Origin of the sequence: Noviherbaspirillum sp. Root189, assembly GCF_001428545.1 — a bacterium.
Classification (GTDB): Bacteria; Pseudomonadota; Gammaproteobacteria; order Burkholderiales; family Burkholderiaceae_D; genus Noviherbaspirillum.
Map to the genome: position 1 here is coordinate 1 of NZ_LMHZ01000009.1, position 115,343 is coordinate 115,343.

Genomic DNA, 115,343 nt, shown 5'->3' on the forward strand with positions numbered 1-115,343 from the left:
CCGGACGCCAAACAGCTTGGCCACCAGTCCGCTCGTCAATGGCACGGTGCACCACGACAGAGTCCACATTAGATGCCGGATATACGACTGCAGGCTTCTCCCTAATGTCATTCCCGTCGGTCAGTCTCTTGTACTTTGGAGGGAGTCCATATAAGACACGTTAAGTTCCGCCTAATGTTCATTGCGTATATTCGTTGATGCGCGCGGGCTGCCGTGACAAGACGCATAGGGAAATAAAGATGGCACTGACATTCGACCGTAATAGTTTACCGACATGCTGTGGAGTCGGCATGGTTCCGGGAAACCCGCATACTACCTGCCAGGTGTGTCACACACGTTTTGACACACAGGTGCTGTCAAAGGAAATCATGCGGCTTCGCGACCTTACCCCTATGCGGTCCAACACCGCTTCTGCCGCCCTGATTTCAAGTCGATCACCATACTGAGCGGAGCATGCGCATCCGCAGGGATCTTCCCGCATCAGCTTGCGAAGCCCTGGGGATGCACGATGACTATTGCGCGGCCCCGCCCGGCATTAGCGTCAGCGTGCCAAGTTTGCCTTTTTCCACTTCCTCCCGGCGCGTCTTCATCGGCACGTATTCCGTATCCGCCCAACGCTGGCTGAAATTGCGGTAAAGCGGTGATAGCAGATTGCCGGACTGCCCGGTCGAATGCATGAAGCGCGAGTTTTCCAGGTTGGAAAAATCATAGAGTGCCCGCAGACTCGGTGCGTGGCGGTTGACGAAAGGCTCCTTGTCGTCTCGCAGGCTGTGCCGGCCTACATTGACAGTGAAGGTATCGCCGGCTGACGGTACGCGGATATCGAAGAAGCGCGCAAGTATATCCACCTTGCCAAACGGGCGGTGCTCGGAACGTGCAAAGTGTGCGTCGCCCCAGCGCCATGCGGCAATGTCGTTGCCGTAGCGCTTGCTCATGTCCGCCAGCGCGGCATCGAGCGACGTTGATAGTACTGATGCGCAGTCCGGCACCGGCGCCGATGCGGCCTTGCTGACGTCGATGCACCAGCGGGCTGAACCATTTTTGTTAGTCAGCACATCAATGGTCGGTTGGTGCACATTGCGTTGCTCCCAATAATCTTTCATTAACGCTTCACCGAGCTCGTCCTGAAATATCGAACGCGACAATTCCCGCATCCAGGCGTTGTAGATCAAGGGTTCGGGGCGGTCGGTCTGCATCTCGCCGTTCCACTTGCCGAGCATTGCAAGTGCATCCCGCGCATGGTCGGATTGCGGAGTTACCTTGCGCAGGATGGGCAGGATTTCTTGTGCGGCCAGGGACACCGCATCTTTTTGTATCCCGGCGAAGGAATCGATCGTATGTTTTGGACGCGCATCGAGCAACATGTCGATACGGTTCGCGCGGTATGGCAAGGTCCATTCGCTGGTGAGGAAATGCGGATAGTCGGGCCCGACAATCTTATGGTTGGCAGTCATCACACGTTGCTGCTGTGGATTGAACTGGCGTGGCAACGCATCAAAAGGAATGAATCCGGCCCAGTCATACCGCGCATCCCATCCCGGCGCAGGCGCCAGTCCCTTCAAATCGTTTTCCGGCTTGCGCATAGGTATCCGGCCGGGCGCGACGAAGCCGATATTGCCATCAATATCCGCATACACCATGCTTTGCTGCGGCGACGAAAAGTCTTTCGCGCCGTCCAGGAACTGCTCCCAGTTTTGAGCACGGTTGAATTTCATCCCTGCCTGCAAGGTCAGGTCGTCGTCGCGCAGCGCGGTCCAGGCAAAGGCGACGACGTATTTTCCGCTATCCAGTGACGTCTTGTCGATGATGGGCAATGCACCGCTGATCACGGGGCCGTGGCGTGTTTCCTTCACCTCGATCGTCACATCGGGCTTTCCCTTGACCTTGATTGTCTCGGTGCGGACCTTGAAATCCATCCAGCCTTCCGGCGTCTGGTACTGTTGCCCGTTATCGGGACTGACGCGTTCAATGTACAGGTCCTGGACGTCTGGCGCAGTATTGGTGAATCCCCAGGCGATCTTGTCATTGCGGCCGAGCACCACGCTGGGAATACCCGGCAGGGTGGCGCCGATCACGTTGAAACCGGGTGCGGACAAATGCGCGAAATACCAGAGCGCGGGTGCCGACAGGCTCAGGTGCGGATCGTTGGCAAGCAAGGGTTTGCCGGTCTCCGACAGTGCTCCGCTGACCACCCAGTTGTTCGATCCCATGCCTTCGAGATAGGACGGGGGAGCGATCGCTGCGACGCGCACCAGTTGCCCGGTAATGCCGGTCAACTCCTGATACAGCTTGGTGTAGTCCTGAGTCTGCATGACAGCGTCACCCGGATACGGAGGCAGGAATTCATTGATGCGTGCCAACGACATACGTTGGGACAGACGCATGCGCAACAATTCCTGAGTCCAGTTTGCGCCGAGATCCCATGCCATCATCGTTTGCCAGCCGATGGAGTCCACCGGTTGCCATGGTGCGGGTGACGGCGCGCCGGTAAGGATGAATTCCGGCGGCAAGGGTCCCTGACGGGAAGCCAGCCAGGCATTGACGCCACGGGCATAAGCTTCCAGACTGGCGCGCGTATCGGGAGAAAGCCTGGCCAGGATGCGCTCCGCGTTGAGCCGGACACCAAGGGTACGCAGAAAGCGGTCGGTATCAACGGCGTGCGGCCCCAGAATTTCCGCCATGCGACCGGCGGCGATGCGTCGATTCATTTCCAGCTGCCACAAACGGTCCTGCGCATGGGCATAACCAAGCGCAAAATAGGCATCGTTCTCGGACTTGGCATAAATATGCGGGATGCCTTCGGCGTCGCGGACAATGTCGACCTCAGCCGTGAGTCCGGTGAGGGTCACTTTTCCATCAACGCTTGGAAGACTCTGGCTACGGTACCAGAGCGCCGCGGCAACCAACACTACAGCCAATACGGCCAGTAAGACGATACTGCCAACGGCGACTTTCCTGATTATTTTTGTCATGATGTTTAATCTTGTCCGGCAAACAGGCGAACAGGGTAGCACAGCGGAATTGGTGTCGAAACCCTCTGCATTGTCAGGTGGTAAGATGTCGGGCAACGCATGCAAACGCAATAAAATCCGCTGCAAAATCACGCAGCACACCCAGGCTCAACTTATGAAATTTGACGTTGCCATCGTCGGAAGCGGCCTTGCCGGCCTGTCCGTCGCCCTTCATCTCGCCAAAACCCGCAAAGTCGCGGTTATTTCCAAACGCAGCCTGCTCGATGGCGCCAGCAACTGGGCTCAGGGCGGTATTGCCGCCGTGCTTGATTCCGGCGACAGCCATGAACAGCATATTGCCGATACCCTGGTCGCGGGTGCCGGGCTGTGCGATGAGGCAGCCACACGTGACATTGTCGAAAACAGCCGGACTGCGATTGAATGGCTGATCGAACAGGGCGTGCCGTTCACCCGCGACCCTACCGCCGAACTCGGGTATCACCTCACGCGTGAAGGCGGCCACAGCCAGCGCCGCATCATTCATGCGGCCGATGCCACAGGCCACGCGGTACAGGTTACGCTGGAGCAAAAGGCACGCGCGCATCCCAACATCACGGTGCTGGAAAACCACTGTGCCATCGATGTCATCCGTTCCGACAAGATTGAAGGCACGAGCGGCACACCCTATTGCGCAGGTTTGTATGTACAGGATGTCAATTCCGGCAAGGTCATTACGCTTGCAGCCGACCAGACCGTGCTTGCGACCGGCGGTGCCGGGAAAGTGTATCTGTACACCACGAACCCGGATACTGCGACCGGTGACGGCATTGCGATGGCATGGCGCGCGGGCTGCCGTGTGGCCAACATGGAATTCATCCAGTTTCATCCAACCTGCCTATACCATCCCTATGCCAAGTCCTTCCTGATCAGCGAGGCGGTCCGTGGCGAGGGCGGCTTGCTCAAGCTTCCGCAGGGTGCCGGCGCAGCGGCGGGCACACGCTTCATGGAGTCGCATGACGAACGCGCTGAACTCGCGCCGCGCGATGTCGTGGCGCGCGCCATCGACTTTGAAATCAAGAAGCGCGGCCTCGATCATGTCGACCTCGACATCAGCCATCAACCGCCGGAATTCCTGAAAGAGCATTTCCCGACGATCTATGCGCGCTGCCTGGAACTGGGCATCGACATCACCAGGCAACCCATCCCAGTGGTACCCGCGGCCCACTACACCTGCGGCGGAATCGTTACCGACATGTGTGGGCGCACCGATCTGCCGGGCTTGTATGCGGTCGGTGAGACAGCCTACACGGGCTTGCATGGCGCTAATCGCCTGGCCAGCAACTCGCTGCTTGAATGCCTGGTGCTCGGCCGCGCGGCCGCCCAGCATATCGAGTCTTCGGCAAAACCACGAGAATTACCCCTGCCCGCGTGGGACGAAAGCCGTGTGACCGATGCCGATGAAGAAGTGGTCATCGCTCACAACTGGGACGAGTTGCGCCGCTTCATGTGGAACTACGTCGGTATCGTCCGCACCACAAAGCGCCTGGAACGAGCCCAACACCGTATCCGCCTGCTGCGTGAAGAGATCTACGAGTATTACTCGCATTTCCGCATCACGCGCGATTTGCTGGAACTGCGCAATCTGGTGGACGTGGCTTCAATGATTGTGGAGAGCGCCCTGTCACGCCGCGAAAGCCGCGGGCTGCATTTCAGCCAGGATTATCCTGAGACCTTGCCGAAGGCATTGCCAACGGTGTTGTCACCTCAGCGTCGATAGCCATCGACGGGGCAGGTTCAGCCCACCATCGCGGGAAGCGTCGCTTCGGCAGTGATAGGCGGATAGTCCCCGTAGCCGTCGGGCCAGGAAGTCAGGATCTCGAAGCCGTTTTCTGTAACCGCCACCATATGCTCCCACTGCGCGGACAGGGAGCGGTCCTTCGTCACGACGGTCCAGCCGTCGGGCAATTGCTTCGTCCCCGGCTTGCCCGCGTTGAGCATTGGCTCGATCGTGAAGATCATGCCGCGCTCAAGCACCAGGCCGGTACCTGGCCGGCCATAGTGCAGCACCTGCGGTTCGTCGTGATAGACGGTCCCTACGCCGTGACCGCAATATTCGCGCACGACGCCGAATCCCTCGCGCTGCGCAACGGTCTGGATGGCGTGGCCAACATCCCCCAGCGTCGCCCCAGGGCGGACTGCAAGGATGCCCGCACGCATTGCCTCGTAGGTCGTGCGCACAAGGCGTTTGGCGAGGATACCTGGCTCGCCGACAAAGTACATGCGGCTGGTATCGCCGAACCAGCCGTCCTTGATGACGGCGACGTCGATGTTGATGATGTCGCCATCCTTCAGGCGTTTGTCGGAGGGGATTCCGTGACAGATAACATGGTTGACCGACGTGCAGACGGTCTTGGGAAAGCCGTGATAGCCCACGTTAGCGGGAATGGCCTTCAGTTCATCGACGATGTAGTCGTGGCAAATCCTGTCGAGTTCGTCTGTGGTAACGCCGGGTTTGACGTGCTCCGCGATCATCCTGAGCACGTCAGCCGCTAGTGCACCCGCGCGCTGCGCCATCTCGATCTCCGCTTTTGAACGGATGGGAACCTTGTTTTTGATCATTATGCTGCCTCCGGCTCGGCCGGTTGAAGGGCTGCCGGGATCATGTCCCCAGACTGATGCGCCCTGATCAGCAGCTGGCAGATCTCGCCATAGCACAAGTTGGGATTAAGTTCGGCCAGCATGCCGACCCGAAGCCAATGTTCAGCTTGCGCATTGATCGAGCGGCTGAGCGCCGCACTGGTGGAACGCAGGTTTTCGTGCATCTGCTCAGAGATTTTGAGGATTCCCATTTCTTTTATAAGATATATGATTTGTAGTCGTTTCGTATACTACCATCAGATCGATTCGACTGCCCGACGACCGCTTCCGAAAACGTCGAAAGCCGGTCTGCCGCATCCCCTTCTCTTTTTGTCATTTGCCACTCTCTTGCTCCAACCTTGGTGCCAACCCAGCTATTCCTTGTTAAACGGGTCTGACCACAAGCAGCATCCGGATGATCTGCACGGCGATCGCACAACAGACAGCGATCCCGCCTAAATAAAATATGGCGCGCCACGGCTGCAGCCCGCGCAAATAGACCGCGGTATGCAAATACCGCAGCGCGACGTAGACCGCAAATAATGTACCTGCGGACGCCAGCGTTGCTCCGAGCAATACGTAGCTCAGCGCCAGCGCGAGAAACAGCGGCAGGTTTTCCACGTCATTTCGCCAGACACTATTACAACGCTGCACAAGATTTGCCTCCACAGAGGCTAACGGTACGCCAGCCCATTTCGCATCTTCTGGCGCCGAAAAGCTGCGCGTCCTGAAACGAGCGGCTACTTGCAGCAAGCTTGTCATCGTAGTTTTCAGAAACAGTGCGACCAGCGCGAGGGAGAACGCCGGCAGTGCGGGATATTCGGACATCATTTATTCCTCAAGTTGTGAACATGCGATGCATTATCCAGATATGATCGTTGCCACACTATTGGCGGAATCGACAAATACATGGTTTAATCCGCCAAATGACTTCTTCGCCCAAAATTGTCGAAATTGGCGTGCTGGTCTATCCTGGATGCCTGCGCAGCAGCGCTGTCGTTCCGCTTGATGTGTTCCGGATTGCCAATACGCTGGCGTTATATCGCCCGGCGTCACAGCGCGTGCATTTCCGTGGCCGATGGCTAAGCGCACGTGAGGACAACATGGTGGCCATTGATGGATTGACGTTCCAGACCGAGGCATTGGCAACCGCAAAGCCCGACGCACTCATGCTTCCTGGAATAGACCATGGCACCCTGCACGACCTTGTGCCGCTGCTCAAGCAGCTCAAGGCTGAATCCGACGCCGTTCAGGCGTTCACCCCATCCGGGCAGTTACTGGTTGCCAGCTGCTCAAGCGCATGCTTGCTTGCACATGCAGGGTTGCTGGATGGGCGGCGCGCGACGACAAGCTGGTGGCTCGCGGCCTACTTTCGACAGCAATTCCCTCTTGTCACACTCGATGCGGAGGAACTGATCGTGCAAGACGGACAGTTTGTGACATCAGGCGGCGTTACCTCCTCGCTTGACCTGGCGCTCTGGCTGGTCGGCCATTTTGGCGGAGCCGAACTGCGACAAATGACGGCCAAGATTCTGCTCATGGATGGAAATCGCGCAAGCCAGGCACCCTACGTTGCTTCGGCCATGATTCAGGATGCGGGTCATGCCATCATTGAACGTGCACGTCGCTGGCTCAATAAACGACTGGACCAGACATGGACGATTGCGGAGCTGTCCACATATTGCAATACCAGTTCCAGAACACTGCTGCGGCGTTTTCAGGACGCCACCGGAATGAGCCCGATCCAATATTCGCAACAGTTACGCGTGGAGCGGGCCAAAGGTTTGCTTGAATCAACCCGGCTATCTCTCGCGGAAATTACTGATCAATGCGGCTATGCGGACGTTGCCACATTCAGCAAAACTTTCAAGCGCTGGACACAGCTAACACCACGGGAATACCGCGTACGCTTTGGTTTGCGACATTGAGGCCAGGATGAAGATTCAGCCATCGCCGGCCAGGCGCAAGCTGGAGATCAACATCACCTTGGAGAAGTACTCGTGCAAACACCTGTAAATAGTTCCGCGTATCGGGCCGCCATCGGCGTTGCGCTTGTAGCAGCGGTCATCCTCATCTGGCTGAGTCTTGGCGTCGGCATCATCGGAAAAGATGGCGACCCTGCCAACCTGATGTATTTCGGGGTGCTCGCTGTCGGAATCGTCGGCACTCTCATCGCGCGCCTTCACCCTCACGGAATGTCACACGCGTTGCTCGCGATGGCGCTTGCTCAAGCCTTAGTCACTGCCATAGCGCTGTTTGCGGGATTGGGTTTGCCGTGGAGCGGGCCAGCAGAAATCCTGATGCTAAATGGATTCTTCATTGCGTTGTTTGTCGGTTCGGCCTGGCTGTTTCGACGTTCCGCCAGTGAGCATTCGCAACGCGGTGGCGCCTAATACCAATCCCCACCCATCACGCACCGTGACATCGGGTCTCGGGTCTTTTCCCGCCTGCCTGCGTTGCACTCGTCGTCAATAGCAAGGCTATTGACTCCTCCTGCGCCTTGCCGGTCAAAAAATCCATCGATCTCATTCGTTACGTTACGGGTGGGGGTTGGTATCAGTCCATTTTATTCCAGTTTCCGCAATAACCAATTGCTGCAATCGCGATTTATCTCAATTCCAGCAAAGACTAAACTCTGCTTCATCGATGAGCACACAAGGAATCAAGTGCGACTCACCGAGGCAGGCCCCGACGGCAGACGTTTTGCCTGAACCGCCGAGACTGAGTCTTTAATCGCTAAATCTGGAGAATTAAAATGAATGCCAAAAAACTGATCGCTGCTCTTGCCGTGTTTGCCGCTGCCGGTACTTCTTTCGCTGCTGATGCAACTTATCCTTATGTCGACCACAGCCAGTTCCAGTCGACCCGCACACGTGCTGAAGTCATGGCTGAGCTGAAAGACAGCCAGGCAAACGGGAACTATATCGTCGGCGGCCAAGAGTTCGCCGCTCCCGATACCAAATTCGTTTCGACCAAAACACGTGCCCAAGTGATGGCTGAACTCAGGCAAGCCCAGGAAGATGGTTCGTATGCACTGGCTCAACAGGAGTTTGAAGGTCAATACCCTGCCCTGCAAAACCGGAATGCGAACACACGCCTTGCCAACACAGGCAAAGCACCGAACTTGAACTAAGCCTTATCGCAAATACGCTGAAGTAAGACCGTAACGACAAAAAGCCGCTTTAAAGCGGCTTTTTGTGTTTTTTGCATCCACAATTCTATTCACAGTCATATTCTGCACCGCTCGGAGATCGGCTCGAGCTGTTTGGGCGCATGGTGTGCGATGCAATAAAGCTAAAACCCCGGAACGCAGCCAGAATTCCATTCATCTAATGTATAAGCCCGACAAGAATGTGACCCCAATATGCTGCCCTTATCCGTAAAAGACGATATGACACATCTCAGCGACGCCGCGCTGGCCCAGGAAATCATTTCTGGTCGACAGGACGCTTTCGTGCTGTTGATGCGACGCCACAACCGGGCATTGTTCCGTGCCGCACGGAGTGTATTGAGAGACGATGCTGAGGCGGAAGATGTGTTGCAGGACGCCTACATACAGGCCTACCGGTCCATGGACAAGTTCCGAGGCGAGGCAAAGCTGTCGACCTGGCTGACACGTATCGTGGTCAATGAGGCGATTGCCCGGCGTCGAAAGACGTCGCGCAGAGCAGAAATCATCCATCTTGACGGTGACATTGCACCGGAAAACCAAGGAAGTCAGATGGCCATTGAAGACCACCAGACGGAACAGCCAGAGGAGTCGATGGTACGGGCTGACACGCGACGCTTGCTGGAAAAAAAAATAGATGAGCTTCCTGAAAGCTTTCGTACGGTGTTCGTGCTGCGGGAACTGGAAGAGATGACAGTCGAAGAAGTGAGTATTGCACTCGCCATCCCGGAAGCAACAGTCCGGACCCGTCACTTCCGGGCGAAGGGCCTGTTGCGAGAATCCCTGTCTCGCGAAATCGATTTTGCTCTTGAGGGAGCGTTTGGCTTTGCAGGCGAACGCTGCGATCGAATTGTCGATGGCGTTCTAAGACAACTCGACATCCAGGGCAAAAGCAAAAACTGAAGCCACTTATAACTCACCATAACGAAGGAGAATCACCATGAGCAAGCTCACCTCTACTCTGATCACCGGCGCAGTGTTTGCCATCAGCGCAACTGCATTCGCCCAGTCTGCGCCCAATGACGCCCAGATTGCAGGAATCGTCGTCGCGGCAAATACCGTTGACATCGACGCCGGGAAGCTCGCGGAAAAAACATCAAAAAACAAGGAAGTAAAAGCCTTTGCAAAACAAATGGTGACCGACCACACCGGCGTCAACAAGCAAGCGACCGCACTGGTTAAAAAGTTGAAGGTGACGCCTGAAGACAGCGACATCAGCAAAAGCCTGAAGGAAGCTGGCGACGCAAACCTTGCCAAACTCAAAGGATTAAAGGGTAAGGAGTTTGATAAAGCCTACGTCGACAACGAAGTTACCTACCATCAGTCAGTGATCGACGCGCTGGATAAAACCTTGGTGCCAAACGCGAAGAATGCTGAGCTTAAGGACACGCTGGTCAAGGTTCGTCCCGCGTTTGTGGCGCATCTTGAGCATGCAAAGCAAATCCAGGCCTCGATGAAGTAATACCAATCCCAAGCTGTAACGTGACAAATGAGATCGATGGATTTTTTTGACTGGCAAGGCGCAGGAGGAGTCAATAGCGGGCTATTGACGAGGTTGGGATTGGTATCAGGCTCTGCAATGTACTCAAGACCGGAAAGCCGCCTGGCCTCGCAGCCCACCAGGTTCGCGGCGTGGCTGCTAGGGGTTGTACTACTCAGTTCGGGTGCTCAAGCCGCAGCTGCGCCAGATGGCGTGGTATATACCGTCGTGATTGAAGCGATGCAGTTTTCGCCCTCGCATCTTGAAGTGAAGGTCGGCGACACGGTGATATGGAAAAACCGGGACCCCTTCCCCCATACGGCCACTTCGGAAAAAAATGGGTTCGACTCCAAAACCATTCCCGCCGACCGGACATGGAAATTTGTTGCCAAAAAGCCGGGGACATTTCCTTATCTATGCACGCTCCACGAGACCATGAAAGGGACCCTGGTAGTCAAATAATCGGTATAGCGTACGAAACGTCTTCACTAGCAAGGTCAACCCGTTCAGGGACTCGGTGCCAGCACATACAAAATCCATGCTGCCACCTCGCCGCCCATTATCCGATAACACGCAATGAATAGTCGGTCGCTTTAATATCCTTGGTCAGGCTGCCGATGGAAATGCGATCGACGCCGGTTTCTGCGATTGCGCGAACCGTCGTCATGTTGATGCCTCCCGAAGCTTCCAGCACCGCTCTGCCGGCCGTAACGGCAACCGCGTCACGCATCATATCGAGCGAGAAATTATCCAGCAGAATGGATACCGCGCCTGCTGCAAGCGCTTCTTCCAGTTCGGCCAGGCTTTCCACCTCGACCTGAATCGACACGCCCGCATGGAGGTCCTGCGCGGCCTTTATCGCGGGCGTGATACCGCCCGCCGCCGCGATGTGGTTTTCCTTGATGAGAATCCCATCGTAGAGCGCGAGGCGCTGATTCTTGCCACCCCCCACCCGCACGGCATATTTTTGCGCCAGCCTCAGTCCAGGCAGTGTCTTGCGCGTATCCAGAACCGAAGCACGCGTGCCCTGTACGACATCGGCATACTCGCGGGTGGCGCTTGCCACACCTGACAGCAACTGGAGGAAGTTCAAGGCCGTGCGCTCGGCCGTTAACAAAGCACGTGCCGGGCCATCGATGGCGCATACTGCCGAATCGGCCTTCATGCGTTCACCCTCGGCGTAGTGCCACTCGATGCGAATGCGTGAATCGAGCTGTTTCATCACGCCTTCAAACCAGGGGGCGCCGCACAGCACAGCGTCTTCCCGAACCACAACGCGTGCTTTCACCCACTCATTCTCAGGTACGAGTTTGCCGGTCAGGTCACCGCTACCGACATCTTCGGCGAGTGCCCACTGTATGCTGGATTCGAAGGCGGCCCGCAATGCCGGGTCGAAGGGGGCGAAAGGATTGTTGAGTGTGCTCATGCCGGTCCGATTCCAGAAAACAGTTTTTGTTCTTTCGCCAGGTCGCTGCCTGGACGTACCTTGGCTTTTTGCGCCGCTGCAAACGACAGCATGCGATCGATGCAGACGTAGGCCTTTCGACCGACTTCCGGATCGACGTGAATCTCGTTGCGACCGGACTCCAGTACATCGACCAGATTCTGCAGGCCGTTCATCGCCATCCATGGGCAGTGCGCACAACTCTTGCAGGTCGCACTGTTACCGGCGGTCGGTGCGTCAATGAAGATTTTTCCTGGCGCCGCCATGCGCATCTTGTGCAGGATGCCATTGTCGGTTGCCACGATGAATTCACGCGCGTCGAGCGATTGCGCCGCAGCGATCAGTTGTGATGTCGAGCCGACGACATCGGCCTGTGCCACCACGGCCTCCGGCGATTCCGGATGAACCAGCACCTTGGCACCGGGATGCTCCTTCTTCAGCAGTTCCAGCTCGATGCCTTTAAATTCGTCATGGACCAGGCAGGATCCCTGCCACAGCAACATGTCGGCGCCGGTCTTTTTCTGGATATAGCCGCCAAGATGCTTGTCGGGCGCCCAAAGAATCTTTTTGCCTTGCGCATGCAGGTGCTCGACGATTTGCAGGCCGATGGAAGAAGTCACCATCCAGTCGGCACGCGCCTTGACCGCCGCGCTGGTATTGGCATAGACCACCACGGTACGGTCCGGATGCGCATCGCAGAAAGCAGCGAACTCATCGGCCGGACAGCCGAGGTCGAGCGAACAGGTCGCGTCGAGGTCGGGCATCAGGATGGTTTTTTCAGGGCTGAGGATCTTGGCGGTCTCGCCCATGAACTTGACGCCGGCCACCACCAGTGTTTTGGCGGCGTGATCACGACCGAAGCGTGCCATTTCAAGCGAATCCGAAACGCAGCCACCTGTTTCCTCGGCCAGATCCTGCAAATCCGCATCGACGTAATAATGCGCGACCAATACCGCCTGCTTTTCTTTCAGCAGTTGCCGGATACGGTCTTTCAGCACCGACTTTTCCGCCGCCGATGGGGCAGCCGGTACGCGCGCCCACGCATTGGCGGTGCAACTGGTGCCGGCATCCATTTGTGGACGCTCGAATTCAATGGTTTTAATAGGTAAGGTCTGCATGATCTCGGAATGAGGAGGAGAAATCAGGAATAAGCGATTATTGATGAAGACGGGGCAATCAACAGAAACGGGAGTATGCCTGATCCACGACAATTGGGTGCAGGGCGAAATATTTCAATAGTAATAATACTTAAAGGGGCGACCCTCATGAAAAAGTTGACTCATGGAAACAACATGTGGCTTACTTTGCCGTAAATGACAATTTACGAGGGAGGGATTCAATAGCATACTAGTTCTGACAAATATCAATGTCCATTCTTCTTGGCTTCGTTATAAGTAGGCGTGTACGTCATTGCCTACAGGACACAAAGAACAAGAGGGGCGATCGTTACATCCATCCAGGATGCGACAGAACATTTGGGGACGCGCGGTAGCAACGAAGCGCTGCGCAAGGGACGCACAACTATGAGCACAGTGTTCGACAAGACCGACAAAGGGCGTGAGGAAATAGCGACGCGCAAGCATCATCTGGCTCCGCGGCTTCGCAGCCTGCTTGTGATGATCGACGGCAAACACACAGCCGAGGATTTGCTGCAAAAGGTGTCAGGAATAGGCCTGACTGAACAGAATCTCAATGAACTGCATGAGCAGGGTTTTATTCATGCAAAGGCAGAAACCATTGTCACGACGGCCGGCGGCATTCCGGTGGCCGCCGAGCCAGTAACACCAGCGTCCCCGACTGCTACTGCCGCAGCAAATCCGGTCGTACCTGCCGTGCTTCCCGAAGGACAATCGCAATTCGAAGCGATCTACCGCTTCTACACCGAGACTATCAAGAGCACGATAGGACTGCGTGGTTATGGCTTACAACTGAAAGTGGAAAAATCGTCATCGATCGATGAATTCCGCCAGTTGCGCCAGCCTTACCTGGAGGCGGTGTTGAGGGCGCAGGGACCAGAGATGGCGCGCAGCTTGCGTGACCGACTTGACCAGCTTCTGTATCTCAATGAAACACCACCACCGATGACCACGATCATGGGTCTCGCCGGCTGAGCGTGGGATATCCCACTCGCAGCGCGACACGGTGACAAAGCTGCAATCATCCTATCGTTCGGCGACCCAGCGCTCAACTATGCAATCGATGCGATGCCGGCAAAGGCAAGGCCAAGGCAAGGCGATCATATACGCGACACCTTGCCTGCCTGTCACCTGCTCTCTACCAGCTGCTTATTCGATACCCTGGCTCTTCAGATAATCTTCGTAGTTGCCCTGGAAGTCGATGACTTCACCATCCTTCACTTCAAGAATGCGGTTTGCCAGCGAAGACACGAATTCACGATCGTGCGAGACGAAAATCAGCGTGCCCGCATATTTGTCGAGCGCAATGTTGAGTGACTCGATGGATTCCATATCCATGTGGTTGGTCGGCTCGTCCATCAGCAGCACGTTGTGACGGCCCAGCATGAGTTTGCCGTACATCATGCGACCCTTTTCGCCGCCCGACAGCACCTTGACCGATTTCTTGACGTCGTCGCCACCGAACAGCAGTCGTCCGAGAATCGAGCGTACCGCCTGATCGTCATCGCCTTCCTGCGTCCACTGACCCATCCAGTCGGTCAGGTTCTTGTCGACCGCGAATTCCTCGGTCGGGTCCTGCGGCATGTAACCGACGTTGGCATTTTCCGCCCACTTGGCGACACCGCCGTCCGGCGCCAGTCCACAGATATCGGTCCCGCCAATCGAGCGCAGCACCGTGGTCTTACCGGCGCCGTTGGCACCGATGATCGCAATTTTCTCGCCTGCCTCAACCATCAGGTCAAGGTTCTTGAAAATCGGCCGGTCATAGGTTTTTGACAAGTGCTGCACTTCCACCGCAAGACGGTGGAGTTTCTTCTCGCCTTCAAAGCGGACAAACGGATTCTGGCGGCTTGATGGTTTGATGTCTTCGACCTTGATCTTTTCGATCTGCTTGGCGCGCGATGTCGCCTGACGGGCCTTGGACTTGTTGGCCGAGAAGCGGCGCACGAATTCCTGCAGTTCGGCCACCCGTTCCTTGGCTTTGGCATTGACAGCCATCTGCTGCGCACGAGCCTGCGACGACGCCAGCATATAGTCATCGTAATTGCCGGGATAAATCTTGAGCGTGCCGTAATCCATGTCTGCCATGTGTGTGCAGACCTGGTTCAGGAAGTGGCGATCGTGGGAAATGATGATCATGGTGGAATTGCGCTCGTTAAGCACATCTTCCAGCCAACGGATCGTGTTGATGTCGAGGTTGTTGGTCGGCTCATCGAGCAGCAGGATGTCCGGGTTGGAGAACAGCGCCTGTGCCAGCAGCACGCGCAGCTTCCAGCCAGGCGCCACATTGCTCATCGGCCCCTGATGTTGTTCGATTGGCACGCCCACGCCCAGCAACAATTCACCTGCGCGCGCTTCAGCGGTATAGCCATCGTACTCGGCGAACCTGGCCTCGAGGTCCGCGGCCTTCATGTAGTCGTCATCGGTCGCGTCCGGGTTGGCATAAATGGCATCGCGCTCGGTCATCGCGTCCCACATTTCAGTGTGACCCATCATGACGACGTCCAGTACACGCATTTCTTCGAACGCGAACTGGTCCTGGCGCAATTTGCCGAGGCGTTCGTTGGCGTCGAGCATGACATTGCCGGCGCTGGGCTCCAGGTCGCCGCCCAGAATCTTCATGAAGGTCGACTTGCCACAGCCGTTGGCGCCGATCAGGCCATAGCGGTTGCCTTCGCCAAATTTGACCGAGATATTTTCAAACAGCGGCTTGGGGCCGAACTGCATCGTAATGTTTGCGGTGGAGAGCACTAGAAAAGCCTTTTTACGAAATTAGTACGAAACCGGCCATTTTACCATTCGTGCCCCGTACAATCCGGCTTTCCGCCGAAAACAGGGTTCAGGCGCCCTGCAGCAACTTCTCCCGGGCAGCCATGAAGGCTTCGGCCGAACGCTTTAGCGTCGCTTCCTCCACGCGCGGCTGGTATAACTGGCCACCGATGCCAAAACCTGTTGCTCCTGCGGCAATATAAGCAGCCATATTCTGCGTATGAATTCCACCGACCGGCATCAGGACGGTATCAGGAGGCATGATGGAACGGATGGCTTTTACCGCTGGCGGCGGAATCATCTCGGCCGGAAAAAGTTTGAGTCCCTGCGCGCCGGCATTGAGCGCGCGATAGCCTTCGGTTGGGGTGGCCACACCGGGCAGCGGAATCATCCCCTTGCCTGCCGCGTGCGATATCACGTCTTCGGCGCAATGGGGAGACACAATCAGTGTGCCGCCCGCTTCCTTGACGGCATCGACATCCGCCTTGGTGAGCACCGTGCCGGCACCGACCAGCGCATCGTCCGGCGCCATGTCGATCAGGATGCGCATGGCTTCGATCGCGCGCGGACGGTTCAGGGGGACCTCCAGCATGCGAAAGCCGGCGCCAAACAACACGCGCCCGACCATCGGCGCTTCCTCCGGCGTGAGGCCGCGCAGGATCGCAACCAATGGACAAGGTGAGGGATAAAATGTATCTGCAGCCATAATAATTACCTTTAAAGTTTGAACAGGGCGCGAAGGGCGGCGAGATAGACGCCATCGGGCTGCCATGCGCGTGCATGGATACCCAGCAGTTCCAGCGCGCTGAGATAACGGGCAGACAAGCCCGGGCTGCCGACAACCTGGACCGGCGAGCGCATCGGTCCATGGGTTCGCTGCAGGATGTCATGAATCTCCGTACCGATCAGCAGGCCGGACAAGTACGACGCCGTATGGTCGGCGGGCATCATGTCGGTCACGACCAGGGCCCGACAGCAGAAGGCGGTGTGCGTAAATGAACCATGCCGCGCCGCCCGTACGCCGGCCGCGAACGCCTCTGGAATCGACTGTTGTTCGGTCATCACCTTGGACAGGGTCCCATGCTGTGACATCAGCGAAAACAGTTCGCCTGTCATGAAGGTCAGGAATTCGGTCATGCCGCCGTCTTCAACGCGTACCCACTTGCTATGCGTCCCCGGCAGCAGAAACCAGCCGTCCACGGCGCTTAGCGACAGCGTTCCGAGGACCTGCGTTTCTTCGCCACGCATCACGTCGGGAATGCCGTTGACATCGATGTATTTATATCCTGGAGTGACGCGGCAGCGGACACCAGGAATGCTGGTATCGATCTCCATCAGGTTGTCGTGCAGCGCGGTCAACGGCTGGTCTACGGACAGGTACGGTGCCTCGCGCCAACCGTTGCGGCTGCCTATCATGCCGGACATCACGATGTCGGCAGACTGCAGGCCCAGTGTCTGTAACAACTTGCGCAGCGATCCTTCGAAATCCCTCTCAACATGCAGGATGCCCGCGTCATCGCTGTGCTGATGAATGAGTTCTCCGCGAGCATTGAGCACATAGGCACGCCTGTTGCTCGTGCCCCAGTCTATGCCCAGCCGTGTCGCGTTCAGTGACGATATGGATTCGGTCATGGGTAACCTGCCTCTCTTTTCTTTCAGGATTGTCTGGATTCGTTGCAGCGATCCTGCACAGTCGCCAGCACCGGTTTGTCATGCATTGTGCGGCCGTGTAAACAGCATAGTCGTCGACAGCACGCTTCCAACCGCTAAACACATTCGATCATCACACGATGACTGAAGCATATTGTTCAGGCGGGTTCGCAGTTTGTCCTTATTGGTCAGGGAACTGACCATCTACCCCACATGTATGCTTCCTGCACCGTCATGATTTCTCCTGAACTTTCGAAACGATGACTACTCAATATTGATGCTAAGTCGAAACCCTCTCCTCGCAGTTCACTATCCCCACGAGAAACTTATGACCACCGAAAAGCCTAAACGTCGCAGCCGTGCCTGGTTTGAAAAGCAGGATCGCGATGGCTTCGTGCACCGGAGCTGGACCCAGAAGGCAGGCCACCCGCCGGATGAATTCGACGGCCGGCCCATCATCGGCATCTGCAATACATGGTCCGAATTAACACCCTGCAACAGTCACTTCCGCGAACTCGCCGAGTTCGTCAAACGCGGTGTACTTGAGGCAGGCGGATTCCCGCTGGAGTTCCCGGTAATGTCACTTGGAGAAACCCAGCTACGTCCGACCGCGATGCTGTTCCGCAATCTTGCGAGCATGGATGTTGAGGAATCGATACGCGGCAATCCTATTGATGGCGTTGTTCTCTTGATGGGTTGCGACAAGACAACGCCAGCGCTGATGATGGGCGCAGCTAGCTGTGGGCTGCCGACCATCGGCGTCTCGGGCGGGCCCATGTTGAATGGCAAGTTCCGCGGCAAGGACATCGGTTCCGGCACAGGCGTGTGGATGATGTCGGAAATGGTACGGGGCGGCCAAATGACGCAGGAAGAATTTACCGAAGCCGAAGGCTGCATGAACCGCTCGTCCGGCACCTGCATGACCATGGGTACCGCGTCGACAATGGCCAGCATGGTTGAAGCACTCGGCATGTCCCTGCCCGGCAATGCTGCGATCCCCGCACCGGACACACGGCGCAACCGGCTTGCCCAGCTCAGCGGCCGGCGCATCGTGAAGATGGTCGAAGAAGACATGACCATGGATAAGATCATGACACGTGAAGCGTTCGAGAACGCCATTCGCGTCAACGCGGCGATCGGCGGCTCGACCAATGCGGTGATTCACCTGCTGGCAATCGCACGCCGTATCGGCATCGAACTCACACTGGAAGACTGGGACCGGATAGGTAGTGAAATGCCTTGCCTGGTCAACCTGCAGCCATCGGGGCACTACCTGATGGAAGACTTCTACTACGCCGGTGGCGTCCCTGCCGTCATGCGCGAGATTCAGCATGTATTACATCGCGACGCATTGACCGTCAATGGCAGGACTATCGGCGAAAACATCGAGGATGCGCCCTGCTATAACCGCGACGTGATCAAGCCGCTCGACAACCCGTTGATGAATAATGCGGGCATCGCGGTGCTCAAAGGCAACCTGGCGCCAAATGGCGCGGTCATCAAGCCATCCGCCGCCTCGGCCAACTTGCTCAAGCATCGTGGCCGTGCCGTCGTGTTCGAGTCGATCGAAGACTTGCGCGATCGTCTGGACGACCCGGCTCTCGACATCGATGAAACCTGTGTAATGGTGCTGAAGAATTGCGGTCCGCGTGGTTACCCCGGGATGGCGGAAGTCGGCAACATGCCGCTGCCGAGCAAGGTCCTCCAAAAGGGTATCAGCGACATGGTACGTATCTCGGATGCGCGCATGAGTGGAACCGCCTACGGCACGGTGGTTCTGCATACTTCGCCGGAAGCCGCTGTCGGCGGCCCGCTTGCCCTGGTACGCAATGGCGACATGATCCAGCTGGATGTCCATGAACGGAGCCTGCATTTGGAAGTCAGCAATGAGGAACTGGCACGCCGCAAAGCGGAATGGGTACCGCCTGCAATGCCGACGCGCGGCTATGCCAAGCTGTATGTCGAGCATGTCGAGCAAGCCCACCTGGGTGCCGACCTCGACTTCCTCGCGGGCAGCAGCGGTGCGGGAATACCGCGTGAATCTCATTAGATTGCATTATCTCTAATTTGATCGCATTGAATTGACCGCATTGGACGCGAAACGGTTTTCATCGATCTTGCATACATCCGGATGAAATCTGTCTTGAATCCGGATTAAACCCGCATTGAGAAAGGGCGCACCATGAATACTCCCGAATGCGTTTGGAATGCCCACGCGGCATTGGGTGAGGGACCGCTCTGGTCAGTCCGCGAAAACGCCTTGTATTGGGTCGACATTCTTGGCCATCGGCTGCATCGCTATTCAATCAGCGAAGGACAACGAACATGGCAGTTTGACGAAGAAGTTTCTGCGATCGCCGAACGCGCTGAAGTGCCCGGCCTGGTGACGACACGCCGTCACGGCTTTGCTTACTTCAATCCCGCGACCGACGAAATGATGCCTCTGGCGCAGGCCGAAACCGGGATGCCCGAAAACCGCTTCAATGATGGTAAATGCGACCGCATGGGCCGCTTCTGGGCGGGCACCATGGATTTCGCCGGCAAGAACCCGACCGGTTCGCTGTATCGCCTCGACCCCGATCTGCGCTGCACGCGCATGGATTCGGATTACATCGTGACCAATGGCCCGGCGTGGTCCGCGGACTACAGGACGATGTACCACAATGACAGTGTCAATGGCCGGGTGTTTGCATTTGACTTCGACCTCGAACGGGGTGAACTGTCCAACAAGCGACTGTTCATGCAGTTCAGCCCGGAAGAAGGATCACCCGACGGCATGGCGACCGACGCCGAAGGAGGATTGTGGATCGCGCACTGGGGCGCGAGCAAGGTGACGCGGCATGCGCCGGATGGCAAGGTCACGCGCACCATCATGCTGCCGTGCAGCCAGATAACCAGCTGCGCTTTCGGCGGTCCGACGCTCACCACCCTGTTTATCACAACCGCTGCGGATGGACTGTCGCCACAGCAACTGGAACGCGAGCCACTGGCAGGAGGTCTATTTGCGCTCGACCTCGATATTGCCGGGGTTCCTGCCAACCAGTTCCGTGGATGATCCTCCCCCATGAAGACCGACATCATTACACTTGAATCCGAAACGCAACGTTTGCATCTTGCTCCCGAGTTTGGCGGCAGTGTGACTGCCTGGGACTGGAAGCTCGCCGACGCCTGGTCGCCACTTTTCCGCCCATGGGACGGCGCATCGGGTGATCGGTATACGCTTTCCTGCTTTCCCCTGGTACCGTGGTCGAATCGCATCACGGGTGGAGGATTTGAGCATGATGGCAAGTTTTATCCGATCCGTCCCAATCGCGAAGGGGAAGCCTACCCCATTCATGGTGACGGCTGGCTGCAGGCATGGCGGCTTGCCGAACGCGCCGATAACCGCATCAAGCTGGCGATCGAGTCGAACTGCTTCGACGGCAATCCTTATCACTATCGCGCTACCCAAACCTTTTTGTTACTACCCGATGGCTTGCAGATCGACCTGACGGTTACCCACCTCGGCCAGAACACCCTGCCGTATGGCCTTGGGCTGCACCCCTACTTCATGCGGAATGCCCATACCCGGCTGATGGCCAAAGCGGAAGGCGTATGGCTGTCTGGCGACGACCCGATCCCGGTCGAATACGTCACCCGCTTCCCCGAGACATGGGACTACAACACGCCGTCGCCGCTCGAGGGACCAATGATCGATAACTGCTTCAACGGATGGAATGGCAAGGCGGTCATTTCCTATCCCGACCGCGCATTGACGCTGACGATGGTCATGCCCGACTGTAACGGCTATAGCCTGATGTACCGGCCACCGGATCTGGATTATTTTTGCTTCGAACCGATTACCCAGCCGATCGATGCCTTTCATATGGCAAATCAGCCGGGCCTTGCGATTCTCGGCCATGGCGACAGCATGGCATTGCGGACGAAGTTTCTGGTCAGTGCCGCGGCAGATCAGACCTGAGGATCAGATTACGTTAGTTAGCAAGCGTGGGATAACCGCTCATCGTCAGCCGCGCAGCGCGTCCATCCGACTGCAGGCGTGCCTGGCTCCCCACGGCCAGCGTGACTTTGTCGCGGATGTGGCCAAAGGGCAAGCCCGTCAGTATGGGAATCCCAAGCGTGCTTTGCAGGTAATTCACCATGTTGTCGAAGTCATAGCCATTGTCGTAGTCGTACAAGCGGTATGCGGAAAAATCGCCAAGCACGATGGCCTTTTGCCGGAGTAAGCCGGCATAGGACAATTGCAACAGCATGCGCTCGATACGATAAGGATGCTCGTTGACGTCTTCAATAAACAGAATGCCCTCTTCAATGCGCGGCAGATAAGGCGTGCCTGCAAGATGGGTCAGCATGGTCAGGTTGCCGCCCCAGAGTATTCCCGATACGTCGAGCACGGGATTGTCCGGCGCAATCAGGTCGATTGCGCACTCGGGCTGTGTAATGCATTTCCAGAAACTGTCCAGCGTCAGTGCGCTCGGATCTGCACGCGAAAAGTCGTCGCAAATCATTGGACCGGCAAAACTGACCGCGCCGCCTTGTGCCAGAAGCGCCATGTGCAGCGCGGTGAAGTCACTATGTCCGACAAAGAGCTTGCCGCTGGCTGCAAGCTGTTCGCAATCCAGTGCCGGCAGCAGCCGCGACAAGCCATATCCGCCACGCAGTGCCATGACAACATCGACCTCGGGGTCAGCGGCAGCGGAGTGCAATTGTTGCAAGCGGAGGGCATCGGTGCCACCAAAACGCTGATGCTTGCGCTCGGCGTCGTAGAAGTTCTTTACGCGGCATCCGCGTGATTCAAGTTGCGCGGTCGCGCGAGCGACCGCATCCGGATCGGCCGCATAGCCGCTGGCCGCGACGATGGCGATGGTGATGTTGGTGACTTGTGCTGGATTGTGCATGCGGCTAGTTTAACGCCATCGACTCCCGGTGTCATAGCAATGCTGAACCGTAGCGTACGGAATGGGGTCGTTTGATTTTTTGACTGGTGTCAGGCTTGACGTGCTTCCGGCGCGAGCTCGTGACGGCAATGCGCGGCAATCAGCCTGGCGATGGGTTCTTCGAGTCCAGGCGGTAAATCATGACCCATGCCTTCGATTTCATGCATGATCGCGCCCGGGATCCAGCGGGCAGTGTCACGGCCGCAGGCAACCGGCACCAGCGGATCGTCGGTACCATGGATCACCAGCGACGGCAAGCGTATGGTGCGCAGTTGCGCCACCAGGTCACCCGAAGAGGCAACCGCCATCATCTGCCGCGAGGTGCCATTGATGGTCGCATTGCGCCGTACGCTTTCGATGACCCGTTTGCGCAAGAGCGCATCGGGTGTCGGATAGCCGGGGCTGCCGATCACGCGGAACAGATGGACAAAATGCTCGACCACCGCATTGAAGTCGCGCGGATTCTTGGGGCTGGAGAACATCGCGCTGTTGGCTGCGAAGGTGGGTCCCGGCAGTCCCGGGCGCCCGCTTGTCGACATGAGGGAGGTCAGCGTGTGCGTACGATCCGGATAACGCGCTGCAATGATCTGCGCGATCATGCCGCCCATCGATGCGCCGACGATATGCGCCTTCTGAATGCCGAGCCCGTCCATCAGTCCAACCGCATCCTTGGCCATGTCATACAGGGTGTAGCCACTGAACAGCGGCATGCGGAACAGTGACTGGAAAAATGCCTGATGCAGGTTGGGCTTGCCAAAATGGCTCATTTTGGTGGACTTCCCGCAGTCCCGGTTATCGAACCGGATCACGCGGAAGCCTTCCTTGACCAGCGTTTCGCAAAACTTTTCCGGCCAGGAGATCAGCTGCAGGCCAAGGCCGGCGATCAGCAGAACCGGCTCACCTTCCAGGTCGCCCTGCACGTCGTACGCCAGCTCGATACCGTTGGCTTTAATAATTGGCAATCAAATCTCCCTGGTTCATTACTATTTTACTATTGCGGCACTCGCAAGTTGGTCATGGTTTAGGCAGCTTATGCCGCTCGTATAGCGTACGGACTGCACACCACGCATACCGACATACGGGCGCGAAGCGTTGTGTTTATAGAATTGTTGCGGTTAAAGCGCATGCTTCAGCTCAAAAACTCGCGGTCTTATTATGGCCTGCCATATGCGTTTCTTTCCTTTTGTCACCGTGCATGCTTGCAAAGCGCATGCCTGCACAGAGATCCAGTCGAACCCGCACGGTAAAGCGCCGGTTCGGCATGGAGGGAAATCACTATGTAATTAGTGACGGCCGGGATGGAAAAATATGCATGGTCCGTCAGTATGAGCCCGGATTTTGGTGCAAATTACCTGACAACTGTACACAATCCGGTGTGTATTTGCAGAATAACGCTTAATTCACATCGGACTCGGCTTGCACCGGAGCAACTCTTTGTGCCGCGCGCCGTCGTTCGGCGAAAAATTGCCGTAGTAAGGCGCTGCATTCCTCCGCCAGCACACCACCGACGATTTCCGTATGGTGATTCAGTTTTTCCTGGGCAAACAAATCGACAACGGAGCCGCAGGCACCGGTCTTGGGATCGGACGCGCCAAACACGACACGTGCCAGACGCGCATGCATCATGGCGCCGGAACACATCGCGCAGGGCTCCAGCGTGACAAACAGCTCACAACCGGGCAGTCGATAATTGCCCAATATCGTGGCCGCGGCACGCAAGGCCATGACCTCGGCATGCGCGGTCGGATCATGGGTGCCGATCGGTTGGTTAAAGCCGGTAGCAATCACCTCGCCATCCTTGACCACAACAGCGCCAACCGGGACTTCGCCCAGTGCCCAGGCGTTATGGGCTTGCGAAAGCGCCTGCTGCATGAAGATCGTGTCGTGCGACATACAGGATCAGTCCTCGGTAATTTCGGCCCAGCAGTTGGGTGTTTCATGCAGTACCACTTTCCGCAGGCGTAGTCCGGTGCCATAACGGTCATGGAATACTGCCTTCAGGATATCGAAGGCGGTACGTGCAAGGTTTTCCACCGTGGGAATGCGGTCAATAACGACCGTCTTGTGCCCGGGCAGGCTATTCAGGAATTCGAGTACAGCCGTGTCTTTTTCATACGCGATGAAAGCATGATCCCAGACATCGACCAGATGCTGTTTCGCCAATGATTTGACGTCGGAGAAATCCATGATCATGCCATTGTCCGAACTGCCTTCCACGTTAATCACTGCGCCAACCAACGTGATCTCCAGGGTATAGCGATGGCCATGCAGATTGCGGCACTGACTTTTGTGGTCAGGGATACGGTGCCCGGCGTCGAATTCGAGCTTTCTTGTAATCGTGAGCATCAGGGTATTTGCAGTAATTTGTGGGTTTGCAGGCTGAGCTTCCAACGCGGTTTTTGTTTGCAAAGCGCGATTGCGAGGTGCGTATTTTTTTCCGCGTCGGGACCATCCATCGGTTGCAGGTAGAAATGCTCAAAGTCGAGCTTTGCATAGTCGTCAAGCGGCTGGCCGGCCTGTGGAATGACGACCTTCAGCTCATTGCCTTTGGTGACCTTGAGTTGCGATCCCATTTTCGGGCTGACGCAGATCCAGTCGACACCTGCAGGTACTGGCAGCGTGCCATTGGTTTCGATGGCAATTTCAAAACCGTTCCGGTGCATTGCGTCGATCAGTTCGGAATCCAGTTGCAGCAGCGGCTCGCCGCCGGTGAAGACGACAAACTTCGTTGTTGCATAGTCCGCCGGCCATAGTGAATTGATTATCGTCGCCAATGAAGCCGCATCGTACTTGCCGCCTCGTTCGCCATCCGTGCCGACGAAATCGGTATCGCAGAATTTGCAGATAGCGGAAACGCGATCGGCTTCCCGGCCGGACCATAGATTGCAACCCGAAAAGCGGCAGAACACGGCGGGCCGACCCGCATGCGTTCCCTCCCCTTGAAGGGTATAAAAAATTTCTTTTACACTGTAAGTCAAGATGTGTTCCTGAAGTCATTCCGGTTCAGCTGCGTCCTTTATCGACAGCGGGGCAGTGAACGTCTTGCCTGGGAGGACGTGTCAACCGAGTTGGCAGCCGAACGCGGCGTTGTGCAGGACTGATCCAGGGCGCCTGGCGCGTTTGCACACGATTTTCCTGTGATGAACGAAAAATACACGGCGTTATCAGCCCAAACCGCTATTTTCTCATTTATCGACGGATATGCCCAGTAATGATGCTTATAGCCAAACTCCTCTTGCAATAACGGAAATCCAGACCTGCGCTAAACGCCTGCCATTCCTCGGCAATCCACGTGTCTAACGTGTTCAAGGTTCAAGCGTTGCACCGTCGACCGAAAATGCTTTTCGGATACAGAGCAGACACATTGCGGTACATACATCTCGTAACTCCCCTTACCGATTGTTGATAGGCGAAATGGCGCCGCTGGTTTGTAATACAGACATGGCAGAACGCTGCGCCGCATGATGAAGGAAAAATCCGGTGACGCATGACAAGCCCGGACGATTGTCACAAGGCCGCCTGATTCGGTCGCCAGATTCAACAAGGAGAAATGATGAAAAAACTGATGTTGTGCTTAGCTGCCGCTTCCAGCCTGCTGACTGGCTGCATTGCTGTTCCCGTCAGCGACGGCGGTGTGTATGTCACAGGTACCGCCCGTGCCACCGATGGGCATCCGCGGCGTTACAGCAGGGACCGCGACGGCGACGGTGTACAGAATCGTTACGACCGGCGTCCCAATAACCCTTATCGCTATTAAAAAGACTTGGCGCAAGGATTAACCGAGTTGTCCGTAACTGACGCACCGATTCGCTGAAAGGAATCTCATCATGAAAACGAAATCGCTCACCCTGTCCCTGATTGCCGCTGCAACGATAGCCGGTTTTGGTGTCGCTCCCGCGATGGCTCAACATTCGAATACACCGGGCATTGACAATGCGCAGCAGGACATTCATGCACGCATTCAGCAAGGCATGGCCTCTGGTCAGATTACCCGCGATGAGGCACGCGACCTGTTCCAGCGCGAGCGCGAAATTCAGATACGCGAGGCGCGCATGAAGAACGACGGCAGGGCTACTCAGCATGAACGCCGTCAATTGCGGGTGGATCTCGACAATCTGCGCGCCGAAGTAGAAGGCAAGATCGCCAACGGACGATTTGCAAACCGGCGAGCTAACGGCGCACCGGCTATCGACAATGCACAGGCGCAGATCCGCATGCGGCTCGAACAAGGTGTTCGTAGTGGCCAGATTGACCGCCGCGAAGGAGAGATCCTTGCGGCCAAGGAAAGAATGTTGCGTCGTCACGAAGCGGCATTCAGTTCCGATGGGGTCATCAGTGGACGCGAACGCCAACAATTGCGTGAGGAAGTTGCCTTGCTCAACCAGGACATTGACCGCATGATGTCAAACCGACGCGGTTATTGAAGCGGTAAAGGCATAGAGGCATCGTAGTACAGGCGCCGGCATATTGATTGTCCACGCCGGCGCCTTGCAGTAAGCAGGCCTGTGCCTAATGGACAATCCCGTCTCCCTTGACCACTTTTACCGCTGTCATCAGCAGTATCAGCATGTCAAATCCCGTCGACTGCCGTTTCAGGTATTCCGCATCCAGCCTTACCTTCTCTGCGATGGCGAGCTCATCGCGGCCGTTGATTTGCGCCCATCCGGTCAGACCCGGCACAAGCAAATGCACGCCATACTGGGTGCGCAAAGCAATCAGGTCTTTCTGGTTATACAGCGCAGGCCTTGGGCCGACAAAGCTCATGTCGCCTTTCAGGATGCTCCAGAGTTGAGGCAGTTCATCCAGGCTGCTCTTGCGCAGAAAGCTGCCGACCGGAGTAAGGTAAGCATCGGCATCCAACAGCAGATGCGTTGCCAGGACTGGCGTGCCAGACCGCATCGTACGGAATTTCGGCATTCTGAAAACGGTATTCCTAGCACCGACGCGATCCGACCAGTACAGCACCGGACCGCTGGAAGATAGCCATACCAGTAAAGCCACCATCACGAAGGGAACAAACAGGATGGCCATCGCAATCATGGCCAGTGTCAGGTCGATCGCACGTTTCATAAATGATGTTTAATGTAGCGGTCTTGGCGCCGCCGGTTAATGCATGGGGCTGCACATTGATGACGACTTTGACAGCGATATCGATGCATGCCCCTCAAGATGCTCCAGATCGATTGCCGCCGGTTCACCCTGTCGGCCCGGCTCCTGCGGCAAGCAGGACCGCATCGGCGACGCGAGACAAATCATCCGGCTTCAGATAGGGCCCCATTGGAAGGCTCATTACCTTCCGGGCCATGATCATGGAAATCGGAAAATGCGGATTGGGACAAAACCGCGCGTAGGCAGCCTGCATCGGTATTGGAATCGGATAATGCACGGCGGTAGGAATACCTTGCTGCTTGAGCAGCGCCTCCACCACTGCCCTGTTATCAAGCGAAATAGTGTATTGGGCATAGACGCTGGTGCGGTTGGAACGCTGCCGGATCACGTCAATATGACCCGACAGCAATTGATCGTAGCGTGCGGCAAGCCGCATGCGCTGTTCGACCTCCCAGTCGAAATAGTCGAACTTTGCCAGCACGACGGCGCATTGCATGGTGTCCATTCGTCCACCGACGCCGATCCGCGTGTGAACATAACGTTGCGATTGCCCATGTACGCGGATCTCGCGCATGGCCTGTGCCAATGCGCTATTGCTGGTGAAGATCGCCCCGCCGTCGCCGTAACAACCAAGCGGCTTGCTCGGAAAGAAACTGGTGCAGGCGATCGCGGACAGGTTGCAGCTTCTGTGGCCCTTGTAGGTGGCGCCGAAACTTTGTGCGGCGTCCTCGATGACGACCATGCCGTGCTGCTCCGCGATGGCATTGATCTCATCCATGTCCGCCGGCTGTCCGTAGAGAGAAACGGGAATGATTGCGCGTGTTTTGCTTGTAATTGCCTGCTCGATACGCGAGACGTCGATCAGGCAGGTCTCCGCTTCGATGTCGACAAATACCGGGATGGCGCCCAGCATGACGATGACCTCTGCCGTGGCAACAAAAGAAAACGGTGTCGTAATCACCTCGTCGCCCGGCTGTATTCCGATGGCCATCAAGGCGATCAACAACGCCTCTGTGCCCGACGAGACGGTAATGCAGTGCGTCGCTCCGGTATACGCAGCGAGCCGCTGCTCCAACTCTTTTACCTCGGGCCCCATGATGTACGAACCATGGTCCAGTACCGTTTGAATACGGGCACCGATTTCATAGCGCATCTCGTTGTATTGCGTACGCAAATCAATGAATTCCATCGGCTTCGGCACGCGGGCCGATTCAACGCGTTGAAGATAAGACACAGACTCCCCCTTTCAGGATGTAAAGTTCGCCAGTGTGCGGGCACAGGGCGTCGCCGCTGCCTTCCAGCGGCAACTTAAGACGCGCGCCATGCCGGCTCATCCAGCCGACATGACGAGCCGGCACCCCGACGACCAGTGCAAAATCCGGCACATCGCGGTTCACCACCGCACCTGCCGCGATGAAGGCATAGGCGCCGATCGTCGTGCCGCAGACGATGGTGCTGTTGGCCCCCAGTGTGGCTCCGCGACGAACCAGTGTCTTGCGATACTCGCTTTTCCGGCTGACCGCAGACCGCGGGTTGTATACATTGGTAAAAACCATGCTCGGCCCGCAAAAGACATCGTCCTCAATGGTGACCGCGTCGTAGACAGATACATTGTTCTGTATCTTTACGTTGTTGCCGATCATGACATCATTGGCCACGAAGACATTTTGCCCAAGCGAGCAACCGCTGCCGATCCGGGCGCCGCCACAGACATGGCTGAAGTGCCAGACAGATGTACCCTCGCCAAGCGTCGCGCCTTCGTCGACAATGGCGCTTTGATGAATGACGGGACCCATGTCAGTACTCCAGCGGCAGCGCCACACGCTTGCCGTCGCGTGCCGACAGATAAGTCGCGATCAGTACCTCGAGGGTCTTGAGTCCCTCCCTGCCATCGGTCTGCGCCTCCGCTTCGCCGCGCAGAGACTGGATGACATTTTCGTAGTACCTGGCATGTCCATAGCCGTAGACCGAATTGGTTTCGTAGCTCGCCTGTGCCGCGAGCTGGTCGTCATCGCTTGGCTCTGAAAACTCCCAATGCTGGACTTCATTCAGCGCAACTCCGCCTATCCTGACGGTTCCTTTCTCGCCAAGGATGGTGATGCTGCCCTCCAGGTTCTTCGGATAGGTCAGCATGGTGACGTTGACCGAACCCAGTGCGCCGTTTCGCCAGCGCAGGCACATCACACCCGAGTCTTCAACCTCGATGTCCCGGGCCTGCGTCCCGGTATAGGCATGCAGGCTTTCAACCGGTCCAACCAGCCATTCCAGCAGGTCGACGTAGTGACTGGCCTGATTCATGAAAGCGCCGCCATCATATTCCCAGGTACCGCGCCATTTCGCATGATCGTAGTACTCCTGCGGACGTGTCCAGAAAACATTGACGTTCACCATGTGCACACGACCGAATCGCTTCTCCTCAATGGCTTTTTTCAGCAGCTGTAACGTGGTATTGCGCCGATTCTGCTTGACTACGAACAGCTTGACCTTTGCTTCATCGCAGGCCATGACCATACGCTTTCCGTCCTCCCAGCGTGTCGCCATTGGCTTCTCGGTAATGACATGACGTCCGGTGCCGGCAACAGCGATGGCCTGGGCGGAATGCAATCCTGAAGGCGTGGTCAGGACCACGGCTTCCGCGCTGCTGTCAGCCAGCAAGGCGGACAGGCTGCGGTAAGGCCTGGCGCCTGTGGCAGCTGCAGCCTCTTCCAATGCCCGGCCGTCTGTATCACATACGCCGACGAGCTCACAGCGATCGCCATGCTGCTGAAGTGCGCTGAAATGATTTTTTGCGATTCGTCCGCAGCCTACCAATGCAAAGCGTAGTTTCGGTTCATGGTTCGCACTGGCATAGCGTGAAAATTTTTCCATATCAGTGCTCACCTCAGGATTTGATGACGTTGGCCTGGTGCTCCAGGTACACGCCACGCGTGTCGACAATAACCTTCGCATGCTTCTGAATGAAGTCGTAATCGAAAGCCGTGTGATTGGTTGCCAGCAACAACAGATCCTGCGACGCGATGGTTTCACGTGTAAGCGGCGCACTGTTCAGATCGAAATGGTGCTCCCGCATTTTTGGAAAGACCGGAACGTGCGGGTCCGAATAGGAAATAATCGCTCCCTTTTCACGCAACATCTCCATCAGTCGCACCGACGGCGACTCCCGCATGTCATCAACATTCTTTTTGTAGGTAATGCCCAGTATCAGGATACGGCTCCCCTTGATCGACATGCCTCTGTCATTGAGCGCATCGCTGATTTTGTTGATCACCCAGGCCGGCATGTCATTGTTGATCTCGCCTGCCAGTTCGATAAACCGGGTATGCAATCCATACTGCCGCGCTTTCCATGTCAGATAGAAGGGATCGATCGGGATACAGTGCCCGCCCAGCCCGGGTCCCGGGAAATAAGGCGTGAAACCGAAGGGCTTGGTGGCTGCCGCGTGGATGACTTCGTAAATATCAATCCCCATGCGGTCCGCAATAATTTTCATCTCGTTCACCAGGCCAATGTTGACGGCGCGGTGGATGTTTTCCAGCAGTTTGGTAAGTTCCGCGGCCCGCGTCGAGCTCACTGGAACGACCGTGTCGACTGCCGCACCGTAGAGTGCGAGGCCAGCCTTTTGGCAGGAGCGCGTCGAACCGCCCACAATCTTGGGGATGGAGCGTGTTTTGAAGTCAGGATTGCCCGGATCTTCCCGCTCGGGAGAAAACACGAGGAAAACATCCTCGCCGACCTGAAAGCCTTTACCTTCCAGTCGTGGCCGCAACTCTTCTTCGGTGGTCCCCGGATAAGTGGTGCTTTCCAGCGACAACACCTGGCCGATACGCATGTATGGAATCAATGCTTCGGTTGTCCCGAGGATGTAGCTGAGATCGGGTTCACGGTAGGCATTGAGCGGTGTCGGAACACAGACGATCAGGGCATCGGCTTCAGCTATACGACTGAAGTCGGAAGTCGCCTCCATGCCACGTTCCGAGACTTCCCTGATGGACCGGGTGGAGATATGCTCGATATAGCTTTCGCCCTGATTCAGCTTGCCGACCTTGTCGTCGTCAATGTCGAATCCGACCACCTTGAAACCGCCATAAGCGTACCGCAACAGCAAGGGCAGGCCGACGTAGCCGAGACCGACAATGCCTATCACCGCGGTCCGGTTTTCAATCTTTTGCACCAGCCGTGACAGTGTTTCATTGTCCGGCGCCATCGGGCTTAACGGCGGAAGTCCGGGAGAAATCTTTTCAAGATGAGGTTGTGGCAATCTCGCATTGAACTGCATGGCGTCTATGGTCATTGATATCCTCTCATTAAGAGTTGTGTACGGTTGGACCGTTTGGGTAAGACAAGCGAAGCGAAGGAACAAATGGTTCGGTGGAAGGCCCCGTTGCGACTCGTTTGATGTGGTCGGCAGATGGCGGTTTGTATCCACGCACCAGTTTTTTGACAAGGAAGCGGATCATTTCCTTGTCATTGGTATTACAGGCGACCGTGAGGTAAGCCACCTGCTGATCCAGTTCTTCCGGCTGGATGACATATTCCGAAGTCGTCATGATGCGAGGATGCTTGCTGGGGATTGCATCGTCGCCAGCGAACAGTTCTTCGAACAGCTTTTCGCCGGGCCGCAAGCCGACAAATTGAATCTCCACATCGCCATCCGGACGTGCCGGCGACTTCTCCACGAGTCCCGACATCGCGACCATCGTCCGGGCCAGATCGTGGATCCTGACCGGCTCACCCATGTCCATCACAAAGACATCCCCGCCAGTTGCCATGGCACCTGCCTGCATGACCAACTGGGCCGCTTCGGGAATCGACATGAAGTACCGGACCACATCCGGATGCGTGATGGTGATTGGACCGCCCTGGGCAATCTGGCGCTTGAAAAGCGGAACGACAGAACCAGATGAGCCAAGCACGTTGCCAAACCGCACCATGCAGAATTTTGTAGCTTCGCCGGACCGAATGGCGGCTGCCTGGAATATCAGTTCAGCAATACGCTTGCTTGCGCCCATGATGCTGGTCGGGCGTACGGCCTTGTCGGTTGAAATCAGTACGCACGTCTTGACACGCGCCTTCTGCGCTGCCGCCGCGACCACCTGCGCGCCTAGTACGTTGTTGCGGACGCCCTCAGCGATGTTGTCCTCCACGAGCGGAACATGCTTGTACGCCGCTGCGTGATACACCGTATCGATGCCGTACTCGACCATGATACGTTCGACAACACCGGCGTCGCAGGCGGAGCCGAGATGGCACTGAATCGCCTCGCCGGTGTGCCTGAGCACGAGTTCCTGTTCCGTGCTGTACAGCGCATATTCGGAGTGATCGAGCATGTGCAGGCGGCGCGGTCCAAGTGTCATGATCTGCCGGCACAATTCACTGCCGATCGACCCGCCCGCGCCGGTCACAAGGACGTTCATGCCTTTTACGCATTTGCCGAACAATTCCAGGTTTGGACGTATCGATGGTCGCCCCAGCAAGTCCTCGATCTTGATTTCGCGGATCGACTGTGTCGAGATGCCGGCGTCCGTCAATTCCATCATGCTGCACAGCGTCTTCACCGGGGCACTGGCCCGATAGGTCCGATACAGTATTTCGCGGCGCTGATCCGATGTCGCTGAGGGAATCGCGATGACGATCATTTCGATCCTCCGCTGTTCCACGATCTCGGCAATGTGACGCGGCGGGTAGACCTTTAATCCCGCGACATGCCGGTTATGCAACGCAGGCGTGTCATCAAAGAAGCATACGGGACGATATTTCTGGCTTTCGCGCATGGCGAGCGCCAGCTTCGCACCGGCCACACCAGCACCATATATCGCTACCACGCAGGATTCGTCGGTGCGGCCGAAAGCACCGATGCTGCGAAGCCAGGTCCTTGCCAGCATGCGGGAGACAACCACATAGGCGAAGGCAATGAACCAGTAGATCACCAGAGCGGTATGCGGCACATGCTGGTATCCGGTAATGCTGGCGATCACATACAAGACCAGGACGACAATGCCCAGTCCCAGCCCCGTCGCAGTCAACGACTGACGATCAATGAATCGGATGATCGCCCGATACAAACCTGCGATTGCAAAAATTTGCATCGTGACCAGCGCGATCAGCAGGTTCGCCATGAAGCCATAGCGGAGAGCCGCCTCGATACTGCCAAGGCGGAGCAACAACGCAAACATAAAGCAGCAAGGAAGAGCGATAAAGTCGACGCCGAGCATCAGCGCAACTTTGGATAATCGATTCAAGGAGACGAGACGTGTTCTTAGATCGGAAGTGAGTATCAAGGGAAGAGTTTCCATAGGCTGCAATCGTCGATTAAGTATGCGTTGTAGTGAATGCACTAAGCATGTGCATGTCAGGCGACTTCAAGAGTGTAGTGTGCAGATCCAATAAATATAATTACTGATTTTCGATCGTTACCCGCTATGAAATCACCATGCCACGGCTTTATTCGATAACGATTCAACGACTATGTGCGCGTGTTCAACACAGACTGGCGTGACATCGTTAGTGCCGTGTAAATGTCCGTGTACATAGTGCGAGAATCGTGTCGTTATTGCGTCGACGCGAAATATGGCGATGAATGACCGAAAGACCTCTTATCCAGCTCGGCGATCTGATCGTTTATCGCGGTTCTCGCCGTGTTATCTGTCCGGGCTACGTACGAGCTTGTTCGCTTTAAGCTCACTGATTAGAACCGAAACTCCTTTTTCAAAGTCCCGTGGCTCGTAGCCGAAAGTTCTTACGAACGGACCGAGGTCAATGTTTTTATCTTCTTCGAAGCGCATGACCTGCTCAGCCGTGACCGGACTGATCTTTAGTGCGGACAACAGCTTCACGCCTGCTCTCACAACGGGCGCGGGGATAGGTACAAACCAGATGCGCTTGCCCAGTCCCCGGGACGCACACCGGATCAATTCGCGGTTGGAATAGGCTTTCGCACCGGCGACGTTATAGACCTGATTGTAATGTCGCGGATTGAACAGGGCGATGCCGTAGGCACGCACCAGATCATGGATCAATACGGGCTGGATCAGGCTGTCACCTTTACCAATGAGCGGGAACACGCGATAACGATCTACGGCTCGCAACAGGCGGGATATATTTCGGTCATTCTTGTGGCCGTAAATCATGGTTGGTCGCAGTATGGTCCAGTTCACTGTACAGTGAACACGGATAGCCTGTTCTGACGCGCGTTTTCGGTCCGCGCTATCTGAAGGAAGTTTTGTCAACACACCGGTCGATCCCGTAAAGATCAAATGCGTGATCGGCGCACCACTCAATCTGACCGCATGGATGATGCTTTCCGCATACCAGATGTAGCTCGCATTGATGACAGCCTCGCAGCCATGGAGTGCTGCTGCAAGCGAAGCGGAATCCGCAACGTCCTGCACAGTCCGGACATCAGTACCGGGGAAACGACTGAAATCGCGTTTTGCCGGATTACGGACAATCGCAATGATGCGGTAAGCGGGTTGCAGAACCTGCACGAGTCTGAATCCGACTTCACCGGTGGCACCGATGATGGCAACTGTTCTCATGAGTGCATCCTCATAGAACGCCCTGGCCACAGGCGGAGAGCAGACGCTGGGCCAGTAAGGGGTAGCTGTGGTTCTGCACCACAAAGTCCCTGCCACGATTTCCCAGGCCGGTGCGTTCTTCTTCGCTGAGCGCCATTAACCTGCGCAGGCCGGACGCAACCGCACCAGGGTCTTTGGGTGGCACGGTAATGCCGCAATTCGCATCACGTACCGAGTCATTGCCGGCGTCGACCGCATGCAGTACCGGTCGGCCAGCCATCATGTAATCCATCAACTTGTTGGGCGCGATGCCAAATCGATACAGGGGCTGACGATGCCAGCCTATATAAGCAACGTCGAACCATTGCAGCAAGGCCGGTATCTGATTTTTTCGAACCGGATCGAAAAAATGCACGTTGCCAAGCCGTTCAACCATCGCTCGCTGCTGCAGTCTTAGCTTTTCGCTGCCGCTGCCAACCAGTACGATGGCTATCTTTTCACTTCTCAGTAAGGCGGCTGCATCGAGCAAGGTGTCCAGCTCATTCGGAACACCGTGCGCTCCTGCATAGCCGACAATATGAAAACCTTTATCACGCAGCCTGGCTAAGCTTGCAGACATGGCTATTGGAATCGCCGACCATGGGCGTTCCCATTCACTCGGAAGTACGCCGTTGGGAATATGTACCCAGCGGGACTGATGGACGCCGCGCTGTGTCATGTAGTCGTGCACGCATGGCAGCAAGGAGACAACCTTATCGGCACGGCGGCAGCCATAAGCCTCGGCGTGATCCAGCACGCGGATGACCGGGTTCCGGAAGGTCAGCGAACCGAGTTCCACCAGGCTCAACGGCCACAGATCACGAATTTCAAAGACGAAGCGCGCGCCCGCCACATCGGCGAGCCTTGCCGCGCCATAAACGCTCAAGGGATGGGGCGATGAGGCGAGTACCATATCGGGCCGCCGCTCCCTTGCGATGGCCGGTGCGTTACGCCACAGGTCGCCGGAAAATCCGAACATGTTGAGCAAACGCTTGATACCGTTGCCTGGGTAGGAACAACCAGCCAGCCATAAATGCGGAATGCCGCAGTGGTCCGACCAGGACGATCTGGTCTGTTCCGGCTGCACGATCCGTAAGTGAGAGTAGCGTGATGCCACGATGAATACATCGTGGCCAAGTGCCTGCAACTCCTTGGCCATGTAAAAGTGGCGGTAGCCCATGCCGAGCAGCGACGAACCCGAGTAGTGGTTGACAATGGCGATTCTCATGGTGATTTAGCGAGGCTCCATGGGTGTTGATCGAGTTTGGTTGATGATGCTGAGGTTTGACTTTTGCTGGGAAGAGAAATGATGCGGGCGGGCGTTATTTACTTCATTACGTCATCGCGTCATCGCGTCGTTTCTTTACTGCTTACGAATACCCACTAGCGATGGCAGAAACATGATTTCTGATAGCGCACGGTTCAGCGGACGCGCCGCACTGCCAAACTGCTCGTAATAGCGGGCGACAAATGCCTTGTCTCCGGCGTTAGATGAATTCATCAGGTCGTAGAGTCGATGTCCAAGTTGCGAAATCAATGGGCGATAGGTCCCCCAGCTTGCATATCCTCCTGTCAGAAAGGACTCGCCCAGTCCGTAGGGCGGTTTCCCCTCATTGCATCCGCCGGCCGGACTGTAGCCGACGCGATACCAACCGTTCGCTCCGCTGAGATAGTTGCGGAACAAGGGGTGATGTTTATCGCCATTCCAGACGCGTGCAATCATGGCGCCGGCGAAGGCATCTGTGACATTTGCCTGAGGGATATTGGCTTCATCCACCTTAAATACCCAAGTCAATGCGGTGCGATTTCTTTGCAGTGCATCGAGCGCATGTACCAGTCGCCTTGCATGACTGATGTCCCAGCCCAGTTTGTCGCTCATGGTCGACTTTGTTGCGGCCACCAGTAATTTGGGCGTGGTATTGCCCGTGTTCGAGGAGGCGTCAGGGTTGACTCCGCCCGTTGATGCGGTCGATGGGCAGACGAGCGGCTTCTGCTCGCCTTCGTAGGCCGCGTAGCGATTGTCGCTGAAGTAAGTCCAGAATCCGCCATCAATATCTGCTACCGGGACGGCGGTGTTACCGTTAACCCAAGCAGTACCCTGTGAAATGCGCGCATTGAATAAGCGTAGCAAGCCATTCACATGGGCACTCAGTTCGCGCGTCGCACTGATGCGACTCCGCGCTTCTCCGAGATGCGCTCTGGAAGCGTCGAGCAGGCCGGCCCATTCGGCATAGATGCTGATCATCCATAGCGAACGGTCAGTGAACAGCAGCTTCGACGATGTTCCCTGCACATCGCCGGGCCTCGCCTTGACAAGTGCGTCGAGTGCCTTGGTCGCCTTGGCGTCGCCCCACCTGCGCAAATGCTCTTCAACGATGTCCGAAACCTCCTGCACGAAGGCGCGCTGTTCGCGGTCAAGCGACTGCTGACTACTGGCCAATGCGTTGGCGACCGAGACAGCCAGACCCAGAAACTGCACACTGCACAACATTACCTCACTACCCAGCAAGCCGTTCCGGTAGGTACAGGTTTTCCCGCCGCGACAAATCCATCGGCGGTCCGGTGATACCAATCCGGGGGTTTGCAGTGCACCGAAACTGACGCGGACGATCCGGGCTATGTCCATGATCAACTCGGTGCGTCCGCATCGACGCGCCATGCTCAGAAGATTATGTGTGTAGGTTTGCAGATCGTAGAGCACATACACGTCTCCCATGCTGATCAGGCGGTCCTGCATCGAGCGTTCCAGGTAAGCGCGCACATTGTTTTTCCAGAGGGAATAAACCTCGTCCTCCACCTCGCCGCCGCAGTCGAAGCGGTCTGCGGCCATTGCTGTCGCCCAGACGTTTGGTGTTGGGGCATACATCGTTGCGAGTATCAGCGCAGCAACAAGCTGCTTTTGTAGGAGCCGCATCAATTTTCCTAGACCAGTGAAGCGTAAAAGCGGAACAGTTTCTTTTCCTCTACTGCCCAGTTGTATCGATTCTCAACCATGGCGCGGCCGTTGGCGCCCATGCGTTGCGCCACGTCGGGATAGGTGGCCAGGTAATCAATGGCTTCGGCAATGGCGAGCGGGTTACGCGGATCGACGCAGATGCCGCAGTCATTGTTTTCGAGAATGCTGCGCCAAAGGGGAAAGTCGGAAGCGATCACAGGGATTCCCGCCGACATGTACTCAAACATCTTGTTTGGCTGCGAATCAAGATGATTTGGAACGGCATGCAGTGTGACCAGGCCCACAATCGAGCGAGAGAGTACGTCACGCACACCGACACGGTCGAGATAACCTAATTCGTTGACCATCGCCCAGCCCGCATAGGTCGACACTTCCTGTTTCAGCCCGGTGTCCGCGAAAGCCCCGACCAGGTTCAAGCGCACACCGCTTTGCAGGGATTCGTTGGCGCGCACCATCTCGCGTATGCCGCGCACGGCGCTCAATCCTCCGACGTAGCACACTTCGCGACGCTTGTGCGTCGTGGGAAGCGCATCGCCGAGTTCGTCCGGTATCGGGAAATTATTGACATCCACAGTCCGGCACTGATACCCCTGGAATTTGTCGCGGATGAAGGGCGTTGCGGCAACAATGCCGTCGATGCGCCGCGACGCGTACGCCTCGTACAGTGCAAACACTTCCGACAGGGCACGCAGGGCGAAAGGACCCAGATAGGGCTTGCCCAATAGCTGCTTGGGGACGTCCTCGTGTGAATCGAATATCACCGGCTTATCCAGGCTCTTTAATTTAAGTGCATAGGGAATCAGCTCCGGATCATGCAAATGATAGAGGTCGGCACCCAGGGAGCGCGCTTTGGCATAGACCTTCCACGCGCTATGCAGCATGCGCCTGATCCGACCCTTGACCCGTCCTACATCAAGAATGTGCACGCCGTCCTTTTCTTCGTCACCTTTGCCGTCGGCGACGATCAGCGTCACGCGGTGCCCATGGGCTGAAAGACTACGGCATTGCTTGACGAAAATGCGCGTGTCGTAGCGTGGATGCGCGCTGGTCATGTGGACAATATGCACGGACAGACTCCTTATGGACGAGACAGGCAAGGACACACAGGTTGATATACAAGCCGTGCGTAAAAAATGTGGTCAGAAGATCCGACGAGGTGATGAGAGCAAACACCGGTACGGCGACGGCAGCCGTCGACAGCGCAAGATTTCCCGATCGTTGTGCACACACGTCAACGTACTTGAATACCCCTGCGACGACTGCGCCATACAGCAGGATTCCGGCGAAGCCTGCCTGCATGTAGCCACTGCCGAACCAGCCGGTATTGGCGCCCATGCTTTCGTTGTCGAAGTATTCCCGGCCGATGACGTGGGTCACGGGCAGGTCGTAGGGATAGTCGACCAGGCCAAGGGTGACCTTGCTATTGGAAAAAAGCACGTAGTCGTGGTTGATAAAGAAGTCGTAGTACATGTAATTCAGTTGTGACGGCAGGAAGAAAACCCGCCGCATTACCAGCTTCCCAATCCATCCCCAGAATGCGCCTTCGTGGGTTTGCGCGATCCAGAAATCCGCCATCGATACCAGTAATATCGTGACCATGGCGGCGGTGAATACCAGCGCGACATGCTTGCGCGCCGACGCAAAGTAGACGCCAAGAATAAGCAAGGGATAAAACAATGGCGCCTTGTGTGCGGTAAGACCAAATATCAGTACCGAGCACACCAGAAAGGCAAATGCGGTGAGGTATTTCTTGTACAGAATCGACAAGACCAAAGCGATCGGAACCACCACTTTTCCGATGACTGGCGAGATATAACCGAAGATGTCGGGAAGGTTAGACGCGGCGTCCGCGCGTACTTCGTACACTCGGGCCAAATCGAAGTTAAGATACTTCCCGCCTCCCATGAGCACGATCAGGGCGATATATGCCAGCGTGGCAATGAAGAAAATGCGGCGCAAGCGATGCGACGACACGCTCAGCCGTTTTGGCGGACCAACCGGCAGGATCCTGCGCAAGGCAATCGTTAACATATAGGCCGCAACAACTTGCGCCACAAAACTGCCGGGTTGATCTTCGGCATGGAACAACACCAGCATGGGAAGCAGCACCAGTATCAGGACCATCTGAAAAAACAGCCTGGATGCACGATCGGAACGCACAGGCGTCAGCAGCGACAACAGGATGACGCACGCTATGGCGATGGGCCATTTGGTATCGTTGGGGTGCCAGGCAAACCCTTCGGACGCGTAGATCGTCGATACATATTGTTCATATCCTGCCAGCAGGATTAAAAATGCAGCCATATGCATGACAAGAAAACTGGCTCGAATCTTCATCGCGGCGAACCCGGCTCCAGGAATTCTTCCACCAGCATGCCAATCGGCGAATAGCCGTTGCGTTGCAGACGCACCACCTTGAGCGGCGGCAGGTGAGATGTCAGGTAATCGTTCTTCAGCTTGCGCGGCATGAAGACATGGCGTAAGGCCTTGAGGTGATGCTTTGTTCCTGGAGGAAAACGTTTCAGGAGCGAGCGGGCAAGCCTGCCAAGGGTATTGATATCGCTTGAATTGCCGAGCACGACCGACACCCCTGTGCCGGTTTGCTCAGCGTACTGGTGCTTGACATGTTCGAGGTACCAGCGACGCTCTTTTCTCAGGGCCAGCGGCACCTCTTGCCAGAGTTCCATGAATTCCGCATCCCACAGCGGTAGCCACCAGTCGAAGCCGAAAAATTCATATACGCGCACGGAATTGACGATGTACTTTGCCTGCCTTTCCTGCCAGTCCCAGGTCTCGAATGCATCGGCAAACTCGGCGTGTGTATCAACATGCCAGACGCCTGCGCGGTGAAGAATTCTCTGCTTCCATTTAGCCTGCTTCTGATCTGCGGTCTGTGCGCATGCGGCGATCACATAATGACGCTCAAGAATACGCCGCACCAGCAATTCAGTATCAACCGGACCGCTTTGAAAAGCATCCCTGGGAATATGGCTGCCAGCCACGAAGTCGCCGCTATGTCCCGGCACAAACACACAGTCGTCATCGACGATATGCATCTGCTTGAGCGAACGCACGGCGATCCAGTCTTGCACATGCGGCAGGCTGACCCATCCCGACGCCCATTGCTGGAAGCGATGTCTCTCCTCGGTGTGCCAGGCGTTCCGCCATTGCGCCTCACTGTATTCGACAAAATGCCATGGCAGGCCGAGATCCGCGGCGACTTGCCGGCTATATTCCGATTCCTTGTTATCTTTAATGCCATAGGTAAACGTTATGATCTTTTTATACCCAAGCCGTTTGAGCATCAAGGCAATGAATCGCGAATCGTAACCGCCGCTCAAGGGAATGACGATCTGTCGTCCCGCGGCGTGGTCGATGAGCCGCTGCATGGCCGCAACCGCACTCGCGTCCAGCCGGGCGCGCAACATTACCTCGTCGCAGGCTGCCGGTTCCGTGTGCACGAAACGGTAGTAGCGATAAGTCTGCAGCGTCGCCACTGCGCCTGTTTTGGACAAGTCTGTGGACACCTGCAGCATCTCTCCAGCCTGCAACTGCTTGACACCGCGATACAAAGTGTCGCTTCCGGTGACATATCCAGCCAACCTGAATTCTTCACGCGCGACAGGATCCATGAGCACGTCGCCAACCCGTTGCCGTACCCATTCGGCGTCATCACTGATAAAAACCCGGCCCTGGCTGCTACCGTAGAAGAGCGGGATGCTGCGAACGCGATCGACTGCCGCTACGACCCGCTCCGGCGACGACCACAGCAGGGCGAAAAATCCATTCAATGCAGATAAGGATTTGCACCACTGCGCCGCACTGCCGTCCGGGATCGGCAAGCGCTCCGCTGCGTGGTCAGGACTGCGCCGGATGCGCCCTGCCGAAAATGCGGCGCCGCCCCAATGCAAACCATTTGTCGCGGAATGCATCCAGCGTCGATCGGATAAACGGATTTCGATATTGTTCATGACCATGCATTCTTGAGAAGAAAAGTAAATCGCCCGATGGCCAACAAGCCGGCAAGCGCCAACGCCATCAACCAGACGGCGGTGTCGATCTGGCCGACGCGCTCGATGTCCCAATACAGTGTGACAATCAGCGGTGAGACAATCGTCATGCCCCAGGCCAGCGCTGCGGCGCTCGCCATCGCCATGGAACGCCAGTGTGCGTCAGCGGCGCGGATGATCCATGCAAGCTGTGCAAGCCAGCACAGGGCGCTGCCCATTCCGAACAGCGCAATCGCAAGCCGCGCATCCCCTAACCACGCGCCGGACAGGATGGCCGCAATACGCACCGCCAGCAGCAAGGCCTGGAATGCCATTGCCGCCGCCTGGCGGTCGAGCACATCCAGCACGGCGGACATCGGCGACGTCACGAAGACAAGGTAGAGCCATGGTGCAAGCCATTGCGCAAACACACCGGCCTCACGCCATTGGATTCCGAATGCGAAGGCAAAGATTTCCGGACCGGCCATCAGCAGCATCAGCGTCGGCACCATGCCGATATGCGAGAGTTTTCCATGCACGCGCGCCACGAAAACGCCAAGGCGGCCCTCGCGCCGCGCATCAGCGGCACCGGCCAGAAAAACGTTGGCGATGGCTTTGCCAACAACCTGCATCGGCATTGACAGCACGCGGTTGGCAAGCGCATAAGTACCCGCCAGGGCCGGGCTGAACAGAGCTGCAAACAAGAGCGGCGGCAACTGCGATCCTATGGTGTTGAACATGGCACCCCAGCTTGCATACAGGGGAAAGCGGCGATATCGCTTCGCAGCTTGCGCCAGATCCCGCCGGCCGACAGAACGAAGCAGCGGCCGATGCTTGCTTACCCCTTGCAGATACAAAGAAACAGAGCCGGCGCCATGCCCGGCAACCTGCCCGATGAGCAACGCGACAGGACCAAGCGGCGCACCAAACAACTGGATCGCAATGGCTAAAAAGGATTGGCTGACACGCGTCCGCGCCAGCGGCCCGAACTGCCTGGTGCGAATTGCCCACTGGCTCAGTACGTTGTAGAAGCCGATCAGCAAAGCCCCGGCCGGTACAAGAAACATATACTCGGCAAAGCCTGGCACGTTGAGCCGCGCGGCAATTTCTTTTGCATACCACATCGTCGGTAAGGCAAGCAACGTGGCGACAAGGACAGCCATTGCCATGCTCAACACCAGTAGCGCGGCGCCCGCCCGTGCGTCTTCGGGCAGAGGTATCGCCTGCTCATAACGCAGGCTCACCACAGCCGACATGAACATCAGAAAGGCGATGAACACTGCCAGCAGGCCGAAATCCTGCGGGGAATACAGGCGCGTCAGGAGAGGCGCCGCAAGCAGTAATATCATCTGCGATGCCACCGTACCGCTGACGAGCACGTAGACACTGCGCAGGAAACCGCTGTTCGATGACTGGTTTTTAGAGATACGCATCGACCCCCCTTGCGAACGGGTTGAATTGCGCATTCTTGCCACTGCGAACATCGGAGGAACAAACGGCAGACCTCGTCATTTTCCCTCTGCCGCGTAGCGGTAACGTCCATATCCCGTCCCGTAGCCATAGCCATACCGTGCGAAACGTGGCCTGGAGTCGTTGAACACGATGCCGGCGATACGGCTTCCCGCCGCGTTGAGATGATTGACAGCTTCCTCAATTTCTTCAACGGTGCTGACGCCCGCGCGTACCACATTGAACATCACGCCGGCGTGGGCCGCCACAACGGACGCATCGGAAGCAACGAGCACCGGCGCGGTATCGATGAGGACAACATCATATTCGGCGGACAATCGTCTCAGCAGGTCTCCCAGTTCGGGGCGCGCAAGCAACTCGGCCGGCTCCGCTGGCAACACCCCGGTCGCAAGGAAATCGACGTTATCGACGACATCGCGGTGAATCGCATGCTCCGCCACGATGCGACCCGCGATGGCTTCGGACAGTCCTCCTACGCGGCACAGGCCGAAGTGGCGGTGCAGGAATCCGGTACGCAGGTCACCGTCGATCAGGAGTACTTTTTTTCCTATCGAGGCAAGCACTACGGCTAGGTTGGCGGAGACGAACGATTTTCCGACGCCCGGCGTCGGTCCGGTGATCACGACAATATTGTTGCGGGATTCCGCCATGTCGATTTGCAGAGATGTCCTGAACCGGCGTAGGCATTCGATCGCACTATCGCCGCGCATTCCAGATAGCAGCGCAGATTTCTCCGTGCCACCATGCGACAGCCGGGCAGTGGCCTGCGCCATTCCCTCGCTGTGAGAAATCGTCACCCGAACCGGCAGGCCGAGCTGTTCACTGATTTCTGCCGGATCGTCTACCCGCCCGTAGAGCGATTTACGGAAGAAGGCAGCCAGGCAGCCGAGACCAATCCCCGCAAGCGCCGCCAGCGACACAATCATCATGGGTTTTGGCCGTACCGGACGCTCAGGCACCTGGGCCGCGTCGAGCAAATGGGCATAACCGCCTTTGCTCGCTGTGATCAGCTGCAATTGCTGAGCAGTGCTGAGAACTGCCGTATAGACGGCCGTATTGACTTTGACGTCACGACTCAAACGCAGCACATCTTGTTCGATGGACGGCAAACGCCGGATTTTCGCTTCGACCGCGCTCATGTCCTGGCTCAGCGAACGAATTTGCTGGTTGACGCTTTCCACTGCGGGATTTTCTTCCTGAAAACGTACCAGAAGCTCTTCCCTGCGCTGCCTGAGTTCCGACATACGGATCTGTGCACTGACGGATTGTTGCAGGATGGTTTTCGCTTCTTCCTGCAAGTCGATGGTGCCGCGCGCATTGCGGACTGCGTTGTACTGTGTCTCCGCGCGTTCCAGTTCGCGTTTCAACTCGGGTAGCTGGCGACTCAATGAGGCGAGCGACTTCTCGGCGTCCCGTGATTTGCGCTCTTCGTTCTGGCGTATGTATTCGTTTCCAAGCGCCGACAGGACAGTGCTGGTGAGCTTGGGATCCCGGCCTTCCAGGCTGACCGAAATGATGCCCGACTGCTTTGACGTCTCTGTGATCTTCAGGGCAGTTTGCAGGTCTTCGATTGTCTCCAGACGTGATGCGCGCGCCAGCTTGAATTCGGCACCGGGCTTCGCTATCAGCCTGGCGACGTTGAGGATGATCGGGCCATCGCTCGTATCGAAGTGCGCGTCTTCACCGATCTTTCCCCTCAAATCCAAATCATCATATTGCAGGCGATAATAGCGATCGTCCTCCGCAATCAGCGTGAAGCTCTTTCCCTCAAAAGATTTAGGCACATCAAAGCGCGTGACTTCCGCCTGCTCGCTGCCCCAGACGAAACCGCCATAGCCAAACAGGCCCGGTGTGGAAAGTTCCTTGTTTTTGCGGGCGAGCCAAGCACCGACCAGCGGAAAATAGTTCGGCTGCAGGTCCAGGAACAGCATGGTGTTGTCAACCGCGGCCGATACCACGCGGCGCGAGCGAAGCACGCTTATTTCAGGTGCTGCTTCCGGTTTCTTATGCTCAGTAGTCGAGGCGCTCTCGACGGACAGGCTTCCAGCCACGCCGGCATCGGCAACCTGGATAAGCAGGTTGGACTGGTAGACCGGTGTGGCAAGCAAGGCGTAGGCAATGCCGGCCGATGTGACGAGCATAGCGATGCTCAGGATGAGGAAAAGATTGTCGGTCAGGATGTAGAAATATTTTCGCCAATGGATGGCTTCGTCGCTTCCGATTTTCGGCTGCACCTGCTGTATTGGAAAATTCATCGGCGGTAACTTTACGAAAAGGTGAGACAGAAAGCCCGGAACGTTTGTTCGGGACATGCCATTGCGTTGTTTCGCTAATGCAGTGCGGCGGCTCTGCGGTGGTATGCGTGTGTTCTTTACATCGCGTGCTTGGCACGTGACGCGTTTACTACCGGTTGCTTGATGAATGAATAGAGCCCTGCCTCGTCATGCACTTGGACGGGCACTGCAGACCGCTATGAGTGTAGCGATCTGATCGACGAAAAAAAGTACGAATTTTCGATCCGAACCATGCCGTTTTCTGTTGTTTGTCCCGATGAAATCGATGGCCCTGCGTGATCGTCTTTTCATAAATACAGCATGTCTGATTTCAACGACGAATAACCATGAACGTTCGATTGACCAGATGATGAATAGGCCATTAACGATTTGGTCGATATCAGCTCTAACAAAACTAAGAATTTGATGACGGCTTATTTATAGATAAACAAAGAAGGGTCGATACGCTAGCGCTCCAACATTGCGCTTAGCGCAGACAGCACCCGAGGCTGCTTCCGTCGCTCTTCATTTGTGCGGAAGGCAGTTCAGCTACGTGAGTAAATGATCTGCAGAAGCTTTATTTGATGAGGAAGATGACCGGGACTATGTCCAGAATATTGTCGACCGTTAAATAGAGTTTGCTTAAAAACCAGTTCCCAATAAAAAGCCCCTCCTTGGCTATCCGCAGGGAGATGCTTTACATTCAACGATACTTCGGCCTGGCTACTGTTCTGTGAAGCAGTTCTTGCCCCTCTTACGCCAATCAGTCGGTTTTTCATCTTGCAAGCGAGAATCCTGTACCGTCATATCCGCGTTCGTGTCAGCGCATCAAGCGTTCTCGCACCGCGTAGCTCGGAAAAATTGGCGATGTTGTATGGCGAAACTGAACTCACATATAACGGGCCTTCGCCTACTCGGCGAAAGCCTCCTCACGCTTCTTGCGCAATGCAGGAAGCAAGACCATGATGATTGCCAGGAGCGCCATAGCAAGCATCAGCGCACTGACCGGCCTTTCGATGAAAATCAACCGCGTCGATATGAAGACGCGATGAAGGAAATGCATTGATTAAAGAGCGGCGAACAGGGCATTCTCCGGATCGGTTACTCCCCATCGATGCCTACCGGCCTGATCGTCAGGACATGTCGCCAGTTGATAAGGGAACGGCCCGTGGCACGTCTATGCATGAGCAGACGGTTCGCGCGCGGATTGCTGGACATGGTCACTCAAGGTACGCTTGACCTCGCGATCGTGCCATTGCTCGCGATGCATAATGAAAGCTTCCGCGTCTGGGCACTATTCAGCGACCGGTTGGCGGTGATGGCTGACGATGGCCATCCATTACACCGCCGCCAGAATCTGACCCTCAACGATCTGGTCGATCAGGAATGGCTCCTGCCTGGTTCCCAATTCACGCTTCGCCAGCAAGTCGACTCCGCATTTCGCCGGCTAGCCCTTCCGCAACCCCCACTTGAGAATTGAGGTAAATTTTGGCGGTACGCTTCTTTTCGATCTCATCCGTGGCACACAGATGCTCAGCCTAGCCGGCGCTGAATCGAGTGGCGTCGTCCCGGGTTTTCGACCGCTCGATGTCCGACAGGATGAACTTGATTTACGTCGCGGAATCGGCATTGTTGCTCGCGCCGGCGCCTATCTTTCGCCGCTTGCCGAGCGACTCAGCACACTGCTTGAAGATCAGGTGACTTATACCAATCCCAACCCATAACGCACCATGAGATCGCGTCTTTTTCCGGGGGCGCCGAGCCGCCTGCCGGCGTTGCACTCGTCGTCAATAGCCCGCTCCTTCGTTCACTTTTACCGTCAGAAGCTCCTGCATATGCGAATTCGCAGTCAACCTTAAGTCGTGGGGCGTAAAACGACGCACTTCTCCCTTTGTCGTGATCGAGCCATCAATCGATTGCCAGAGCAAGTGTATTAGGATTGAGGTGTGTCTCCACCGTGACGGGCCGCTCGCGCCTTTGCATCACGGTGGATTGTGACGATGACGGAATGGAATGCTTCGAGTCCATCGATCTCGGGCGGACCGCCACCATCTCCTGCATGACATCTATGCGTTTTGTACCTGAGGCAGAGGCAACTGCATTCTCAGCGCCATCCTCAATGGGACTGCCAGCCCGTCCGCTGCTTCGTGCAGACCTTGGACAATCTCATTTTTGCCGTGGCTCGGCGGGAAATAACGAATTTCTCGGGCAATTGTTTTCAACACCTCAACCTTCGACAGGTCCGAAAGTGCACTGGTTCGCGTCATGGTGTCACGGAGCTCTGTGAGCGCGTCTTGACCTGCCGTCACGTGCTTCAAGTTGCGGACCAAAGCCGATTGCACCCGGGCGTCGGAAAACGAATCAAACGCCACGGATGCTTCGCTTCGGTCGTCTGCCTTCAAGTGCTTGATTTGATTAACCAAGGTTGCCAATAATACTCTCTTCGTGGCAGGCGGAAGGGTAGCTGAAACGTCCTGGAGGCGGTTGAAAACGCCGAGCCTGTCTGTCTCGGGAACGTGCACGATTTTATCGGCCAATACTGTCAAGACTGCTGCGGTTTTCTCGGCAAGAGGAAGAGTATCGTCATTGTCCCGGATGCTATTGAGTGCACTGAGAAGGGCTGAGGCAGCGTCCCATATGCCGTTGAATGCGTCGCGCTTTCTGCCCGGCGGAAGGCTTTCAATTTTGCTTGCCAACGCTGCCAAGACCGCTGCGGCCGTCTCAGCCGCAGGAAGTGCAACTGCAGCATCCGATGTGCTATTGAATGTGCCAAGAAGGGCAAAGGCAGCGTCCCGGAGGTTATTGAATGCGCCAAGCCTGCCTGCCCGGGGAAAGTCCACAATTTTATCAGCCAACGTCGTCAGGACTGCAGATTCCTTGGCAGGCGGAAGGCCAACGGCAGCATCCCGGAGGCTATTGAATGCTTCAAGATTGTCTGCATCGGGCAGACCCGAGATTACCCCGCTTAGCGCCGCCAGCACCATGGATCGCTCGGTAGCCGGAAGAGCGTCTGCAGCGTCCCGGAGGCTATTGAACGCCCGGAGATTGTCTGGACTGAGCAAACTCAAGATTCCCCCGCTTAGCGCCGCCAGCACCACGGATCGTTCGGTAGCCGGAAGGGTGTCCGCAGCGGCCCGAATGCTATTGAACGCGTCAGGTCTGCGCATCTCGGGCAGGCTCGAGATTTCCCTGCTCAGTGCCGCCAGCACCATGGATTGCTCGGCGGGCGGAAGACCGACGGCAGCGATGTGAACGCTGCTGAATGCGTTGCGAGTGTTAATCTCTGAGAGATTAACGATTCCCCCGCTTAGCGCCGCCAGCACCACGGATTGCTCGGCAGCCGGAAGGGCTTTGGCAGCGTCCCGGATGCTATTGAATTGGCCAGGATTGTCCACCCAGGAAAATTGGCCGGGATTGTCCACCCAAAGCGGGCTCAAGATATGCTCGCTCAGTGCCGCCAGCACCACGGATTGCTCGGCAGCCGGAAGGGTGCCCGCAGCGGCCCGAATGCTATTGAACGCGTCGGACCTGTCTTCCAAGGACAGGCTCATGATTCCCCCGCTCAGCGCCGCCAGCATCACGGATTGCTCGAAAGGTCGAAGAGTGACGGCAAGCTCCCGGATGTCATTGAATGCGTCGAGTCTGTCCATCTCGGACAGGCTCGAGATTTCCCCGCTCAGTGCCGCCAGCGCCATGAATTGCTCGGCAGCCGGAAGGACTACGGCAGCACTCCAGATTTCATTGAATGCGTCGGTTCTGTGTGCCTCGAGCAAGTCCACGATGTTGCCGGCCAACGACACCAACACTTGGGCTTGCATGGGGGGCGAGTCCACCAACGTTCCGGTCCTGATGGCGTCGCACATGAATTGCACCGCATTCCATCGAGAGTCGTTCTGTACCAGTCTGATTTTTCCTGCCAGCCTGCAAAACAGGTCAGCCTTGTCTTGCCGCAAGAGCCCTGTGGTTAAGGGTTCGCCTGACTGGGTTTGCAGCGAGATTAAGGCTGCATCAATGTAACCAACAAGCTCATTCCATTGCAGCAACGACAGAAGCATGGAACCAGATTCAAGTTGACTGCACTGCCGATGCAGTTTCGCCACACCCAGGCTATACGCAATGGCTTCATTCTCATGATGAGCCTTGTCTACTTGGCCGAGGCTGGCAATGTCCGCCGGGGACAGGTACCCAAGGATCTCGCCCAGCAACTCATTCGTCATGAACGCCATCCCGGATGAACGGGCAATCGTGTTTTCAGGCACCAATGGATTCGGAGCGATCGTTTTTCTCCTCTGCGGAGGACAGGGGATATTTCGCATGAAACGGGCACGCTCTGCTTGCGCATTCTGCACCGACGTTTGATTCTGCACCGACGTTTGATTCTGCATCGGCGTTTGATTCTGCATCGGCGTTTGATTCTGCACCGGCGTTTGATTCTGCACCGGCGTTTGATTCTGCACCGGCGTTTGATTCTGCGGTGGTGCGGGGTCTCGCACTAACGTTTGCGTTGAGTCTCCTCTGAAGCATGAAAAAATCCCGCCCATATCTACTCCCGTGAATATCCAGCCAACCGAAACAAGGACTTCGTGCGTAGTACACGAAGTCGCGACCCTCAACCATTTTTGGTACCACAACGCGCACTCCTCATTAAACCGGTGCGTGCGTAATGATGGACAATTTCCTCCCTATGAGTGACGCGAGCTCCGTCGAAGTTCCATCGCCGCAGCGTAGGTCAATGCGCGGAGCCAATTCAAGAAAAGCTGGGGCCATAGCCTGAAACTGAGCAAATGGTGCAACGATTACCTGCTGCCTGCCACCTCCACGATGAAAGGGCAAGGCGCTATCCGCGGATGAAGCCATTTATGCGCTGCCCACCCGCTCCAGATATCCGATATTGACTGGGAAACCATGAAATCCAATCACCTGACCACCGACATCACGAAGCTTTTCGGGATACGGCTACCCTTCATCGCCGGCGGATTAATGTGGCTCGCCAACGCCGACTATGTTTCCGCCACAGCCAACGCTAGCATCATCGACTTCATTACCGCAGTCAGCTTTCCAGACACCGATGAACTGCGTGTCGAAACCGGCTGCTGTCGCGATTTATGCGATGGAAAGTCTTTTGGCGTCAATGTTTCGATCCTGCTCAAACTGGTGTCCGGCGAACGCACCCGCGAAGTGCTGGTGGAATAGCGAAGCAGTAGTCGATTCCAATTGAATGCAACATATGCGCGAAACAATCCCGCTGGCCAATCGCTTGCCGCACATCGGCGATCTCACGCTTGAGCGAGTGACTTTTCTTTGGCACCAACCGCATGTCTTTTGCAACCAGTGCAGCGCTCCGTTTCAATCATGCAGAGAGCACTACATTCCGGGCTGTGGGCGCAGCTTGGCCCTGTACTCTCAACCCGTCGAGTGAAAACTGGCCTTCGCAAACGCAGTGCATCAGATCGATGCAGGCAATGGTCGCGTCAGCGTCTACCGCCAGAGCAGCAAGACGGTAGACCGTTCGCAAGGCGACTTGTCCCAAATTTGACCGTCAATATTACCGTCAAAAATAACGGGATGGGGTGATGTGCGATGAGACGCCAAAAACGCGAAAGCCCTTGATACACAAGGGCTTCGGAGAAGTTCGGGGTCGATATGAAACGGCGTGGAACGTTATCGAATCACTCCCACTCAATCGTAGCCGGCGGTTTTCCGGAGATGTCATACACCACGCGATTCAAGCCACGCACTTCATTGATGATGCGATTGGACACCTTGCCGAGTAATTCGTGTGGCAGGTGCGCCCAATGCGCGGTCATGAAATCCTGGGTTTGTACGGCGCGTAAGGCAACCACGTATTCATAGGTGCGTCCATCGCCCATGACGCCGACCGATTTGACTGGCAGGAACACGGCAAACGCCTGGCTGGTCTTGTCGTACCAGGATTTGCCTTCGTCATCGGTTGTGTTGCGCAGTTCTTCGATGAAGATGGCGTCCGCACGACGCAACAAGTCCGCATATTCCTTTTTCACTTCACCGAGAATACGCACGCCCAGGCCAGGACCTGGGAATGGATGGCGATACACCATGTCATGCGGCAGGCCGAGAGCGACGCCAAGTTCGCGGACTTCATCCTTGAACAGCTCACGCAATGGCTCCAGCAATTTCAGGTTCAACGTCTCAGGCAATCCGCCGACGTTGTGGTGGCTCTTGATGGTATGCGCTGTCTTCTTGCCTTTGCCTGCGCTTTCAATCACGTCCGGATAGATGGTGCCTTGCGCAAGCCATTTTGCGTTCTTGAGCTTGCCCGCTTCGGTCTGGAACACTTCGACAAACTCGCGGCCAATGATCTTGCGCTTGGCTTCCGGGTCGGCGACACCTGCCAGCTTGCCCATGAATTGTTCAGTCGCATCGACGTGGATGACTTTCACGCCGAGGTTTTTGCCGAACATGTTCATGACCATCGCGCCTTCATCAAGGCGCAGCAAACCGTGGTCGACGAACACACAGGTCAGCTGGTCGCCGATGGCACGATGAATCAGCGCTGCGGCGACGCTGCTGTCGACACCGCCCGAGAGACCAAGAATGACTTCGTCGGTACCGACCTGCTTGCGAATCGCTTCGACGGCTTCGGAAATATAGTCGGGCATGTTCCAGTCGGATTTGCAGCCGCAGATCTCGTGCACGAAACGACCCAGCATGGCCTTGCCCTGGACGGTGTGCGTCACCTCCGGATGGAACTGCACTGCGTACATCTTGCGCTCTTCATCAGCCATACCGGCAATCGGACAGTTGTCGGTGGACGCCATCAGCTTGAAGCCGGGTGGCATCTCCATGATCTTGTCGCCGTGGCTCATCCACACCTTCAGCATGCCATGGCCTTCGGCTGTCACGAAATCCGCAATGCCATTCAATAACGCGGTGTGACCGCGTGCACGGACTTCGGCGTAGCCGAATTCGCGGACCTTGCCATTTTCGACCTTGCCGCCAAGCTGTTCCGCCATGGTCTGCATGCCATAGCAAATGCCCAGCACAGGCACGCCCACTTCAAACACGGCCTGCGGCGCACGCGGCGTATCGCCTTCGGTCACGGAGTTCGGTCCACCGGACAGGATGATGCCGGCTGCGCCGTAATTGCGAACAAACTCCTCGCTGACATCATAAGGAAAAACTTCCGAGAAAACGCCAGCTTCGCGTACGCGACGGGCTATCAGCTGCGTGACCTGGGAACCGAAATCGAGAATGAGGATTTTAGAGTGCATGGAAGGTGGTGTTTTAATAATCAGAGGGATTCGGGAGTCGCGTTCATGACCTTGTTACGTCCTGCATCCTTGGCGGCATACAGGGCCATGTCGGCACGGCTGATCAGTTCTTCGGTGGTTGCGGTCGCAAACATGTCTGTCGAGGCAACGCCGGCACTGATGGTCAGGTTGAGCGTGGCGTTGCCGATCACCTCGGGCTGCGCCGCAATCGCGGTACGCATGCGTTCGGCTACGGCCATCGCGGTAACGTGCGACGAGCCGGGCAGAACAATCAGGAATTCTTCGCCACCGTAGCGCCCAAGCGCTTCCTGCGGACGGATGCAGGAACGCAGCCGACTGGCCACTTTCACCAGGACCGCATCGCCGGCCGGATGGCCATAGGTATCGTTGATTTTCTTGAAGTAATCCAGATCGGCAACAATCAGTGACAGTGGCAGGCCGAGCTTGTCGCAGCGTATGGCTTCGATAGTCAGGATACGCATGATCGCACCGCGGTTCCAGGTACCGATGAGCGGATCGATCAGCGACTTGCGTCGCAGGTTCTTGTTCTTCTTCTGCAGGTCGAGCTGTGATGCGTTGACCGAGCGCAGTTCCAGCTCGCGTTCCACCAGAGCGGCAAGGTCCGCCAGCATCTGGCGGTCGCCGTCACGGAATACCGGTCGCGGCGAGTAATCGACAAGGGCAACATTGCCGATCAGCGCCCTGTCCTGGTTATGCACGGGATACGATGCGTAAAAACGGATATAAGGCTCACCGCTCACTGCACGATGGCTGCCAAGGGACGCATGTCTGCGTACATCGTGGACAACCACGATTTCGTCAGACAGCGAAATGTCATGACAGAACGCGGTCTCCAGGTCAGCCATCGACGGGTTGTCCTCCACGCCCGGCGGAATCGCATTACCGAACGTGATGATGCAGTTGGCGACGTCGAACAGCTTTTTCCCGATACGGCGGATGCGCAGCATCTCCGGGTCGTTGCCCAGGGGGACCTCGACCTGCTCGGGAAGTGCTACGGGAGACGCGCCACCTGGCGAGCCGGCCGATTTTGTCATGAGCATGCTTGAGCCTTAAGTCGCGCTGCGATCAGTCCGCACGGTAGTTCGGCGCTTCCTTCGTGATCTGCACGTCGTGGACGTGCGACTCGCGCATGCCGGCTGACGTGATTTCGACAAACTCCGCTTTCTCACGGAATTCCTCGATCGACGCACAACCGCAATAACCCATCGACGAACGAATGCCGCCGACCAGCTGATACAGAATGGCGAGCACGCTGCCCTTGTAAGGCACACGACCTTCGATGCCTTCCGGTACCAGCTTGTCGGCATTGTTGGCCGAATCCTGGAAGTAACGGTCAGCGGAACCGTCAGACATGGCACCGAGGCTGCCCATGCCGCGATACGACTTGTAGCTGCGGCCCTGGAAGAGGATAACTTCGCCAGGCGCTTCTTCGGTGCCGGCAAACATGCTGCCCATCATGACGCTGGAGGCGCCTGCTGCGAGTGCCTTGGAAATATCGCCCGAGTAGCGAATGCCGCCGTCGGCGATACAAGGAACGCCGCTGTTCCTCAGCGCATCGGAGACATTGGAAATGGCGGTGATCTGCGGGACGCCGACGCCTGCGACGATACGGGTGGTGCAGATCGAGCCGGGGCCGATACCGACCTTGACGCCATCGGCGCCATGCTCGACGAGTGCCAGTGCCGCCGCCGCAGTGGCGATGTTGCCGCCGATGACGTCGACCTGAGGATAGTTTTTCTTGACCCAGCGAACGCGGTCGAGCACGCCTTTGGAATGTCCATGCGCGGTGTCAACGACGATGACGTCGACACCGGCCTTGACCAGCAGGTCGATACGCTCTTCATTGTCCGCTCCGACACCGACTGCGGCGCCAACACGCAGCTTGCCGTGCTCATCCTTGCAGGCGTTCGGGTGTTCGGTGGCCTTCTGAATATCTTTGACGGTGATCAGGCCGCGCAGCTCGAATGCATCGTTGACCACGATCACGCGTTCCAGGCGATGCTTGTTCATCAAGCGCTTGGCTTCGGACAGCTCCGCGCCTTCCTTGACGACAACAAGCTTTTCACGCGGGGTCATTTTTGCGCGCACTTCCGCGTCAAGTTCTTCTTCAAAACGCAGGTCGCGGTTGGTGATAATGCCGACGACCGTCTTGCCCTCGACGACAGGAAAACCACTGATGCCATGCTGTTCCGACAAGGCGATCACATCACGGATGCGTGTTGTCGGTGGAATGGTGATCGGGTCGCGCACGACGCCGGACTCAAAGCGCTTGACCTTCGCGACTTCGCGCGCCTGGTCCTTGGGCTTGAGGTTCTTGTGAACGATGCCGATGCCACCTTCCTGTGCCATTGCAATTGCCAGCCTTGCCTCGGTCACGGTATCCATTGCCGCCGACAGCAACGGAATGTTCAGCGTGATATTGCGCGTAAGGCGCGTGGTCAGTGTGGTGTCTTTGGGGAGGATGTCCGAATAGGCCGGAACGAGCAGCACGTCATCGAACGTGAGTGCTTTTTGGAGTAGACGCATAGTGTTTCCTATAGGCGCAAAGCCGCATTATACAGAAATCCTTGTTACAAGTCGTTTTTCGGTCCCTTTGGAATATAAGCAGTTGGCAAGTTCATTGACAGCACCTGCAAAGCATGGCGAAATCCATGTATGGCCATTTATGGCATAGATGCAAGGATCCCAATGAATACCCTCTTCCGTCATACCTTTGTCACCGCCCTTATCTGCATGGGGTTTGCCGGCGCCGCCCATGCGCAATACGTCTGGCTCGATGACAAGGGCGTTAAGCAGTTTTCCGACATGCCGCCGCCGTCATCGATCCCGGCCAGCCGCATCCTGAAACAACCGGGTAGCAGCACGCCTGCCGCCGCGCCGGCCGAAGCGGTCGCATCTGAGGCCAAATCGCAGATGACTACTGCGGAAAAGAATGCCGAGTTCCGCAAGCGCCAGACCGAGCGTGCGGAGAAAGAGAAAAAGGCCGCGGAAGAAGCCAAGATCGCCTCGGAAAAGGCCAGGAATTGCGAACGGGCGCAGGAATATCATCGTGCCCTGGAGTCAGGCGAGCGCATCAGCCGCACGGACAAAAATGGCGAGCGCTCGTACTTGTCCGATGAACAACGCGCCAAGGAAGTCAGGGAATCGCGGCGGGTACTGGACGATTGCAAGTCATAGGGACAACGATGGGATCGGTGGCCTGCATGGTAATGGCCACGTTGAAAAATCCCGGCATGCCGGGATTTTTGTCTGGAAAATGACAGCGTTACTTCTGCCGTTCTTTCTTGGCGACCCGACGGCGGCGCGCATCCTTGGGATCGGCAATCAACGGACGGTAAACCTCCACCCGATCATGCTCGCGCAATAGTGCGTCGAGCTCCTTCAGTTTGCCGTATACGCCAACGCGTGCGGTCGAAAGATCGATTTCCGGCGCTTCCTCCAGCAGCCCGCTGGCTTGAATCGCATCACGAATTGTCGTCCCGGGAACTACGCTCAGTACCCGCAAAAATTGCCATTCCGGCCTGGCGTAGCAAACCTGGATCCGGAGATCAGCCATACACTACCTCGGCCCGCTTGCAAAAGGAATCCACAAAGCTGTTGGCTATGAAGTTGAATACCGGACCGATGAGCTGCTCGAGCACCCGGCTGGAAAATTCGTAATGCAGCTCGAATTCGATCTTGCAGGCATCTTCGCGAAGCGGTTTGAAATTCCAGGTACCATGCAGCTGCTTGAAAGGTCCCTCAATGAGCACCATATTGATCGATGTCGGTGGCGCATTGGTGTTCTCGGTAGAGAATGATTGCTTGACGCCACGATAGTTGATCGTCAGCATTGCAACCACCTTGTTGCCCTCGCGCGTGCGCACGTCGGCGCCCCCGCACCAGGGAAGGAATTTTGGATAGTCCTCGATCCTGTCGACCAGCGCAAACATCTGTTCAGCGCTATAGGGCAGCAACACGGACTTGTGTACGACAGCCATTGCAAATAACCGTTTGATAAAATACGAAGCTTCATTTTAACTGACCTGCCCTCTTTCCCACATTCATGAGCATTATCGATAACAAAAAAGCCTTCCACGATTACTTCATCGAGGAGCGATACGAGGCAGGCATGGTGCTCGAAGGCTGGGAAGTCAAAGCGATCCGCGCGGGCCGCGCACAACTGAAGGAAGCCTATGTCATTGTCCGCAAGGGCGAGGTTTTCCTGTTCGGTGCGCACATCAGCCCGCTCGCGACCGCGTCGACCCATGTCTCGCCCGATCCGGTGCGCACCCGCAAACTCCTGCTTAACGGTGAAGAGATCAAGAAGCTGATCGGCAAGGTAGAACGCGCCGGCTACACGCTGGTACCGATCAACCTTCACTACACCAAGGGCCGCATCAAGTGCGAAATCGGCCTCGCCAAGGGTAAAAAACAGCACGACAAGCGAGAGAGCGAAAAACAGCGCGACTGGCAGCGCGAGCAACAATCCATCCTGAAGCAGAACCGGCGTTAGCCGGGATGGCGTTTCAGGTGTCGCCTCATTGCGGCACGGTGCAGGGCAAGTATGATGACTGCAATGGCGGTGGTATAAATCGGCGTGAGCAGCGGTCCGTAAGCAGAAAGACGTTGACCGTTATCGCGTGAGCGGTTCCTGCAGTACATTGCCAAACTGAAGTACAAAAAGTTAGCTTGTTTAGCATTTCAAGGCACGCACATCTGACCCGGATGCGCGTGCCTCAATATGAAATCCGCGTTAAACCTTCGGCTGCGCCTTCGCCACCTGCATCGCGCTCGCGATCAGTGTGCTGATATCACCAAGGTTAGCAGGGACAATGATGGAATTGTTTGTCTTTGCAAGTTTGGCGAACGCATCGACATACTGCTCCGCGACCTTGAGATTAACCGCATCCGCTCCGCCCGGCTCGCGTATCGCACCGGCTGTTTTGCGAATCGCTTCGGCACTGGCTTCCGCAATCGACAGGATTGCCGCGGCCTCGCCTTGCGCACGATTGATGGCAGCTTGCTTCTCGCCTTCCGACCTCGCGATCGAGGCTTCGCGTTCGCCGCTGGCAATATTGATTTGCTCTTGCCGACGACCTTCGGAAGCGGCAATCAAGGCACGCTTTTCACGCTCCGCCGTAATCTGAGCCTGCATGGCGTGCAGGATTTCGTTCGGCGGCGTAAGGTCCTTGATTTCGTAACGCAAGACCTTGACGCCCCAGTTCGCGGCGGATTCGTCGATGGCGCTGACGATCGCCTTGTTGATGTGATCGCGTTCCTCGAAGGTTTTGTCGAGTTCCATGCGGCCAATCACCGAGCGCAGCGTTGTCTGGGCAAGCTGGGTAATGGCGGCAATGTAGTTCGATGAACCGTAGGAAGCACGCATCGCATCCGTCACCTGAAAATACAGGATGCCATCGACCTGGAGCTGGGTATTGTCCTTGGTGATACAGACCTGGCTTGGCACATCGAGTGGAATTTCCTTCAGCGAATGCTTGTAGGCGATCCTGTCGATGAACGGCAAGACAATGTTGAGGCCAGGACCGAGCGTCGCATGGTATTTGCCGAGCCGTTCGACGACCCATGCATGCTGTTGCGGCACCACGTTGATCGTCTTGATGACGAAAACGACGGCGATGATAAACAGGACGATACTGAGACTGCCGAAACTAATTTCCATCGCGTTTCCCTTTTCTTTTCATTGTTATCATGGATGGCCGAGCGCAAGAATCAGTCGGCTTCCACGGATTTCCCTGATGACGAACGTCCCGGGATGCGGCGCTACACCGTCTTGCAATTCGGCATCCCAGTAGGCGCCACGATACAGGATGCGCGCGGTTCTGGGCTCGCCCTCGTCGCCGGTCCATGCGTCGACATGGACGGTTTGCCCAATATCGAGATTGATGTTTGGATCCTTCGTTGCGTCATGACGGGCAGGCCGCAACCATCGGCTGCGGCGTAAGGCATACGTCGCAATGATTCCTGCCACCGCCGCCGTAAGCAACTGTACAGGCCGACTTTCCGTACCAAGCGATACCAGGCCGCCCGCCGCCATGCCCAACCCTATCATCAAGAGGTAAAACGTCCCGCTGAACATCTCCAGGATGACAAGCACCCCAGCCAATCCGAACCAAAAAATCCAGTCTGACATGCATACCTCCCGTTGGGCATCATGATTCCATTGTACAAATAAAAAGCCCCCGTGACCCATCAGGGCAACAGGGGCGCAATACAACAACGGTACAGCTGTTTTTGTTGGTTGTTGTGCAGAAATAAGTTGGCTCAAGTCTAATCGAAAACCGCGACGGTTCAAATGCTTTTGCGTCACGGCGACTTCGTTTTGGCCCGCATACAACACAATCACTGCACAAAAAACGCGGACCGAAAGTCCGCGTTTTTCAGGAGCATACCCGCGTGTCGCTATTAAGCCGCCGACGCAAGCTGTTGCCAGGTGTCGACGACCGTATCCGGGTTCAGCGAGATCGACGCAATGCCTTCCTTCATCAGCCATTCGGCAAAGTCGGGATGATCCGAAGGTCCCTGACCGCAGATGCCGATATATTTTCCTTGCGCGAGGCAGGCCTTGATGGCCTGGGACAACAAGGCACGCACTGCATCGTCGCGTTCATCGAAGTCCGCCGCCAGCAGCTCCATACCGGAATCGCGATCCAGACCGAGCGTCAGCTGGGTCAGGTCGTTGGAGCCGATCGAAAAGCCGTCGAAGTATTCGAGGAAGCGGTCTGCCAGGATCGCATTCGATGGCACTTCGCACATCATGATCAGACGCAGGCCATTCTCGCCGCGCTTGAGACCGTTTTTAGCCAGCAGGTTGACGACTTTTTCGGCCTGTCCGAGCGTTCGCACGAACGGCACCATGATTTCCACGTTGGTGAGGCCCATGTCATTACGGACCCGCTTCATCGCTTCGCATTCCATCTGGAAGGATTCGGCAAAGTCTTCGGCCAGGTAACGTGCCGCACCGCGGAAGCCCAGCATCGGATTTTCTTCATCGGGTTCGTAGCGCGAACCGCCGATCAGCTTCTTGTACTCGTTCGACTTGAAGTCGGACAGGCGCACGATGACCGGCTTGGGCCAGAACGCGGCGGCAATGGTGGCGATGCCTTCCGCCAGCTTGTCGACGTAGAAAGCCCTGGGCGATGCGTGGCCGCGTGCGACCGATTCCACAGCCTTCTTCAGATCCGCATCAATGCCCGGATACTCCAGGATAGCTTTCGGATGCACGCCGATGTTGTTGTTGATGATGAACTCGAGACGGGCCAGGCCGACGCCGCCGTTCGGGATCGACTGGAAATCGAACGCCAGCTGCGGGTTACCTACGTTCATCATGATCTTCAACGGCAGCTTCGGCAATTCGCCGCGCGATACTTCGGTCACTTCGGTTTCAAGCAGGCCGTCGTAGATATGCCCTTCATCGCCTTCCGCGCAAGACACCGTGACCAGCGTGCCGTCTTTCAGCATGTCGGTTGCATTGCCGCAGCCCACCACCGCCGGGACACCCAATTCACGCGCGATGATCGCTGCGTGGCAGGTACGGCCGCCACGGTTGGTGACGATTGCGGCGGCGCGCTTCATGACCGGCTCCCAGTTGGGATCGGTCATGTCGGCGACCAGTACGTCACCAGGCTGGACACGTTCCATTTCGGATGGATCACGGATGACGCGTACCGGACCGGCACCGATCTTCTGACCAATCGCACGACCGGATGCCAGCACAGTGCCGGTATTTTTCAGTTTGAAGCGCTGCTGTGCATCGGTCGCCTTCTGCTGCGACTTCACGGTCTCGGGACGCGCCTGGAGGATGTAGAGCTTGCCGTCACGGCCATCCTTGCCCCACTCGATGTCCATCGGACGGGCATAATGCTTTTCGATGATGACGGCGTACTTTGCCAGTTCGACGATTTCCTGGTCGTTCAACGAATAGCGGTTACGCAATTCGATCGGTACATCGACGGTCTTGACGGAACGGCCCGCCTTGGCTTCGCCGGTGAATTCCATCTTGATCAGCTTGGAGCCGATGTTGCGACGGATGATCGGCAGCTTGCCTTGTTCGAGCATCGGCTTGTGGACGTAGAACTCATCGGGGTTGACCGCGCCCTGCACCACCGTCTCGCCCAGCCCATAACTGGAAGTAATGAATACAACGTCCTTGAAGCCCGATTCAGTATCAAGGGTAAACATCACGCCAGCCGCACCGACGTCGGAACGTACCATGCGCTGTACGCCGGCCGACAGGGCAACTTCCGCATGCGTAAAGCCCTTGTGGACGCGATACGAAATCGCGCGATCGTTGTACAGGGAGGCGAAAACATGCTTGATCGCTTCCAGTACATTGTCGATACCGACCACGTTCAGGAAGGTTTCCTGCTGACCCGCGAATGAAGCGTCCGGCAAATCTTCGGCGGTCGCGGAGGAACGCACGGCAAACGACATTTCGGCGGACGAATCGGCAACCAGGCGGTCGTAGAATTCGCGGATTTCCTGTTCCAGGCGTGGCTGGAAAGGCGTATCGATAATCCACTGTCGGATCTCGCTGCCAGCCTGCGCCAGAGCGCGGACATCGTCGATATTCAGGGAAGAAAGACGATCGGCAATGCGCTGCGCGAGCGTGGCGCCGCCATTGACGCTGTGCTCGAGAAAATCACGGAATGCGTGCGCAGTGGTCGCAAAACCACCAGGCACACGAACGCCAGCGCCAGCCAGCTGGCTGATCATCTCGCCGAGGGATGCGTTCTTGCCGCCGACGGACTCGACGTCCGTCATTCTTAGATTTTCAAAGGCTGCTACGTATGTAGCCCCCTGGGTTACCCCGTTGGATACTGCGTTGGACATAACTACACCTGTTTTGATGATAAGAAATCTGCATATGCGCCTTCGCCGCCCGGTTCTTTTTGTTATTCTTGGTGAGCACGATGTTGGTCGTTAATTGATCGTCATTTTACAGCGTGCAACTGCATCCTGCTTTATACAATTTCGCACTTACCGTTGATCTATATTCAATTTGATTATGCCAGACTTGCCCGTACACCACTTACCCGCCGCCGACCGTACTGTCTTCTTTGTGTCGGATGGCACCGGCATCACCGCCGAGACTTTCGGGCATTCCGTGCTGACCCAGTTTGAACTGCGTTTCAAGGAAGTGCGACTACCCTTTATCGATACCCTGGACAAGGCTTACGAGGCGGTTCGGGAGATCAACGACGCCTACGAACGCGATGGCAAACGGCCTATTGTCTTTTCGACATTAGTGAAGTCGGAATTGTCCTCGGTGGTACGGCATTCCAAGGGCATGCACATGGACCTGATCCAGACGTTCGTCGAACCGCTGGAGCAGGAACTTGGAGTGAAGTCCACGCACACAATAGGTCGCAGCCACAACATCGCCGATTCCGACGAATACAAGAACCGGATCGAGGCGATCAATTTTTCTCTGGCTCACGATGACGGCCAGTCGAACCAGAACCTTGCGTCGGCGGACGTCATCCTGGTTGGCGTATCACGCTCAGGAAAGACGCCGACCAGCTTGTATCTCGCCATGCAATACGGGGTGAAAGCGGCCAACTACCCGCTGATTCCGGAAGACTTCGAACGTAATAAGCTACCGAGCGGCCTGCTGCCGTACAAGAAAAAGCTGTTCGGCCTGTCGATTACCCCGGATCGCCTCGCCGAGGTCCGCAATGAACGCCGTCCTGGCAGCAAGTATGCAGCGCTTGAGCAATGTCGCTATGAGGTCAACGAGGCCGAAAAGATGATGCGGCGTGAAGGCATTAACTGGATGTCATCGACGACGAAATCCATTGAAGAGATTGCAACAATGATTCTCCAGGAGATCAAGTCAGACAAGCGAGCATATTGACATATTGATATTGAGTACCATCCGGGCAGGATTGCGCACGGTTAATCCTGCCGTCCACGGATCGAGGAACATGACAAAGAAGGCCGCTGGCGACAACCAGCGGCTTTTTTTATTGATGCCGCTCCAACAATGAATAGGAATAAATTTCGACGGGAACCTTACGCGAATCTTACGAGTCGACTATAAATAGAGTGAGAGTACGGATCGTGGAGGAGGTCGTATGGATCTGGTACTGATAGAGCTAGTCCTTTGGGTAGGTCTATTATTTTTCTTTTGGGCGTTGAAGGAAGGTCTGGGCAGGGTTGAATCAGACATCGAGGCGATGGGCCTGGTTCGGCATGGGCGCGACTCGACATCGTCTTCGTCAGCAACCCGGTATTACGCGGCAGAGCGCGTTGCCGAACCGATTGGCAGCTATCGGGATACGCAGATTTACCGTTATGCGGTAATCCAGGGCAGGACCTATCAGTTTGACCGTATCTGCCCGGCGGATAGCGGTATGGCGCTTGATCCTGATGAGCGTTGTCTTGCGCCCGGCCTGGTCTACCAGGAATGCACTGACCGAGGTCAGGTTCCACTTGCAACTGAATAGGCTTGAGCAGGCTTAGTCAGATAACTGGCCGCCGCTTGGGGCGATCAGCGCGAGTGGTGTGCGTGCGCTCGTTGCCCTCAATCGCCTACTGCGAGAGCGTCTTTTGCCTTACCTGCTCGAAAAAGCAGACCGCAGCGCTGGCAGCCACATTCAACGATTCCACCGGCCCCAGATGCGGAATCGATACCTTCTCGCTCGCGGCTGCAAGCAAGGACTCCGATACGCCTTGTCCCTCATGACCGAACAGCCACGCAACTGGTTGGCTGAGATCGAGGTCATATACCCGTCGACTGGCGTGAGAACTGGTGGCAAGCACTGGAATCTCCGCGGAGGCGATCAGATTCTGCAGATCGACGTTCTCAACAATGCGCAATGAAAAATGCGCTCCCATACCGGCCCGTAACACTTTCGGCGACCAAGCAAACGCGGTGCCCGTACTGCAGAATACTTCTTCAATCCCGGCCGCGGCCGCACTCCGAAGAATGGAACCCAGATTGCCGGGGTCTTGAAGATTATCGAGCAGCACCGCGGACCTTGCGAGCTTCCCAGGCACTGCAGTCTGCGGTGTATCCACCACAAACAGCAGGCCGATGCCGTTTTCAACCTGACTCAGCGTGTTGTACAAGGCGTCGGGGAACACCACGCACTGTACCCGGCCTAGCTCACAACGCTCGACGATGGCGGTGACTTCAGGAAGCATGACAGAACCTTCGCCCACTACGCATAGAGGAGGCATACCGACCTGTTCAAGATAAGTCTGGCACAGGTGTACGCCATCAAGGAGGCTGCGTCCGGCCTTGCGTCGCGCCTGCGAACTGGTCGCCAATAGTTTCAGCTCCTTGAAGAGCGGGTTATCCCTGGAGGTAATGGTTTTCATGCGAACGGCGTGTCTCGTTGTTTCGGTGCAAGCACCCTACTCGTCGTACGTTATAAAGCAAATTTCATCTTGGCGTACGGTTGACCGGGTCAGCTTTGACGCACACCAATCCGAAATTTGTCTAGGAAGCGACGGCTCTCAGTTCAAGCATTTCACGTACGGGGCCATAGCTCTTACGGTGCACCGGGGATACGCCATGCATGCGCAGGCGTTCAAGGTGCAGTGCCGTCGGATAACCCTTGTGCTGGTCGAAGCCATACACAGGATATTGCTGGTGCAGTTGCAGCAGCGCGGCATCGCGTGCCGTCTTGGCGAGGATGGATGCGGCGGAAATTGCCGGCACCTTGTCATCGCCCTTGACGATGGCTTCAGAACGGACTTGCATCACCGGGCAGCGGTTACCGTCGATCAGCGCCAGCGTCGGCGCGGTCTTCAGTCCTTCAACTGCGCGGCGCATGGCTAGCATCGACGCTTGCAGAATGTTGATCTCATCGATTTCGCTTTCGGTGCAGAATGCGATCGACCATGCCATGGCGCTTTGCTTGATTTCCTCTGCAAGGGTCTGCCGTTTCGCTTCGGACAACTTTTTGGAATCGCGTAATCCCTCAATCGGTCTTGCCGGATCGAGGATGACAGCAGCGGCATACACCGCGCCCGCAAGCGGTCCCCTGCCGGCTTCATCCACACCGCATACAAGTTCGCCTTCATAATCAAAAAGCGCCAGGCTAGGAGCTATTTTTTTCATAGTGCCACCTTAGGACCTATCAGTTCCAGCACGGCCTGTGCGCTTTCCTTCGCAGTGTCGCGCAGCAGTGAGTGATGCATTTCGGTGAATCTCTGGTACAGGCGTGCGCGATGCGCTGCGTCATGCAACTGCACCGACATGGCATCGGCCAGCGCGGTCGGTGTCGCAGCATCCTGCAGCAGTTCCGGCACCAGGAATTCCTGCGCCAGGATGTTCGGCAAACCTACCCAGGGCTGGTAGCCCATGTGACGCAGTACTTCCCAGGATGCCCGCATCATTTTATAGCCAATGACCATAGGTTTCTTGAACAGCGCCACTTCCAGCGTCGCAGTGCCGGAAGCGACCAGCACGGCATCGGCAGCGGCCATCGCGGTGTGCGATTTACCCGGCAGGATCTGAAGCGGCACGTCTTTGAGACCAGCCGTGGCAATCAATTCGGAAAAGTATGCCTGCTGACGTTCACCGGCCATGGGTACAACGATGCGTAGCGAAGGATTTCGCTGCACCAGCAGGCGCGCGGCTTCGATGAAGGCAACGGTGTTGAACTTGAGTTCCGACATCCGGCTTCCCGGCAAGATGGCGACGACTTGCGCCTCTGCAGGCAGGCCGAGCTCGGCACGGGCCGCTGCGACGTCGGGTTCCATGGGAATCACTTCCGCAAGCGGATAACCGACATAGCTGACGGGAATGCCTGCCTTGCGGTAGATCTCTTCCTCAAAGGGAAAGACCACCAGCATGTGTGAAACGGCGCGCGCAATCTTCTTGATGCGCCCGCCACGCCAGGCCCAGATCGACGGGCTGATGAAATGCATGGTCGGAATACCGGCCTGCTTGAGTTGGGCTTCCAGGCCAAAATTGAAATCGGGCGCGTCGACACCGATGAATGCGGCGGGCTTCTCGGCCAGCAGCTTGTCACGCAGTGCATTCTGGATGCCCTTGATTTCCCGGTAATGCGCAAGGACTTCAAACAGCCCGCGCACCGACAGCTTTTCCATTGGCCATTCACTGCGAAAACCGTACTCCGCCATGCGTTTGCCGCCTATGCCGTAGATATCGGCATCCGGCAACTGCGGCCGCAGCCCGGACAACAAGCGGCTGGCCAGCAGGTCGCCAGAGCTTTCGCCGGCCACCATGGCGATCGATAGCTTAGCGGACGATGCCACGGGTACTATTGTCGAGGAAGGTACGCATTAGCCGAAGCGGTTCGGCAGAGGCGGGCGAAGCGGATTCCGCCGCGGCAAGTGCTGTCTTGGCTTCATCCAATGTGAGGCCAGATTTGTAGATCAGCTTGTAGGCATTGCGCAAATCATTGATTTGTTCACGGCTGAAGCCGCGGCGCTTGAGTCCTTCGATATTGATGCCGTGCGGCTGCGCCGGATTGCCGGACAACAGCACATAAGGCGGTACGTCTTGAGTCAGGCTAGTATTCATGCCGACAAACGCATGGTCGCCGATCTTGCAAAACTGATGCACCGCGGCAAAGCCGCTCATGATGACCCAGTCGCCGACATGCACATGCCCGGCAAGCGAAGCGTTGTTGGAAAACACGGTGTTGTTGCCGACACGGCAGTCGTGCGCAAGATGCACATAGGCCAGCATCAGGTTGTCATTGCCAAGCGTCGTTACGCCTTCATCCTGAGCGGTACCAAGATTGAAGGTGCAAAATTCGCGAATCGTATTGCGGTCACCGATCTCCAAGCGGGTTGGCTCGCCTGCGTACTTCTTGTCCTGTGGCGGCCCGCCGATCGAGGAAAACTGGAAAAATACGTTATCCGTCCCGATCGTGGTATGGCCTTCGATCACTACATGCGGCCCCACTTTGGTCCGCGCGCCGATCTTGACGTGCGGTCCGATGATGGAATAAGCGCCAATCGCGACCGAATCGTCGAGTTCCGCTTTCGCGTCAACGATTGCGGTTGGATGGATTGTTGTCATTACTGCCCCGCTGGCTGGCTCGCGTCGGTGGCGCTACGCATGGTGCACATCAGTTCTGCTTCCACAGCGATCTGCCCATCGACCAGACCTTGTGCCTTGTATTTCCAGATACCACGCGCCGTGCGCAGAATCTCGACTTCCATCTTGAGCTGATCGCCCGGCTCGACTGGCCGCTTGAAGCGCGCGCCGTCGATACCGACGAAATAGACCACGCTGTTGTCATCCGGTTTCTGCCCCATGGTCAAAAAGGACAACAGGGCCGCGGTTTGGGCGAGCGCCTCGATCATGAGGACGCCGGGCATCACCGGTTTGTGCGGAAAGTGTCCGTTGAAGAACTCTTCGTTAACGGTCACATTCTTGATTGCGGTGATCGATTTGCCGGATTCCCAGTCCAGCACCCGGTCCACCAGCAACAACGGATAGCGGTGTGGAAGATATTGTTTGATTTGGGTGATATCGAGCGTTTTCATTACTTTTTTTCAGTGAGCAGTTTGATCGTTTTTTCGAGCTCGCGAATTTTCTCACGCATCGACCCGAGATTGCGCACGATTGCAGCGGATTTTTCCCAATCGGCATTTTTTGCCAGTGGATAGAAGCCCGTGTACTGGCCCGATTCCATAATGGAACGCGACACCAGGCTGCCAGACGAAATATGCACGTTGTCGGCAATGGTGAGGTGGCCGAGGATCATGGCGGCGCCACCGAAAGTACAGTTTTTGCCAATTTTGGCGCTGCCGGCCACGCCGACGCAGCCGGCCATGGCCGTGTGGGCGCCAATATGGCAGTTATGCGCGATCTGGATCTGGTTATCGAGCTTGACGTCGTCTTCGATCACCGTATCGGCCAGCGCACCACGATCAATCGTGGTGTTGGCGCCAATTTCGACGTCATTGCCGATGACCACCCTGCCGGTCTGCGGTATCTTGATCCAGGTGCCATGTTCCTTGGCAAAACCGAAGCCATCCGCACCAATGACCGCGCCGGAATGAATGATGCCGTTACTGCCGATTTCGCATCTCGCATGGAAACTTACGTTGGCATAGAAGTGCGTACCTTCGCCGATTTTCGCGTTGCGTCCGATGAAGCACCCAGCATCGATGGCGGCACCGGAATGGATGACCGCGCCCGCCTCGACCGTCACGTGTGGCCCGATGCTCGCATCCGTTGCAATCTGGGCATCGGGATGGACACTGGCGGTGGGATGAATGCCGGGCGTCGCGGGAATCGCCTGCTGTTCGGCGAACAACTGGGCAACACGAGCGAAGTACGCGTAGGGATTGCTTGTCACAATCCGTGTACCGCCATAGGTTGTGCTGACCACCGTATCATCGGCGGGCGACAATATCAGCGCTGCGGCTTCAGTTTGTGCAGCAAGGGCGCGAAGCTTGGGGTTTGACAGGAAGGTGATATGAGACGCTGCCGCCGCATCGAGCGGAGCGATGCCGGATACCACTACCTCGGGCTTGCCAATCAGTTGACCTCCGAGGCGTTCGACCAATTGTTCCAGTCGATAGCTCATTCTGGCCCTCTTCAGATGTTGGATCGTCTATAAAAGTATTCGGCACAAGCGACCTGTCCAGGTGGCTTGTGCCGAGTCGGCGTGCCTTGCGCTGAAGATGACTAAAGCGCGGCAGTCATGGCGAAGATCTGGCTGGCTTGGATACAGGCCAGCGCCAAAGGCCCACGACGTTATTTACCGTTTAATGCCTTCAGCACCTTGTCGGTAATGTCGATACGCGGGCTGGCGTACACCGCCTCCTGGAACACGATATCGAATTTTTCGGCTTCGGCGATCTGCTTGATCACCTTGTTGGTACGCTCCAGCACAATGGCCAGCTCTTCATTACGGCGCTGGTTCAGGTCTTCTCGAAACTCGCGCTGCTTGCGCTGGAAATCCTTGTCGAGATCGGCCAGTTCGCGCTGTCGCTTGACGCGATCGGATTCGGCCAGGATCGCAGCGTCTTTGTCGAGTTTGTCAGACATGCCCTTGAGGCGCGCCGCCATGTCCTGCAGTTCTTTTTCACGGCGTGAAAATTCCTGTTCGATCTTGGCTTGTGCTGCTTTTGCAGGAGCCGCCTCGCGGAAGATGCGTTCGGTGCTGACGAAGCCGACACGCGAGTCCTGTGCGTGGACGCCCGCGAGGGGCAGCATCAATGCTGCAAGCAGAGCCATGCACTTGACCGATACCGATTTTGTAAATGGAAACTTCAAGGTCGTTCTCCGCAAATCAAATTACTATTATGCCACCCGCCGGTCAGAAGCCGGTACCAAGCTGGAACTGGAAGTTCTGCTTTCGGTCACCCGCCTGGGACTTCAACGGAATACCGTAGCTCAGCTTGAGCGGCCCGATAGGCGATACCCAGCTGATACCTGCACCGACCGAGTAACGCAGATCGGACACATCGAACTTGGCACCTTCGGCGTAGACGTTACCCGCATCAAAGAAGGTGAACCAGCGCAGTGTCCGGTCATTGCCGGACCCTGGGAACGGGAACTGCAGCTCTGCATTGGCAATGATACGGGAAGTACCACCGAGCGGGTCGCCGTTCGATGCCTTCGGTCCAAGCGAGGAGCCTTCGTAACCGCGTACCGAACCGATACCACCCGCATAGAAATTCTTGAAAATCGGGTAGCGTTTGCCCCCCAGGCCGCGACCGTAGTCGACTTCTCCGTTCAGCGCCAGCGTAACGGCGCTGAACAACGGCATGAAGTACTGGTGCTGGTAAACAGCACGGTAATACTGGAGGCTACCAGCCGGCGCAATCTCAAGGTTGACACGCTGATAACGTCCGACAGTCGGCACCAGTGCGCTGTCGCGGCTGTCGCGCTGCCAGGCGGCGGTCAACGGGAAGCTGGTTGTGCTTGCCTCGGTACCATCGCCGAAGTCCTGTACATACCGCTTGTAAAGCTCAGGGCTGTCATTGAAGCCTGGCACGCCGGTATAAGTCGTCACGTCGGTTTTTTCTACGCCGAGACCGAAGAACACCGTGTCAACTTCAGAAAAGGGGACGCCGAACTTGACATTGCCGCCGGTTGTTTTAATGACGTAGTCGCCGGTGTTAACCTCGGGGGGACGGGTGGTGCGCAGGAAAACTTCATAGCTGCGGCTGATACCATCATCTGTAAAGTAAGGCGTCGTGGTGGAAACTGCGATAGTACGGTTACGACGGCTGGTATTGACGTCAATGCCCAGCGTGTTGCCACTGCCGAAGGCATTTTGCTGCTGGATCGAACCAGTAAGCATGACTTTTTCACTGCTTGAAAAGCCGGCACCGAGCAGGATGTTGCCGGTCGGCTTTTCGGCCACGGTCATGTTGACGTCAACCTGGTCAGTTGTACCAGGGACTTCCGGCGTGTCGATGCCGACTTCACGGAAATAACCGAGACGGTCGACGCGGTCACGGGAAAGGCGAATCTTTTCGCCGTCGTACCAGGAATTTTCAAACTGGCGGAATTCGCGGCGTACCACTTCGTCACGGGTCTTGGTATTGCCCGCAACGTTGATGCGCCGCACATAGACCCGTTTGCCGGGATCGATCAGTACAGTGAAACTAACTTCGCGTTTTTCGCGATTGATTTCCGGGTTGGCATTGACGTTGGCGAAGGCGTAGCCGAAATTACCCAGGCGCTCCGAAATCTTCTTGACGCTATCGGCGAGCTTTTCGCCCGAATAGACGTCGCCGCTCTTGAGCTGAACCAGGGAACGGAGTTCTTCTTCGCGGCCGAACATTTCGCCTTCGAATTTGACGCCCGATACCGTGTACTTTTCACCTTCGTTGATATTGATGGTGATGTAGATGTCTTTCTTGTCCGGCGTAATCGACACCTGGGTGGACTCGACCTGCATTTCGAGGTAACCGCGATTCAGATAGAACGAGCGCAGCGATTCGATATCGCCAGTCAGCTTTTGCTTGGAATACTGGTCGGCTTTCGTGTACCAGGTAAACCAACCCGGCGTGCGCAAGTTCAGAAGGCCAAGCAGTTCCTTTTCAGGAAACGCCTTGTTGCCAATAATATTGATTTGCCTGATGCGGGAAACATCGCCTTCGTCGACGGCAAAGCTGATGTTGACGCGGTTACGCTCGATCGGAGTGACCGTCGTCGTAATCTGGACGCCATACAGGCCGCGCGACAAGTATTGGCGCTTCAGTTCCTGCTCGGCACGGTCGACCAAGGCCTTGTCATAGATACGGGATTCACCGAGGCCGATATCCTTCAGCGCCTTGGTCAACGTTTCCTTGTCAAATTCCTTGGTGCCCGAAAATTCAACGCCCGCAATCGCCGGTCGCTCTTCGACCATCACAACAAGGACATCGCCTTCGACTTCGATCCGGATGTCCTTGAAGAAGCCGGTTGCGTAGAGCGCCTTGATGGCCGCAGCGCCTTTTTCATCGGTATAGGTCTCGCCAACGCGCACTGGAAGGTAACTGAACACAGTGCCGGCTTCTGTACGCTGAATGCCTTCGACACGAATATCCTTGACCGTGAACGGTGCAACGGCCAGCGCGCTGCCAGTGCAAAGTGCAAAGGCAGCGATAGCAATGAGGCGACGGGGGAAAAAGGACTGGGGAAAACGCTCGAATTGTAATTTCATCGGTTACTTTTTTTCAATGTCCCAGCGCGTCACCCCCTCGGGCAAACTGACCGGAACTCAGGACATGAGCCGTACGATGTCGTTAAAGACGGCAACTGCCATCAACGTCATCAATATGCCCACTCCTGCACGCTGGGCTATTTCTCCAACCCGCTCGGGAAGCGCCCGGCCGGTCAAAAGTTCCAGCGAATAATACAGTAAAAGCCCCCCGTCTAAAACTGGGATGGGGAGCAGGTTCATTACGCCCAGGCTGATGCTGATGAACGCAATGAACGTGAGGTAGCTGATGATGCCAATGCGTGCGGTCTGCCCGGCGTAGTCGGCGATGGTGATAGGACCGGTAATATTCTTCCAGGAAACTTCACCGATGAGCATTTTACCAAGCATTTTGAGTGTAAGGACGCTTGTATCCCAGGTCTTTGTGACCGCCTTGGCGACAGCGGCAACCGGCGCATCGCTGGTGGTGATCATTTCCGGAGCAAGTGGGACCTCGGCCTTGATACGGCCAATTGTCTGTTCGCCCTTTGAATAGGACTCCGGCGTGACGGTAATGTCGAAAGGCTGGCCGTTGGCATGCACACCCGTAATCTGCAAGGGTTTGCCGGAAGACGCGCGAATCAGCTCGACAAATGCAAGACCGTCAGTGACTGTGATGTCGCCGACCTTGTGAATCAGGTCACCCTCGCGCAGGCCGGCCTGCATCGCTGGACCATCGGGCATGATTTTGCCAAGAACGGGTTTGGGGCGCGCCAGGTCAAGCCCAAGCTTTGCCAGGAAATCGCCTTCCAGGTCTTCTGTGACAAGCCCATCGAGGCGCACAGTGACCGTATCGACAAACGTGGAACCCGGCGATGCAGGATTCGGACGCTGAACATCCAGTCTTGCCGGGGCTTTTTCAAGCGCCAGCTGGGTCAGCTTCCAGCGCAGGTCGGACCAGGCGCGAACCGTTTCTCCATTGACAGCAGTGATCAGTTCGCCGCCACGCAGACCGGCCTGATACGCTGCACTGGATTCCGGCATCGCCCGGATACGGGTTGCGGGCTCGGGCACGCCATAGCTGTACAGGCCGGCGAATACGGCAATTGCCAGCAGAAAGTTGGCGAGTGGCCCGGCAGCGACGATGGCAATACGCTTCCAGACAGACTGACTGGTGAATTCCCGCTTCAATTCGGCGGGAGGAAGCGTGCTCACATCCTGCTCGCGGGCGTCCAGCATCTTGACATAGCCGCCAAGCGGCAGCATCGAGATTGCCCACTCGGTCTGGTCTGGCCCGAAACGTCGCGACCAGACGATTTTACCCATGCCAACCGAAAAACGGAGTACTTTGACGCCGCACCAGCGGGCGACCCAATAGTGGCCAAGTTCGTGGACTACAACCAATACGGCGAGCGCTGCGAGGAACGCGATCACGGTTTGCAGGAAAGTCATAACTGGACTGCCTATTGAATAAAGGACTGGGCCGCCTCCCGGGCTCGGAGGTCCTGTTCGAGCAGCGCGCCGATATCGGACAATTCGCCATGGGGCAATCGCTCCATGACCTGGTCAATGACACGATCAATTGCGCGGAACCCGATCTTGCGATCTAAAAATGCTTGGACAGCAACTTCATTTGCCGCGTTCAGTATAGCCGGCGCGGTGCCGCCAGCCGATAATGCCTCATAGGCAAGACGCAGGCAGGGGAAACGCGTAAAGTCCGGACGATGAAACGCCAGTTGCCCGATCTTGACGAGGTCCACTGCCGCCACCCCGGAGGTGATCCGCTCCGGATAGGCCAGCGCATGGGCAATTGGTGTACGCATGTCTGGATTACCGAGTTGTGCGAGGACGGAGCCGTCAACATAGGACACCATGGAATGGATCACGCTTTGCGGGTGAATGACCACCTCAATCTGGCTGGCCGGTGCGCCGAACAGCCAGTGGGCTTCGATGACTTCCAGCCCCTTGTTCATCATGGTGGCCGAGTCTACCGAAATCTTGCGCCCCATAACCCAGTTTGGATGCGCGACCGCCTCTTCCGGCGTCACGTTTTCAAGCGTTTCCACCGCTCGATGGAGGAATGGGCCACCGGACGCAGTCAGCAAGACCTTGGCGACACCATGATTATCGGGTACACGTCCATAGCCGTGAGGAAGGCACTGGAAAATAGCATTATGTTCACTGTCGATAGGCAGCAGGGTTGCGCCGCTCGCGGCAATGGCCTCCATGAACAGGCGGCCGGACATCACCAGCGCTTCCTTATTGGCCAATAATACTTTTTTACCGGCTTTAGCCGCTGCCAGGGTTGGCGCCAGGCCCGCAGCGCCGACGATCGCTGCCATGACAGCATCGCAGTCCGCACTGCTCGCAACACGGCAGAGCGCAGCTTCACCATACTCTACGGCAGTCGTCAGACCTTTCGTCTTGAACAGGCCTGCCAGGCGATCCGCGGCGGCTGCGGTGCCAACCACGGCAACATCCGGCTTGAACCGCGCGCATTGCTCGGCAAGTTCGTCCACGCGCTGATGCGCGGTCAGGGCATGGACACGGTAACGATCCGGATGGCGTGCGACGACATCCAGTGTGGACACGCCGATGGAACCGGTGGCGCCGAGAATCGTAATTCGTTGCATACTGCCTTACCTATGTGTATTCATAGCCATGCACCGAGCAGCGCGGCAAGCGGCAGAGTCGGTATCAGGGCGTCAATCCGGTCAAGAACGCCGCCATGTCCGGGCAACAGATTACTGCTGTCCTTCATGCCCGCGCGACGTTTGAGCTGTGATTCAAACAGGTCGCCAACGATACTTGCCGCAACCATCAAAGTCATCACAACGAAGAAACCACCCCAACCCCAACGCGCCAGAACCTGCGGTGCGAATGTATCGGCGAGCAGCGGGTGAAACGTTGACGCAGCGGTGATGATCAGCACCGCCAGCCAGCCACCAATGGCACCTTCCCAGGATTTGCCTGGAGAAATGGTTGGTGCGAGTTTGCGCTTTCCAAATGCCTTACCGGAAAAGTACGCGCCGATGTCGGCGATCCAGACAATCGCCATGACGGAAAGAAGATATACCGGCGAGCGTTGAAACAAGGCGACGATCGCCAGGAAACAACCAAGTATCGCAATTCCGTAGATGCCGTTCAGCAGGCGGTTACCCAAGGCATCGAGCGGTGGCAAACCAAATTTAAGGGAAGGAATGAGACGGATCACCCAGATTGCGACGCTCAGCATGAAGAGCAAACGCGCGGACTCGGGTTCACCCTTCAATAACAGATACAGGAAGGCTGCTGTCCAGATAACTGCCCCAGGAATGGCCTGGCGCACCTGGAACAACCGAAAACTCTCCCACGCAGCGGCCGCGAAGAAGGCGGCGATCACGACAGAGAAAAGGATAAAAGACTTCGAAAACAATACTGTAAGCAGAACCGCCAGCAATACCAGCGCCGTGATGACGCGTGTTTTGAGCATTACGACGCCTTTTTCTGCTCTGTGACCTGGGCGCTGGTACGGCCGAAACGACGCTCCCGTTGGTGATAAGAGTCGATAGCCTTATCAAGTTCTTCCGCATTAAAATCCGGCCAATAGGTTTCTGTGAAATAAAATTCAGTGTAAGCGAGCTGCCACAAAAGAAAATTCGAAATGCGCTCTTCGCCGCCAGTCCGGATAAACAGATCCGGCTCTGGCGCGTAGGCCATGGCAAGATGAGGCGCGAGCTGATCCTCAGAGAAGTCGGTTGCGCCGGGATGCTGGGCGACCATCTTCCCAATTGCCTGCATGATATCCCAGCGGCCGCCGTAGTTTGCACAAACAGTCACGGTGAGCCGGGTATTGTGGGCGGTCCTGCGCTCCGCGCTGGCGATCAATCGACGAAGTTTGTCGTCAAATCGGCTTAAATCCCCGACGACTCTCAGGCGAATGCCATTGGCATGCATCTTTGCGACTTCGCGTTCAAGGGCCATGACGAATAGCCGCATGAGCAGCGACACTTCCTCTGCCGGACGACGCCAGTTCTCGGAGCTGAAGGCGAACAGGGTCAGGTATTCGATGCCGCGCTCAACACAGGCCTCGACGACCGCGCGCACCGCTTCAACGCCCTTGGCGTGTCCAGCAACGCGTGGCATGAAACGCCTGGTTGCCCATCGACCATTTCCATCCATGATGATGGCGACATGGCGTGGCACAGGAGGAAGTTCAGGTACCGCTTGAGTTGAGCTCAAATAGGTCATGTGAGGGCTTAAGCGAAAAATAGGTTGTCGTGGTGGTTTTTCAGTCAATCAGGGACATGGCCCTGGTCAGACTATATACCGCCATATGAAGCACGCCTTGCTAAATGGCAACCATCAGGCGCGTTGCCTTCACTTTTTTCTTGCTAATCGGGCGCATTGAAAGATTCATCGCACCCGACAAGAAGAAATTTACACCGTCAGAAGCTCTTTTTCCTTTTCAGCGATAAGTTTGTCGACTTCAGCAACAAACTTGTCGGTCAGCTTCTGGACATCGTCCTGGGCACGGCGCTCGTCATCTTCGGAACAAGCCTTGTCCTTGAGCAACTTCTTCAGGGCCTCATTCGAATCGCGACGGATATTGCGAATCGCGACCTTCGAGTCTTCGCCTTCACCTTTGACGAGCTTGACGATTTCCTTGCGGCGTTCTTCCGTCAGCGGGGGAGTCGGGACACGGATCATGTCACCCTGAGTCGAGGGGTTCAAGCCAAGATCTGACTCGCGGATGGCTTTCTCGACCACCGCAACCATCTTCTTTTCCCACGGCTGGACCCCGATGGTACGCGCGTCAATCAGTGTCACGTTCGCGACCTGGTTGATCTGGGTCGGTGTACCGTAGTAATCCACCTGCACATGATCAAGAATTCCGACATGTGCACGCCCTGTACGTACCTTGGCGAGATCGGCTTTCAGCGTCTCGATCGACTTTTGCATTTTTTGTTCGGCGTTCTTTTTGACGTCAACGACTGTCATGCTGCTCTCCTCTATTACCAGTTACAACGAGTAAGACTCGAATTACACGTGGACCAATGTCCCCTCGTCTTCGCCCATGATCACGTTTTTCAGGGCACCCGGCTTGACGATGGAAAATACCTTGATCGGCAATTTCTGGTCGCGACATAGCGCAAATGCTGTCGCATCCATGACCTGCAAGTGCTTGGCGATCGCCTCATCGAAGGTAATGGTCGAATAACGTGTTGCGTTGCGGTCCTTGTTTGGATCCGCGCTGTACACTCCATCGACTTTGGTTGCCTTCAAGACGATTTCCGCTCCGATTTCGGAGCCGCGCAAGGCGGCGGCAGTGTCGGTCGTAAAGAAGGGATTACCAGTACCGGCGGCAAATACCACTATTTTGCCTTCTTCAAGATATTGCAATGCCTTTGGGCGAACGTAAGGCTCAACCACCTGCTCGATGGCGATGGCGGACATGACGCGTGCGGTGATTCCGGCCTGGCGCATGGCATCGGCCAGCGCAAGAGAGTTCATGACAGTGGCCAGCATGCCCATGTAATCGGCCGTCGCGCGATCCATGCCTTGCGCGCCTGGCGCCACGCCGCGAAAAATGTTTCCACCGCCAATCACGATTGCCAGTTCCACCCCCAGCTTGGCGACTTCCGCCACGTCCGCCACCATGCGCTCAATGGTTGAGCGATTGATGCCATATGCATCGTCGCCCATTAACGCTTCCCCCGACAGTTTGAGGAGGACGCGCTTGTAAGCTGGTTTTGTCATGGACTTGGACTCCTAATAATTGTCCGATTCAAGATGAATATATTGTGTTCCCGCTGCCAAGGCCAGAAAGCCATCGTGTGGCTCAAGACGCAATGACATACGGGCGGCAGGTATACGGTGCGACAGGTCACGCACAAAGCAATGCCAACCGGAATTATCTGGTCGACTACACTTTCCAGATACGTGCTGTTCGCTGCTTCACGGCACCAACGCAACTTCGCATACACAGCCAGGTGGGCAATATGATATCGGCTCACCTATAAAAACGGGCCTTTCGGCCCGCTTTTTTCTTACGCCTGCTTGGCGGCAGCGACTTGGGCTGCCACCTCGGCTGCGAAGTCATCCTGTTTCTTCTCGATGCCTTCGCCGACGACGAACATGGTGAACGACTTGACAGTCGTGTTTGCGGCCTTGAGCATTTGCTCGACGGTCTGCTTGTCGTTCTTTACGAACGGCTGGTTAAACAGCGACACTTCTTTCAGGTACTTCTGAACGGTGCCTTCAACCATCTTCGCGACGATGTCGGCCGGCTTGCCGGATTCAGCAGCTTTCTGGGTGGCGATCGAACGCTCTTTTTCGATCAGATCGGCCGGAACGTCATTAGACGACAGCGCAACCGGTTTCATTGCAGCAACGTGCATCGCGACATCTTTGCCGACTTGCTCGTCTGCACCTGCGAAATCGACCAGCACGCCGATACGGGTGCCGTGCAGGTAAGCAGTCAGCTTGCCGTCGGTTTCATAGCGCTTGAAGCGGCGGAACGACATGTTTTCGCCGATTTTGCCGACCAGTGCGGCGCGCACTTCGTCCAAGGTTTTGCCCTCGAACGGCAATGCGGACAGTGCAGCCACGTCAGCAGGATTATTTTCAGCAACCAGCTTGGCTGCCGCGTTTGCCAGCGCGATGAAATCGTCATTCTTGGTCACGAAGTCGGTTTCGCAGTTAACTTCGACCAGCGCACCGACGTTGCCGGAAATGTAAGCAGCCACTACGCCTTCAGCGGTAATGCGGGACGCTGCCTTGGAGGCCTTGCTGCCCAGCTTTACACGCAGGATTTCTTCAGCACGGACCAGATCGCCTTCAGCTTCTGTCAGTGCTTTTTTGCATTCCATCATCGGCGCGTCTGTCTTTGCGCGCAGTTCGCCAACCATCGCTGCGGTAATTGCCGCCATGTCATTCTCCTCAATTCAATAAGCGTCTATGCGACGCGTTCAATCACAATACGTTCAGGCCGGGTACAAAAAAGGGGCGAACGACTGTTGCCCCCTTTCAGAATGCCCGACACATCAGGCGCAGGGCTTAGGCCTGCTCGCTGACCTCAACGAATTCGTCGGCTCCACCCTTGACGGCGTCGAGCACGTCATTGGTTGCATTGGCACGGCCTTCCAGGATCGCGTCTGCCACGCCACGCGCGTACAGGGTGATTGCCTTGGAGGAGTCGTCGTTGCCAGGAATGACGTAAGTGACGCCTTCAGGGGAGTGGTTGGTATCCACAACGCCGATGACCGGGATGCCAAGCTTGGCGGCTTCGGTGATCGCGCCCTTGTGGTAGCCGACGTCGATCACGAAGATCGCGTCAGGAATACCGCCCATGTCCTTGATACCGCCGATGGACTTCTGCAGCTTTTCCATCTCGCGCTGGAACATCAGCCCTTCCTTCTTGCTCAACTTCTCGACCGAACCGTCTTCCATTGCGACTTCCATTTCTTTCAGGCGCTTGATCGAGGTCTTGATGGTCTTGAAGTTGGTCAGCATGCCGCCCAGCCAGCGCTGGTCAACGAAAGGCATGCCTGCGCGCTGCGCTTCGGCTGCAACGATGTCACGAGCCTGGCGCTTGGTGCCGACCAAGAGGATGGTGCCGCGATTGGATGCCAACTGACGGATGTACTTCATCGCCTCCTGGTACATGCCCAGGGTCTTTTCCAGATTGACGATATGAATCTTGTTGCGGTGGCCGAAGATGTACGGGGCCATTTTGGGGTTCCAGAAGCGTGTCTGGTGACCAAAGTGGACACCGGCTTCCAGCATTTCGCGCATAGTAACGGACATGAATTTCTCCAGGGTTGGGTCTGGAATCCGGTCAGTTACCCTGCAGACTACTGCGGAAGGCACCCTTTGCGACCGGACTCGCGATTTAAAGAATTTAGCCCGGTCCAACTCCGATTTACCTTGAAGTCATTTCGAGCTAACCCGAGATTCTACCCCATCTTCCGGAATTATTTCAAGCGCCGCTGCGCCGGCCTTTAGGCGAAGGTGGCTGCGGTCGTCTATAATTTCATATTGACTATTTTCGCGCTTTCCCGCGCAGTTTGGCTAGCTATGGGTTCCATCACGATCAAAACCGAAGACGATATCAAGGGCATGCGCATTGCTGGCCGGCTTGCCGCCGAAGTGCTGGATTACATTGCTCCGTATGTGAAGCCAGGTGTCACCACCGGCGAACTGGATCGTCTTTGCCACGAATACATGACAAATGTGCAAGGCACCATTCCCGCCCCCCTGAATTATTGCCCACCCGGTTATACGCCTTATCCCAAGGCAATCTGCACTTCGGTCAACGATGTCATTTGCCATGGCATTCCGGGTGACAAGGTCTTGAAGAACGGCGATGTACTCAACATCGATATCACGGTGATCAAAGATGGGTATCACGGCGATACCAGCCGCATGTTCTTTGTCGGCGAGCCGTCGATCCTCGCCAAGCGTCTGACCGAGATCACCTATGAGTGCATGTGGCTGGGCATTTCCAAGATCAAGCCGGGCGCACACCTTGGCGACATCGGCTTTGTCATCCAGCAGCATGCTGAAAAAGCCGGCTACAGTGTCGTTCGCGAATTTTGCGGTCACGGCATCGGCAAGGTTTTCCATGAAGAGCCGCAGGTCTTGCATTACGGCCGTCCGGGCACGCTGGAGAAACTGGTTTCCGGCATGATTTTCACGGTAGAACCGATGATCAATGCCGGCAAGCGCGACATTCGCGAAATGGGTGATGGCTGGACGATCAAGACCAAGGATCGCAGTCTTTCCGCGCAGTGGGAACATACCGTGCTCGTGACGGAAACAGGATATGAAATCCTGACCGTATCGCCTGGCATGCCTGCGCCTCCGGCGTTCATCCAACAAGCGATCAGTTCCAACCCGGTCACAGCTTAATCAATGGCAACTCTCGCGTTGACGCTCAAGGAGCAGCTCAAGAGCGAACGCCAGGCGGCTATCGTCGCCTTCCAGGCTGAAGGCAAGCCGGAAAAGCTGCTGGTGCGCCTGCGCCAGAATGTGGATGCTGCGCTGATCCATGCGTGTCAGACGATCGGCTTACCAACGAGTGCAGCCCTGGTTGCCGTCGGCGGCTATGGCCGCGGCGAGCTGTTTCCGCATTCGGATGTGGATGTGCTGATTTTGCTGGAGTCTCCGGCGGATGAGGCGCTGCGTTCGAAGCTGGAAGAACTGGTCCAGCTGTTCTGGGATATCGGACTGGAGATCGGTCACAGTATCCGCACAGTCGACGAATGCCTGTCCGAGTCCGCCGCCGACATCACGGTACAGACAAGCTTGCTCGAAGCACGCCTGATCACCGGCAACCGCAAGCTGTTCCAATTCTTGCGCGAGCGTTGCAATGCCGCCATCAATCCACAGGCGTTCTTTCAGGCGAAGACCCTGGAAATGCGGCAACGGCACGTCAAATACGAAGACACGCCATATAGCCTTGAGCCGAATTGCAAGGAAAGCCCCGGCGGGCTACGCGATCTGCAGGTCATCCTTTGGGTCGCCAAGGCGGCGGGACTGGGCGACTCCTGGCGCAAGCTTGCCGAGCGCGGCCTGATCACTGCGACCGAAGCGCGCCAGCTGATGCAAAAGGAGCGCGCCTTCAAGGATATCCGTATCCGCCTGCATATCTACACCGGCCGTCGCGAAGACCGCCTGGTATTCGATGTACAGACACCGATTGCGGAAACTTTCGGCTTCCACACCACCGAAACCCGTCGGGCCAGCGAATACCTGATGCAGCATTATTACTGGGCAGCGAAAGCGGTCACCCAGCTCAATACCATCCTGCTGCAAAACATCGAGGCACAGCTCTTTCCGCAGCCCGGTTCGCCGCTGCCCATTAACGAGCGCTTCAATGAAGTCAACGGCCTGATCGATATCGCGAAGGACGATACCTTCGAAGTCACGCCGTCAGCGATGCTGGAAGTATTCCTGTTGCTGGCGCAGCATTCCGAACTGCAGGGAATGACCGCCCGCACCTTGCGTGCACTGTGGCACGCCCGCGTCCGGATCGACAGCAGCTTCCGCCGTGATCCCGCGAACCGTGCGCTGTTTCTCAAGATTATTCAAGCGCCCAAGGGCATCACTCACGCCTTGCGCGGAATGAACCAGACCAGCATCCTGGGCCGCTATCTGCCGAACTTCCGCCGCATCATCGGGCAGATGCAGCATGACTTGTTTCATGTCTACACCGTAGATCAGCACATCCTGATGGTGGTGCGCAACGTGCGCCGCTTCACCATGTCCGAGCACGCCCACGAATACCCGTTCTGCAGCCAGTTGATGGCGAACTTTGCGCAGCCGTGGCTGCTGTATATCGCTGCGCTGTTCCATGATATCGCGAAGGGGCGTGGCGGCGATCATTCCCGGCTTGGCATGGCCGATGCGCGCCGCTTCTGCCGGGACCACGGCTTAACGAAGGAAGATACCAATCTGGTGGTGTTTCTGGTTGAGCATCATCTTTCCATGTCGCAGGTCGCGCAGAAGCAGGATCTCTCGGATCCCGACGTGATCCGCGGGTTTGCCAACCTGGTGAAGGACGAGCGCCATCTGACCGCGCTGTATCTCCTGACGGTGGCCGATATTCGCGGCACCAGCCCGAAAGTCTGGAATGCCTGGAAGGGCAAGCTGCTGGAAGACCTGTATCGCATGACCCTGCGCGTGCTCGGCGGCGAAGATCCGTCCGCGGATCATGAACTGAAGAACCGACAGGAAGCTGCACTCAAGACACTGCGGCTCTATGGCCTGCCGGAGAATGCGCACCAGAAGTTGTGGCAGCAGCTCGATGTGGCGTATTTCCTGCGGCATGACGCGGCCGACATCGCCTGGCAGACCCGCTCGTTGTATAACAAGACGGATAGTCCCACACCGGTCGTCAAGTGCCGCCTCGCGCCGATCGGCGAAGGCGTGCAGGTCGCCGTGTACGTGAAAGACCAGCCAGATCTGTTCGCACGGATCTGCAGCTATTTCGACCGCAAGAACTTCAGCATTCTGGATGCGAAGATTCACACCACGCGCCATGGCTATGCACTCGATACTTTCCTGGTTACCGAACCGGCATTCGCCAACAGCTATCGCGACATCATCAGCCTGGTTGAGCACGAATTGACCCGTTTGCTGGAGACGCGCGAAGCATTGCCGCCGCCCACCGTGGGACGTCTGTCCCGCCTGTCCCGCACGTTCCCGATTACACCTACCGTCGATTTGCGTCCCGACGAGCGTGGCCAGTATTACCTGCTCTCCGTGTCAGCCAATGACCGCAACGGCTTGCTGTACTCGATTGCGAATGTGCTGGCCAGATACCGTGTCAATCTGCACACGGCCAAGATCATGACGCTCGGCGAGCGCGTGGAAGACGTCTTCCTTGTCGACGGCCCCACACTCAACAATGCCCGCAGCCAGATACAGCTTGAAAGCGATCTGCTGGACGCCTTGCGGGTCTGATTCCTTTTTCTATTGTGATTTTCCGATGACTGAACCTGTACGCCTTTCCAAACGCATGTCTGAACTTGGCCTGTGCTCCCGGCGCGAAGCCGATGAGTGGATTGCACGCGGCTGGGTCCGTGTCGATGGCAAGATCATCTCCGAACTCGGCAGCAAGGTGCTGCCCAACCAGCGCATCACCGTAGAGCGCCAGGCCAGTGCCGAACAGGCGCGTCGCGTGACGGTGCTAATCAACAAGCCGATGGGTTTCGTCAGTGGGCAGGCGGAAGATGGCTATAAACCGGCGGTGACCCTGGTGAATGCCGAGTCGCGCTGGAAGGAAGACAAGGCGCCCATACAGTTCCATCCGAGCCAGCTGCGCAGCCTGGTGCCCGCGGGGCGTCTGGATATTGACTCGGTAGGTTTGCTGGTACTGACGCAGGATGGACGCATTGCCAAACAACTGATTGGCGAAGACACGTCGATCGAGAAAGAATACCTGGTGCGTGTGCAATATTCCAAGCCCGGTCGTCTGCCCGAATCCGATCTCAAGCTACTCAACCATGGGTTGTCTCTCGATGGCAAGAAGCTGCTACCGGCCAAGGTCCGGTGGCAAAACGAAGACCAGCTAAGTTTTATCCTGCGCGAAGGCAAAAAGCGTCAAATCCGCCGGATGTGCGAGGCGGTAGGCCTGCGGGTCATCGGGCTCAAGCGTGTACGCATCGGGCGCGTTACGCTCGGCGATCTGCCGACCGGACAATGGCGCTACCTTCGCGCGGACGAAAAGTTTTAGAGCGGCGTTATTGCTTCCAGCCGCTGTCCTTATTATCCGCCACGATTTCCGCATCCCTTGCGAACATATTCTCAAGCTCCTCGCGAGCTTGCGCAGCCATGGAAATCATTTGTTCCTGATCCTTGTAGTACGGATAAACAGCCTGTAATGTCTTCAGGTTGTGGGCGCGGAATTTCATTGCTGCCTGGCGCGCCTGGTAGGCGCCGAATCCCAGTTGCTGCAAAGTGCGCCGGCCAAGCTGCAACGCTGCCTCGAAGGTTTCGCGCTCGATCACGGTGACGCCCCTGTCCATCAGGTCATAGTAATGCGTGACGTTTCTTGCGCGGGCCAGGATGGGCACATGCGGAAACTCTTCTCTGACCGCATCAACCAGCGCGAGACTGTCTTCCACGTTGTCGATCGCCACGATGAGCGCTCTCGCCTTCTCGCATCCTGCGGCACGCAATAAATCGACGCGTGTCGCATCACCGTAATACACCTTCAATCCGTAACGGCGCAGCAAGTCAATCTGGTCCGGGTCATGATCGAGCACCGTGATGCCGATATGGTTTGCACGTAGCAGGCGTCCGACGATTTGCCCGAACCGTCCGAAGCCGGCAATGATGACAGGCTGCGCCTCACCATCGATTTCATCGTCGGGGCGTTCGTTGGCGGATTCAAAGCGTGGAGCGATGAATTTGTCGTGCAACACCAGAAGCAACGGCGTTGCCACCATCGACAACGCGACCACCACCATCAGCATCGATGCGGTTTCATCGGAGAACACGTTGGCGGTTGCCGCGGCGCCAAAAATCACAAACGCAAACTCACCGCCCTGTGACAGAACGATGGCAAAGAAGGGCTGCTGCCCCGGCAATATGCCAAAGCGCTTGCTCAGTCCATACAGAACGGCCGATTTGATGGCGAGAAATCCGGCGACCAATGCAAGCACCGTTCCGGGATGGCGCAGAAGGACGCCGAAATCGATAGACATGCCGACTGCAATAAAGAACAGGCCAAGCAGCAGTCCCTTGAATGGCTCAAGGTCAGTCTCCAGCGCATGCCGGTATTCCGAATCGGCCAGCAGCACGCCGGCCAGAAAACTGCCCAGCGCCATCGACAAGCCAACCGATTGCATGAGCAGGCCAATGGCAATGACGAGAAGCAAGGCTAATGCCGTAAACACTTCGCGGATGTCAGCCTTCGCAATCAGCCTGAACAAGGGGCCCATCAGGAAACGCCCAACCAGCACCAGGCCGCCTAGTACGGCGGCAACTTTGAGTGCGGTCATCCAGCCATTTCCTTCGCCGGCAGCGGCGCCGCCCAACATGGGGACGATGGCGATCATGGGAATCGCTGCGATATCCTGGAACAGCAGAATCGAGAACGATGCCGAACCGGCCCCGGTCGGCATCAGATTGCGTTCGTCCAGGGTCGCCAGGGCGATCGCCGTCGATGACAGCGACAGTCCCAGTCCGGCAATTAGGGCGGTTTTCCAATCCGCGCCGATCGCATAGCCGGCGGCGAAGAGCCCCAGGGTCACCAGCGCAACCTGCGCCCCGCCCCAACCGAATATCGAGTGTCTAAGCGACCACAAGCGACGGGGTTCGAGTTCCAGACCGATCAGGAACAGCAAGAGCACGACGCCGAATTCGGAAAAGTGCAGGATATCTTCGACACCACTGATCAGGCCTAAGCCCCACGGCCCAATTGCCACCCCGGCCATCAGGTAACCGAGGACCGCGCCCAGTCCGAAACGCTTGGCGATAGGAACGGCAACAACGGCCGCCGCCAGGTAAATCAGAGCATTGAACAGGAGGCTATGCGTCATTCGGATTTCCTGGCTGCAGTTGAGGCTCGATGGGGTCGCGGTCGGCGGGCGTCTCGATTCGCATTGACCATGCGGGGTAAGTCGAAAGTCGTTCGCGGTAGGTATTGAATTGCGATGCCATCTCTTCTTCGCTGGCGCGTCGCGTGCCATGCACGATAAGCGGTGGCAGCCAGCGCATGCCGCACAGGTGGGCCGTCTGTTCGTAAGGCGGAAGGAAAGCATCGAAGGTGTGGCGATGATAGCCGTCCGGCTGGTACGCCGAAGCAGCTCCGCCAGTCGTGGCAACCAGCATCAGATCCTTGCCGCGCAAGGCATGCCCGTCATGGCCATAGGCCCAGCCGTGTTCGAACACGACGTCTATCCATTCCTTCAGCAGCGAAGGCATGCTGTACCACTGTACCGGGTGCTGCAGGACGATCAGATCGCTCGCTTCAAGCGCCTGTTGCTCATGCGGAATGTCGATATGGAAATCCGGATACATTTCATACAGGTCATGCACCCGGACGTTGGGAAGGTCCTGCACGTGCTCGCGCAGTCGCCGGTTCACCCGGGATGTGCCGTGGGAAGGATGGGCATAGAGGATCAGGATGCGCGGCGGCGATGTCATTTTTATGTGTTTTACGGGACCGATGGATGGCGGCCAGAGTGCATGCTATGCCCTCAAGACCCTGATATTGCCAGACATGGTAACAAAACTAGGCGCCACTGCTTTCCGGATGCTTGAACGCCGAAATCCGGATCAATCGTCGTCGCTGGCTTTCATATCGGGAAAGAGGACATCCATAAAACCGAATTTGGAAAAATCCTTGATGCGCATGGGATACAGCGTGCCGATCAGGTGATCGCATTCATGCTGCACCACGCGTGCATGAAAGCCTTCGGCTTCACGGCTGATCCGGTTGCCATGCGCATCGAAACCTTCGTAATGCACTCGGGCCCAGCGTGGCACCATGCCACGCAATCCGGGAACCGACAGGCAGCCTTCCCAGTTTTCTTCCATGTCCGGGGACAAGGGCGTGATCACGGGATTGATGAGGACGGTCTCGGGTACCGGAGCCGCGTCTGGGTAGCGCACGTTCTTCTTGAAGCCGAAAATCACCACCTGCAGGTTGATTCCGATCTGCGGTGCGGCAAGTCCTGCGCCATCGGCGGCGTGCATCGTTTCGAACATATCCTCGATCAGGCCAAGCAATTGGGGCGTGCCGAATTCAGTAACCGGTTCAGCATGCCGCAGAAGGCGTGGGTCGCCCATTTTCAGGATGTCATATACGGCCATATCAGTCTCCGGATCTTTCGGTGCTCATCAAGGTTATACAACTCTTTTTCGTTTTACACGCTTTTCAAGAAGTGCCAGAGCATCCAGCTCACGCTGATCCGCCGCTTAAACACCGAGTCACCGCTCCCCTTGTTGCTGCTCCTCTTGTTGCAGCTCCACTTCTGGTAGCTGCCTATCCAGCAAGCCAAGCAACCCGGGCTCGTCCAGAATCATGACGCCCAATTCCTGTGCCTTGACGAGCTTGCTCCCCGCCTCTTCGCCCGCGACCACATAACTGGTCTTCTTGGACACCGAGCCCGCAACCTTGCCGCCCGCCGCCTCAATTCGCGCAGCGGCTTCATCGCGCGTCATGTTGGGCAATGTGCCGGTCAGTACAAAGGTCTTGCCGGCGAACGGCTTGGGTACCGCTGCCGCCGGTTCGGATTCGGGCCAATGGATTCCGGCGGCACGCAGCTGTTCAATCAATTCAATATTGAGCGGATCCGACAGAAAGCTGACGATGGAACGCGCCACGACGGGCCCAATGTCGGCGACCTCGATCAATTGTTCTTCGGAAGCACGCAGGAAGGCATCAAGATTGCCGAAATGACGCGCCAGTTCCTTGGCGGTTGCTTCGCCCACATGGCGAATGCCGAGGCCGTAAATGAAGCGGGCCAGCGTCGTCGACTTGGATTTCTCAAGTGCTTTCAGGACGTTTTGGGCCGACTTGTCCGCCATGCGGTCAAGTTCTGCAAGAGCGGTCAGGCCGAGCTTGTACAGGTCGGCAGCGGTGGTGATGATGTTTTTGTCGACCAGCTGTTCAATCAGTTGCTCGCCGAAGCCCTCAATGTCCAGGGCGCGACGCGACACGAAGTGCAGCAAACCGCCCTTGCGTTGTGCCGGGCACTTGATCCAGCCGCCGGAACAGCGCGCGACCGCTTCTTCTTCGGGACGCACGATGGGCGAACCGCACACCGGGCAAGTCGCCGGCATCACAAAACGCCGCACATTATCCGGACGGAGTTCCGGAACGTAAGCAACCACTTCGGGAATCACATCGCCGGCACGACGCACGATGACGGTGTCGCCGATCTGGATATCCTTGCGGTTAACCTCGTCCTCATTATGCAGGGTGGCATTGGTGACGGTGACGCCGCCAACGAAGACGGGCGCAAGACGCGCAACCGGGGTAATCGCACCGGTACGGCCCACCTGCACGCCGATATCCTGCACGACCGTCATGGCTTCTTCGGCGGGAAATTTATGGGCGATGGCAAAACGTGGGGCGCGCGATACGAAACCAAGCCGCTGCTGATGATCGAGCCGGTCTACCTTGTACACGACGCCGTCGATATCGTACGCAAGTCCGCGACGCTTTTCCGCGATTGAATGGAAAAAGTCCAGCAAACCCTTTGCGCCTTTGACCACTGCACGCTCGCGGCACACCGGCAGTCCCATCGCTGCATACCAGTCGAGCAGTGCGGAATGCGAGCCCGGCATCCCGGCCCCTTCCAGCACGCCGATGCCGTAAGCAAAGAAGCGTAGCGTGCGCTGCGCAGTGATGCGCGAGTCGAGCTGTCGCAGACTGCCGGCAGCCGCGTTACGCGGATTGGCAAATTCTTTCTGCCCGGCTTCACGCTGCCTTTCGTTGAGGCGCGCGAAGTCGGCCTTGAACATCAGCACTTCTCCGCGCACATCCAGCACAGCCGGCGGCGTATCGGTATTGAGGCGCAGCGGCACAGCACGGACGGTGCGGATATTGGCGGTGACGTTTTCACCGGTCGTGCCGTCACCTCGGGTTGCCGCCTGGACCAGGTAACCGTTTTCATAACGCAGGCTGATTGCCAGCCCGTCGAACTTCAGTTCGGTCGAGTAGGTAATGTCCTCGGTCGTGTTGAGGCCTTCGCGCACGCGACGGTCGAAGGAGACGATATCTTCCTCGCCAAACGCATTGTTCAGCGACAGCATTGGCAACGCATGCCTAACCTGCTCGAATTGCGGTAATGGCTTGCCGCCGACGCGCTGCGTTGGAGAATCCGATGTCACCAGGTCAGGATGGTCCTGCTCCAGCTCGACCAGTTCGCGGAACATCTTGTCGTATTCCGCATCTGGAATCGTCGGATTATCCAGCACATAATAAGCATGGCTGTGACGGTTGAGTTCAGCCTTTAGCCAGGCAGCACGTTCCTGCCAGTGATTCACTTCGGGCTTGTGCACGCCTCCCGCTTGCGAATCAGGAAAAAAATCATTTTGCATGTCAGCTGAACAAACGCGTGGCCCGAACCGAACCGGCTGGAATATTCGACTCTTCCATATGGGTGTAGAAGGCGGCGACCTGCTCGGCAATTTCGGCGAGGGCGGCATCGGTCAGCGGCTGGTTGCCATCATCGACCACCACGCCGTCGAGACGGGCGGCGAGCATGCGCGCGCAAGCGATCATGGCCCCGAATCCGTCGTGCGAAGGAGTGACGCGGGGAACATCCAGCAACAGCGTCAGGCGAGTCGTCGTTTCTGCTGCCAGGCTGACATTGGTAGACAACGAGAACAGCACGCCGCCGTCGCCGTCGGGCATCACCAGACGGCCATCCGGACGTAAGTCAAATCCTTGACGTTCCAGCGCAGCCAGCAGGGTATTAATTGCCCACGGTGCGCCCTTGGCCTGGATATTGACGCTCAGCTGGGCATCGTATTCGGCGACAAACTGATGTAGGGAACGGGCGCTTGCCATGACCGCGCCCATGTCGGGCACATCCAGTTCGGCCTCGATGTCGTCCGCGATCTGTCGAAGACGCGTAATCAGTTCCGAATATTCAATTTCATTAAGTGCGCTGCTGCGGTTAGCGAGCTGGACACCGGCAAATAAGCCGTAATACAGGGCGCCATGGGCCACGGTTTCCCAGTTGCCATCTTCACGCTGCCCAATGAAATGCACGGGCTTGTTGCCGACATGACGCAAAGTTTGCAGCTTGGGAAGGATTTTTTCGCCGCGCACCGGACCGCCGAGCTCGAGGGCGATCGCGCAATCAATCAGTTCATCGACCGGCAATTCTTTTTGTGGCTGGCGTACCGGGGCTTCCACTGGCGCTTCCGCAGGTGCGGACGCACTATCTACAGCCGCAGAAGCAGCAATCGCCGGTTCTGTCGCAGGCGATGGTGCAGTTACGTTGTCCGGTGCCAGCGTGGGCTCGTGACGTGTCTCGGGGCCGCTGTCGGTTGCTGCGCCCGGATTCATCAGCACATCGTCGTGCTCGGACGCAAAGGCGCGTTGCACCGTCTTCTTGGCTTTGTATTCCTGCCATTTATTATAGCTGATAACGCCTACGACTATCGTGCCACCGATTGCCATCAGGCTTGCTTGGAGGTCGGTCATGCGCAATGGCCCTTGTTATGGTTGACGCATTTACGGCATTGCCGCGGATCAGCGGGAATGCCAGGTTGCGAGATGGTTTCGGTCATTTCGAAGAACAAAAAGTAGTTGGCCTCTGCGGCACATTGCCTGCGAGCAAAATTTATTTCATACCCCATGCAGACTGCCGATTTGCCTAGCAAACAGGAACTGAGGGTAGTGTCCGCTCATAAAGTTGTCAAGGCAGGTAGTTTGCTGTCGAAATGTTCGTAAAGCATCATTTTTGGTGCTTGCAGGAAAAAATGTACGTGAGGCATTGATCATTGCCGAATGGATGGGTTCACTCCGTTGACCCTCGTCAATACCCGGCAGGGGCGCGAAATAAAGAATAACAATTATTCCGGCGCGACATATTCGGGGGCTTGAAGCGGTCATAACGCAGTGTCGCACCATCTGGCGTACCAAAGAAACGAAGCATACCAAGATCCTTTCGATTAGGGAGAACCGCATGAACGTTGATCATGGAGCAAGCACGATGTCACGACCGTTTCGTAGCGCGTCGGGACGGACTGAAAACGGGACAACCAGCATTCGAGGAGCAACGATGAATACACAGACGATCAAATCGAAACTTGAGCTTTCCGGCGCAAAAGACTTCAAACTGCAAGATCTGGCCATGATGTCGCTGAGCCCCATCCTGCGTTCGCTTCAGCACTGGTGGCTGCAACGCGCGGAGCGTCACTACCTGATCTGCGCCGACGTCGAGCAGCAGCGCGCCAAGGAAGCGCAAATGAACGTCGCCTACTACCAGAAGCGCGCCGCCCTGGCACGTTCGGCGCGTAACTGATGGGCATCGTTGCCTGAAGGAGGCCCTCCTTCAGGCTGCCAGGCTGGTCTTCGGATATCCCGGCCTTGACCATCTTCAGGCTCATTCCCGTCCGACGCCCCATTCATATGCTTGTTAGGCTGCCTCCGCCTCGCTGGCAAAGCTCGCAGCCGACTCCATGTCCACCGCCACGATTCGCGATACACCCTGCTCCTGCATGGTGACGCCGATCAGTTGCTGCGCCATTTCCATTGCAATCTTGTTATGCGAAATGAACAGGAACTGCGTCTGCAAGGACATGCGCTTGACCATATTACAGAAACGTTCGGTGTTCGCGTCGTCCAGTGGCGCATCGACCTCGTCCAGCAGGCAGAACGGCGCCGGATTCAGCTGGAACATCGAGAACACCAGCGCAGTCGCCGTCAATGCCTTTTCACCACCGGACAGCAGGTGAATCGTCGCGTTTTTCTTGCCGGGCGGCTGTGCCATGACTTGCACGCCGGAGTCAAGAATCTCTTCGCCGGTCATGATCAGTTTGGCCTGACCGCCGCCGAACAGGATCGGGAACAACTCGCCGAAGTGCTTGTTGACCTTGTCAAAGGTGTCCTGCAGCAAGTCGCGGGTTTCACGGTCGATCTTGTTGATCGCGTCTTCCAGCGTATTGATTGCTTCAGTCAGGTCGGCGTGCTGAGCGTCGAGGAAATTCTTTCGCTCTGAAGCCTGCGCAAGCTCGTCCAGCGCGGCCAGGTTGACTGCGCCCAGCGCGGCGATGGCGTTGGTCAGACGGGTAACCTCGCCCTGCAGATAAGAGGGGCGCATATCGGCGTTCAGCTTTTCCGCCAACGCAGCTTCGTCGGCCTGCGCCTCGGCGAGCTGCTGCGCATATTGTTCCTGGTTCAGGCGTGCTGCCTGTTCCTTCAGCTGCAGTTCCATGATGCGGTCGCGCTGCGGTTGCAGGCTGCGTTCGGCCTGCATGCGCGCTTCTTCCGAATGCCGCAGTTTCTGGGTCAGCTGGTCGAGTTCATGACGGGCATCGGCCAGCGCACGCTCCTGGTCGGATCGCTTGTCCAGCAGCGATTGCAGACCGGCCTGCGCGGCCTGGTCGTCCAGGCTTTCCAGTTCCAGGCTGCCCTGCTGCATGCTGGCAAACAGCTGCGCTGACTGTTCCAGCGCGGTCGAAATGCCGCGCTTGAGTTCTTCGATCTTGTTGCGGTGTGCCTTTTCGGCGAACTCGGCTTCCTGTGCCGCACGCTCCAGCTCGCGTAGCCGCTGGCGCGCGTCATTGAGCTGCTGTTCCTTGGCGAGGTAGGCAGTCTGGCCATCTTCATGGTTTTCCTGCAGCTCTGCCAGCTCAATGTCGAGTTGTTCAAACTTGGCTTCCGATTCCGCCTTGGCCTGTTGCTGCTCAGCTTCCTGTGCGGCGATTTCTGCCAGATCGGTTTCGATCTGCGTGCTGCGCTGGTTGAAGCGCTCCTGCACTTCGGACAGCTTCATGACGTCGATCTGCAGGCCATGAACCGCCTGCGTCAGCGTGGTGACGCGCTGGCGCAGTTCCTGCAGTCGCTGTGTCGCCTGCGAAACGGCGGCATCGGCGCGAACCGCACGCGACTTCGCTTCGTCGGCCAGCATCTGCTGGGCACGCAGCTGCTTGGTGATGTTTTCAATTTCATGCTGACGCGCCAGCATGCCATCCTGCTCGGAATCCGATGCGTAGAAACGCACGCTGGTCTTGCCGATGACATGGCCCTGACGCGTAACAAAATAGCCACCGACCGGGAGCTTGGCACGATCAACAAAGGCGGCATTGAAATCGTCCGCAGCAAATACATTACTCAGCCAGTCCTGCATCAAGGCGCGCAGGCCCGGATCATTCAGCTGAAGCAGGTTGATGAAAGGCTTGAGGCCGGCAGGTGCTTCGCCGACTGCTGGCTGAGCGGTTTCATTCGGGGTAAACAAGGCCAGCTTGGCCGGCGGCGCATCATTGAAGAATGCCTTGGCCCAATCCAGGTTGGACACTTCGAGCGCCGATGTGCGTTCACGCAGCACCGATTCCAGCGCGGTTTCCCAACCCTGGTCGATATGCAGCTTTTGCCACAAGCGCGGCAGGTCACCAAGTTCATGCTTTTTCAGCCATGGCTGAACCTTGCCTTGCGTCTGCACGCTTTCCTGCAGCTGCTTCAGCGCGCTCAGGCGTGCTTCGAGCTGGGCATTGTTGGCGGTTTCGGTGTTGACCTGCTGCTGGGCGACACGACGTTCTTCTTCGAGTCTGGGCTGCTGTTCCTGCGCGGCTTCCAGATGTTCACGCGCTTCTTCCAGCGACGCCTGCTTTTCTTCCAGCTGCATCCTGAGGTTGCTCAGGTGGGCGGTGTCCGGTAGCGACATGCCGTTCTTTTCCTGCGACAGGCGCTCACGGCGTGTGGCGAGGTTGGCAAGGATGTTGGAAGCATTGCGCTGGTGTGTCGATTCCAGCTCGATCTGCTGCTGGATCTGCATGATCTTGCCGCGCGACTCCGTGGTCTTGAGTTGAAGCTCGCGCCAGGACTGTTCGAGTGCGGGGATCACGTCGTTCTGGCTGTGCGCCGCCTGCTGGGCCTGTTCAACACGCATGCCGTGTTCTTCCAGGTGCATCTCGGCCTCTTCCAGCTCTTCCTGCTGCTGCTGGCTCTGGCGCTGCCACTGGTCACGCTGGGCGGTCAGCGAATTCAACTGGGTTTGCAGGCGGTTGCGCGATTCGATCACGAATTTAATCTGCGCTTCCAGACTGCCGATTTCAGCGTTGGTCTGGTACAGGTTGCCTTGCGCGGTATGCATGCGGTCACCGGCGCCGTAGTGCGCCTGCCGCATGTGTTCGAGTTCGGTCTCGACGTGCCGCAGTTTGGCCGTCTGCTCTTCCAGATCGGTCTGGGCTTTCTCGATGTCGCGGAAAAACTTTTCCTGTTCGGACTTTGCCTCGTTCTTGCGCAACAGCCAGAGAAGCTTTTGCTTCTCGTCCTGGTCGGCTTGCAATTCGCGGAACCTTTGGGCGACTGCCGCCTGTGACTCAAGTTTTTCGAGGTTGGTGTTCAGTTCGCGCAGGATGTCTTCGACACGAGTCAGGTTTTCGCGTGTGTCCTGCAGGCGGTTTTCGGTTTCACGACGGCGTTCCTTGTACTTCGACACGCCGGCCGCTTCCTCAAGAAAGATGCGCAGGTCTTCGGGGCGCGCTTCAATGATCCGCGAAATCATGCCCTGGCCGATGATCGCGTACGCGCGCGGTCCAAGGCCGGTGCCGAGGAAGATATCCTGGATGTCGCGGCGGCGCACTGCCTGGTTATTGATGTAATAGGTCGAGGTGCCGTCGCGGGTCAGTGTGCGCTTGACGGCGATTTCCGCATACTGACTCCATTGCCCGGCAGCACGGCCGTCGCTGTTGTCGAATACGAGTTCCACGGATGCGCGACCGGCCGGCTTGCGGTTGGTCGATCCGTTGAAAATGACGTCCTGCATCGATTCGCCACGCAGTTCGGAGGCCTTGGACTCGCCCAACACCCAGCGTACCGCGTCCATAATATTGGACTTGCCGCAACCGTTCGGGCCGACGACACCGACCAACTGACCGGGAACCTGGAAGTTGGTGGGATCCACGAAGGACTTGAATCCTGATAATTTAAGAGAAGTTAGGCGCACGTTGTCGACTGTTCCAGACGAGTTAAACTAGAACGGAGTTAGCCCCCGTGAAAGGGCCTTATCATATCATTTCAAGTCCGCAGAACATCATTTTCCATCCGGTGTGGCGGACGCGCAGTACACGGCGGACGGTATAATGCCGCGTTGTTTCTTTTAGCATTCCCTATCTTTTGCCGAGCTCTCCCACGTGAACCCGCTCTTAACCAAATTACAACCTTATCCTTTCGAAAAGCTGCGCGAGCTTTTTGCGGGCATCCAGCCGAATCCCGATTATTCTCCGATCAGCCTAGGCATCGGCGAGCCCAAGCATCCGACGCCTGCGTTCATCCAGAATGCACTGGCGGACAATCTTAGCGGATTGGCAAGCTATCCGTCGACCACTGGCGCCGAGGGCTTGCGTGCCGCCATCGCCGGCTGGCTGGAACGCCGCTATGGACTGCCGAAGGTCGATGCCGCCACACAGGTATTGCCGGTCAACGGTTCTCGCGAAGCATTGTTCGCGCTGGCGCAGACCATCATTGATCCGCGTCCCGGTGCGCTGGTGATGTGCCCCAATCCGTTCTACCAGATCTACGAAGGCGCGGCCTACCTCGCCGGCGCGGAGCCCTACTTTGTCAATTCCGACCCGGCGCGCAACTTTGCGCCCGATTACCGGAGTGTCCCGGCCGACGTATGGGAACGGGTGCAGTTACTGTATCTATGTTCCCCCGGCAACCCGACCGGCGCGGTACTGACGCTGGAAGACTGGAAGGAATTGTTCGCGTTGTCGGATCGTTATGGTTTTGTGATTGCCGCCGACGAATGCTATTCCGAGATTTACTTCAAGTCGGTTGCGCCGCTGGGTGGCCTCGAAGCGGCGCACCAGCTCGGACGTAGCGATTTCCGCCGCCTGATCGCTTTTTCCAGCCTCTCCAAGCGTTCGAACGTGCCCGGCATGCGTTCCGGCTTTGTTGCCGGCGATGCCGAGATCATGAAAAAATTCCTTCTCTATCGCACCTATCATGGCAGCGCGATGAGTCCATCGATTCAGTCTGCGTCGATTGCAGCATGGAATGATGAACAACATGTGGCGGAAAACCGTGCCAAGTACATCGCCAAGTTCAATGATGTCACGCCGCTGCTGCAAGAAGTGCTCGACGTACAACTGCCGGACGCCGGCTTTTACCTGTGGGCCAAGGTGCCCAAGCTGTCCGATACCGAGTTCGCGAAGCGTCTGCATGCCGAATATAATGTGACCGTGTTGCCCGGCAGTTATCTTGCGCGCGATGCCCACGGCATCAACCCCGGACAGAACCGGGTTCGCATGGCACTGGTGGCTGAAGTGTCGGAGTGCCTGGAAGCGGCGCGCCGCATTGTCGAATTTACCCAGAAACTTTCCTGATTTCCTGATTCACTTACGAAAAAAGCGATCCAAATGACTCAACAACTCCAACAGATCATCGACCAGGCATGGGAAAACCGCGCCGACTTTTCGCCGAAATCCGCTCCTGCCGAAGTCCGCGATGCCGTGGCGCATGTGCTTGAACAGCTGAATCAGGGTACCCTTCGCGTCGCTCAAAAAGACAGCGGCAACTGGGTCGTCAACCAATGGGTCAAGAAAGCCGTCCTGCTGTCCTTCCGCCTCGAAGACAATGTGCCGATGCCGGCCGGCGGCGACATGCAGTTCTATGACAAGGTTCCGACCAAGTTTGCCAACTACACCGCTGAAGATTTCGCCAAAGGCGGCTTCCGGGTAGTTCCGCCGGCAGTGGCACGCCGTGGCAGCTTCATTGGCAAGAATGTTGTGCTGATGCCTTCCTACGTCAACATCGGCGCCTATGTCGATGAAGGCACCATGGTCGATACCTGGGCTACTGTCGGCTCCTGCGCACAGATCGGCAAGAACGTCCACTTGTCGGGCGGCGTTGGCATTGGTGGTGTGCTTGAGCCAATGCAGGCCAACCCGACCATCATTGAAGACAACTGCTTCATCGGCGCGCGTTCGGAAATCGTCGAAGGCGTGATCGTCGAAGAAAATTCCGTGATTTCGATGGGCGTCTACATCGGGCAGTCGACCAAGATTTACGATCGCGCCACCGGCGAAGTCAGCTATGGCCGCATTCCATCCGGCTCGGTCGTCGTGTCGGGCAGCCTGCCATCCGCTGATGGCAAGTACAGCCTGTACTGTGCCGTTATCGTCAAGCGCGTGGATGCGAAGACCCGTGCCAAGACCGGGATCAATGAACTGCTGCGCGAAGCCTGATGGCCTGATGGCCTGATGGCCTGATGGCCTGATGGCCTGATGGCCTGATGGCCTGATCGTTTTACCGCGGAAGCGGGGCGTCATGTTGGCGCGCCCCGCCCTCGCAAAGCCAGGCTAACCGCAACGCGGACGGCCATACCGGATTCAACGCTTTACCAGCGGGCAGGGCCACCTGTCCCGCAAATTCCGCACAACACGCACGGAGGCCGACATGGCGATGGATCGCTTGTTCCAGTTAATGAAGGACAAAAAGGCATCGGACCTGTTCATCACGGTCAATTCGCCAATCCATATCAAGATCAATGGACATCTTCTTCCGGTCAATCAGCAGAAGATGGACAACGCGACAATCAAGTCGCTGCTTGCAGAAGTCATCTCCACTGCGCAATTGCAGGAACTGGAAACCCATAACGAACTCAATATGGGTATTCCCGTTTCCGGGCTGGGAAGTTTCCGTCTCTCCGCATTTCGGCAGCGCGGCACCATCTCCGCGGTATTCCGTTACATTCCGGGCGATATCCCGCGCCTTTCGGACCTGAGTGTCCCTCCGGTCCTGGCCGACATCATCATGGAAAAGCGCGGCTTGATCCTGGTGGTAGGGGCGACAGGTTCCGGAAAATCAACCACCATCGCGGCGATGCTGGATCACCGCAACATCCAGAAGACCGGCCATATCCTGACGCTGGAAGACCCGATCGAATTCCTGTTCACCAACAAGAAATCCATCGTCAACCAGCGCGAGATCGGCACCGATGCCGAAAGCCTGAAAGTCGCATTGAAGAATGCGCTGCGGCAGGCACCCGACTGCATCCTGATCGGCGAAATCCGTGACAAGGAAACCATGGCTGCGGCGCTTGCCTATGCGCAGTCAGGCCACCTTGTCGTCGCCACCCTGCATGCAAACAACAGCTATCAGGCGCTGACGCGCATCATCAATTTCTACCCGCTGGAAAACCGTCCTTCGCTGCTACCGGATCTTGCAGCCACGATCAAGGCGGTAGTGTCCCAGCGACTTGTGCTCGCCAAGGATGGCGGCCGCCGCGCGGCGGTCGAAGTGCTGCTCAATACGCGCCATATCGCCGAGCTGATCGAACAGGGCGACATCAGCCAGATCAAGGAAGCGATCGAAAAAAGCATGTCGCCGGGATCGCAGACTTTTGAGCAGGCACTGATGCAGTTGATCCAGGACGATGTAATTACACAGGAAGAGGCGCTGGCCAATGCGGACTCCGCGACCAATCTCTATTGGCTGATCAATAACGCCCAAGGCAAGGCGCCGGAACCCGAACCGGAACCAAAGAAGGACGACGGCCCGACCTTTACGGAATTCACCCTTAACGTCTGAGCCTCTACCTTTTTAACTTTTTCAATTCAATGGCAATTACTCTCTACGGCATTCCCAATTGCGACACCGTCAAGAAGGCGCGCACCTGGCTCGACCAGAACGGCGTTCCTTATACCTTTCATGATTTCAAGAAAGCGGGACTGAACGCGGATACCGTACACGGCTGGCTTAAACACGTCCCGTGGGAAACGCTGGTCAACCGCAAAGGCACAACATGGCGCGGCTTGCCTGAAGAGCGGAAAGCGGCAATCGTCGATGCCGGGAGTGCTGTCGCACTGATGCTGGAAACGCCTTCAGTGATCAAGCGACCAGTGCTGGTCGACGACAAGTCCGCATATGTCGGCTTTTCCGACTCGCTCTATCAGCAACACTTCGCCAAGTCATGAGCCGCACGCTTGCCCTGACCGAGGAACTGATTGCATTATCGTCCGTGACACCGGACGACAACGGCTGTCAGCAACGTCTGATTTCACACCTGGAGCCGCTCAGCTTCCGTTGCGAAACCATCAGGTCGGGCAATGTCAGCAATCTCTGGGCACGCAAAGGCAACGCCCAGCCACTGATCGTCTTTGCGGGACATACCGATGTCGTGCCAACCGGACCGGTGGAACAATGGACTTCGCCCCCCTTCTCGCCGACACGACGTGACGGCAGATTGTTCGGGCGTGGTGCCGCCGACATGAAGACGTCGATTGCGGCAATGGTGGTCGCGGTCGAAGAATTTGTAGAGGCCCATCCCGGGCATCGCGGCTCCATTGCCTTTCTGCTGACCAGCGATGAAGAAGGGCCGGCGACCGACGGCACAGCCGTTGTCTGCAACATGCTCAAGGTACGTGGCGAGCAGCTTGACTATTGCGTTATCGGCGAACCTACCTCGAGCGACATGCTGGGCGATGTGATCAAGAACGGCAGGCGCGGCTCGATGTCAGGCAGGCTGATCATCAAGGGCGTACAAGGCCATATTGCCTATCCGCAGCTCGCAAAGAATCCGATTCATCTTGCCGCCCCGGCCCTGGCTGAACTTGTCTGCGAAAAATGGGATGAAGGCAATGAGTACTATCTGCCCACATCTTGGCAGGTGTCAAATATCCATGGCGGCACAGGCGCAGGCAATGTGATCCCCGGCGAAGTTGTCGTTGATTTCAATTTCCGCTTTTCAACGGCAAGCACCATCGAAGGACTGCAGACGCGCGTACATGAGATACTGAACAAATACGATTTTGGCTACGACATCAAGTGGACCATCAGCGGACTGCCCTTCCTGACGCCGCGCGGCGAACTCAGCGAAGCCATTACACGCGCGATCAAGAGCGAGACCGGCATCGATGCCGATTTGTCGACGACCGGCGGCACGTCGGACGGCCGTTTCATTGCGCAGATCTGTCCGCAGGTGATCGAATTTGGACCACCCAACGAAAGTATTCACAAGATCGACGAGAACATCGAGCTGCGCTTCATCGATCCACTGAAAAACATTTACCGGCGTACGCTGGAAAACCTGCTGCTGTAGCACGCTTTCCCACCTTCGCCGCCCCCGTTTTTGATACCCGATACGCGTCGGGATAACCGAACACTTCAACACCCTCTCTTCATGACACCCAATAATTTCACTACTGTTCGCGATCTGTTGCGTTACGCCGTTACCCGGTTCAACACCGGCAATCTGTTTTTCGGCCACGGCAGCAATAACGCCTTCGACGAAGCCGCCTATCTGATTTTGCATACACTCAAACTACCGCTCGACAAGCTTGAACCTTTCCTTGATGCTCACTTGTTGCCGAATGAAACAGCGCAGGTGCTGCAAGTCATCGAGCGCCGCACCAGTGAACGTGTGCCCGCTGCTTATCTGACCAATGAGGCATGGCTGGGCGACTATCGTTTCTATGTCGACGAGCGCGTCATCGTGCCGCGCTCATTCATCGCCGAACTGATTCCGGAACAATTCTCACCGTGGGTTGAGGACGCGGAATCGGTGACCAGCATTCTCGAACTGTGCACCGGTTCAGGCTGTCTGCCGATCATGCTGGCCGATGCATTCCCGAACGCGCAAGTCGACGCGGTAGATATTTCGGCCGATGCGCTGGAAGTGGCGCGGCGCAATGTCGCCGACTATGCACTGGAAGACCGCATCAGCCTGATTCAGTCCGACTTGTATGGCAGCGTGCCGAAAAAGAAGTACGACCTGATCGTCACCAACCCGCCTTATGTCAATGCCGGCTCGATGTCCAAGCTGCCGGAAGAGTACCGCCGTGAACCACAAGTTGCGCTGGCAGGCGGAGACGATGGCATGGATCTGGTGCGCAAGATCGTCGCTGGCGCGGCGGAGCGGCTAACCAGGAACGGTGTCCTGATCGTTGAAATCGGTAATGAGCGCGCTTTCGCGGAAGCGGCGTTTCCTGACCTTGAGCTTACCTGGGTATCGACCAGCGCAGGCGACGACATGGTATTCCTGTTGACCGCAGACCAATTGAAGAAGCAATGATACGTTTTCAGCATGTCAGCCTCGCACGAGGCATCAAGCCGCTGCTTGAAGATGTCGACCTGACCTTGAACCCGGGCGACAAGATCGGCCTGATCGGCGCCAACGGCGCGGGCAAGTCCAGCCTGTTTGCGATGCTGCGCGGCGAACTCCACGCCGATCTCGGCGAAGTCGACTATCCCACGAAATGGCGCATGGCCTATGTCGCGCAGGAAACCCCTGCACTGGATCGTCCTGCGCTGGAATACGCAATTGACGGCGACGCCGACTTGCGCCGACTGGAAGCCGAGCTTGCGGCCCTGGAAAGCGGTCCGGAAAGCCATGGCGATGGCACACGCATTGGTGAGCTGCACGCAGCGCTCGCCGACGCTGACGCCTACACCGTGCGCTCGCGTGCAGAGCAGTTGCTGACTGGTCTTGGCTTCAGCATCGATCAGATGCAGCAGCCTGTCGCCAGTTTTTCCGGCGGCTGGCGTATGCGCCTGAATCTGGCCCAGGCGCTGATGTGTCCTTCCGAACTGCTGCTACTTGACGAACCGACCAACCACCTTGACCTTGATGCGATCATCTGGCTGGAAGACTGGCTCAAGCGCTACGAAGGCACGCTCATTATCATTTCGCACGATCGCGATTTCCTCGATGGCGTCGTCAATGTGATCGTTCATATCGATGAGCGCAAGCTTAAGCGCTATTCGGGCAACTACTCTTCCTTCGAGCGCCAGCGTGCCGCACACATGGCGCTGACTCAGGCTGCCGCCGAAAAGCAGTCACGGCAGCGCGCCCACCTGCAATCCTTCATCGACCGCTTCAAGGCGAAAGCCACCAAGGCAAGGCAGGCGCAAAGTCGCATGAAAATGCTGGCAAAGATGGAGGAAGTGGCGCCACTGCGCGCCGCTGCGGAGTTCTCCTTTGAGTTCCGCGAGCCACTCAGCGCGCCGAATCCTTTGTTGGTGATGGAAGACGTCATTGCCGGTTACCGGATCGAGAACGACAACGAGGTCACCGAGAAGCCCATCGTGCGGGGGGTCAATTTTTCCCTGCAGACCGGTCAGCGCATCGGCCTGCTCGGCGTCAACGGTGCTGGTAAATCGACGATGGTGAAAACCATTGCCGGCGAGCTGAAGCAACTGGAGGGCGACGTGCGCCTTGGCAAAGGCTTGTCGATCGGTTATTTCGCTCAGCATCAGGTCGAAATGCTCCGACATGACGAATCACCCTTATGGCACCTGGCCAAAATCGCACCAACCACGCGTGAACAGGAGTTGCGGAACTTCCTTGGCGGATTCAATTTTGGTGGCGAAATGGTGACCAGCAAGATCGCTCCATTTTCTGGCGGCGAAAAGGCCAGGTTGGCGCTGGCGCTGATTGTCTGGCAGCGCCCCAACCTGTTGCTGCTCGACGAACCAACCAACCATTTGGATTTGGAAACACGCGAGGCCCTGACCATGGCGCTTGCGCAATTCGAAGGCACGCTGGTACTCGTATCACACGATCGCCACCTATTGCGGGCCACCACCGATGAGTTCATGATTGTGGCGGATGGCAAGCTGCAGCCTTTCGACGGCGACCTCGACGATTACAAGGACTGGTTGTTCAAGACCAAGCTGGGCAAGGCCGATGTCACGTTGCCGACAACGGGCAAGGCGGACGGTGCGAACATCCAAACTGGCGTCACTGGCGCTGAATCGCGTGAATCCCGCGAAGACCGGCAAGAGCGCAGGCGCCTGGAAGCAGAGGAAAGGCAGCGCCTGTCTTCGCTGAAAAAACCGATCGAATCGCGCATCAAGCGCCTGGACGAACAGATGGCTAAGCTCAATGCGCGCAAGACGGAAGTCGATGCGAAGCTGGCCGATCCGTCAATCTACGACGATGCGAAGAAGGAAGAATTGAAAGCATTGATCCTTGACCAAGCCTATCTGGCAAAGGAACTGGAACAACTGGAAACGGAGTGGCTGGAACAGCAGGACGCACTCGAACAGTTATCCGCATAACATACCGCCCGTTCAGCGACGCGATAAGATAGGCGTCGTCACAACGGGCATCGGGTCAAACCAGGAAAAGAACCGCAAAAGACGGAAAGAGACACATGTCGCCAGCACACCATTCTGCCCAGCCGATTGACAAGCCCCTGCACGGGATTCGTGTTCTGGACTTAACGCGCTTGCTGCCGGGTCCGATGGCGACCATGCATCTTGCCGACATGGGTGCGGAAGTCATCAAGATTGAAGACTTGGGTATGGGTGACTACGCGCGCACCATGGGCCCGGTGCGCAACGAGGTGTCGCAATTTTTTGTCGCGGTCAATCGCGGTAAGCAATCCTTGCGCCTCGATTTGAAAAATGCAGAGGACCGGACAGCGTTCCTGGACATGGTCGCTACTGCCGACGTGGTGGTCGAAAGCTTTCGGCCCGGCGTGATGGACAAGCTTGGTGTGGGATGGCATGTCCTGAAGGAGCGCAATCCCAGACTGATCATGTGTGCAATTTCCGGTTATGGCAAAGACGGCCCCTTTTCGCAGTTGGCCGGGCATGACATCAACTATATCGGCATCGCTGGCATGCTTGAACAAAACGTGGGGCGCGACGGGACTCCCGCCTTGGGCAATCTCCAGGTCGGCGACTTGCTGGGCGGCGCGCAGGCCGCGGTCCAAGGCATTCTAGCTGCACTGGTTGGCGTTAAGTGCGGCGGGACTGGACGATTCGTCGACGTGTCGATGACCGATGCGGTATTTGCCCACAACATCATGCCTTTAGTAGCAGTGAATAATTTCGGGAAGCCGGCAGATCCAGGCCAGGATCTGCTTACGGGCGGCGTGCCCTGCTATAACGTTTATCGCACCAGCGACGGCCGCTTCATGGCGGTGGGTGCGCTGGAACTGAAATTCTGGGAAGGCTGCTGCGAGGTACTTGGCCGCCCGGATCTCAAGTCGCGCCACTGGAGTCTTGGACAGGAAGTTGGCGGCACTGATGCGCTGGCTGTGCGCAAGGAACTGGATGCCATCTTTTCTCAGGAAACGCTCGCCACCTGGACCGAACGTTTCAGCAAGTCTGACTGTTGCGTAACTCCGGTCCTCCGTACCGACGAGGCCTTGTCGCATCCGCTATTCGAGGCACGTGGCATGGCGGTGCGCAGCAAACATCCAACCGAAGGTGAATACTGGGCGACTGGCCCTGCAGTCAAATTCGATTCATGACAGGAGTGAAACCGTGCGCATGCTGACACTCTTTCCTGAATTGCTGACTGACCGCCTGCGGCTGCGGCAGATATCGCCGGCAGACGCTCACGCACTCTTCACGATTCACTCGGACCAGGAATGGATGCGCTGGTATGGTGTCGATCCGGTCAAGGATCCGGCCGAAGCAGCGCAACTGGCGGAACTGTTTGCTGGCTGGTTCGACGCCGGCACCGGTTTCCGCTGGGCTCTCGAACGCGTCGAGGACCGGCGCCTGATCGGCACCTGCGGGCTGTTCCGCTGGAATCGAAGCTGGCGCAATTGTGTCATTGGCTATGAGATCGCCCGCGACTGCCAGCGGCAGGGATATATGCGTGAAGCGCTTACCGCCGTGCTGGACTACGGCTTTAGCATGATGCGTCTGCACCGGGTTCAGGCGGAAACACATCCGGACAATGCGTCATCGATCGGACTGGCGACAAGGCTGGGTTTTCGCTTTGAGGGCATTCATCGCGAGCAGGCTTATTGGGATAACCGTTTCCATAACCTGAATTGCTATTCACTGCTGGAAACGGATTGGTCCGCAGTTCGGCGCGTGATGGCCAATGGAAGTGAAAGGGCCTTGTGATGCATATCTTACCTACCATGAATATCATCGGCTGCGGCAAGCTGGGCATGACCCTAGGCCGGCTATGGAATGACTGTGGCGCATTCACGATTGGCCAAGTGCTCAACCGCAGCCATCACAGTGCCGCCCTGGCGACAGGCTTCATGCATGGCGGCGTGCCGATTGCCCATTTAAATGCATTGCAGCCCGCAGACGTATGGCTGATCGGGACGCCCGATGACGACATTGCAGCCGCTTGCGAAAGCCTGGCCGCCAGTGGCCTCTTGCGACACGGCGATATTGTTTTTCACTGCAGCGGGGCCCTTTCCTCCTCTGCCCTTGCGGCAGCCTCGGCATGCGGCGCGTTGGTTGCCAGCGTGCACCCCATTCGCAGTTTTGCCGATCCGGCAGAAGTTGTGCAAAGCTTTACGGGAACCTATTGCGGTGCCGAAGGGGATATGGTGGCGCTGGAGCTTCTCAATGCGGCGTTTACTTCCATTGGCGCAAAAATTGTTCATGTCGACCCAGAATTCAAAACGCTCTATCACGCCGCGGCGGTATTTGCGTCAAATTACCTGGTCACTGTGCTCGACGTTGCCGTACAGGCATATGTGAAAGCCGGCATCGCGGAAGAGACGGCGTTGCAATTGATGGAGCCCCTGGTACGCGGCACGGTCGACGGGGTATTTCGGCTCGGCACGACGCAAGCGCTCACCGGCCCGATCGCACGCGGAGACATTGCCACAGCCGTCAGGCAATATCGGAGCGTCAATGCATGGGACGAACGACATGGCGAGCTTTATAAGCAACTTGGAAAGCTGACTGCCGACATCGCGGCTCGACGCCGCAACAAAGCTTGAATCCGGCACCTGGAGCAACTAAAGAAATTGTCTGATTTCGCGAAGCGGCCGAACACGATATGCAGGTAAAACAATTATTCAAGAATGCCAGCTGTTTTGACGTTGCGACCGTCAGGGCGGATTGCATGAGAAATCGCAGCAACCGCCGTTCTGCGATTCAGGTCTCCGGGAGAAAATTGAAGTGATTCAGACAGATGGATTGCAGGCTCTGCGTGTACCAGGTTGGACCACACCGAAAAATTTTGCCTTAGCGCTTCGGGCCGTAAATATCGTGACCAACTTCGTCAATCTGACGGCGCAGCGCGCGCCGCTCGTCAGCACTAAGCCTGCCCTGCCGGCGAGCGTTTTCGGCGGCCTCACCGGTGCGTCCTTCTGCAGGACCGCCGTAGCCGCTGCTATCCTGGCCGACGATGTCCCGGCTCCGGCGTCGATCGGGCTGAGCCTGCTCCCGCTGATGACGGAAGTCACCGCGCTCTTGCGCTACGCCCTGCACTTGAAAAGCCCGCACGATCTCGCGTCCCGAGCGCCAACCGTCAGAGGGCGAAGCGATTGCGATCGCCGCGCCGAGCGCCAACAGAAGAAATGTGCCAAGGAGTTTGAGTCGCATTGTCGATAACCGATTAGTCATCGTTACTGGCAGAAGTTACCCCGCAATCCGGGATACACTGCTAGCAACCATGAACCCAGTGTATGCTTGTTTGTGCGGCGCGATAATCCATGTAAGGTAAAGTTTGTAACACTTTGTAATGGTTTGCGCCAGACATATTCCCGCTTTTTTTTCTGACGTTACCATAGCGCCATGAATACGACAAATCTGACAACGAATCCGCCCGGGCATACGCCCAACGGCCATCAAGGCAAGATACTTGTGGTCGATGACGACCTGCGTTTGCGAGACCTGCTGCGACGCTATCTCGCCGAGCAGGGCTTTAATGTCGTCACGGCGGAAAATGCCCAGGCGATGAACAAGCTGTGGATCCGCGAACGCTACGACCTTCTGGTCCTCGACCTGATGCTGCCCGGCGAAGACGGACTTTCGATCTGCCGCCGCCTGCGTGGTGCCGGAGACCAGACACCGATTATCATGCTGACTGCGAAAGGCGAAGACGTCGACCGCATCGTCGGACTCGAGATGGGCGCCGACGACTATCTGCCCAAGCCATTCAATCCGCGCGAGCTGGTGGCCCGCATCAATGCCGTCCTGCGCCGCAAGGGACCGGACGAGATTCCCGGTGCGCCGTCCGAAACACCGCAGACCTTTACGTTCGGCGATTTCATCCTCGACCTGGGCACGCGTACGCTGAAGAAGAATGGCGAATCCATTTCGCTGACGACCGGCGAGTTCTCCGTGCTCAAGGTGTTTGCACGCCATGCTCGCCAGCCGCTGTCACGGGAGAAGTTGATGGAACTGGCCCGTGGCCGCGAATATGAGGTCTTCGACCGCAGCCTGGACGTACAGATTTCACGCCTGCGCAAGCTGATCGAACCCGATCCTTCCAATCCCATCTATATCCAGACAGTCTGGGGGCTGGGTTACGTCTTCATTCCCGAAGGCCAACCCCGCTAACGTCCGATCTTGATCCCCCTCATCGGAAACCGCCTTAACTGGCTTGGAAGCGGCCTGTTCTGGCGTACCTTCTTCCTGCTCGCTTTCCTGATCGCCGTCAGCATCATGGCCTGGGTGGCGAGCTTTCGTATTGTCGAACGCACGCCACGTGCTCAGCAAATGGCGGCGCAGGTGATCTCCATCGTAACGATCACCCGCGCCGCCCTGACCCATTCTGCCCCGGACTTGCGTCGCGAATTGCTATTTGACCTCGCCAGTAACGAAGGCATCCGTATTTACCCGCTGGAAAAAACTGACGTGGTCAAGCCGCCGCCTGATAGCGGCCTGATGCCGGTGCTGGAAGAAAGTGTCAAGGCGAGATTGGGCAAGGACACTAAATTTGCCGGCAGCGTCAACGATGTTGCCGGCTTCTGGGTGAGCTTCAAGATCGACGAGGATGAATACTGGCTGCGCCTGGACCGGGAGCGCATCGAAGGCGTGTCGAGCACCCAGTGGCTCGGATTGGCCACCACGACGCTGGTGCTGTCGCTCTTTGGTGCGGTATTCATCTCGAGGCTGATCAACCAGCCACTGGCGCGTATCACCACCGCAACGCGCTATATTGCCAAAGGACAGAAGCCGCAACCCCTCCCCGAGAAAGGTCCGGCGGAAATCCGCGAGGCCAATCGCAGCTTCAATCAGATGGTCGCCGATCTCGACCGTGTCGAATCGGATCGCGCGGTCATCCTGGCGGGTATTTCGCATGATCTCCGTACACCGCTGGCGCGCATGCAGCTCGAAGTGGAAATGGCAAAGTTGCCTGATGACGCACGCCAGGGCATGCAGTCGGATCTCGCGCAGATGGACGAAATCATTGGCCAGTTTCTTGAGTATGCGAAGCCCACCGACAAGTCTCCCGTCGCAAGCGTGGACCTGAGCGCGCTCCTTCGTGATTGCGCACATGAAGCCGAACGGCTACCCGACGTGAAGGTGACATCCAGCATTGCCGATGACGTTAATGTTTTCGGCAACGTGACTGACCTGCGCCGGGTCGTCAACAACCTGATCGAAAATGCCCGGCGCTACGGCAAGACACCGGAGAGCGACCAGACGTGCATTGACATCGCCTGCAAGGCTCAGGCAAGCATGGCGGTCATCGAAATCGCTGACCGTGGGCCGGGAGTGCCCGAAGAGGAAATGGAAAGGCTGCTGCGCCCGTTTACCCGACTTGACACCGCGCGCGGGCAAGCCAACGGTGCCGGGCTTGGGCTCGCGATTGTGGACCGTATCGTACGACGCCATCATGGGCTCATGAAGCTCTCGAACAATCCGACTGGCGGGCTTCGGATCCGTATAACGATTCCGGTCACCGGGATACTGTAATGTCGCCGAAGTGAGGCCACGGCGATCCGCCGGGCCTTCACTGTCAGCCCTCAACGCCGGGAAATGACGAATTGCGGCGTGCATCGATGCAAATGATGCGCACCGCTTACCATTTCAGTAAGGCGCAGTCGGCGCCAAGGCCGGTGCGTTAGGCTTGAACTGCAACGATTTGTACTCCAGGAATTCTTCCATTCCATACGGCCCCATTTCACGTCCGCGTCCGGACTGCTTGTACCCGCCAAAAGGAGCGAACAGGTTAAAGCCGCCACCGTTGATGTCGATCTGGCCGGTACGTAAACGCTTTGCCAGTTGCTGCGCGCGCTCGTCCGAACCCGCCCATACGCCCCCAGCCAGGCCGTATGGCGTTCCATTGGCGATACGTACCGCCTCTTCTTCGTCGCGGTAGGTAATGATCGACAAGACCGGTCCAAAGATTTCCTCCTGTGCGATCGTACTGTCCGGTTTCACGCGGCCGAATACGGTAGGCTTGACGTAATATCCCTTCGGTAGCTCCTCCGGTGCATCGGGGCCGCCGCATAACAGTTCCGCTCCCTCTTCCATTCCCTTGCGAATGTAATTGCGTACGCGTTCGCGCTGCGCTTCGGAAATCAGCGGCCCCAGTTTTGCGCTGCCGCCAAACGGGTCGCCAATGGAAAACGCCGATGCCGTTTCCACAGCAAGCTTTGCCACTTCTTCATACCGCGATTCCGGCACCAGCATGCGCGTGTGGGCCGAGCAAGTCTGGCCGCTATTAAGGAAGCAGGCATTGATGGTTCCTTTCACTGCCGCGGGGAGGTCCGCATCATCGAGGATCACGGAGGCGGATTTCCCGCCGAGTTCCAGCGCGACGCGCTTGACGGTGGCTGCCGCAACCTCGGAAATACGTTTGCCGGCACGCGTTGACCCGGTGAACGACACCATGTCGACGTCCGGGTGGCGGACCAGGGCTTCACCCGCGACCGGGCCGGTTCCGCTAATCAAATTGAAGACGCCGGGCGGTAAGCCTGCAGCGTCAATAACTTCGGCCAGGATGAATGCATTCACTGGCGCGACTTCCGAGGGCTTGAGAACCACGGTGCACCCTGCTGCCAGGGCTGCGGCTACTTTCGCTGCAATCTGATGGAGAGGATAGTTCCAGGGTGTAATGCAAGCCACTACCCCGACTGGTTCACGTACCACGCGCGAATTGCCGGTGACCTCTGACCATTGAAATTCACTTGCCATTTTGGCGTAATAACCGAAGTTCGCAATCGGCGATCCAACCTGTATCAGTCCGGCTAACTTGAGCGGCATGCCAACTTCCGCGGCAATCACTTTCGCAAGTTCATCGCTACGCGCCTTCATGCCTTCCTGCACTTTTTTCAGCAAGGCGCCGCGTTCAGCAGGCGGCGTATTGCTCCAGTGATCGAACGCGGCCCGAGCCGCGGTGACTGCTGCATCGGCGTCGTGCTCGTCGCCTTCCGGAATGGTCGCCATAACCTCTTCGGTCGATGCATTGATGACGTCGATTTTGCCCTTGCCGGACGGGGCAATCCATTTGCCGTTGATATAAAAATTATTCCACTCTTGCATGATCCGTCTCCAATTGATTTATATGACTCGCTATGTTCGCCGGGCTTATTGTTACATGGGATGCCGCGGCTTGCAGGTGGCGGAGTGCTTTCGCGTTGGTCGATACCTCTCGATTCCATATGGCATCGATTCCGCAATCGGCTTAGTTCGATATGTATCCGGCCGGTTCTTTTGCGCTGAGACAAATGATGTGTTTTTCGCCGGTATAAATTCGTTACAAGTACCGACACGACGAAACAAATTTCCCGTGGCGGCGTCTACAAAACACGGTTACACACAGTCTGCTGTTGTCCGCCGTCGTGGCGTGCGACATGCCAGTCCAGGAGAAGGTGGCCGCAGGTGATGGGCACCAGATGAAAAAGAATCCCCTTTACAGCAAGTCATCCCGGGCTCGTCGCGTCGATACGACCGCGTCCGCCGCACCGGGCCGTCCTGCATCACAATCGCGTTCACAAGCTGTTCCGCCATCGGACCAGGCAGGTCCGCATGTTTCCGCTAAGGCTTCCGCCGCTTCCAGTTCGGCAACGCGCCCGCGTCGTTTTAACAGAATCCGCATGCTAGCGAGCAGACATGAGAGGCTGTTATTGATATTCACCTCCGTTTTGCTAAGCGCCATGCTGTTTTACGGGTACACCGAATTGCGTCCGGTCGAGCGGAAGCTGACACAGAAAGACATCGACGCTGCCGTCATGCACACGCTGGACCGGAACGTCCTGCCGTCACCGGAAGCAAAAGCCTTTGCACGCATACGCCCCTCTGTGGTGCGTGTCACGCAAGTTGGCGGAAATCAAAATCAAAAGGAGACGACGCCGGCTAAAGCCCTGGGCGTAGGTACAGGTGTCGTTATCGTTGATCGCGGCATCATCCTGACCAATCTGCACGTGGTGGAAGGGGATAATAAAATTCAGATTGACTTTGCTGACGGTACCAAGTCCGACGCAGTGATTTTACAAAGGCAACCTGAAAACGATCTTGCAGTATTGCAGGCCACCACCATACCTGACGATTTAATTCCTGCAACCTTACGTTCGACACAAGGACTTGCCGTGGGCGACAAGGTGGTCGCAGTGGGATTTCCATTTAACATCGGTCCGTCCGCTTCGTCCGGCATCGTGTCGGGCCTCAAGCGCAGCTATCACTCCGAAGACGACAAACGGATGCTTGCCAACCTGATTCAGTTCGATGCGGCGGCCAATCCGGGCAACTCCGGTGGTCCGCTGATTACCATGAATGGCGAGGTGGTCGGCATTGTTACCGCAATCCTGAGCCCGAACCCACAAGGGTCGTTTATCGGGATCGGTTTCGCAGTCCCGATTGAAACCGCCGCGGCCGCTGCAGGTGAAGCACCATTCTGAAACCGTAACGAAGCATTCATATTGAACAGGCAGGAGCCCATGGAAGACAGAGACAAGGTCAGTACCGAAGTATCACGCCAGATGGAGCAGGTGCTCTACGAGGTCAAACGCATTGTGGTCGGCCAGGATCATTTCCTGGAACGGGTGCTGGTGGCGATTCTTGCGCGCGGCCATTTGCTGGTGGAAGGCGTGCCGGGACTAGCCAAGACGCTGACTGTCAAAACGCTGGCGCGCACCATACAGGGAAGTTTCAAGCGTATTCAGTTCACTCCGGACCTGGTGCCTGCGGACCTGATCGGCACCCGCATCTACAACCAGAAATCCGGCGAATTCACGACGTCGCTCGGACCGGTTTTTGCCAACCTGATCCTTGCCGACGAGATCAACCGCGCGCCGGCCAAGGTACAGAGCGCGTTGCTGGAAGTCATGCAGGAATGTCAGGTAACGATCGCCGGCGATACGCATAAGGTGCCGATGCCTTTCCTGGTCATGGCAACACAGAATCCGATCGAAACAGAAGGTACTTATCCACTCCCGGAGGCACAGGTCGACCGCTTCATGATGAAAGTGCTGGTCAACTACCCCACCGAGGAAGAAGAATTTGTCATCGTGAATCGCGTGACCGGCCCCGCCTCCGACATTGCAGCAGTCACCAGTACTGAGCAATTGGCACGCCTGCAGCAGCAATGCAGCGAATGCTATGTGGATCCTTCGCTGGTGCACTATGCCGTACGCCTGGTCGCGGCCACACGTGATCCGGACCGCTACAACGTGCCTAATCTCGCGCATTACCTGACATGCGGCGCCAGCCCGCGTGCATCGATTCACTTGGTTGAAGGTGCACGCGCACTCGCACTCTTGCGCGGCCGCAATCATGTGCGACCTGAAGACGTCAGCGACCTGGTCCCGGATGTCTTGCGTCATCGGCTTGCGCTCTCCTATGAAGCGCTGGCGGACGCGATCACGCCTGATCACATTATCCATCGCATCATGAAACACATACCCGCTCCTGAAAGGATGCTTGAAACCCATGTCCGAGTTGACGCCAACGCCTGAAGCCGTTCTCCGCCGCATCGAACTGACGGTGCTACGTCAGCTCGATGGGATGCTGCATGGGGATTACCACACCCTGTTTCGTGGGCTCGGCATGGATCTGGCCGACCTGCGCGAATACCATTATGAAGACGATGTACGACATATCGACTGGAACGTTACCGCACGCATGCAGACTCCTTACGTGCGCGAGTATTATGAAGAACGGGATGTCACCGCCTGGTTTTTGCTCGATCTGAGTGCGTCCGAGGATTTCGGATCGCAAGAAGTGACCAAGCGTTCGCAGGCGGCTGAAGTGGTTGGCTTGCTGTCGAGCATGTTAACCCGGCACGGCAACCGTGTTGGAGCCCTGTTTTATGGAGGCAGCGTCGACACGGTGATTCCATCCGGCAGCGGCAGGCGCCATGTATTGCAGATCCTTCACAGGATGATGGCACGCGAACGGCTGGTGCATTCCGGAGCGACACGGCTGGAGGATTTACTGAAGACATCGGCGCAAGTCATGAAAAGACGATCGCTCGTGTTTGTGATTTCCGACTTCATCTCCCAGCCTGGCTGGGAAAAAGCCATGGCGCTGTTAACGCAGCGGCATGACGTACTTGCCATGCGCCTGTACGATCCTCTCGAAATGGAGTTGCCCGATCTTGGTCTGCTGACCATGCAGGATTCTGAGACCGAGGAACAATTACTGGTGGATACGCACGATCACGCTTTCCGCTCGCGCTTCAGCGCTGCCGTGACGCGGCGCGAGGACGCTTTGCACGAAGCATTTGCCAATGCCGGTGTCGACGTACTTGAACTGTCGACTGAAGACATGGTAGTGGACGCGCTGGTCCGATTTTCCGAACTGCGCAAGGGCCGTAGCCGCCTGATGGCGGGAGGCTCGTTGCCAATGCATATGGGGCGAAGATGACTTTTATCTGGCCTGGTTTCCTATGGTTCCTGTTATGTGTGCCGCTACTCGTATTGACGTACTGGCTGATGCTGCGCAGGAAAAAAAAGCATGCGGTCCGCTATGCCGGGCTCACGACTGTCAAGGAAGCAATGGGACGCTCGCAGCAGTTCCGTCGCCATTTGCCGCCCTTGCTATTTTTGATCGCCTTGACGGTAATGTTGCTGGCCGTCGCGCGTCCGGCGGCGCTCGTCACCTTGCCGTCGCAATATGAGACCGTCATTCTTGCCATCGACGTGTCGGGCAGCATGCGCGCAAGCGATGTGAAGCCAACGCGTATTGCAGCGGCGCAAGCGGCAGTACAGGGATTCGTCGAGCAGCAGCCACGCAATACGCGCGTAGGGGTCGTCACCTTCGCAGGCACTGCGGCACTGACCCAACCGCCAACGGAAAACCGGCAAGACATTCTTGCCGCGATTGATCGTATCCAGTTGCAACGTGCTACCGCGATAGGCAGTGGAATCCTGGTATCGTTGAAGGCCATTTTTCCCGAGATCGAGTTCAATCTCAACTCGTCCGATCCACGCCCTGCAGAAAGAGACAACAGTGAAGCACGTGCCATTGGTGAAAGGCCAAAGGAAAAGCGCGCTGACTTCAAACCCGTGCAACCAGGGTCGTACATGTCGGCGGCAATCATTCTGTTGACCGATGGCCAGACCACCACAGGTCCGGACCCGATTGAATCTTCCATGATGGCCGCTGAGCGCGGAGTCCGTGTGTTCACAGTGGGTATTGGTACCACCGAAGGAGAAGTCGTTGCGGGCGAAGGATGGTCCATGCATGTGCGGCTTGATGAAGACTCGCTTAAAAAAATCGCTGCGTCGACAGGAGCCGAATATTTCTATGCCGGTACCGCGGACGACTTGGCCAAGGTGTACAAGGTGCTCAATTCCAAGCTGACCCTGGAGCGCAAGGAAACCGAAATCACGGCGCTGTTTGCAGCGGTCGCCGCATTCTTTGCGCTACTGTCAGCGATGCTGTCAATGCTGTGGTTTAACCGCATTCTGTGATTCCGGAAATACCGCACGACGAAGGACTTCGCGACCATGGTGCGGAGTCCTTTGCATCTCGGGAAATCGTTATCGCCGCCTATGGTGAATCAACCATGACCGGCTGGGGTTTGCCCGATGGAGAAAATATTCCCGCTTTTTTGCAACGGCTGCTGCCTCACACTTGCGTTGTCAATGAGGGTGTTCCGGCAACGACTGCGCGTCAATTGCTTACTGGCAATGACGGCAAACATATGCAACCGTGGCGCCGCCAGATGCGGGATAGCCGGGCATCCATCATCGTACTGAACCGTGGCATTAACGAGCCGTACAACGGGGAATCGCCGGCGGACTTCAAGCAGGCACTACAAGAGCTGGCGATCACCGCTCTGCATGCAGGCAAGATAGTCGTACTGCAGACACCAAGCCCTACGATTACTGGTACCGAGCTCGATCGCGGCGTGGCAACCAGCGCACGCGTCATCCGTGAAGTAGCCCATGAGTTGCAGCTACCGCTATCTGATGCGCACCGTCTCGTGCAGCGTTTGCTACGGGAAAAGGGGAGTACCACTATTCCAGATGGAGTGCATCCGACAGCGGAGGTGTACCGAGTCATGGCGCTCGACCTGGCGCAGATCATCACGCCTCTTCTGGCCTCGCTCCAGGGGCCGGCTTGAATGGAAGATTCATCCGGAAACTGTGTCGGCCATCACGATATCATGGCTTGCCAATTCTTAAGGAGGGATTCCCATGTTCGAGGTTGCCGGACTAGACCATATCTACATCGCTGTTTCCGATTTGCGGCGCTCGGAGCTGTTTTACGACCGGGCAATGACGACGTTGGGATTTCATAAAAACTCGTTCACGCTGGAAGGTGATCCGCACATTCAATATTTCAATCGCCATTTCGGTTATGTGCTGCGCCCGGCGCGGACCGCACGAGAACATGATAACTACGCTCCCGGTTTGCACCATCTTTGTCTTCGTGTTAATTCGATCGACGATGTGATCAATGCGGCTAAAGCGCTGAAGGAAGCTGGAGTCGACGCACCTCCGGCAAAACACTTTCCGGAATATGCGCCTGATTATTGGGCGACATTTTTCTCAGATCCGGATGGCTTGCGCCTTGAGATCACCAACTACAGGCAGGAGCGCCGTGAACGCCATGACAATTGGGACGAACTGGTCGGAAGGGAAAAATCTAAACCGATCGATCATGTTTAGTCGTGAAAAGAACCGGCTTCTTCTCCAGTAAATGTTAGGCATTCCTGCGTGTAAGTTAAACGATCAACTGGC

Annotated in this window: 102 protein-coding genes and 1 pseudogene; 42 read left to right on the forward strand and 61 right to left on the reverse strand. The window is 56.9% G+C overall.

The genetic code is table 11. The annotated features are described in order from the left end of the window. Positions 1–512 precede the first annotated feature (512 nt). On the reverse strand, positions 513–2,972 hold the full coding sequence (locus ASE07_RS06365; RefSeq protein WP_057289978.1) for a penicillin acylase family protein: 2,460 nt from the start codon (positions 2,970–2,972) through the stop codon (positions 513–515). A gap of 154 nt (positions 2,973–3,126) precedes the next feature. Between ASE07_RS06365 and nadB the strand changes: the two genes are divergently transcribed. Beyond that, positions 3,127–4,728: an L-aspartate oxidase gene (gene nadB / locus ASE07_RS06370; RefSeq protein WP_057290075.1), complete on the forward strand. Its 1,602-nt coding sequence runs from the start codon at positions 3,127–3,129 to the stop codon at positions 4,726–4,728. Between the two features lie 17 nt (positions 4,729–4,745). On the opposite strand, the gene map (ASE07_RS06375) is transcribed toward nadB, so the two are convergent. The 3 genes from map (ASE07_RS06375) to ASE07_RS06385 form a co-directional block, all read right to left on the reverse strand. After that, positions 4,746–5,570: a type I methionyl aminopeptidase gene (gene map / locus ASE07_RS06375; protein ID WP_057289979.1), complete on the reverse strand. Its 825-nt coding sequence runs from the start codon at positions 5,568–5,570 to the stop codon at positions 4,746–4,748. After that, on the reverse strand, positions 5,570–5,800 hold the full coding sequence (locus ASE07_RS06380) for a ParD-like family protein (RefSeq protein WP_057289980.1): 231 nt from the start codon (positions 5,798–5,800) through the stop codon (positions 5,570–5,572). Before ASE07_RS06380 ends, map (ASE07_RS06375) begins: the two co-directional genes overlap by 1 nt. A gap of 172 nt (positions 5,801–5,972) precedes the next feature. Continuing rightward, complete coding sequence (locus tag ASE07_RS06385) at positions 5,973–6,419, reverse strand: MAPEG family protein (RefSeq protein ID WP_057289981.1); 447 nt, start codon at positions 6,417–6,419, stop codon at positions 5,973–5,975. A gap of 95 nt (positions 6,420–6,514) precedes the next feature. On the opposite strand from ASE07_RS06385, the gene ASE07_RS06390 reads away from it, so the two are divergent. The 6 genes from ASE07_RS06390 to ASE07_RS06415 all read left to right on the forward strand — a co-directional run bounded on the left by ASE07_RS06390 (position 6,515) and on the right by ASE07_RS06415 (position 10,699). Continuing rightward, positions 6,515–7,516, forward strand: a complete 1,002-nt coding sequence (locus ASE07_RS06390; RefSeq protein WP_057289982.1) for a GlxA family transcriptional regulator — start codon at positions 6,515–6,517, stop codon at positions 7,514–7,516. 72 nt (positions 7,517–7,588) lie between these two features. Beyond that, positions 7,589–7,981 (forward strand): hypothetical protein, encoded by a 393-nt coding sequence (locus ASE07_RS06395; protein WP_057289983.1) that lies wholly within the window; start codon positions 7,589–7,591, stop codon positions 7,979–7,981. Between the two features lie 362 nt (positions 7,982–8,343). Next, entirely contained in the window at positions 8,344–8,721 is a 378-nt protein-coding gene (locus ASE07_RS06400; RefSeq protein WP_057289984.1) for a DUF4148 domain-containing protein, read from the forward strand. Between the two features lie 258 nt (positions 8,722–8,979). After that, a complete protein-coding gene (locus ASE07_RS06405; protein WP_057290076.1) occupies positions 8,980–9,660 on the forward strand; it encodes an RNA polymerase sigma factor in 681 nt (226 codons plus the stop codon). A gap of 37 nt (positions 9,661–9,697) precedes the next feature. Further along, positions 9,698–10,219 (forward strand): DUF4142 domain-containing protein, encoded by a 522-nt coding sequence (locus ASE07_RS06410; RefSeq protein ID WP_057289985.1) that lies wholly within the window; start codon positions 9,698–9,700, stop codon positions 10,217–10,219. A gap of 36 nt (positions 10,220–10,255) precedes the next feature. Then, the gene (locus ASE07_RS06415) at positions 10,256–10,699 is read left to right on the forward strand and encodes a cupredoxin domain-containing protein (RefSeq protein WP_235548366.1); all 444 of its coding nucleotides are present in this window, start codon (positions 10,256–10,258) and stop codon (positions 10,697–10,699) included. Between the two features lie 97 nt (positions 10,700–10,796). On the opposite strand, the gene nadC is transcribed toward ASE07_RS06415, so the two are convergent. Together nadC and nadA are read right to left on the reverse strand one after the other, a co-directional pair. Further along, positions 10,797–11,663 carry a carboxylating nicotinate-nucleotide diphosphorylase gene (gene nadC, locus ASE07_RS06420; RefSeq protein WP_057289986.1) on the reverse strand — a complete coding sequence of 289 codons (867 nt, stop codon included), beginning with the start codon at positions 11,661–11,663 and terminating at the stop codon, positions 10,797–10,799. Next, entirely contained in the window at positions 11,660–12,799 is a 1,140-nt protein-coding gene (gene nadA, locus ASE07_RS06425; RefSeq protein WP_200960893.1) for a quinolinate synthase NadA, read from the reverse strand. The genes nadC and nadA overlap by 4 nt, the downstream gene beginning before the upstream one ends. 405 nt (positions 12,800–13,204) lie before the next feature. Here nadA and ASE07_RS06430 point away from each other — a divergent pair, with 405 nt between their 5' ends. Beyond that, positions 13,205–13,792, forward strand: coding sequence for a hypothetical protein (locus ASE07_RS06430; RefSeq protein WP_057289987.1), 588 nt, complete (start codon positions 13,205–13,207; stop codon positions 13,790–13,792). 174 nt (positions 13,793–13,966) lie between these two features. On the opposite strand, the gene ASE07_RS06435 is transcribed toward ASE07_RS06430, so the two are convergent. The 3 genes from ASE07_RS06435 to ASE07_RS06445 all read right to left on the reverse strand — a co-directional run bounded on the left by ASE07_RS06435 (position 13,967) and on the right by ASE07_RS06445 (position 17,218). Next, positions 13,967–15,568: an ABC-F family ATPase gene (locus ASE07_RS06435; protein WP_082583984.1), complete on the reverse strand. Its 1,602-nt coding sequence runs from the start codon at positions 15,566–15,568 to the stop codon at positions 13,967–13,969. Positions 15,569–15,656: 88 nt separating this feature from the next. Further along, a complete protein-coding gene (locus ASE07_RS06440) occupies positions 15,657–16,292 on the reverse strand; it encodes a 2-dehydro-3-deoxy-6-phosphogalactonate aldolase (RefSeq protein ID WP_057289989.1) in 636 nt (211 codons plus the stop codon). A gap of 11 nt (positions 16,293–16,303) precedes the next feature. After that, the gene (locus ASE07_RS06445) at positions 16,304–17,218 is read right to left on the reverse strand and encodes a 2-dehydro-3-deoxygalactonokinase (RefSeq protein ID WP_057289990.1); all 915 of its coding nucleotides are present in this window, start codon (positions 17,216–17,218) and stop codon (positions 16,304–16,306) included. A 346-nt stretch (positions 17,219–17,564) separates the two neighbouring features. On the opposite strand from ASE07_RS06445, the gene araD reads away from it, so the two are divergent. The 3 genes from araD to ASE07_RS06460 all read left to right on the forward strand — a co-directional run bounded on the left by araD (position 17,565) and on the right by ASE07_RS06460 (position 21,197). Next, positions 17,565–19,286 (forward strand): L-arabinonate dehydratase, encoded by a 1,722-nt coding sequence (gene araD / locus ASE07_RS06450; RefSeq protein ID WP_057289991.1) that lies wholly within the window; start codon positions 17,565–17,567, stop codon positions 19,284–19,286. 132 nt (positions 19,287–19,418) lie between these two features. Then, positions 19,419–20,291 (forward strand): SMP-30/gluconolactonase/LRE family protein, encoded by an 873-nt coding sequence (locus tag ASE07_RS06455; RefSeq protein WP_057289992.1) that lies wholly within the window; start codon positions 19,419–19,421, stop codon positions 20,289–20,291. A 9-nt stretch (positions 20,292–20,300) separates the two neighbouring features. Continuing rightward, positions 20,301–21,197 (forward strand): aldose 1-epimerase, encoded by an 897-nt coding sequence (locus ASE07_RS06460; protein ID WP_057289993.1) that lies wholly within the window; start codon positions 20,301–20,303, stop codon positions 21,195–21,197. 13 nt (positions 21,198–21,210) lie between these two features. Here the strand turns inward: ASE07_RS06460 and ldcA are convergent, their stop codons facing one another. From ldcA to queE, 5 genes are all read right to left on the reverse strand, one after another. Next, positions 21,211–22,134: a muramoyltetrapeptide carboxypeptidase gene (ldcA, locus tag ASE07_RS06465; RefSeq protein ID WP_057289994.1), complete on the reverse strand. Its 924-nt coding sequence runs from the start codon at positions 22,132–22,134 to the stop codon at positions 21,211–21,213. Between the two features lie 89 nt (positions 22,135–22,223). After that, the gene (locus ASE07_RS06470) at positions 22,224–23,135 is read right to left on the reverse strand and encodes an alpha/beta fold hydrolase (RefSeq protein ID WP_057289995.1); all 912 of its coding nucleotides are present in this window, start codon (positions 23,133–23,135) and stop codon (positions 22,224–22,226) included. A 433-nt stretch (positions 23,136–23,568) separates the two neighbouring features. Further along, entirely contained in the window at positions 23,569–24,066 is a 498-nt protein-coding gene (gene tadA / locus ASE07_RS06475; protein WP_057289996.1) for a tRNA adenosine(34) deaminase TadA, read from the reverse strand. Between the two features lie 6 nt (positions 24,067–24,072). Further along, entirely contained in the window at positions 24,073–24,519 is a 447-nt protein-coding gene (gene queD, locus ASE07_RS06480; RefSeq protein ID WP_057289997.1) for a 6-carboxytetrahydropterin synthase QueD, read from the reverse strand. Further along, positions 24,519–25,151, reverse strand: coding sequence for a 7-carboxy-7-deazaguanine synthase (gene queE, locus ASE07_RS06485; protein WP_057289998.1), 633 nt, complete (start codon positions 25,149–25,151; stop codon positions 24,519–24,521). The genes queD and queE overlap by 1 nt, the downstream gene beginning before the upstream one ends. 572 nt (positions 25,152–25,723) lie before the next feature. Between queE and ASE07_RS06490 the strand changes: the two genes are divergently transcribed. After that, the gene (locus ASE07_RS06490) at positions 25,724–25,930 is read left to right on the forward strand and encodes a hypothetical protein (protein ID WP_057289999.1); all 207 of its coding nucleotides are present in this window, start codon (positions 25,724–25,726) and stop codon (positions 25,928–25,930) included. Between the two features lie 70 nt (positions 25,931–26,000). Next, on the forward strand, positions 26,001–26,597 hold the full coding sequence (locus tag ASE07_RS06495; protein ID WP_057290000.1) for a hypothetical protein: 597 nt from the start codon (positions 26,001–26,003) through the stop codon (positions 26,595–26,597). 85 nt (positions 26,598–26,682) lie between these two features. On the opposite strand, the gene ASE07_RS06500 is transcribed toward ASE07_RS06495, so the two are convergent. The 14 genes from ASE07_RS06500 to ASE07_RS06565 form a co-directional block, all read right to left on the reverse strand. Then, complete coding sequence (locus ASE07_RS06500) at positions 26,683–27,243, reverse strand: sugar transferase (protein ID WP_057290001.1); 561 nt, start codon at positions 27,241–27,243, stop codon at positions 26,683–26,685. Between the two features lie 124 nt (positions 27,244–27,367). After that, positions 27,368–28,471: a DegT/DnrJ/EryC1/StrS family aminotransferase gene (locus ASE07_RS06505; protein WP_057290002.1), complete on the reverse strand. Its 1,104-nt coding sequence runs from the start codon at positions 28,469–28,471 to the stop codon at positions 27,368–27,370. Positions 28,472–28,493: 22 nt separating this feature from the next. Then, positions 28,494–29,078 carry an acyltransferase gene (locus ASE07_RS06510; RefSeq protein ID WP_057290003.1) on the reverse strand — a complete coding sequence of 195 codons (585 nt, stop codon included), beginning with the start codon at positions 29,076–29,078 and terminating at the stop codon, positions 28,494–28,496. A 1-nt stretch (position 29,079) separates the two neighbouring features. After that, positions 29,080–30,150, reverse strand: a complete 1,071-nt coding sequence (locus ASE07_RS06515) for a Gfo/Idh/MocA family protein (RefSeq protein ID WP_057290079.1) — start codon at positions 30,148–30,150, stop codon at positions 29,080–29,082. Positions 30,151–30,163: 13 nt separating this feature from the next. After that, positions 30,164–31,573 carry a nucleotide sugar dehydrogenase gene (locus ASE07_RS06520; protein WP_327196044.1) on the reverse strand — a complete coding sequence of 470 codons (1,410 nt, stop codon included), beginning with the start codon at positions 31,571–31,573 and terminating at the stop codon, positions 30,164–30,166. Between the two features lie 13 nt (positions 31,574–31,586). Then, positions 31,587–33,521 (reverse strand): nucleoside-diphosphate sugar epimerase/dehydratase, encoded by a 1,935-nt coding sequence (locus ASE07_RS06525; protein ID WP_235548367.1) that lies wholly within the window; start codon positions 33,519–33,521, stop codon positions 31,587–31,589. 399 nt (positions 33,522–33,920) lie between these two features. Then, positions 33,921–34,817, reverse strand: a complete 897-nt coding sequence (locus tag ASE07_RS06530; RefSeq protein ID WP_057290006.1) for an SDR family oxidoreductase — start codon at positions 34,815–34,817, stop codon at positions 33,921–33,923. 10 nt (positions 34,818–34,827) lie between these two features. Beyond that, positions 34,828–36,063 (reverse strand): glycosyltransferase family 4 protein, encoded by a 1,236-nt coding sequence (locus tag ASE07_RS06535; protein ID WP_057290007.1) that lies wholly within the window; start codon positions 36,061–36,063, stop codon positions 34,828–34,830. Positions 36,064–36,198: 135 nt separating this feature from the next. Beyond that, a complete protein-coding gene (locus tag ASE07_RS06540; protein ID WP_057290008.1) occupies positions 36,199–37,749 on the reverse strand; it encodes a hypothetical protein in 1,551 nt (516 codons plus the stop codon). Positions 37,750–37,757: 8 nt separating this feature from the next. Further along, positions 37,758–38,858, reverse strand: a complete 1,101-nt coding sequence (locus tag ASE07_RS06545; RefSeq protein ID WP_057290009.1) for a glycosyltransferase — start codon at positions 38,856–38,858, stop codon at positions 37,758–37,760. After that, the gene (locus ASE07_RS06550; RefSeq protein ID WP_156396427.1) at positions 38,788–40,095 is read right to left on the reverse strand and encodes a hypothetical protein; all 1,308 of its coding nucleotides are present in this window, start codon (positions 40,093–40,095) and stop codon (positions 38,788–38,790) included. The genes ASE07_RS06545 and ASE07_RS06550 overlap by 71 nt, the downstream gene beginning before the upstream one ends. Before the next feature lie 29 nt (positions 40,096–40,124). Beyond that, a complete protein-coding gene (locus ASE07_RS06555; RefSeq protein WP_057290011.1) occupies positions 40,125–41,762 on the reverse strand; it encodes an asparagine synthase-related protein in 1,638 nt (545 codons plus the stop codon). Next, positions 41,759–43,213, reverse strand: a complete 1,455-nt coding sequence (locus ASE07_RS06560) for a lipopolysaccharide biosynthesis protein (protein WP_057290012.1) — start codon at positions 43,211–43,213, stop codon at positions 41,759–41,761. The genes ASE07_RS06555 and ASE07_RS06560 overlap by 4 nt, the downstream gene beginning before the upstream one ends. Positions 43,214–43,288: 75 nt before the next feature. Next, a complete protein-coding gene (locus tag ASE07_RS06565; RefSeq protein WP_057290080.1) occupies positions 43,289–45,505 on the reverse strand; it encodes a polysaccharide biosynthesis tyrosine autokinase in 2,217 nt (738 codons plus the stop codon). Positions 45,506–46,607: 1,102 nt separating this feature from the next. On the opposite strand from ASE07_RS06565, the pseudogene ASE07_RS06570 reads away from it, so the two are divergent. Together ASE07_RS06570 and ASE07_RS06575 are read left to right on the forward strand one after the other, a co-directional pair. Then, positions 46,608–47,003 (forward strand): annotated as a pseudogene (locus ASE07_RS06570) (LysR family transcriptional regulator substrate-binding protein); the annotation flags it as partial. A 49-nt stretch (positions 47,004–47,052) separates the two neighbouring features. Further along, positions 47,053–47,247 carry a hypothetical protein gene (locus ASE07_RS06575; RefSeq protein WP_156396430.1) on the forward strand — a complete coding sequence of 65 codons (195 nt, stop codon included), beginning with the start codon at positions 47,053–47,055 and terminating at the stop codon, positions 47,245–47,247. A gap of 342 nt (positions 47,248–47,589) precedes the next feature. On the opposite strand, the gene ASE07_RS06580 is transcribed toward ASE07_RS06575, so the two are convergent. After that, positions 47,590–50,016: a hypothetical protein gene (locus ASE07_RS06580; RefSeq protein WP_156396432.1), complete on the reverse strand. Its 2,427-nt coding sequence runs from the start codon at positions 50,014–50,016 to the stop codon at positions 47,590–47,592. A 412-nt stretch (positions 50,017–50,428) separates the two neighbouring features. Here ASE07_RS06580 and ASE07_RS06585 point away from each other — a divergent pair, with 412 nt between their 5' ends. Continuing rightward, complete coding sequence (locus ASE07_RS06585) at positions 50,429–50,716, forward strand: hypothetical protein (RefSeq protein WP_057290016.1); 288 nt, start codon at positions 50,429–50,431, stop codon at positions 50,714–50,716. Positions 50,717–51,192: 476 nt separating this feature from the next. Here ASE07_RS06585 and guaA read toward each other — a convergent pair whose 3' ends face one another. The 3 genes from guaA to guaB are packed head-to-tail and all read right to left on the reverse strand — an operon-like array spanning position 51,193 to position 55,320. Further along, complete coding sequence (gene guaA, locus ASE07_RS06590; RefSeq protein ID WP_057290017.1) at positions 51,193–52,773, reverse strand: glutamine-hydrolyzing GMP synthase; 1,581 nt, start codon at positions 52,771–52,773, stop codon at positions 51,193–51,195. Positions 52,774–52,793: 20 nt separating this feature from the next. Then, positions 52,794–53,834 (reverse strand): GGDEF domain-containing protein, encoded by a 1,041-nt coding sequence (locus ASE07_RS06595; protein WP_057290018.1) that lies wholly within the window; start codon positions 53,832–53,834, stop codon positions 52,794–52,796. 25 nt (positions 53,835–53,859) lie between these two features. Further along, entirely contained in the window at positions 53,860–55,320 is a 1,461-nt protein-coding gene (gene guaB / locus ASE07_RS06600; protein WP_057290019.1) for an IMP dehydrogenase, read from the reverse strand. Between the two features lie 162 nt (positions 55,321–55,482). On the opposite strand from guaB, the gene ASE07_RS06605 reads away from it, so the two are divergent. Beyond that, complete coding sequence (locus tag ASE07_RS06605) at positions 55,483–55,971, forward strand: DUF4124 domain-containing protein (RefSeq protein WP_057290020.1); 489 nt, start codon at positions 55,483–55,485, stop codon at positions 55,969–55,971. 88 nt (positions 55,972–56,059) lie between these two features. On the opposite strand, the gene ASE07_RS06610 is transcribed toward ASE07_RS06605, so the two are convergent. Beyond that, a complete protein-coding gene (locus tag ASE07_RS06610; protein ID WP_057290021.1) occupies positions 56,060–56,350 on the reverse strand; it encodes an RnfH family protein in 291 nt (96 codons plus the stop codon). Continuing rightward, positions 56,343–56,774: a type II toxin-antitoxin system RatA family toxin gene (locus ASE07_RS06615; protein WP_057290022.1), complete on the reverse strand. Its 432-nt coding sequence runs from the start codon at positions 56,772–56,774 to the stop codon at positions 56,343–56,345. The genes ASE07_RS06610 and ASE07_RS06615 overlap by 8 nt, the downstream gene beginning before the upstream one ends. Positions 56,775–56,839: 65 nt before the next feature. Here ASE07_RS06615 and smpB point away from each other — a divergent pair, with 65 nt between their 5' ends. After that, a complete protein-coding gene (gene smpB, locus ASE07_RS06620) occupies positions 56,840–57,289 on the forward strand; it encodes an SsrA-binding protein SmpB (RefSeq protein WP_057290023.1) in 450 nt (149 codons plus the stop codon). Positions 57,290–57,529: 240 nt separating this feature from the next. Here smpB and ASE07_RS06625 read toward each other — a convergent pair whose 3' ends face one another. The 3 genes from ASE07_RS06625 to ppsA form a co-directional block, all read right to left on the reverse strand. After that, positions 57,530–58,456 (reverse strand): SPFH domain-containing protein, encoded by a 927-nt coding sequence (locus ASE07_RS06625; protein ID WP_057290024.1) that lies wholly within the window; start codon positions 58,454–58,456, stop codon positions 57,530–57,532. Positions 58,457–58,483: 27 nt separating this feature from the next. Further along, the gene (locus ASE07_RS06630; RefSeq protein ID WP_057290025.1) at positions 58,484–58,927 is read right to left on the reverse strand and encodes an NfeD family protein; all 444 of its coding nucleotides are present in this window, start codon (positions 58,925–58,927) and stop codon (positions 58,484–58,486) included. 272 nt (positions 58,928–59,199) lie between these two features. Next, positions 59,200–61,557: a phosphoenolpyruvate synthase gene (ppsA, locus tag ASE07_RS06635; protein WP_057290026.1), complete on the reverse strand. Its 2,358-nt coding sequence runs from the start codon at positions 61,555–61,557 to the stop codon at positions 59,200–59,202. A 244-nt stretch (positions 61,558–61,801) separates the two neighbouring features. Here ppsA and ppsR point away from each other — a divergent pair, with 244 nt between their 5' ends. Then, on the forward strand, positions 61,802–62,650 hold the full coding sequence (gene ppsR, locus ASE07_RS06640; RefSeq protein ID WP_057290027.1) for a posphoenolpyruvate synthetase regulatory kinase/phosphorylase PpsR: 849 nt from the start codon (positions 61,802–61,804) through the stop codon (positions 62,648–62,650). 220 nt (positions 62,651–62,870) lie between these two features. Next, positions 62,871–63,242 carry a hypothetical protein gene (locus ASE07_RS06645; protein WP_057290028.1) on the forward strand — a complete coding sequence of 124 codons (372 nt, stop codon included), beginning with the start codon at positions 62,871–62,873 and terminating at the stop codon, positions 63,240–63,242. 85 nt (positions 63,243–63,327) lie between these two features. Here the strand turns inward: ASE07_RS06645 and ASE07_RS06650 are convergent, their stop codons facing one another. From ASE07_RS06650 to rpsB, 16 genes are all read right to left on the reverse strand, one after another. Continuing rightward, the gene (locus tag ASE07_RS06650; protein ID WP_057290029.1) at positions 63,328–64,119 is read right to left on the reverse strand and encodes a TrmH family RNA methyltransferase; all 792 of its coding nucleotides are present in this window, start codon (positions 64,117–64,119) and stop codon (positions 63,328–63,330) included. Between the two features lie 121 nt (positions 64,120–64,240). After that, the gene (rnhB, locus tag ASE07_RS06655) at positions 64,241–64,864 is read right to left on the reverse strand and encodes a ribonuclease HII (protein WP_057290030.1); all 624 of its coding nucleotides are present in this window, start codon (positions 64,862–64,864) and stop codon (positions 64,241–64,243) included. Then, positions 64,861–65,997 carry a lipid-A-disaccharide synthase gene (gene lpxB / locus ASE07_RS06660; RefSeq protein WP_057290031.1) on the reverse strand — a complete coding sequence of 379 codons (1,137 nt, stop codon included), beginning with the start codon at positions 65,995–65,997 and terminating at the stop codon, positions 64,861–64,863. Before lpxB ends, rnhB begins: the two co-directional genes overlap by 4 nt. Positions 65,998–66,010: 13 nt before the next feature. Then, entirely contained in the window at positions 66,011–66,799 is a 789-nt protein-coding gene (lpxA, locus tag ASE07_RS06665) for an acyl-ACP--UDP-N-acetylglucosamine O-acyltransferase (RefSeq protein WP_057290032.1), read from the reverse strand. Further along, positions 66,799–67,269 carry a 3-hydroxyacyl-ACP dehydratase FabZ gene (fabZ, locus tag ASE07_RS06670; RefSeq protein ID WP_057290033.1) on the reverse strand — a complete coding sequence of 157 codons (471 nt, stop codon included), beginning with the start codon at positions 67,267–67,269 and terminating at the stop codon, positions 66,799–66,801. Before fabZ ends, lpxA begins: the two co-directional genes overlap by 1 nt. Further along, positions 67,269–68,318 carry a UDP-3-O-(3-hydroxymyristoyl)glucosamine N-acyltransferase gene (gene lpxD, locus ASE07_RS06675; protein WP_057290034.1) on the reverse strand — a complete coding sequence of 350 codons (1,050 nt, stop codon included), beginning with the start codon at positions 68,316–68,318 and terminating at the stop codon, positions 67,269–67,271. The genes fabZ and lpxD overlap by 1 nt, the downstream gene beginning before the upstream one ends. A 170-nt stretch (positions 68,319–68,488) precedes the next feature. Then, positions 68,489–68,971 (reverse strand): OmpH family outer membrane protein, encoded by a 483-nt coding sequence (locus ASE07_RS06680; RefSeq protein ID WP_156396440.1) that lies wholly within the window; start codon positions 68,969–68,971, stop codon positions 68,489–68,491. A gap of 82 nt (positions 68,972–69,053) precedes the next feature. Next, positions 69,054–71,393, reverse strand: a complete 2,340-nt coding sequence (gene bamA / locus ASE07_RS06685) for an outer membrane protein assembly factor BamA (protein ID WP_057290036.1) — start codon at positions 71,391–71,393, stop codon at positions 69,054–69,056. 57 nt (positions 71,394–71,450) lie between these two features. After that, positions 71,451–72,821: an RIP metalloprotease RseP gene (gene rseP, locus ASE07_RS06690; protein ID WP_057290037.1), complete on the reverse strand. Its 1,371-nt coding sequence runs from the start codon at positions 72,819–72,821 to the stop codon at positions 71,451–71,453. An 11-nt stretch (positions 72,822–72,832) separates the two neighbouring features. Further along, entirely contained in the window at positions 72,833–74,002 is a 1,170-nt protein-coding gene (gene ispC / locus ASE07_RS06695) for a 1-deoxy-D-xylulose-5-phosphate reductoisomerase (protein WP_057290038.1), read from the reverse strand. Between the two features lie 20 nt (positions 74,003–74,022). After that, on the reverse strand, positions 74,023–74,841 hold the full coding sequence (locus tag ASE07_RS06700; RefSeq protein WP_057290039.1) for a phosphatidate cytidylyltransferase: 819 nt from the start codon (positions 74,839–74,841) through the stop codon (positions 74,023–74,025). Continuing rightward, on the reverse strand, positions 74,841–75,599 hold the full coding sequence (gene uppS, locus ASE07_RS06705) for a polyprenyl diphosphate synthase (RefSeq protein ID WP_057290040.1): 759 nt from the start codon (positions 75,597–75,599) through the stop codon (positions 74,841–74,843). Before uppS ends, ASE07_RS06700 begins: the two co-directional genes overlap by 1 nt. A 189-nt stretch (positions 75,600–75,788) precedes the next feature. Further along, the gene (gene frr, locus ASE07_RS06710) at positions 75,789–76,349 is read right to left on the reverse strand and encodes a ribosome recycling factor (protein WP_057290041.1); all 561 of its coding nucleotides are present in this window, start codon (positions 76,347–76,349) and stop codon (positions 75,789–75,791) included. A gap of 42 nt (positions 76,350–76,391) precedes the next feature. Beyond that, a complete protein-coding gene (gene pyrH, locus ASE07_RS06715; protein WP_057290042.1) occupies positions 76,392–77,108 on the reverse strand; it encodes a UMP kinase in 717 nt (238 codons plus the stop codon). A gap of 290 nt (positions 77,109–77,398) precedes the next feature. Then, on the reverse strand, positions 77,399–78,280 hold the full coding sequence (tsf, locus tag ASE07_RS06720; protein WP_057290043.1) for a translation elongation factor Ts: 882 nt from the start codon (positions 78,278–78,280) through the stop codon (positions 77,399–77,401). A gap of 127 nt (positions 78,281–78,407) precedes the next feature. Then, positions 78,408–79,157 carry a 30S ribosomal protein S2 gene (gene rpsB / locus ASE07_RS06725; protein WP_057290044.1) on the reverse strand — a complete coding sequence of 250 codons (750 nt, stop codon included), beginning with the start codon at positions 79,155–79,157 and terminating at the stop codon, positions 78,408–78,410. Between the two features lie 270 nt (positions 79,158–79,427). Between rpsB and map (ASE07_RS06730) the strand changes: the two genes are divergently transcribed. Genes map (ASE07_RS06730) through ASE07_RS06740 form a run of 3 tightly spaced genes read left to right on the forward strand, consistent with a single transcriptional unit; the run spans position 79,428 to position 83,589 of the window. Next, complete coding sequence (gene map, locus ASE07_RS06730) at positions 79,428–80,261, forward strand: type I methionyl aminopeptidase (RefSeq protein WP_057290045.1); 834 nt, start codon at positions 79,428–79,430, stop codon at positions 80,259–80,261. Positions 80,262–80,264: 3 nt separating this feature from the next. Beyond that, positions 80,265–82,817, forward strand: coding sequence for a [protein-PII] uridylyltransferase (locus tag ASE07_RS06735; RefSeq protein ID WP_057290046.1), 2,553 nt, complete (start codon positions 80,265–80,267; stop codon positions 82,815–82,817). Positions 82,818–82,842: 25 nt separating this feature from the next. After that, positions 82,843–83,589: a pseudouridine synthase gene (locus ASE07_RS06740; protein WP_057290047.1), complete on the forward strand. Its 747-nt coding sequence runs from the start codon at positions 82,843–82,845 to the stop codon at positions 83,587–83,589. A 7-nt stretch (positions 83,590–83,596) separates the two neighbouring features. Here ASE07_RS06740 and kefC read toward each other — a convergent pair whose 3' ends face one another. The 5 genes from kefC to ASE07_RS06765 form a co-directional block, all read right to left on the reverse strand. Further along, a complete protein-coding gene (gene kefC / locus ASE07_RS06745; protein ID WP_057290048.1) occupies positions 83,597–85,399 on the reverse strand; it encodes a glutathione-regulated potassium-efflux system protein KefC in 1,803 nt (600 codons plus the stop codon). Beyond that, a complete protein-coding gene (gene kefF / locus ASE07_RS06750; protein WP_057290049.1) occupies positions 85,389–86,006 on the reverse strand; it encodes a glutathione-regulated potassium-efflux system oxidoreductase KefF in 618 nt (205 codons plus the stop codon). Before kefF ends, kefC begins: the two co-directional genes overlap by 11 nt. Before the next feature lie 132 nt (positions 86,007–86,138). Next, complete coding sequence (gene def / locus ASE07_RS06755) at positions 86,139–86,675, reverse strand: peptide deformylase (protein WP_057290050.1); 537 nt, start codon at positions 86,673–86,675, stop codon at positions 86,139–86,141. A gap of 117 nt (positions 86,676–86,792) precedes the next feature. After that, the gene (gene ligA / locus ASE07_RS06760) at positions 86,793–88,910 is read right to left on the reverse strand and encodes an NAD-dependent DNA ligase LigA (protein ID WP_082583990.1); all 2,118 of its coding nucleotides are present in this window, start codon (positions 88,908–88,910) and stop codon (positions 86,793–86,795) included. Between the two features lies 1 nt (position 88,911). Next, positions 88,912–90,024, reverse strand: a complete 1,113-nt coding sequence (locus ASE07_RS06765) for a cell division protein ZipA C-terminal FtsZ-binding domain-containing protein (RefSeq protein WP_057290051.1) — start codon at positions 90,022–90,024, stop codon at positions 88,912–88,914. A gap of 580 nt (positions 90,025–90,604) precedes the next feature. Between ASE07_RS06765 and ASE07_RS06770 the strand changes: the two genes are divergently transcribed. Continuing rightward, on the forward strand, positions 90,605–90,847 hold the full coding sequence (locus ASE07_RS06770; protein WP_057290052.1) for a hypothetical protein: 243 nt from the start codon (positions 90,605–90,607) through the stop codon (positions 90,845–90,847). A gap of 114 nt (positions 90,848–90,961) precedes the next feature. Here the strand turns inward: ASE07_RS06770 and smc are convergent, their stop codons facing one another. Further along, on the reverse strand, positions 90,962–94,492 hold the full coding sequence (gene smc, locus ASE07_RS06775) for a chromosome segregation protein SMC (protein WP_082583991.1): 3,531 nt from the start codon (positions 94,490–94,492) through the stop codon (positions 90,962–90,964). Between the two features lie 187 nt (positions 94,493–94,679). Here smc and dapC point away from each other — a divergent pair, with 187 nt between their 5' ends. The 10 genes from dapC (at position 94,680) to ASE07_RS06825 (ending at position 105,197) form a co-directional block, all read left to right on the forward strand. Next, positions 94,680–95,873 carry a succinyldiaminopimelate transaminase gene (gene dapC, locus ASE07_RS06780; protein WP_057290053.1) on the forward strand — a complete coding sequence of 398 codons (1,194 nt, stop codon included), beginning with the start codon at positions 94,680–94,682 and terminating at the stop codon, positions 95,871–95,873. 33 nt (positions 95,874–95,906) lie between these two features. After that, positions 95,907–96,734 carry a 2,3,4,5-tetrahydropyridine-2,6-dicarboxylate N-succinyltransferase gene (dapD, locus tag ASE07_RS06785; protein ID WP_057290054.1) on the forward strand — a complete coding sequence of 276 codons (828 nt, stop codon included), beginning with the start codon at positions 95,907–95,909 and terminating at the stop codon, positions 96,732–96,734. Between the two features lie 211 nt (positions 96,735–96,945). Then, on the forward strand, positions 96,946–98,079 hold the full coding sequence (locus ASE07_RS06790; protein ID WP_057290055.1) for a PilT/PilU family type 4a pilus ATPase: 1,134 nt from the start codon (positions 96,946–96,948) through the stop codon (positions 98,077–98,079). Between the two features lie 29 nt (positions 98,080–98,108). Next, positions 98,109–98,465, forward strand: coding sequence for an ArsC family reductase (locus ASE07_RS06795; RefSeq protein ID WP_057290056.1), 357 nt, complete (start codon positions 98,109–98,111; stop codon positions 98,463–98,465). Continuing rightward, positions 98,462–99,589, forward strand: a complete 1,128-nt coding sequence (gene dapE, locus ASE07_RS06800) for a succinyl-diaminopimelate desuccinylase (RefSeq protein ID WP_057290057.1) — start codon at positions 98,462–98,464, stop codon at positions 99,587–99,589. The genes ASE07_RS06795 and dapE overlap by 4 nt, the downstream gene beginning before the upstream one ends. 81 nt (positions 99,590–99,670) lie before the next feature. Further along, a complete protein-coding gene (gene prmB / locus ASE07_RS06805) occupies positions 99,671–100,561 on the forward strand; it encodes a 50S ribosomal protein L3 N(5)-glutamine methyltransferase (RefSeq protein WP_057290058.1) in 891 nt (296 codons plus the stop codon). Continuing rightward, positions 100,558–102,549, forward strand: coding sequence for an ATP-binding cassette domain-containing protein (locus ASE07_RS06810; protein WP_057290059.1), 1,992 nt, complete (start codon positions 100,558–100,560; stop codon positions 102,547–102,549). The genes prmB and ASE07_RS06810 overlap by 4 nt, the downstream gene beginning before the upstream one ends. Positions 102,550–102,644: 95 nt before the next feature. Then, positions 102,645–103,751 carry a CaiB/BaiF CoA transferase family protein gene (locus tag ASE07_RS06815; protein WP_057290060.1) on the forward strand — a complete coding sequence of 369 codons (1,107 nt, stop codon included), beginning with the start codon at positions 102,645–102,647 and terminating at the stop codon, positions 103,749–103,751. A gap of 19 nt (positions 103,752–103,770) precedes the next feature. After that, positions 103,771–104,358, forward strand: coding sequence for a GNAT family N-acetyltransferase (locus ASE07_RS06820; protein ID WP_057290061.1), 588 nt, complete (start codon positions 103,771–103,773; stop codon positions 104,356–104,358). Between the two features lie 17 nt (positions 104,359–104,375). Further along, entirely contained in the window at positions 104,376–105,197 is an 822-nt protein-coding gene (locus tag ASE07_RS06825; protein ID WP_156396434.1) for a Rossmann-like and DUF2520 domain-containing protein, read from the forward strand. A gap of 247 nt (positions 105,198–105,444) precedes the next feature. Here the strand turns inward: ASE07_RS06825 and ASE07_RS06830 are convergent, their stop codons facing one another. After that, entirely contained in the window at positions 105,445–105,804 is a 360-nt protein-coding gene (locus tag ASE07_RS06830; RefSeq protein ID WP_057290063.1) for a hypothetical protein, read from the reverse strand. A gap of 192 nt (positions 105,805–105,996) precedes the next feature. Between ASE07_RS06830 and ompR the strand changes: the two genes are divergently transcribed. Both ompR and ASE07_RS06840 read left to right on the forward strand, forming a co-directional pair. After that, a complete protein-coding gene (gene ompR / locus ASE07_RS06835) occupies positions 105,997–106,764 on the forward strand; it encodes an osmolarity response regulator transcription factor OmpR (protein ID WP_057290064.1) in 768 nt (255 codons plus the stop codon). A 12-nt stretch (positions 106,765–106,776) separates the two neighbouring features. Continuing rightward, entirely contained in the window at positions 106,777–108,126 is a 1,350-nt protein-coding gene (locus ASE07_RS06840; RefSeq protein ID WP_057290083.1) for an ATP-binding protein, read from the forward strand. Positions 108,127–108,240: 114 nt separating this feature from the next. On the opposite strand, the gene ASE07_RS06845 is transcribed toward ASE07_RS06840, so the two are convergent. Then, a complete protein-coding gene (locus ASE07_RS06845; RefSeq protein ID WP_057290065.1) occupies positions 108,241–109,698 on the reverse strand; it encodes an aldehyde dehydrogenase family protein in 1,458 nt (485 codons plus the stop codon). Between the two features lie 584 nt (positions 109,699–110,282). Between ASE07_RS06845 and ASE07_RS06850 the strand changes: the two genes are divergently transcribed. From ASE07_RS06850 to ASE07_RS06875, 6 genes are all read left to right on the forward strand, one after another. After that, positions 110,283–111,053, forward strand: a complete 771-nt coding sequence (locus tag ASE07_RS06850) for a S1C family serine protease (RefSeq protein WP_327196046.1) — start codon at positions 110,283–110,285, stop codon at positions 111,051–111,053. Between the two features lie 39 nt (positions 111,054–111,092). After that, the gene (locus ASE07_RS06855; RefSeq protein WP_057290066.1) at positions 111,093–112,109 is read left to right on the forward strand and encodes an AAA family ATPase; all 1,017 of its coding nucleotides are present in this window, start codon (positions 111,093–111,095) and stop codon (positions 112,107–112,109) included. Beyond that, the gene (locus ASE07_RS06860) at positions 112,084–113,019 is read left to right on the forward strand and encodes a DUF58 domain-containing protein (RefSeq protein ID WP_057290067.1); all 936 of its coding nucleotides are present in this window, start codon (positions 112,084–112,086) and stop codon (positions 113,017–113,019) included. Before ASE07_RS06855 ends, ASE07_RS06860 begins: the two co-directional genes overlap by 26 nt. Continuing rightward, a complete protein-coding gene (locus ASE07_RS06865; RefSeq protein ID WP_057290068.1) occupies positions 113,016–114,068 on the forward strand; it encodes a VWA domain-containing protein in 1,053 nt (350 codons plus the stop codon). The genes ASE07_RS06860 and ASE07_RS06865 overlap by 4 nt, the downstream gene beginning before the upstream one ends. Further along, positions 114,065–114,724 carry an SGNH/GDSL hydrolase family protein gene (locus tag ASE07_RS06870; RefSeq protein ID WP_057290069.1) on the forward strand — a complete coding sequence of 220 codons (660 nt, stop codon included), beginning with the start codon at positions 114,065–114,067 and terminating at the stop codon, positions 114,722–114,724. The genes ASE07_RS06865 and ASE07_RS06870 overlap by 4 nt, the downstream gene beginning before the upstream one ends. Positions 114,725–114,797: 73 nt before the next feature. Beyond that, positions 114,798–115,271: a VOC family protein gene (locus ASE07_RS06875; RefSeq protein ID WP_057290070.1), complete on the forward strand. Its 474-nt coding sequence runs from the start codon at positions 114,798–114,800 to the stop codon at positions 115,269–115,271. Positions 115,272–115,343 lie beyond the last annotated feature (72 nt).

Excerpts from the sequence above, each read along its gene's own strand:
- ASE07_RS06365 (WP_057289978.1), bottom strand. The coding sequence starts at position 2,972 with ATGACAAAAATAATCAGGAAAGTCGCCGTTGGCAGTATCGTCTTACTG.
- nadB (WP_057290075.1), top strand. The coding sequence starts at position 3,127 with ATGAAATTTGACGTTGCCATCGTCGGAAGCGGCCTTGCCGGCCTGTCC.
- map (WP_057289979.1), bottom strand. The coding sequence starts at position 5,570 with ATGATCAAAAACAAGGTTCCCATCCGTTCAAAAGCGGAGATCGAGATG.
- ASE07_RS06380 (WP_057289980.1), bottom strand. The coding sequence starts at position 5,800 with ATGGGAATCCTCAAAATCTCTGAGCAGATGCACGAAAACCTGCGTTCC.
- ASE07_RS06385 (WP_057289981.1), bottom strand. The coding sequence starts at position 6,419 with ATGATGTCCGAATATCCCGCACTGCCGGCGTTCTCCCTCGCGCTGGTC.
- ASE07_RS06390 (WP_057289982.1), top strand. The coding sequence starts at position 6,515 with ATGACTTCTTCGCCCAAAATTGTCGAAATTGGCGTGCTGGTCTATCCT.
- ASE07_RS06400 (WP_057289984.1), top strand. The coding sequence starts at position 8,344 with ATGAATGCCAAAAAACTGATCGCTGCTCTTGCCGTGTTTGCCGCTGCC.
- ASE07_RS06405 (WP_057290076.1), top strand. The coding sequence starts at position 8,980 with ATGACACATCTCAGCGACGCCGCGCTGGCCCAGGAAATCATTTCTGGT.
- ASE07_RS06410 (WP_057289985.1), top strand. The coding sequence starts at position 9,698 with ATGAGCAAGCTCACCTCTACTCTGATCACCGGCGCAGTGTTTGCCATC.
- ASE07_RS06415 (WP_235548366.1), top strand. The coding sequence starts at position 10,256 with ATGGATTTTTTTGACTGGCAAGGCGCAGGAGGAGTCAATAGCGGGCTA.
- nadC (WP_057289986.1), bottom strand. The coding sequence starts at position 11,663 with ATGAGCACACTCAACAATCCTTTCGCCCCCTTCGACCCGGCATTGCGG.
- nadA (WP_200960893.1), bottom strand. The coding sequence starts at position 12,799 with ATGCAGACCTTACCTATTAAAACCATTGAATTCGAGCGTCCACAAATG.
- ASE07_RS06430 (WP_057289987.1), top strand. The coding sequence starts at position 13,205 with ATGAGCACAGTGTTCGACAAGACCGACAAAGGGCGTGAGGAAATAGCG.
- ASE07_RS06440 (WP_057289989.1), bottom strand. The coding sequence starts at position 16,292 with ATGGCTGCAGATACATTTTATCCCTCACCTTGTCCATTGGTTGCGATC.
- ASE07_RS06445 (WP_057289990.1), bottom strand. The coding sequence starts at position 17,218 with ATGACCGAATCCATATCGTCACTGAACGCGACACGGCTGGGCATAGAC.
- araD (WP_057289991.1), top strand. The coding sequence starts at position 17,565 with ATGACCACCGAAAAGCCTAAACGTCGCAGCCGTGCCTGGTTTGAAAAG.
- ASE07_RS06455 (WP_057289992.1), top strand. The coding sequence starts at position 19,419 with ATGAATACTCCCGAATGCGTTTGGAATGCCCACGCGGCATTGGGTGAG.
- ASE07_RS06460 (WP_057289993.1), top strand. The coding sequence starts at position 20,301 with ATGAAGACCGACATCATTACACTTGAATCCGAAACGCAACGTTTGCAT.
- ldcA (WP_057289994.1), bottom strand. The coding sequence starts at position 22,134 with ATGCACAATCCAGCACAAGTCACCAACATCACCATCGCCATCGTCGCG.
- tadA (WP_057289996.1), bottom strand. The coding sequence starts at position 24,066 with ATGTCGCACGACACGATCTTCATGCAGCAGGCGCTTTCGCAAGCCCAT.
- queD (WP_057289997.1), bottom strand. The coding sequence starts at position 24,519 with ATGCTCACGATTACAAGAAAGCTCGAATTCGACGCCGGGCACCGTATC.
- ASE07_RS06490 (WP_057289999.1), top strand. The coding sequence starts at position 25,724 with ATGATGAAAAAACTGATGTTGTGCTTAGCTGCCGCTTCCAGCCTGCTG.
- ASE07_RS06495 (WP_057290000.1), top strand. The coding sequence starts at position 26,001 with ATGAAAACGAAATCGCTCACCCTGTCCCTGATTGCCGCTGCAACGATA.
- ASE07_RS06500 (WP_057290001.1), bottom strand. The coding sequence starts at position 27,243 with ATGAAACGTGCGATCGACCTGACACTGGCCATGATTGCGATGGCCATC.
- ASE07_RS06505 (WP_057290002.1), bottom strand. The coding sequence starts at position 28,471 with ATGGAATTCATTGATTTGCGTACGCAATACAACGAGATGCGCTATGAA.
- ASE07_RS06510 (WP_057290003.1), bottom strand. The coding sequence starts at position 29,078 with ATGGGTCCCGTCATTCATCAAAGCGCCATTGTCGACGAAGGCGCGACG.
- ASE07_RS06515 (WP_057290079.1), bottom strand. The coding sequence starts at position 30,150 with ATGGAAAAATTTTCACGCTATGCCAGTGCGAACCATGAACCGAAACTA.
- ASE07_RS06520 (WP_327196044.1), bottom strand. The coding sequence starts at position 31,573 with ATGACCATAGACGCCATGCAGTTCAATGCGAGATTGCCACAACCTCAT.
- ASE07_RS06530 (WP_057290006.1), bottom strand. The coding sequence starts at position 34,817 with ATGAGAACAGTTGCCATCATCGGTGCCACCGGTGAAGTCGGATTCAGA.
- ASE07_RS06535 (WP_057290007.1), bottom strand. The coding sequence starts at position 36,063 with ATGAGAATCGCCATTGTCAACCACTACTCGGGTTCGTCGCTGCTCGGC.
- ASE07_RS06540 (WP_057290008.1), bottom strand. The coding sequence starts at position 37,749 with ATGCGGCTCCTACAAAAGCAGCTTGTTGCTGCGCTGATACTCGCAACG.
- ASE07_RS06550 (WP_156396427.1), bottom strand. The coding sequence starts at position 40,095 with ATGGCTGCATTTTTAATCCTGCTGGCAGGATATGAACAATATGTATCG.
- ASE07_RS06555 (WP_057290011.1), bottom strand. The coding sequence starts at position 41,762 with ATGAACAATATCGAAATCCGTTTATCCGATCGACGCTGGATGCATTCC.
- ASE07_RS06560 (WP_057290012.1), bottom strand. The coding sequence starts at position 43,213 with ATGCGTATCTCTAAAAACCAGTCATCGAACAGCGGTTTCCTGCGCAGT.
- ASE07_RS06565 (WP_057290080.1), bottom strand. The coding sequence starts at position 45,505 with ATGAATTTTCCAATACAGCAGGTGCAGCCGAAAATCGGAAGCGACGAA.
- ASE07_RS06575 (WP_156396430.1), top strand. The coding sequence starts at position 47,053 with ATGCTCAGCCTAGCCGGCGCTGAATCGAGTGGCGTCGTCCCGGGTTTT.
- ASE07_RS06585 (WP_057290016.1), top strand. The coding sequence starts at position 50,429 with ATGAAATCCAATCACCTGACCACCGACATCACGAAGCTTTTCGGGATA.
- guaA (WP_057290017.1), bottom strand. The coding sequence starts at position 52,773 with ATGCACTCTAAAATCCTCATTCTCGATTTCGGTTCCCAGGTCACGCAG.
- ASE07_RS06595 (WP_057290018.1), bottom strand. The coding sequence starts at position 53,834 with ATGCTCATGACAAAATCGGCCGGCTCGCCAGGTGGCGCGTCTCCCGTA.
- guaB (WP_057290019.1), bottom strand. The coding sequence starts at position 55,320 with ATGCGTCTACTCCAAAAAGCACTCACGTTCGATGACGTGCTGCTCGTT.
- ASE07_RS06605 (WP_057290020.1), top strand. The coding sequence starts at position 55,483 with ATGAATACCCTCTTCCGTCATACCTTTGTCACCGCCCTTATCTGCATG.
- ASE07_RS06610 (WP_057290021.1), bottom strand. The coding sequence starts at position 56,350 with ATGGCTGATCTCCGGATCCAGGTTTGCTACGCCAGGCCGGAATGGCAA.
- ASE07_RS06615 (WP_057290022.1), bottom strand. The coding sequence starts at position 56,774 with ATGGCTGTCGTACACAAGTCCGTGTTGCTGCCCTATAGCGCTGAACAG.
- smpB (WP_057290023.1), top strand. The coding sequence starts at position 56,840 with ATGAGCATTATCGATAACAAAAAAGCCTTCCACGATTACTTCATCGAG.
- ASE07_RS06625 (WP_057290024.1), bottom strand. The coding sequence starts at position 58,456 with ATGGAAATTAGTTTCGGCAGTCTCAGTATCGTCCTGTTTATCATCGCC.
- ASE07_RS06630 (WP_057290025.1), bottom strand. The coding sequence starts at position 58,927 with ATGTCAGACTGGATTTTTTGGTTCGGATTGGCTGGGGTGCTTGTCATC.
- ppsA (WP_057290026.1), bottom strand. The coding sequence starts at position 61,557 with ATGACGGACGTCGAGTCCGTCGGCGGCAAGAACGCATCCCTCGGCGAG.
- ppsR (WP_057290027.1), top strand. The coding sequence starts at position 61,802 with ATGCCAGACTTGCCCGTACACCACTTACCCGCCGCCGACCGTACTGTC.
- ASE07_RS06645 (WP_057290028.1), top strand. The coding sequence starts at position 62,871 with ATGGATCTGGTACTGATAGAGCTAGTCCTTTGGGTAGGTCTATTATTT.
- ASE07_RS06650 (WP_057290029.1), bottom strand. The coding sequence starts at position 64,119 with ATGAAAACCATTACCTCCAGGGATAACCCGCTCTTCAAGGAGCTGAAA.
- rnhB (WP_057290030.1), bottom strand. The coding sequence starts at position 64,864 with ATGAAAAAAATAGCTCCTAGCCTGGCGCTTTTTGATTATGAAGGCGAA.
- lpxB (WP_057290031.1), bottom strand. The coding sequence starts at position 65,997 with ATGGTGGCCGGCGAAAGCTCTGGCGACCTGCTGGCCAGCCGCTTGTTG.
- lpxA (WP_057290032.1), bottom strand. The coding sequence starts at position 66,799 with ATGACAACAATCCATCCAACCGCAATCGTTGACGCGAAAGCGGAACTC.
- fabZ (WP_057290033.1), bottom strand. The coding sequence starts at position 67,269 with ATGAAAACGCTCGATATCACCCAAATCAAACAATATCTTCCACACCGC.
- lpxD (WP_057290034.1), bottom strand. The coding sequence starts at position 68,318 with ATGAGCTATCGACTGGAACAATTGGTCGAACGCCTCGGAGGTCAACTG.
- ASE07_RS06680 (WP_156396440.1), bottom strand. The coding sequence starts at position 68,971 with ATGGCTCTGCTTGCAGCATTGATGCTGCCCCTCGCGGGCGTCCACGCA.
- bamA (WP_057290036.1), bottom strand. The coding sequence starts at position 71,393 with ATGAAATTACAATTCGAGCGTTTTCCCCAGTCCTTTTTCCCCCGTCGC.
- rseP (WP_057290037.1), bottom strand. The coding sequence starts at position 72,821 with ATGACTTTCCTGCAAACCGTGATCGCGTTCCTCGCAGCGCTCGCCGTA.
- ispC (WP_057290038.1), bottom strand. The coding sequence starts at position 74,002 with ATGCAACGAATTACGATTCTCGGCGCCACCGGTTCCATCGGCGTGTCC.
- ASE07_RS06700 (WP_057290039.1), bottom strand. The coding sequence starts at position 74,841 with ATGCTCAAAACACGCGTCATCACGGCGCTGGTATTGCTGGCGGTTCTG.
- uppS (WP_057290040.1), bottom strand. The coding sequence starts at position 75,599 with ATGACCTATTTGAGCTCAACTCAAGCGGTACCTGAACTTCCTCCTGTG.
- frr (WP_057290041.1), bottom strand. The coding sequence starts at position 76,349 with ATGACAGTCGTTGACGTCAAAAAGAACGCCGAACAAAAAATGCAAAAG.
- pyrH (WP_057290042.1), bottom strand. The coding sequence starts at position 77,108 with ATGACAAAACCAGCTTACAAGCGCGTCCTCCTCAAACTGTCGGGGGAA.
- tsf (WP_057290043.1), bottom strand. The coding sequence starts at position 78,280 with ATGGCGGCAATTACCGCAGCGATGGTTGGCGAACTGCGCGCAAAGACA.
- rpsB (WP_057290044.1), bottom strand. The coding sequence starts at position 79,157 with ATGTCCGTTACTATGCGCGAAATGCTGGAAGCCGGTGTCCACTTTGGT.
- map (WP_057290045.1), top strand. The coding sequence starts at position 79,428 with ATGGGTTCCATCACGATCAAAACCGAAGACGATATCAAGGGCATGCGC.
- ASE07_RS06735 (WP_057290046.1), top strand. The coding sequence starts at position 80,265 with ATGGCAACTCTCGCGTTGACGCTCAAGGAGCAGCTCAAGAGCGAACGC.
- ASE07_RS06740 (WP_057290047.1), top strand. The coding sequence starts at position 82,843 with ATGACTGAACCTGTACGCCTTTCCAAACGCATGTCTGAACTTGGCCTG.
- kefC (WP_057290048.1), bottom strand. The coding sequence starts at position 85,399 with ATGACGCATAGCCTCCTGTTCAATGCTCTGATTTACCTGGCGGCGGCC.
- kefF (WP_057290049.1), bottom strand. The coding sequence starts at position 86,006 with ATGACATCGCCGCCGCGCATCCTGATCCTCTATGCCCATCCTTCCCAC.
- def (WP_057290050.1), bottom strand. The coding sequence starts at position 86,675 with ATGGCCGTATATGACATCCTGAAAATGGGCGACCCACGCCTTCTGCGG.
- ligA (WP_082583990.1), bottom strand. The coding sequence starts at position 88,910 with ATGCAAAATGATTTTTTTCCTGATTCGCAAGCGGGAGGCGTGCACAAG.
- ASE07_RS06765 (WP_057290051.1), bottom strand. The coding sequence starts at position 90,024 with ATGACCGACCTCCAAGCAAGCCTGATGGCAATCGGTGGCACGATAGTC.
- ASE07_RS06770 (WP_057290052.1), top strand. The coding sequence starts at position 90,605 with ATGAATACACAGACGATCAAATCGAAACTTGAGCTTTCCGGCGCAAAA.
- dapD (WP_057290054.1), top strand. The coding sequence starts at position 95,907 with ATGACTCAACAACTCCAACAGATCATCGACCAGGCATGGGAAAACCGC.
- ASE07_RS06790 (WP_057290055.1), top strand. The coding sequence starts at position 96,946 with ATGGCGATGGATCGCTTGTTCCAGTTAATGAAGGACAAAAAGGCATCG.
- ASE07_RS06795 (WP_057290056.1), top strand. The coding sequence starts at position 98,109 with ATGGCAATTACTCTCTACGGCATTCCCAATTGCGACACCGTCAAGAAG.
- dapE (WP_057290057.1), top strand. The coding sequence starts at position 98,462 with ATGAGCCGCACGCTTGCCCTGACCGAGGAACTGATTGCATTATCGTCC.
- prmB (WP_057290058.1), top strand. The coding sequence starts at position 99,671 with ATGACACCCAATAATTTCACTACTGTTCGCGATCTGTTGCGTTACGCC.
- ASE07_RS06810 (WP_057290059.1), top strand. The coding sequence starts at position 100,558 with ATGATACGTTTTCAGCATGTCAGCCTCGCACGAGGCATCAAGCCGCTG.
- ASE07_RS06815 (WP_057290060.1), top strand. The coding sequence starts at position 102,645 with ATGTCGCCAGCACACCATTCTGCCCAGCCGATTGACAAGCCCCTGCAC.
- ASE07_RS06820 (WP_057290061.1), top strand. The coding sequence starts at position 103,771 with ATGCTGACACTCTTTCCTGAATTGCTGACTGACCGCCTGCGGCTGCGG.
- ASE07_RS06825 (WP_156396434.1), top strand. The coding sequence starts at position 104,376 with ATGAATATCATCGGCTGCGGCAAGCTGGGCATGACCCTAGGCCGGCTA.
- ASE07_RS06830 (WP_057290063.1), bottom strand. The coding sequence starts at position 105,804 with ATGCGACTCAAACTCCTTGGCACATTTCTTCTGTTGGCGCTCGGCGCG.
- ompR (WP_057290064.1), top strand. The coding sequence starts at position 105,997 with ATGAATACGACAAATCTGACAACGAATCCGCCCGGGCATACGCCCAAC.
- ASE07_RS06845 (WP_057290065.1), bottom strand. The coding sequence starts at position 109,698 with ATGCAAGAGTGGAATAATTTTTATATCAACGGCAAATGGATTGCCCCG.
- ASE07_RS06855 (WP_057290066.1), top strand. The coding sequence starts at position 111,093 with ATGGAAGACAGAGACAAGGTCAGTACCGAAGTATCACGCCAGATGGAG.
- ASE07_RS06860 (WP_057290067.1), top strand. The coding sequence starts at position 112,084 with ATGTCCGAGTTGACGCCAACGCCTGAAGCCGTTCTCCGCCGCATCGAA.
- ASE07_RS06865 (WP_057290068.1), top strand. The coding sequence starts at position 113,016 with ATGACTTTTATCTGGCCTGGTTTCCTATGGTTCCTGTTATGTGTGCCG.
- ASE07_RS06875 (WP_057290070.1), top strand. The coding sequence starts at position 114,798 with ATGTTCGAGGTTGCCGGACTAGACCATATCTACATCGCTGTTTCCGAT.